Source organism: Micromonospora salmantinae (assembly GCF_022230905.1).
In the GTDB taxonomy this organism is placed as follows: Bacteria; Actinomycetota; Actinomycetes; order Mycobacteriales; family Micromonosporaceae; genus Micromonospora; species Micromonospora salmantinae.
Genome location: NZ_JAKKFG010000045.1, coordinates 1 through 114,460 on the forward strand (window position 1 = coordinate 1; position 114,460 = coordinate 114,460).

Annotated in this window: 106 protein-coding genes and 1 pseudogene (1 of these 107 cut by a window edge); 56 read left to right on the plus strand and 51 right to left on the minus strand. The window is 71.5% G+C overall.

Going from position 1 to position 114,460, the window contains the following annotated elements:
* A pseudogene (locus tag PSH03_RS28890) lies at positions 1-182 on the plus strand (ATP-binding protein); the annotation flags it as partial.
* Between the two features lie 221 nt (positions 183-403).
* On the opposite strand, the gene PSH03_RS28895 reads toward PSH03_RS28890, so the two are convergent.
* Both PSH03_RS28895 and PSH03_RS28900 read right to left on the minus strand, forming a co-directional pair.
* A complete protein-coding gene (locus PSH03_RS28895; protein WP_238691317.1) occupies positions 404-2,848 on the minus strand; it encodes a transposase in 2,445 nt (814 codons plus the stop codon).
* A gap of 39 nt (positions 2,849-2,887) precedes the next feature.
* Complete coding sequence (locus tag PSH03_RS28900; RefSeq protein WP_210784749.1) at positions 2,888-3,841, minus strand: SatS C-terminal domain-containing protein; 954 nt, start codon at positions 3,839-3,841, stop codon at positions 2,888-2,890.
* A gap of 160 nt (positions 3,842-4,001) precedes the next feature.
* Here PSH03_RS28900 and PSH03_RS28905 point away from each other — a divergent pair, with 160 nt between their 5' ends.
* Positions 4,002-4,340 carry a PadR family transcriptional regulator gene (locus tag PSH03_RS28905; protein WP_210784748.1) on the plus strand — a complete coding sequence of 113 codons (339 nt, stop codon included), beginning with the start codon at positions 4,002-4,004 and terminating at the stop codon, positions 4,338-4,340.
* A 21-nt stretch (positions 4,341-4,361) separates the two neighbouring features.
* On the opposite strand, the gene PSH03_RS28910 is transcribed toward PSH03_RS28905, so the two are convergent.
* The 10 genes from PSH03_RS28910 to deoC all read right to left on the minus strand — a co-directional run bounded on the left by PSH03_RS28910 (position 4,362) and on the right by deoC (position 15,896).
* Entirely contained in the window at positions 4,362-5,036 is a 675-nt protein-coding gene (locus tag PSH03_RS28910) for a permease prefix domain 1-containing protein (RefSeq protein ID WP_238690987.1), read from the minus strand.
* A gap of 68 nt (positions 5,037-5,104) precedes the next feature.
* Entirely contained in the window at positions 5,105-6,895 is a 1,791-nt protein-coding gene (gene cydC, locus PSH03_RS28915) for a thiol reductant ABC exporter subunit CydC (RefSeq protein ID WP_308194402.1), read from the minus strand.
* Entirely contained in the window at positions 6,892-8,568 is a 1,677-nt protein-coding gene (cydD, locus tag PSH03_RS28920) for a thiol reductant ABC exporter subunit CydD (protein WP_238690988.1), read from the minus strand. The genes cydC and cydD overlap by 4 nt, the downstream gene beginning before the upstream one ends.
* On the minus strand, positions 8,565-9,572 hold the full coding sequence (locus tag PSH03_RS28925; RefSeq protein ID WP_238690989.1) for a cytochrome d ubiquinol oxidase subunit II: 1,008 nt from the start codon (positions 9,570-9,572) through the stop codon (positions 8,565-8,567). Before PSH03_RS28925 ends, cydD begins: the two co-directional genes overlap by 4 nt.
* Positions 9,573-9,582: 10 nt before the next feature.
* The gene (locus PSH03_RS28930; RefSeq protein WP_238690990.1) at positions 9,583-10,836 is read right to left on the minus strand and encodes a cytochrome ubiquinol oxidase subunit I; all 1,254 of its coding nucleotides are present in this window, start codon (positions 10,834-10,836) and stop codon (positions 9,583-9,585) included.
* 273 nt (positions 10,837-11,109) lie between these two features.
* The gene (locus PSH03_RS28935) at positions 11,110-12,015 is read right to left on the minus strand and encodes a M56 family metallopeptidase (RefSeq protein WP_238690991.1); all 906 of its coding nucleotides are present in this window, start codon (positions 12,013-12,015) and stop codon (positions 11,110-11,112) included.
* Positions 12,016-12,025: 10 nt separating this feature from the next.
* Complete coding sequence (locus PSH03_RS28940; RefSeq protein ID WP_091394501.1) at positions 12,026-12,499, minus strand: BlaI/MecI/CopY family transcriptional regulator; 474 nt, start codon at positions 12,497-12,499, stop codon at positions 12,026-12,028.
* A gap of 156 nt (positions 12,500-12,655) precedes the next feature.
* Positions 12,656-13,480 carry an aldehyde dehydrogenase family protein gene (locus tag PSH03_RS28945; protein ID WP_238690992.1) on the minus strand — a complete coding sequence of 275 codons (825 nt, stop codon included), beginning with the start codon at positions 13,478-13,480 and terminating at the stop codon, positions 12,656-12,658.
* On the minus strand, positions 13,473-14,930 hold the full coding sequence (locus tag PSH03_RS28950) for an aldehyde dehydrogenase family protein (RefSeq protein ID WP_238690993.1): 1,458 nt from the start codon (positions 14,928-14,930) through the stop codon (positions 13,473-13,475). Before PSH03_RS28950 ends, PSH03_RS28945 begins: the two co-directional genes overlap by 8 nt.
* Positions 14,931-14,936: 6 nt before the next feature.
* The gene (gene deoC / locus PSH03_RS28955; protein ID WP_210784460.1) at positions 14,937-15,896 is read right to left on the minus strand and encodes a deoxyribose-phosphate aldolase; all 960 of its coding nucleotides are present in this window, start codon (positions 15,894-15,896) and stop codon (positions 14,937-14,939) included.
* 133 nt (positions 15,897-16,029) lie between these two features.
* Here deoC and upp point away from each other — a divergent pair, with 133 nt between their 5' ends.
* Entirely contained in the window at positions 16,030-16,662 is a 633-nt protein-coding gene (gene upp, locus PSH03_RS28960; RefSeq protein ID WP_210784459.1) for a uracil phosphoribosyltransferase, read from the plus strand.
* A gap of 72 nt (positions 16,663-16,734) precedes the next feature.
* Complete coding sequence (locus PSH03_RS28965; RefSeq protein ID WP_210784458.1) at positions 16,735-17,412, plus strand: GOLPH3/VPS74 family protein; 678 nt, start codon at positions 16,735-16,737, stop codon at positions 17,410-17,412.
* 130 nt (positions 17,413-17,542) lie between these two features.
* On the opposite strand, the gene PSH03_RS28970 is transcribed toward PSH03_RS28965, so the two are convergent.
* Both PSH03_RS28970 and PSH03_RS28975 read right to left on the minus strand, forming a co-directional pair.
* A complete protein-coding gene (locus PSH03_RS28970; RefSeq protein WP_238690994.1) occupies positions 17,543-19,210 on the minus strand; it encodes a phospho-sugar mutase in 1,668 nt (555 codons plus the stop codon).
* 48 nt (positions 19,211-19,258) lie between these two features.
* Positions 19,259-21,325, minus strand: coding sequence for a serine/threonine-protein kinase (locus tag PSH03_RS28975; RefSeq protein ID WP_210784456.1), 2,067 nt, complete (start codon positions 21,323-21,325; stop codon positions 19,259-19,261).
* Positions 21,326-21,531: 206 nt separating this feature from the next.
* Here PSH03_RS28975 and PSH03_RS28980 point away from each other — a divergent pair, with 206 nt between their 5' ends.
* On the plus strand, positions 21,532-23,115 hold the full coding sequence (locus tag PSH03_RS28980; RefSeq protein WP_238690995.1) for an acyl-CoA mutase large subunit family protein: 1,584 nt from the start codon (positions 21,532-21,534) through the stop codon (positions 23,113-23,115).
* A 479-nt stretch (positions 23,116-23,594) separates the two neighbouring features.
* The gene (locus PSH03_RS28985; RefSeq protein WP_210784454.1) at positions 23,595-24,854 is read left to right on the plus strand and encodes an amidohydrolase; all 1,260 of its coding nucleotides are present in this window, start codon (positions 23,595-23,597) and stop codon (positions 24,852-24,854) included.
* Here the strand turns inward: PSH03_RS28985 and PSH03_RS28990 are convergent.
* On the minus strand, positions 24,811-25,773 hold the full coding sequence (locus tag PSH03_RS28990; protein WP_210784453.1) for a DUF4349 domain-containing protein: 963 nt from the start codon (positions 25,771-25,773) through the stop codon (positions 24,811-24,813). The two genes, PSH03_RS28985 and PSH03_RS28990, sit on opposite strands and share 44 nt — an antisense overlap.
* Positions 25,774-25,865: 92 nt before the next feature.
* Here PSH03_RS28990 and PSH03_RS28995 point away from each other — a divergent pair, with 92 nt between their 5' ends.
* The 4 genes from PSH03_RS28995 to PSH03_RS29010 all read left to right on the plus strand — a co-directional run bounded on the left by PSH03_RS28995 (position 25,866) and on the right by PSH03_RS29010 (position 29,347).
* Entirely contained in the window at positions 25,866-26,498 is a 633-nt protein-coding gene (locus tag PSH03_RS28995; RefSeq protein WP_210784452.1) for an MBL fold metallo-hydrolase, read from the plus strand.
* 4 nt (positions 26,499-26,502) lie between these two features.
* Positions 26,503-27,486 carry a hypothetical protein gene (locus tag PSH03_RS29000; RefSeq protein ID WP_210784451.1) on the plus strand — a complete coding sequence of 328 codons (984 nt, stop codon included), beginning with the start codon at positions 26,503-26,505 and terminating at the stop codon, positions 27,484-27,486.
* 104 nt (positions 27,487-27,590) lie between these two features.
* Positions 27,591-28,325: an SCO6745 family protein gene (locus PSH03_RS29005; RefSeq protein ID WP_210784450.1), complete on the plus strand. Its 735-nt coding sequence runs from the start codon at positions 27,591-27,593 to the stop codon at positions 28,323-28,325.
* Positions 28,326-28,387: 62 nt separating this feature from the next.
* A complete protein-coding gene (locus tag PSH03_RS29010; protein WP_210784449.1) occupies positions 28,388-29,347 on the plus strand; it encodes a GNAT family N-acetyltransferase in 960 nt (319 codons plus the stop codon).
* A 75-nt stretch (positions 29,348-29,422) separates the two neighbouring features.
* Here PSH03_RS29010 and PSH03_RS29015 read toward each other — a convergent pair whose 3' ends face one another.
* Entirely contained in the window at positions 29,423-29,878 is a 456-nt protein-coding gene (locus tag PSH03_RS29015; RefSeq protein WP_112588201.1) for a gamma-glutamylcyclotransferase family protein, read from the minus strand.
* A gap of 106 nt (positions 29,879-29,984) precedes the next feature.
* Here PSH03_RS29015 and PSH03_RS29020 point away from each other — a divergent pair, with 106 nt between their 5' ends.
* Positions 29,985-31,388: an NAD(P)H-quinone dehydrogenase gene (locus PSH03_RS29020; protein ID WP_112588199.1), complete on the plus strand. Its 1,404-nt coding sequence runs from the start codon at positions 29,985-29,987 to the stop codon at positions 31,386-31,388.
* On the opposite strand, the gene PSH03_RS29025 is transcribed toward PSH03_RS29020, so the two are convergent.
* The 4 genes from PSH03_RS29025 to PSH03_RS29040 all read right to left on the minus strand — a co-directional run bounded on the left by PSH03_RS29025 (position 31,366) and on the right by PSH03_RS29040 (position 33,510).
* Positions 31,366-31,986, minus strand: a complete 621-nt coding sequence (locus PSH03_RS29025) for a DUF998 domain-containing protein (protein WP_238690996.1) — start codon at positions 31,984-31,986, stop codon at positions 31,366-31,368. The two genes, PSH03_RS29020 and PSH03_RS29025, sit on opposite strands and share 23 nt — an antisense overlap.
* Before the next feature lie 152 nt (positions 31,987-32,138).
* The gene (locus PSH03_RS29030) at positions 32,139-32,471 is read right to left on the minus strand and encodes a helix-turn-helix domain-containing protein (RefSeq protein WP_124823083.1); all 333 of its coding nucleotides are present in this window, start codon (positions 32,469-32,471) and stop codon (positions 32,139-32,141) included.
* Positions 32,468-32,836 (minus strand): type II toxin-antitoxin system RelE/ParE family toxin, encoded by a 369-nt coding sequence (locus PSH03_RS29035; RefSeq protein ID WP_210784446.1) that lies wholly within the window; start codon positions 32,834-32,836, stop codon positions 32,468-32,470. Before PSH03_RS29035 ends, PSH03_RS29030 begins: the two co-directional genes overlap by 4 nt.
* Positions 32,837-32,880: 44 nt before the next feature.
* Positions 32,881-33,510 (minus strand): DedA family protein, encoded by a 630-nt coding sequence (locus PSH03_RS29040; RefSeq protein WP_238690997.1) that lies wholly within the window; start codon positions 33,508-33,510, stop codon positions 32,881-32,883.
* Between the two features lie 508 nt (positions 33,511-34,018).
* Here PSH03_RS29040 and thrS point away from each other — a divergent pair.
* The gene (gene thrS / locus PSH03_RS29045; RefSeq protein ID WP_210784444.1) at positions 34,019-35,236 is read left to right on the plus strand and encodes a threonine--tRNA ligase; all 1,218 of its coding nucleotides are present in this window, start codon (positions 34,019-34,021) and stop codon (positions 35,234-35,236) included.
* Between the two features lie 39 nt (positions 35,237-35,275).
* Here the strand turns inward: thrS and PSH03_RS29050 are convergent, their stop codons facing one another.
* From PSH03_RS29050 to PSH03_RS29065, 4 genes are read right to left on the minus strand one after another with little or no spacing between them, the layout of a single operon-like run.
* Positions 35,276-37,381: an ABC transporter ATP-binding protein gene (locus PSH03_RS29050; protein WP_372494909.1), complete on the minus strand. Its 2,106-nt coding sequence runs from the start codon at positions 37,379-37,381 to the stop codon at positions 35,276-35,278.
* Positions 37,378-39,111, minus strand: a complete 1,734-nt coding sequence (locus PSH03_RS29055) for an ABC transporter ATP-binding protein (protein WP_210784443.1) — start codon at positions 39,109-39,111, stop codon at positions 37,378-37,380. The genes PSH03_RS29050 and PSH03_RS29055 overlap by 4 nt, the downstream gene beginning before the upstream one ends.
* Positions 39,105-39,587, minus strand: a complete 483-nt coding sequence (locus PSH03_RS29060; RefSeq protein WP_210784442.1) for a MarR family winged helix-turn-helix transcriptional regulator — start codon at positions 39,585-39,587, stop codon at positions 39,105-39,107. The genes PSH03_RS29055 and PSH03_RS29060 overlap by 7 nt, the downstream gene beginning before the upstream one ends.
* Positions 39,588-39,612: 25 nt before the next feature.
* A complete protein-coding gene (locus PSH03_RS29065; protein WP_210784441.1) occupies positions 39,613-40,059 on the minus strand; it encodes a DoxX family protein in 447 nt (148 codons plus the stop codon).
* An 83-nt stretch (positions 40,060-40,142) separates the two neighbouring features.
* Here PSH03_RS29065 and PSH03_RS29070 point away from each other — a divergent pair, with 83 nt between their 5' ends.
* The gene (locus PSH03_RS29070; RefSeq protein WP_210784440.1) at positions 40,143-40,703 is read left to right on the plus strand and encodes a TetR/AcrR family transcriptional regulator; all 561 of its coding nucleotides are present in this window, start codon (positions 40,143-40,145) and stop codon (positions 40,701-40,703) included.
* A 109-nt stretch (positions 40,704-40,812) separates the two neighbouring features.
* Here the strand turns inward: PSH03_RS29070 and PSH03_RS29075 are convergent, their stop codons facing one another.
* Positions 40,813-42,252 carry a GuaB1 family IMP dehydrogenase-related protein gene (locus PSH03_RS29075; protein WP_210784439.1) on the minus strand — a complete coding sequence of 480 codons (1,440 nt, stop codon included), beginning with the start codon at positions 42,250-42,252 and terminating at the stop codon, positions 40,813-40,815.
* Positions 42,253-42,351: 99 nt separating this feature from the next.
* Entirely contained in the window at positions 42,352-42,948 is a 597-nt protein-coding gene (locus PSH03_RS29080) for a LysE/ArgO family amino acid transporter (RefSeq protein ID WP_210784438.1), read from the minus strand.
* A gap of 70 nt (positions 42,949-43,018) precedes the next feature.
* On the opposite strand from PSH03_RS29080, the gene PSH03_RS29085 reads away from it, so the two are divergent.
* On the plus strand, positions 43,019-43,912 hold the full coding sequence (locus PSH03_RS29085) for a LysR family transcriptional regulator ArgP (RefSeq protein ID WP_210784437.1): 894 nt from the start codon (positions 43,019-43,021) through the stop codon (positions 43,910-43,912).
* A 41-nt stretch (positions 43,913-43,953) separates the two neighbouring features.
* Here PSH03_RS29085 and PSH03_RS29090 read toward each other — a convergent pair whose 3' ends face one another.
* A complete protein-coding gene (locus tag PSH03_RS29090; RefSeq protein WP_238690998.1) occupies positions 43,954-45,699 on the minus strand; it encodes an acetyl/propionyl/methylcrotonyl-CoA carboxylase subunit alpha in 1,746 nt (581 codons plus the stop codon).
* Positions 45,700-45,849: 150 nt separating this feature from the next.
* On the opposite strand from PSH03_RS29090, the gene PSH03_RS29095 reads away from it, so the two are divergent.
* The 3 genes from PSH03_RS29095 to PSH03_RS29105 all read left to right on the plus strand — a co-directional run bounded on the left by PSH03_RS29095 (position 45,850) and on the right by PSH03_RS29105 (position 48,316).
* The gene (locus tag PSH03_RS29095; RefSeq protein ID WP_210784472.1) at positions 45,850-46,461 is read left to right on the plus strand and encodes a PadR family transcriptional regulator; all 612 of its coding nucleotides are present in this window, start codon (positions 45,850-45,852) and stop codon (positions 46,459-46,461) included.
* Between the two features lie 121 nt (positions 46,462-46,582).
* Positions 46,583-47,542 (plus strand): ATP-binding cassette domain-containing protein, encoded by a 960-nt coding sequence (locus PSH03_RS29100; RefSeq protein ID WP_112601935.1) that lies wholly within the window; start codon positions 46,583-46,585, stop codon positions 47,540-47,542.
* An 18-nt stretch (positions 47,543-47,560) separates the two neighbouring features.
* The gene (locus tag PSH03_RS29105; protein WP_124823257.1) at positions 47,561-48,316 is read left to right on the plus strand and encodes an ABC transporter permease; all 756 of its coding nucleotides are present in this window, start codon (positions 47,561-47,563) and stop codon (positions 48,314-48,316) included.
* A 71-nt stretch (positions 48,317-48,387) separates the two neighbouring features.
* On the opposite strand, the gene PSH03_RS29110 is transcribed toward PSH03_RS29105, so the two are convergent.
* The 5 genes from PSH03_RS29110 to PSH03_RS29135 form a co-directional block, all read right to left on the minus strand.
* Complete coding sequence (locus PSH03_RS29110) at positions 48,388-49,041, minus strand: O-methyltransferase (protein ID WP_210784435.1); 654 nt, start codon at positions 49,039-49,041, stop codon at positions 48,388-48,390.
* Complete coding sequence (locus PSH03_RS29115) at positions 49,038-49,706, minus strand: Maf family protein (RefSeq protein ID WP_238690999.1); 669 nt, start codon at positions 49,704-49,706, stop codon at positions 49,038-49,040. The genes PSH03_RS29110 and PSH03_RS29115 overlap by 4 nt, the downstream gene beginning before the upstream one ends.
* Before the next feature lie 124 nt (positions 49,707-49,830).
* On the minus strand, positions 49,831-50,901 hold the full coding sequence (locus tag PSH03_RS29120; protein ID WP_238691000.1) for a S8 family serine peptidase: 1,071 nt from the start codon (positions 50,899-50,901) through the stop codon (positions 49,831-49,833).
* 1,477 nt (positions 50,902-52,378) lie between these two features.
* The gene (locus PSH03_RS29130) at positions 52,379-52,837 is read right to left on the minus strand and encodes a hypothetical protein (protein ID WP_238691002.1); all 459 of its coding nucleotides are present in this window, start codon (positions 52,835-52,837) and stop codon (positions 52,379-52,381) included.
* A gap of 90 nt (positions 52,838-52,927) precedes the next feature.
* Positions 52,928-53,122, minus strand: coding sequence for an acyl-CoA carboxylase subunit epsilon (locus PSH03_RS29135; protein WP_112601931.1), 195 nt, complete (start codon positions 53,120-53,122; stop codon positions 52,928-52,930).
* Between the two features lie 90 nt (positions 53,123-53,212).
* Here PSH03_RS29135 and PSH03_RS29140 point away from each other — a divergent pair, with 90 nt between their 5' ends.
* Positions 53,213-55,243 (plus strand): serine/threonine-protein kinase, encoded by a 2,031-nt coding sequence (locus tag PSH03_RS29140; RefSeq protein ID WP_238691003.1) that lies wholly within the window; start codon positions 53,213-53,215, stop codon positions 55,241-55,243.
* A 65-nt stretch (positions 55,244-55,308) separates the two neighbouring features.
* The gene (locus PSH03_RS29145; RefSeq protein WP_210784429.1) at positions 55,309-55,536 is read left to right on the plus strand and encodes a hypothetical protein; all 228 of its coding nucleotides are present in this window, start codon (positions 55,309-55,311) and stop codon (positions 55,534-55,536) included.
* A gap of 82 nt (positions 55,537-55,618) precedes the next feature.
* Here PSH03_RS29145 and PSH03_RS29150 read toward each other — a convergent pair whose 3' ends face one another.
* The gene (locus PSH03_RS29150; protein ID WP_210784428.1) at positions 55,619-56,371 is read right to left on the minus strand and encodes a GH25 family lysozyme; all 753 of its coding nucleotides are present in this window, start codon (positions 56,369-56,371) and stop codon (positions 55,619-55,621) included.
* A gap of 173 nt (positions 56,372-56,544) precedes the next feature.
* Here PSH03_RS29150 and PSH03_RS29155 point away from each other — a divergent pair, with 173 nt between their 5' ends.
* From PSH03_RS29155 to PSH03_RS29170, 4 genes are all read left to right on the plus strand, one after another.
* Positions 56,545-57,288 (plus strand): M50 family metallopeptidase, encoded by a 744-nt coding sequence (locus PSH03_RS29155; RefSeq protein WP_238691004.1) that lies wholly within the window; start codon positions 56,545-56,547, stop codon positions 57,286-57,288.
* 124 nt (positions 57,289-57,412) lie between these two features.
* Positions 57,413-58,396, plus strand: coding sequence for a ketopantoate reductase family protein (locus tag PSH03_RS29160; protein WP_238691005.1), 984 nt, complete (start codon positions 57,413-57,415; stop codon positions 58,394-58,396).
* A gap of 61 nt (positions 58,397-58,457) precedes the next feature.
* Positions 58,458-58,958 (plus strand): SigE family RNA polymerase sigma factor, encoded by a 501-nt coding sequence (locus tag PSH03_RS29165; RefSeq protein WP_210784424.1) that lies wholly within the window; start codon positions 58,458-58,460, stop codon positions 58,956-58,958.
* Entirely contained in the window at positions 58,951-59,811 is an 861-nt protein-coding gene (locus PSH03_RS29170) for a hypothetical protein (RefSeq protein WP_238691006.1), read from the plus strand. Before PSH03_RS29165 ends, PSH03_RS29170 begins: the two co-directional genes overlap by 8 nt.
* A 33-nt stretch (positions 59,812-59,844) precedes the next feature.
* On the opposite strand, the gene PSH03_RS29175 is transcribed toward PSH03_RS29170, so the two are convergent.
* Positions 59,845-61,428, minus strand: a complete 1,584-nt coding sequence (locus tag PSH03_RS29175; RefSeq protein ID WP_238691007.1) for an acyl-CoA carboxylase subunit beta — start codon at positions 61,426-61,428, stop codon at positions 59,845-59,847.
* A gap of 84 nt (positions 61,429-61,512) precedes the next feature.
* Here PSH03_RS29175 and PSH03_RS29180 point away from each other — a divergent pair, with 84 nt between their 5' ends.
* Together PSH03_RS29180 and PSH03_RS29185 are read left to right on the plus strand one after the other, a co-directional pair.
* Complete coding sequence (locus tag PSH03_RS29180) at positions 61,513-62,388, plus strand: biotin--[acetyl-CoA-carboxylase] ligase (protein WP_238691008.1); 876 nt, start codon at positions 61,513-61,515, stop codon at positions 62,386-62,388.
* Positions 62,389-62,495: 107 nt separating this feature from the next.
* Complete coding sequence (locus PSH03_RS29185; RefSeq protein ID WP_210784420.1) at positions 62,496-63,068, plus strand: PH domain-containing protein; 573 nt, start codon at positions 62,496-62,498, stop codon at positions 63,066-63,068.
* A 44-nt stretch (positions 63,069-63,112) separates the two neighbouring features.
* Here the strand turns inward: PSH03_RS29185 and PSH03_RS29190 are convergent, their stop codons facing one another.
* From PSH03_RS29190 to PSH03_RS33085, 3 genes are all read right to left on the minus strand, one after another.
* The gene (locus PSH03_RS29190; RefSeq protein ID WP_210784419.1) at positions 63,113-63,805 is read right to left on the minus strand and encodes a MaoC/PaaZ C-terminal domain-containing protein; all 693 of its coding nucleotides are present in this window, start codon (positions 63,803-63,805) and stop codon (positions 63,113-63,115) included.
* On the minus strand, positions 63,802-64,509 hold the full coding sequence (locus PSH03_RS29195; protein WP_210784471.1) for a GtrA family protein: 708 nt from the start codon (positions 64,507-64,509) through the stop codon (positions 63,802-63,804). The genes PSH03_RS29190 and PSH03_RS29195 overlap by 4 nt, the downstream gene beginning before the upstream one ends.
* A gap of 63 nt (positions 64,510-64,572) precedes the next feature.
* Complete coding sequence (locus PSH03_RS33085; protein WP_210784470.1) at positions 64,573-65,109, minus strand: GtrA family protein; 537 nt, start codon at positions 65,107-65,109, stop codon at positions 64,573-64,575.
* A 440-nt stretch (positions 65,110-65,549) separates the two neighbouring features.
* Between PSH03_RS33085 and PSH03_RS29205 the strand changes: the two genes are divergently transcribed.
* From PSH03_RS29205 to PSH03_RS29220, 4 genes are all read left to right on the plus strand, one after another.
* A complete protein-coding gene (locus tag PSH03_RS29205; RefSeq protein ID WP_210784418.1) occupies positions 65,550-67,394 on the plus strand; it encodes a phosphoenolpyruvate carboxykinase (GTP) in 1,845 nt (614 codons plus the stop codon).
* Positions 67,395-67,431: 37 nt separating this feature from the next.
* Positions 67,432-68,301, plus strand: a complete 870-nt coding sequence (locus PSH03_RS29210; RefSeq protein ID WP_238691010.1) for a hypothetical protein — start codon at positions 67,432-67,434, stop codon at positions 68,299-68,301.
* A gap of 360 nt (positions 68,302-68,661) precedes the next feature.
* Positions 68,662-69,804, plus strand: a complete 1,143-nt coding sequence (locus PSH03_RS29215; protein WP_238691011.1) for a geranylgeranyl reductase family protein — start codon at positions 68,662-68,664, stop codon at positions 69,802-69,804.
* Positions 69,805-69,835: 31 nt separating this feature from the next.
* Positions 69,836-70,606 carry an isoprenyl transferase gene (locus tag PSH03_RS29220; RefSeq protein WP_091394347.1) on the plus strand — a complete coding sequence of 257 codons (771 nt, stop codon included), beginning with the start codon at positions 69,836-69,838 and terminating at the stop codon, positions 70,604-70,606.
* A 42-nt stretch (positions 70,607-70,648) separates the two neighbouring features.
* Here PSH03_RS29220 and otsB read toward each other — a convergent pair whose 3' ends face one another.
* From otsB to PSH03_RS29235, 3 genes are all read right to left on the minus strand, one after another.
* Entirely contained in the window at positions 70,649-71,473 is an 825-nt protein-coding gene (gene otsB / locus PSH03_RS29225; protein WP_210784415.1) for a trehalose-phosphatase, read from the minus strand.
* A 67-nt stretch (positions 71,474-71,540) separates the two neighbouring features.
* A complete protein-coding gene (locus PSH03_RS29230) occupies positions 71,541-71,894 on the minus strand; it encodes a hypothetical protein (RefSeq protein WP_210784414.1) in 354 nt (117 codons plus the stop codon).
* 162 nt (positions 71,895-72,056) lie between these two features.
* Complete coding sequence (locus PSH03_RS29235; RefSeq protein ID WP_091394342.1) at positions 72,057-72,500, minus strand: XRE family transcriptional regulator; 444 nt, start codon at positions 72,498-72,500, stop codon at positions 72,057-72,059.
* A 264-nt stretch (positions 72,501-72,764) separates the two neighbouring features.
* Here PSH03_RS29235 and PSH03_RS29240 point away from each other — a divergent pair, with 264 nt between their 5' ends.
* The 6 genes from PSH03_RS29240 to PSH03_RS29265 all read left to right on the plus strand — a co-directional run bounded on the left by PSH03_RS29240 (position 72,765) and on the right by PSH03_RS29265 (position 78,096).
* Positions 72,765-73,109, plus strand: coding sequence for a hypothetical protein (locus PSH03_RS29240; protein WP_030328857.1), 345 nt, complete (start codon positions 72,765-72,767; stop codon positions 73,107-73,109).
* A 31-nt stretch (positions 73,110-73,140) separates the two neighbouring features.
* Complete coding sequence (locus PSH03_RS29245) at positions 73,141-73,476, plus strand: hypothetical protein (protein WP_210784413.1); 336 nt, start codon at positions 73,141-73,143, stop codon at positions 73,474-73,476.
* 414 nt (positions 73,477-73,890) lie between these two features.
* Positions 73,891-75,306 carry an RNA 5'-3' helicase PhoH2 gene (gene phoH2 / locus PSH03_RS29250; RefSeq protein WP_210784412.1) on the plus strand — a complete coding sequence of 472 codons (1,416 nt, stop codon included), beginning with the start codon at positions 73,891-73,893 and terminating at the stop codon, positions 75,304-75,306.
* Between the two features lie 277 nt (positions 75,307-75,583).
* Positions 75,584-76,261, plus strand: a complete 678-nt coding sequence (locus PSH03_RS29255) for an aggregation-promoting factor C-terminal-like domain-containing protein (RefSeq protein ID WP_210784411.1) — start codon at positions 75,584-75,586, stop codon at positions 76,259-76,261.
* Between the two features lie 106 nt (positions 76,262-76,367).
* Positions 76,368-77,021 (plus strand): rhomboid family intramembrane serine protease, encoded by a 654-nt coding sequence (locus PSH03_RS29260; protein WP_210784410.1) that lies wholly within the window; start codon positions 76,368-76,370, stop codon positions 77,019-77,021.
* A gap of 106 nt (positions 77,022-77,127) precedes the next feature.
* Positions 77,128-78,096: an NAD(P)/FAD-dependent oxidoreductase gene (locus PSH03_RS29265; protein ID WP_210784469.1), complete on the plus strand. Its 969-nt coding sequence runs from the start codon at positions 77,128-77,130 to the stop codon at positions 78,094-78,096.
* 53 nt (positions 78,097-78,149) lie between these two features.
* Here PSH03_RS29265 and PSH03_RS29270 read toward each other — a convergent pair whose 3' ends face one another.
* Positions 78,150-79,136, minus strand: coding sequence for a DMT family transporter (locus tag PSH03_RS29270; RefSeq protein WP_238691012.1), 987 nt, complete (start codon positions 79,134-79,136; stop codon positions 78,150-78,152).
* On the minus strand, positions 79,133-80,164 hold the full coding sequence (gene glpX / locus PSH03_RS29275; RefSeq protein ID WP_238691013.1) for a class II fructose-bisphosphatase: 1,032 nt from the start codon (positions 80,162-80,164) through the stop codon (positions 79,133-79,135). Before glpX ends, PSH03_RS29270 begins: the two co-directional genes overlap by 4 nt.
* Before the next feature lie 159 nt (positions 80,165-80,323).
* Between glpX and PSH03_RS29280 the strand changes: the two genes are divergently transcribed.
* Both PSH03_RS29280 and PSH03_RS29285 read left to right on the plus strand, forming a co-directional pair.
* Entirely contained in the window at positions 80,324-80,971 is a 648-nt protein-coding gene (locus PSH03_RS29280) for a DUF4245 domain-containing protein (RefSeq protein ID WP_210784409.1), read from the plus strand.
* Between the two features lie 203 nt (positions 80,972-81,174).
* Positions 81,175-82,020, plus strand: coding sequence for a hypothetical protein (locus tag PSH03_RS29285; protein ID WP_210784408.1), 846 nt, complete (start codon positions 81,175-81,177; stop codon positions 82,018-82,020).
* A 43-nt stretch (positions 82,021-82,063) separates the two neighbouring features.
* On the opposite strand, the gene PSH03_RS29290 is transcribed toward PSH03_RS29285, so the two are convergent.
* Together PSH03_RS29290 and xseA are read right to left on the minus strand one after the other, a co-directional pair.
* Complete coding sequence (locus tag PSH03_RS29290; protein WP_030328827.1) at positions 82,064-82,285, minus strand: exodeoxyribonuclease VII small subunit; 222 nt, start codon at positions 82,283-82,285, stop codon at positions 82,064-82,066.
* Positions 82,286-82,330: 45 nt separating this feature from the next.
* Positions 82,331-83,575: an exodeoxyribonuclease VII large subunit gene (gene xseA / locus PSH03_RS29295; protein WP_238691318.1), complete on the minus strand. Its 1,245-nt coding sequence runs from the start codon at positions 83,573-83,575 to the stop codon at positions 82,331-82,333.
* A 429-nt stretch (positions 83,576-84,004) separates the two neighbouring features.
* Between xseA and PSH03_RS29300 the strand changes: the two genes are divergently transcribed.
* Together PSH03_RS29300 and PSH03_RS29305 are read left to right on the plus strand one after the other, a co-directional pair.
* The gene (locus PSH03_RS29300; protein WP_372494910.1) at positions 84,005-85,024 is read left to right on the plus strand and encodes a 4-hydroxy-3-methylbut-2-enyl diphosphate reductase; all 1,020 of its coding nucleotides are present in this window, start codon (positions 84,005-84,007) and stop codon (positions 85,022-85,024) included.
* A gap of 41 nt (positions 85,025-85,065) precedes the next feature.
* Complete coding sequence (locus PSH03_RS29305) at positions 85,066-85,500, plus strand: hypothetical protein (protein WP_112581935.1); 435 nt, start codon at positions 85,066-85,068, stop codon at positions 85,498-85,500.
* Positions 85,501-85,570: 70 nt separating this feature from the next.
* Here PSH03_RS29305 and PSH03_RS29310 read toward each other — a convergent pair whose 3' ends face one another.
* Together PSH03_RS29310 and PSH03_RS29315 are read right to left on the minus strand one after the other, a co-directional pair.
* Entirely contained in the window at positions 85,571-88,870 is a 3,300-nt protein-coding gene (locus PSH03_RS29310) for a S8 family serine peptidase (RefSeq protein WP_238691014.1), read from the minus strand.
* A gap of 136 nt (positions 88,871-89,006) precedes the next feature.
* Positions 89,007-90,179 carry a DNA recombination protein RmuC gene (locus PSH03_RS29315; RefSeq protein ID WP_210785664.1) on the minus strand — a complete coding sequence of 391 codons (1,173 nt, stop codon included), beginning with the start codon at positions 90,177-90,179 and terminating at the stop codon, positions 89,007-89,009.
* A 54-nt stretch (positions 90,180-90,233) separates the two neighbouring features.
* Here PSH03_RS29315 and PSH03_RS29320 point away from each other — a divergent pair, with 54 nt between their 5' ends.
* The gene (locus PSH03_RS29320) at positions 90,234-91,049 is read left to right on the plus strand and encodes a hypothetical protein (RefSeq protein ID WP_238691015.1); all 816 of its coding nucleotides are present in this window, start codon (positions 90,234-90,236) and stop codon (positions 91,047-91,049) included.
* Positions 91,050-91,116: 67 nt separating this feature from the next.
* On the opposite strand, the gene ppc is transcribed toward PSH03_RS29320, so the two are convergent.
* The gene (gene ppc / locus PSH03_RS29325) at positions 91,117-93,903 is read right to left on the minus strand and encodes a phosphoenolpyruvate carboxylase (protein WP_112620129.1); all 2,787 of its coding nucleotides are present in this window, start codon (positions 93,901-93,903) and stop codon (positions 91,117-91,119) included.
* A gap of 406 nt (positions 93,904-94,309) precedes the next feature.
* Complete coding sequence (locus PSH03_RS29330; RefSeq protein ID WP_210785661.1) at positions 94,310-95,224, minus strand: cyclase family protein; 915 nt, start codon at positions 95,222-95,224, stop codon at positions 94,310-94,312.
* Positions 95,225-95,420: 196 nt separating this feature from the next.
* Here PSH03_RS29330 and mfd point away from each other — a divergent pair, with 196 nt between their 5' ends.
* From mfd to PSH03_RS29350, 4 genes are all read left to right on the plus strand, one after another.
* The gene (gene mfd / locus PSH03_RS29335) at positions 95,421-99,053 is read left to right on the plus strand and encodes a transcription-repair coupling factor (protein WP_238691016.1); all 3,633 of its coding nucleotides are present in this window, start codon (positions 95,421-95,423) and stop codon (positions 99,051-99,053) included.
* A 137-nt stretch (positions 99,054-99,190) separates the two neighbouring features.
* Positions 99,191-99,946 carry a hypothetical protein gene (locus PSH03_RS29340; RefSeq protein ID WP_210785659.1) on the plus strand — a complete coding sequence of 252 codons (756 nt, stop codon included), beginning with the start codon at positions 99,191-99,193 and terminating at the stop codon, positions 99,944-99,946.
* 2 nt (positions 99,947-99,948) lie between these two features.
* A complete protein-coding gene (locus PSH03_RS29345; protein ID WP_210785658.1) occupies positions 99,949-100,944 on the plus strand; it encodes a nucleoside triphosphate pyrophosphohydrolase in 996 nt (331 codons plus the stop codon).
* Between the two features lie 107 nt (positions 100,945-101,051).
* A complete protein-coding gene (locus PSH03_RS29350) occupies positions 101,052-102,671 on the plus strand; it encodes a DUF885 domain-containing protein (RefSeq protein ID WP_210785657.1) in 1,620 nt (539 codons plus the stop codon).
* A 25-nt stretch (positions 102,672-102,696) separates the two neighbouring features.
* Here PSH03_RS29350 and nudC read toward each other — a convergent pair whose 3' ends face one another.
* Together nudC and PSH03_RS29360 are read right to left on the minus strand one after the other, a co-directional pair.
* Positions 102,697-103,539 (minus strand): NAD(+) diphosphatase, encoded by an 843-nt coding sequence (nudC, locus tag PSH03_RS29355; protein ID WP_210785656.1) that lies wholly within the window; start codon positions 103,537-103,539, stop codon positions 102,697-102,699.
* Entirely contained in the window at positions 103,536-104,231 is a 696-nt protein-coding gene (locus PSH03_RS29360) for a hypothetical protein (RefSeq protein ID WP_210785655.1), read from the minus strand. Before PSH03_RS29360 ends, nudC begins: the two co-directional genes overlap by 4 nt.
* 213 nt (positions 104,232-104,444) lie before the next feature.
* On the opposite strand from PSH03_RS29360, the gene eno reads away from it, so the two are divergent.
* The 4 genes from eno to PSH03_RS29380 are packed head-to-tail and all read left to right on the plus strand — an operon-like array spanning position 104,445 to position 107,524.
* The gene (gene eno, locus PSH03_RS29365) at positions 104,445-105,728 is read left to right on the plus strand and encodes a phosphopyruvate hydratase (protein ID WP_210785654.1); all 1,284 of its coding nucleotides are present in this window, start codon (positions 104,445-104,447) and stop codon (positions 105,726-105,728) included.
* A 32-nt stretch (positions 105,729-105,760) separates the two neighbouring features.
* Positions 105,761-106,399: an FtsB family cell division protein gene (locus PSH03_RS29370; RefSeq protein ID WP_238691017.1), complete on the plus strand. Its 639-nt coding sequence runs from the start codon at positions 105,761-105,763 to the stop codon at positions 106,397-106,399.
* A 34-nt stretch (positions 106,400-106,433) separates the two neighbouring features.
* A complete protein-coding gene (locus PSH03_RS29375) occupies positions 106,434-106,991 on the plus strand; it encodes a DUF501 domain-containing protein (RefSeq protein WP_210785652.1) in 558 nt (185 codons plus the stop codon).
* The gene (locus PSH03_RS29380) at positions 106,988-107,524 is read left to right on the plus strand and encodes an amino-acid N-acetyltransferase (protein WP_210785651.1); all 537 of its coding nucleotides are present in this window, start codon (positions 106,988-106,990) and stop codon (positions 107,522-107,524) included. The genes PSH03_RS29375 and PSH03_RS29380 overlap by 4 nt, the downstream gene beginning before the upstream one ends.
* A 1-nt stretch (position 107,525) precedes the next feature.
* Here PSH03_RS29380 and PSH03_RS29385 read toward each other — a convergent pair whose 3' ends face one another.
* Positions 107,526-108,416: a CE1 family esterase gene (locus PSH03_RS29385; protein ID WP_238691018.1), complete on the minus strand. Its 891-nt coding sequence runs from the start codon at positions 108,414-108,416 to the stop codon at positions 107,526-107,528.
* A gap of 97 nt (positions 108,417-108,513) precedes the next feature.
* On the opposite strand from PSH03_RS29385, the gene PSH03_RS29390 reads away from it, so the two are divergent.
* The 8 genes from PSH03_RS29390 to PSH03_RS29425 all read left to right on the plus strand — a co-directional run.
* Positions 108,514-109,554: an ArsR/SmtB family transcription factor gene (locus PSH03_RS29390; RefSeq protein ID WP_238691019.1), complete on the plus strand. Its 1,041-nt coding sequence runs from the start codon at positions 108,514-108,516 to the stop codon at positions 109,552-109,554.
* A gap of 22 nt (positions 109,555-109,576) precedes the next feature.
* Positions 109,577-110,506 (plus strand): Ppx/GppA phosphatase family protein, encoded by a 930-nt coding sequence (locus PSH03_RS29395; protein WP_238691320.1) that lies wholly within the window; start codon positions 109,577-109,579, stop codon positions 110,504-110,506.
* A 102-nt stretch (positions 110,507-110,608) separates the two neighbouring features.
* Positions 110,609-110,941 (plus strand): PadR family transcriptional regulator, encoded by a 333-nt coding sequence (locus PSH03_RS29400; RefSeq protein ID WP_074316865.1) that lies wholly within the window; start codon positions 110,609-110,611, stop codon positions 110,939-110,941.
* Positions 110,938-111,966, plus strand: a complete 1,029-nt coding sequence (locus PSH03_RS29405) for an HAAS signaling domain-containing protein (protein ID WP_238691020.1) — start codon at positions 110,938-110,940, stop codon at positions 111,964-111,966. Before PSH03_RS29400 ends, PSH03_RS29405 begins: the two co-directional genes overlap by 4 nt.
* A 130-nt stretch (positions 111,967-112,096) precedes the next feature.
* Entirely contained in the window at positions 112,097-112,690 is a 594-nt protein-coding gene (locus PSH03_RS29410; protein ID WP_238691021.1) for an LppU/SCO3897 family protein, read from the plus strand.
* 199 nt (positions 112,691-112,889) lie between these two features.
* Positions 112,890-113,576: a dienelactone hydrolase family protein gene (locus PSH03_RS29415; RefSeq protein WP_210785648.1), complete on the plus strand. Its 687-nt coding sequence runs from the start codon at positions 112,890-112,892 to the stop codon at positions 113,574-113,576.
* A gap of 19 nt (positions 113,577-113,595) precedes the next feature.
* On the plus strand, positions 113,596-114,309 hold the full coding sequence (locus PSH03_RS29420) for a uracil-DNA glycosylase (RefSeq protein WP_308194403.1): 714 nt from the start codon (positions 113,596-113,598) through the stop codon (positions 114,307-114,309).
* Positions 114,310-114,331: 22 nt separating this feature from the next.
* Positions 114,332-114,460: the start of a DUF4129 domain-containing protein gene (locus PSH03_RS29425; protein ID WP_372494913.1), read on the plus strand. The gene runs 657 nt beyond the window's last position; the window shows 129 of its 786 coding nt (coding positions 1-129); its start codon is at positions 114,332-114,334; its stop codon lies beyond the right edge, outside the window.

The window sequence follows — 114,460 nt, forward strand, 5'->3', positions numbered from 1 at the left end:
ACCGCTTCGTGGGGATGGAGTACCAGGACCCGCGGGAAGTCCTGGACGTGTTGGCGGTATCGAGCGACGGGCAGGCGGTGGCGTGTGACGACCGTAAACGGGAGTCGACGAAGCACGTGCTGATCTCGCTGGTCGAGTACGTGCTCACCATGCGCCGTACGCGCGCCGTCGCCCCGGCCTGATCGCGGCGCTGCACGCCCCGGTGGTGGCTCCGGCCGCCACCGGGCGCTGCCAGCCGCCCCGGTGAGTCCCACCGCGCTGGCTCGTCGCCTGGACGAGTCGGCGCGCCGCCAAGCCGCCTCCTGGTGACCTGGAAGCTGTCCGCTCCTGTCCGGGGCACAAGCTCACCCACGGTCCTCACGAGGCGGCTTCTGCGTACCCGGGGAACCGCCCTGCTGACGGATCAGGACTGGTAGCCCGCCGAGCGGTACTCGTACTCCCGGTCGTCGTCGCGGTCACCGTGGTCGCGGCTGAAGTCCCAACCGCCGGCCGCCTCGCGACCGGGCCGACCACCCACAGCGAAACCGCCGATCTCCTGGCCGCGACGCCAGCCACGGAAGTAGCCGGTCGTGTTCTCCGCGAGACTTGCCGCATCACGCACTATCCGCAATGGGCGCTCCTCGCGCAGCGGCGAACCCGGCACCAGGTTGGCCTGCGGCACGCGCTTCGGCAGCCCGGCGTTGGTTTCGGCGCCCACCGCCGGGCGGGCGGCCTGCTCCGCGGCCTGCCAACCGGTGTCGGCCGTGGTCGACCAGTCCAGGTCGGACTCCTCGGGCTGCCCCACGAACCAGGCCGACTTGGCCTGCGCGAAGATCAGCAGATCGCCGTCGCCCTCGTCGGCGACCGGCGGCGGCCGGTGCTCCATCGGCGGTGGCCGGTGCTCGACCGGGGGCGGCGGCCGGTGCTCGGGGGCGCGCTCCGTACGGGCGGCCGCCCGACCGTTGCGAGCAGCCTGCTCACGATCGACCAGGCGCAGCGGTGGCGTCTCCAGGTGCTGGTCCGCGGGAGGGTTGAGCCCCTCGCGCAGCGCCCGGTCGGCCAGCGGCGGCGGCTCCACCAGCCGCAGCATCGGCGGCTCCGGTGGCAGGTCGTCGGCCAACCACGGCGGGGTGACCCGACCGTCGGCCCGACCCGGGTCGGTCGGGGCGTCGACACCGCGGCTGCCGCCGTACGAGTAGGCCACCGGGTTGTTCGGTGAGCTGTCGGACGGGTCCTCCGGGTTGTTGACCAGCGGCCAGTTGGCACGGGAGCCGGGCGGTGCGGTCTCCTGACCCGGCCGGGGGGTCGGCACCGGAATGCTGAGATCGGTGGCGCTGAACCCGCCGGTGGGTGGCTCGTCGACCGGGCGTTGCTGGTGGCTCGGCCGGGGCTCGCCGTTGGTCTTGGGGCGGGGCGGAATGACGGTCCGCTGCCGCTCGGCCCGCGCGTTGTTGATCGCGGCAGTGGTCAGCGTCGGCCGGAACGGCTCACCGGCCTCGGCCGGCGGCACCATGCCGCGCTGCGCCGGCGCGATCGGGGTGATCCCGGGCGGCGGAGGCGGCGGCGAGGAGACGGGCCGGTTGGTCGGGCCGTCGATCCGGCTGGGGAGCGGCTCGCTGCGACTGGGCAGCGTGGACGCAGGCGGACCAGCCATCGCCGCCGGAGTCATCGGCGCGGGTGCTACCGGCGGCGGCGTGACCGGCGCGGGGGCGACCGGCGGTGGCCCGAGCGGGCGGGGCGACGCCAACGGCGCGTTACCGGGGACCGGCTCGGGGCGGCTGCGCCGCCCGACAGCGGGTGCCGGGTCGGCGGCCGGCGGAGTGGGTCGAACCGACCGCAACCCGGCGTTGGTGCCGGCCAGACCGGTCAACCCGGCGTTGGCGCCGGCCAGGCCGGTCAACTCGCCGACGGACTCGCCACGGCGGGCCGCGGCCCGGCGGCCGGGTGCCTGGACAGGAGTGGTGACCCGTGAGCTGAGCGCGCTGACCAGCGCCTCACAACCGGCGTCGCAGGCCCGTACGGAGGCGACGGCCTGGCGGACCGTCTCGGCCACCGCGGACGTGAGCGCCCGGTTGACAGCGGCACGTCGGGGTGTCTCGGAGATGGCGACCCGCAGGGCGGTGACCGCCTCGTTGATCTCCTCGGCATCGGCGACCCCGTCCGCGGCGAGGTGCGCGGCGATGGCATCCGCCGCGACCGAGACCTCGCGGCCCCGGGCCACGGTGCCGCCGAGCATGCCCGGCTCGGGCAGCGCGTCCAGCACGGCCAGAGAGACCGGCTCGGCCGGGTCCGGGTATGCGCGCAGGGCCGCCGGGTAGAGCTCACGCAGAACCTCGCGCAGCGCCACGGCGGCGGAGTGTCGACCACTGGCCAGCGCGGCGTGCGCGGAGAGCACCTGCTTGTAACCGGCGAGGTCCCGAGGTGCCGGCAGGGTGACGGCGGAGAGCGCCCCCGCCTGCAACGCGCGGGCGAGGCCGACCGCCCGTCGTTCGGCCGGAGGCGACTGCATCTCCTCAAGGGAGTCGTCATCGGCGAATCGCTCGGCGAAGTCGTCCACCGAGTCGTCGTCAGCGATGGCCAGGGGTCGCCCCGCGGCGCTCAGCAGCGAGGTGACCGTGTGGTCGTCGCTGTCGGCGGCGATGGCCGCACCGCTCGGCCCGCCCGACCGCTCCACGAGCAGCGCGACGAGCTGGGCGTAGCCAGCGGCGTCATCGCTGATCTCGCAGACATGCAGCAGACGGCCTGCGTCGTCGACCACAGCGGACGTCAGCGTCGAACCGGCGGAGGCCGGTCGGTCAGCCGGATCCGCCGAGGCCAGACCGCAGTAAACGCGCACGAGCGCCACGGCGTCGTCCTCCTCCCGGGACAGGTCTTTCCTCTGCCAGCAACTGATGCTCCCCGGTACGGGTCAGTCGCGCCAGTCCACCACCGCAGAGATCTTGCCGACAATGGTGCGCCAACCCAAACTTGCGGTCTGCGCCCCGATCTTCTTCAGCCGTCGCCGCGCCATGAACGCGCCGATCCCACCGTTGGCGGTGCCACGCAGAGCCTCGTCCAGGTCGTCGAGGCTGGAGCCGGCGGAGAGCATGTCGAGTACCGCAGGCAGCCGCAATGCGTAGGAGAGGTCACGCGCGGCCTCACCCGCCTCGATCAGCAGGGTCGAATCCCACGTGTCGTGCCCGCCGCGCAGGTTCTCCACGACCAGGTCGAGCTCGTAGGTGTCCTCGTCGAGCGGAGCGATGTCTGCCGGCTCCACCCGTTCGGACAATTCATTCCAGCTGTCCAGTTGGGACAGATCGTTTGGCGCACCGGATCGGATGAAACTGACAAGCGACTCGGGGGTCTTGAACAGCAGCAGCTTGCCTCGGTTGCTGAGGAAGACCGGCACCTCCTCGTCGTCCGCCTCGTCCGTGACGGCCTCGTCCGACTCGTCGTCGGTCTCGGTGTCGGTGGCGGCGCCGTCCCGGCGGCGCTTCGACTCGTCGTCCTCGTCGGCGAACTCCTGGGCCAACTCCTCGTCGAGGATGACGACGGTCTCGTCGTCCTCCTCCTCCTCGATAGCCTGGCGGCGGGCGAGGAACGGGTCGTCCTGGTCGCGCTCGGTCACGTCGGTCGGAGTCAGCGAACTGGCCGGTCGGTACGCCCGGAGCGTGAAGCCGGTGCCGGCGGGCAGGGCGATCTCCACTGGGTCGATGCGCAGCTCATCCCAGAGTGAGCGGTCGATCGACGCCGACGGGCGGTCGGTCTCGGTCTCGTCTGGCTCGGCCGCGCCGGTGGTGTCGTCGAGCTCGGGCTCGTCGGCGTCGGGCCGTTGGGGCGACTGGCGGGCCACGCTGACCTCCGTGTGCTTCGGGTTGCCCACCCACCGGGGTCTCTGACCGGCGAGTGACTCTGGGCACATACCCTAGTCGGCAGCCCTGGGTGACCGATGCCCGCACCCCGGTGGCCGGTTGGCGCACGGGTCCGACCTGCTGGTCGTCACCGCTGGCGAAGCGGCGGTTCGACAAGTAGCGTAGCTACGTATGAAGGCCCAGGAACTGCACGGCCATCTCGACGCTCTGCTGCTCGCCGTGCTCGAACAGGGCGCGCTGCACGGCTACGCGATCATCGAGGCGCTGCGCGCCCGCAGTGACGGCAGTCTGGATCTACCCACCGGCACCATCTATCCGGCACTCCGTCGCCTGGAACGCGCCGGTCACGTGGCGAGCACCTGGAGCACTGTCAGCGGCCGGGAACGGCGGACGTACGAGCTCACCGACTCCGGCCGGCGGGCGCTGGCCGGGGAGCGGGCCGGCTGGCGTGAGTTCCAACTGACCGTCGGCCGGTTCCTCGATCCCGGCAGCCCGCCCAACCCGGCCTGACCCGCTCGGATCCGCCGCCGATCAGCGGGCGGTGGCCAGCAGCCAGCCGCGCGCCGCGCGGGTCAGCGAGAAGTAGGCGCCGCCCACCAACACGGCACCGATGATCATCGGGGGCCAGTGCGCCGCCGCGTCCCAGAGGTTGAGCGACCAGGTGAAGAGGGCGCTGCCGGTCACTATGCCGAGCGCCAGCACACCGGTCAGACCGGTGCCCACCGCGCGTTGGGCCAGGGCCAGGCCGGGCCGGGGCGCCCGCGCGGTCGCCCAGACCACCAGCAGACCGGCCACCGAGAGCACCAGCGCGCTCATCCAGATCCAGTCGACCGAGTTGGAGAGCAGCAGGTAGCCGGCCGGGGGACGTGGGCCGCCGCTCCAGCTCGACCCCCGCCAGGTCAGATCACCGGCGACCACCCCCACCCCGGCGATCGCCAGCATCCGCAGGGATAGGCCGCGCAGGGCGCCCACCGCCAGCTCCGCCTGCCAGGACGGGAGCACCTGCGCCGGTGAGCCGAACTCCACCACCGCCCGGCGTTGCGCCTCGGTGGGTGGCACCCCGCTCTCGCGGTACGCCTCGACGGCGTCCAGCAACCCGTGCCGGGCCTCGGTCAGCAGGTCGGACTTGAGTCGCGCCGGCCCCTGCAGTCGAGCGGCCAGCTCCCGCAGGTGCTCGTCGACCATCACGTCCTCACCGCGCCCCATGGCACCACACTGCCACGGACTTCCGCCGGTCGACGTCCGGGAGAACCCTGGTCCGCCCCCGAGTCGGCTCAGGGGGCGAGGGCCAGGTAACCCCGTTCGGCCGCGGCCTGGAGCAGCCACTGGTCCCGGTACCAGCCCGGGGCCGCGACCAACTCGGCGTGCCGACCGCGCTGGATCACCCGGCCGCCGTCCAGGACCACGATCTCGTCCAGCTCGGCCAGCCCGCTGAGCCGGTGGCTGATCAGCAGCACCGAGTGCCCGGCGGGGGTGGCGGCGAGGGCGGACGCGAGCACCGCGTCCGCGGCGGTCGGGTCCAGACCTTCGGTGGGCTCGTCGAGCACCAGTACCGGCGGCGCGGCGAGCAGGGCCCGGGCCAGCGCCAGCCGCTGCCGCTGCCCGCCGGAGAGCTGCCCGCCCTCCTCGCCGACCAGCGTGTCCCAGCCCGCCGGCTGAGCGCGGACCCAGTCCAGCAGGCCGGCGGCGGCGGTGGCCGCGGTCAGCTCCTCCTCGCCCGCCCCGGCCCGCCCGAGCAGCAGGTTCTCCCGCACCGTGGCATGGAAGACGTACGCCTCGGCCAGCAGCCCACCGACCGCGCGCGGCAGCGCCTCCTCGGCGTACGTCGAGAGGTCGTGACCGTCCAGGGTGACCCGGCCGGACGCGGGCCGGACGGTGCCGGTCAGCACGGCGGCCAATGTGCTCTTGCCGGCGCCGCTCGGGCCGACGACAGCGATCCGGCGTCCCGCCGGCAGGTCCAGGCTGACCCGGTCCAGGGCGGGCGCCGCACCGGCCCGGTACCGCACCGTCACGTCGTCGAAGCGCAGCTCGTGCGGGCCGGTCAGGTCCGTTGGACCGGTCGCCGGTGGCGCGGGCGGCGGGTCGGCGTCGAGCAGGTCGGCCACCCGGGTCAGGCCGGGGCGCAGCTGCGTCCACTGCCGGGCCGCCGCCACCAACGCCAGCGTCACCTCGACGGCGGCCAGTGTGCCGACGGCCAGGACGCCCACCAGCACCCCCGACACGTCGGCGGCGAGCGCGACCAGCACCACCGCTGCGGCGGTCAGGCCGGCGGCCAGCACGCCGGCCGCGTCCACCGCGAACCCGGTGGCGGCCAGCCGACGTTCCAGCCGGGCCAGCCGGTCGGCGCGTTGCTCGGCGGCGCGCAGCGTGACGTCGGTCGCCCCGAACGCGGCCAGGTCGGCCGCGCCGTGGGTGAGGTCGATCGCGTCGGTGGCCAGCGCGCCCCGCAGGGGGGCCACCTCGGCCGCGCTGCGGCGGGTGACCGCGGTGGCCAACGCGGGCAGCGCCACCCCGGCGACAAGCAGCCCGAGGGCGAGCGCGCCGGCGGCGGGTGGTGAGATCAGCGCCGCCACGGCGACCGCCAGCACACCGACCACTGCCGCCGCCGAGGCGGGCACCAGCACCCGCAGCAACAGGTCCTGGACGGCCTCCACGTCGGAGACCAGTCGACTCAGCACGTCCCCCGAGCGGTGCGCCGTGCCACGGCGGGCCGCCAGGGTGGCGAAGACCCGGGCCCGGACGTCGGTGATCATGCGGAGCACCGCGTCGTGTCCGGCGAGCCGTTCGGTGTAGCGGAACACGCCCCGGCTGATCGCCAACGCCCGGACCGCGACGATCGCCACGGTGAGGCGGTCCAGTGGAGGCTGACCGGCGGCGCTCATCAGCAGCCAGGTGGCGGTGGCCATCAGGGCCAGGCCGGCGAACTCGGTGGCGGCCGCCAGCAGCCCGGCTCCCACCAGGCGGCCCAGGTACGGTCGGGCCAGTCGCAGCACGGCCCGCTCGGCGGCGGCCCGCCCCGCCGGTGCCGCGTCGGCCACCACCGCCGGCCCGTGTTCTCCGGTCATCGGGCGGCCTTCCCGGTCGGTTCGGGCGTCAACTCGGTGACCCGACCGTCCTCGATGCGCAGGATCCGGTCGGCGTCGGCCAGCAACGCCGGCCGGTGCGCGACAAGCAGCGCCGTCCGCCCGGCGACCAGGCGACGGGTGGCGTCGAGCACCACCGCCTCGGCCGCCGTGTCGAGTCGGGCGGTGGGTTCGTCGAGCAGCACCACCGGGGCGGCGCGCAGGAACGCCCGGGCCAGTGCCACCCGCTGCCGCTGCCCACTGGACAGCCCGTGACCGCGTTCACCGAGCAGGGTGTCCAGGCCGTCGGGCAGGCCGGCCACCACGTCGTCCAGTGCGGCGTCGTGCACCGCGGCGGTGAGTACGTCGGCCGGGGTGTCGGGCGCGCCGAGGCGGATGTTGTCGGCCAGCGAGGCGGCGAAGAGGTGTGCCCGCTGCGGCACCCAGGCGAGCTGCCGGCGCCAGGCGTCCGGGTCGGCGGTGGCGAGGTCGACCCCGTCCACCGTGATCCGGCCGCTGGTCGGCACCACGAAACCCAGCAGCAGGCCGAGCAGCGTGCTCTTGCCGGCGCCACTGGGCCCGATGATGGCGATCCGCTCACCGGGCTGGATGGTCAGTGTCACGTCGCGCAGCGCCGTGGTCCGCTCGTACGCCACTGTCACCCCCTCGAACCGGATCTCGGCCCGTGCGTCGGGGACGGAGGCGCCCTCGGCGGCCCGGGGCGCGGTGGGTGCGGCGGAGACTGTCAACGCCTCGTCCAGCGCGGCCAGCCCTTCCATGCTGGCGTGGAAGCGGCTGCCGGCGGCCCGCAGCGGCAGGTACGCCTCCGGGGTCAGCAGCAGCACCAGCAGCGCGGTCTGCAGGGCCAGCCCGCCGCCGAGCAACCGGATGCCGACCGGCACCGCGACCAGCGCCACCGAGAGGGTGGCGACCAGTTCGAGGACCAGCGCGGAGAGGAACGCGATCCGCAGCGTCTTCATGGTGGCGACGCGGTGACCGTCGGCCATCCGGCGTACCACGTCGGTCTGCGCCCGGGCCCGCCCGAAGGCGCGCAGCGTGGGCAACCCGGCGACCATGTCGAGGAAGTGCCCGCCGAGCAGCGCGAGCCGCCGCCACTGTCGCTCGGTGGCGGCCTGCGCCTGCCAGCCGAGCAGCGCTCCGAAGACCGGGATGAGCGGCAGGGTCAGCGCGATGATCACCGCCGAACTCCAGTCGGCGAAGACGACCCGCGCCAGCACCGCCAGGGGCACCGTCACGCTGAGCACCAGCTGCGGCAGATACCCGGTGAAGTACGCGTCCAACGCGTCCAACCCACGCCCGGCCAGGGTGGCGATCTCACCGGCCCGCTGCCCGGCCACCCACCCGGGCCCGTGCCGGCCCACAGCGCCGAGCAGGTCGGCCCGCAGCGTGGCCTTGACCGTGGCGGCGACCCGCGCCGAGACCGTGCCCTGCGCCCAGACCAGTGCCGAGCGGGCGGCGACCGCGACCACGAAGCCGGCCAGCGCCGGTCGATCCAGCCGACCGTCGATCGCGGTGGCCAGCAGCGACGCGAGCGCGGTGGCCTGCGCCACGATCAACCCGGCGGCCAGCACCCCCAGGAGCGCGAGCACGGCTAGATCGCCCCGGGCCGCAGGGACCCGGCGCAGCAGACGCGGGTCGAACGGACGGCGGCTCACCAGTACACCGGTGCCCTACCGTCGGTCCGTCCTCGGAAAACCCACCAGCACATCGCCTGGAAGCCTAGTAGGGCCGGAAGTAGCGGCAGCGCCACCCAGCCCAGCAGCCGCAGTGTCGGCGCGCTGGCGGCGGCGTCGGCCACCCGCAGCGAGGCGTCCGGGTCGGTCGTGGACACCAGCACGTAGGGCCAGAGAGCGGCTCCGACCAGCAGCACCGGCAGCGCCAGGGCCGCACCGGTGGCGACCAGAGCCCACCCTGGCCGCCGCCGGGCCAGCGCCGCGCGGGCCGCCAGCAGCGCCGCCACGAGCAGCACCGGCAGGAGTACGGCCACCGCCGGCCGCTGCACGGCGTCGCGTACCCGGGCGGAGAGCAGGCCCACGACGGTGGCCAGGGCGACCGCGGTGAGCGCCACCGGCACCAGCCGGCGGGCCGTACGGCCGACCACGGCGGCGGCCTCGGCCGACAGTCGCAGGGTGAGGAAGGTCGCCCCGTGCACCGCGACCAGTGTGACCATGGCCAGCCCGGCGGCGGCCGCGAACGGGGTGGCCAGGTGTGTCACCCCGGCGACGTGCCCGTCGGCCTGGAGGGGTACGCCCTGCAGCAGCGCCGCGAGCAGCACACCCCAGCCCAGCGCGGCGAGTGCGCTGCCGACCACCACGACGCGGTCCCAGCGGGCGCGGACCCGCTCGTCGTCGGGTCGGCTGCGCAGTTGCACCCCGACGGTGACCAGGATGACGCCGACCAGGGCACCGGCGACGGCCGGATAGCAGCCCGCGAGCAACTCGCCCTCCAGGAGGGGGAACGCGCCGAAGAGAATGCCCACGGCGGCCACCAGCCAGACCTCGTTGCCGAGGAAGAACGGGCCGAGCGCGGTGAGCGCCTCCCGCCGCCCGGCCGGACCGACGCCGCGGGCGAGCAGCAGCCCGACGCCGTAGTCGTAGCCGGCGAGCACCAGGTAACTGGCGAAGAAGAGGCCGAGCAGGGCGTACCAGGCGAGGTCCACTGTCTACTCCTCAGAGGAGGGCGGGTTCGGGGTGGGCCGGCTCGGTGGGCGGTGCCGGTGGGCGGCCGAGCGCCGGGTCGGCCGCGCCGCGCCTGGCGTGCCGGGCGAGCAGCACCCAGTTGGTGACGGCGAGAGTGCCCAGCAGCAGGCTGAACCCGATCAGCGAGGCGAGCATCAGCGGTGCGCTGACCGGGGAGACGGCCTGCTCGGTGGGGAGCAACCCGTACGCCACCCAGGGTTGACGGCCGACCTCCCGGGAGATCCAGCCGAGGATCACCGCGATGAACGGCAGCGGCAGGCCGAGCACGATCAGCCAGAGCGGGAAGCGCAGTCGGATGACCCAGTCCCGGAAGAGCAGGGGCAGCAGGAGCCAGACGCAGCCGAGGGTGAAGCCGATCAGGATCATGAAGCCCAACCCGACGCTGGCCAGCGCCGGCGGGGTGTAGTCGCCGGGGCCGAACCGGGTGGTCCACTCGGCGATCAGCGCCTGGCTCTCCGGGCCGTCACCGCCGAACTTGGTCGGCTGTACCGAGCCCACCGGACCGAACTGGGCGAAACCGAAGCCCTGCACCATCGTGATGGCCAGGGCCGCGGTGACCAGGCCGATCCGCAGCGAGGTGCGGAAGAGCGCGAAGTCCGGGGTACGCCGGATCAGGTGCCCGGCGCTGACCGCCGCCATCAGCATCCCGCCGACCAGCAGCGCCGCCGAGACCACGTGCCCGAAGGCCATGCCGAGGCTGGGGTTGGTGAGCAGCGCGCCGAAGTCGGTGAGGTGGGCGATTCCGTCGCGGACCTCGTAGCCGACCGGGTTCTGGAGCCAGGAGTTGGCCACCATGATCCAGAACGCCGAGGCGTACGCGGTGATCGCCACGCCCCAGAGCAACGCGAGGTGGACGCCCTTGCCGAGCCGGTGCCAGCCGAAGATCCACATCCCGAGGAACGTGGACTCCAGGAAGAACGCCACGAGCGTCTCGATGGCCAGAGGCGCGCCGAAGACGTTGCCGACGTAGCGCGACAGGCCACTCCAGTTCAGCCCGAACTGGAACTCCATCACGATGCCGGTGGCGATGCCGAGCACGTAGTTGATCACGTAGAGCTGACCCCAGTAGCGGGTCAGCCGCTCCCACTTCGGGTTGCCGGTGAGCACCCAGGCGGTCTGCATGCCGACCAGCAGGGTGACCAGCCCGAGCGTGACCACCACGAACAGAAAGTGGATCGAGGTGGTGGTGGCGAACTGCAGGCGGGCGAGGAGCAGGGTGTCCATGACAGCCCTCCATAGCGTTGGCTCCCTTGTCGTAGCCACCCTACACGTAGTTTGCCTACTGGTAGCAACTACTACGCCCTGTCGTAGGTAACCCTACTACGTCACGTAGTAAATGGGGGAAGGTCGCGCTCGATCCTGGATGTAGTGGTCTCGCGACCCCCGGGATGCCCCTCGATCCTGGATCGAGTGCGATCTTGCGAGGGGTGCCGGGGGCGCGGGGCAGCGGCCCTCCGCGCGGTTCTGCCGCGTGGGCTCAGCGGTGCCTTGTGGTCGTCAGCTCAGGAAGAGGGTGACCGGGAGGGCGACCAGCGTGGTGGCGACCGCGAGGGCGGTGGCGCCGAGCACCCGGGGCGGCCGGTCGCTGACCAGCAGGCGCTGCACCCGTACGTCGAGATCCCGGTCGCCCATGCCGAGCGCGCCGGCCGGGGTGATCCGGTGCCCGGCGGCGGCGAACCGGCGCAGCGCACCCGCCAGCGGGGCCTCGGCGTGCAGCTCGCGGGCCTTGTCGTCGGCGCGCATCTCGACCAGCAGGGCGACCCGCTCGTGCGCGTCGCGCACCCAGCCGAACCACGGCAGTGCCCGGCACAGCGCGGTGAACGGCAGCAGCACCAGGTCGTGGCGCTCGTGGGCGTGCGCACGCTCGTGGCTGAGAACCGCGGCCAGCTCGGCCCGGTCCAGCAGGCTCAGGGTGCCGGCGCTGACGACCACCTGCGGCTTCACGCCCGGCAGGCAGTACGCGGCGGCGCTCGGATGATCCAGCACCAGCGCGCCCGGCGCGGCCGGGTCGTTCCGGGCGACGAGGGAGAGCAGGTCCCGGTGGCGGCGCTGGGCGCGTACGGTGCCGTGGATGCTGCGCACTGTCGTCGTGACCAGCACCGCCCCGATGCCGAAGCCCACGCCGACGCCGGCCAGGTGGAACGTGCCCACCCCGATCGGCAGGGCGCCGTGGGCGAGGTCGTTGGTCAGGGCGAGCAGTGCGCTGCCGGTCGGCCGGTCGTACGCGCTCAACCCGAGCGCCATCGGCAGGCCCATCGCCGAGAGGCCCAATGCCAGCCCGACGGCCTGCCAGCAGATGATCGCCACCCGAGGGCTGCGCCACGTCCAGGTGGAGCGGGCCAACACCTGGGCGGTCAGATAGCAGGCCAGCATCGTGGCGGCGAAGTGCACGGCGTAGGCCATGGCGCGCGCCCTACCGCTCCGCTGCCTCGCCGGCGGGTCGTCGGCCCGCCGGCCCGTCCACCCGGTCGGTCAGGGCGTCGGCCCCGCCCGCGTCGCCGCCGGTGGAGCCCGGCCCGGTCAGGCCGGCCTCGCTGCCCAGGGCCGCTCGCAGCACCTCGGCCTCGGTGCCGGTCACCGAGCGGGCGAAGCGCACCAGCGCGGCGTCCCGGCTGCCACCCAGGTCGAGGGCGTCGAGCATGAGTTGAGCGATGTGCGCCTCGCGGCTGGCCGCCGGACGGTACCGCCAGGCCCGACCCTCCCGCTCCCGCTGCACCATGCCCTTGCCGGCGAGCCGGTCCAGAACTGTCATCACAGTGGTGTACGCCAGCTCACGGCCGTCGAGCGCGTCGGCCACCTCGCGCACGGTCACCCCGTCCGACGTGCCGGGAACCACGTCCCACAGCACGTCCATCACCGCACGCTCAAGATCGCCCAACCGAGTCACGAGCCAATCCTACCCCCGGTAGTAGACCCCCCACCCACCCGCGCCACCCAACCCGGGCCCGCCCGGATCCTGGTGACCCGACCCGAGGCGGAACCCGCAAGCTGACCCGACCGACGAACACCTCCCCCGAAAACCCAAAAGGCCGAGCAAAAACGATCACACCCCCTTGGGGTGCCACACCGTCTTCGTCTCCAACAGCGCGGTCATCGGCGCCACCCCTGGGTCAGCGGTCCAGTCGTGGTTCCCCGGGGCCGGTCGGAGCACCCGCTTGAGGTTCTCCGCCGCCTTGACCTCCAGGTCGGTGGCGAGCGCGGCGTCGCTGACCCCGGTCAGGTCGATCGCGTTGACGTCCATGTGCGCTGCCAGCGTCGGCGCGGTCTCGGTGATCGCGCCGGTGAGGATGTTGACCACACCGCCGGGCAGGTCGGAGGTGGCCAGCACCTCGGCCAGCGTCACCGCCGCCAGCGGCTCGCTCGGGGAGGCCGCCACCACCACCGTGTTGCCGCTGACGATCGCCGGGGCGATCACACTGACCAGGCCGAGCAGCGCCGGGCGCTCCGGGGCGACCACAGCGACCACGCCGGTCGGCTCGGGCGCGGAGATGTTGAAGTACGGGCCGGCGACCGGGTTGGCGCCGCCGTACACCTGGGCCAGCTTGTCGGCCCAGCCGGCGTACCAGACCCAGCGGTCGACAGCGGCGTCCACCTCGTCGCCGGGGATGCCCAGGGCGACGAACTGTTCGCGGCGGCCCTCCAGCATCTCGGCGGCCCGGTAGAGGATCTGACCCCGGTTGTACGCGGTCGCGCCGGCCCAGCCCTTGACGGCGGCGCGGGCGGCGACCACCGCGTCCCGGGCGTCCTTGCGGGAGGCCAGTGACACATTCGAGGACTGCACGAGATACGACCGTCCCGACTCGCTGCGCGGGAACTTCCCGCCGATGAAGAGCTTGTACGTCTTGCGTACCGCGACCCGCTCAGACATTGAGGTAGCCCTCCAGCCCGTGCCGGCCGCCCTCGCGACCGTAGCCCGACTCCTTGTAACCACCGAACGGCGAGGTGGGGTCGAACTTGTTGAAGGTGTTGGCCCAGACCACGCCGGCGCGCAGCCGGTCGGCCATCCACAGGATCCGGGAACCCTTGTCGGTCCAGATCCCGGCCGACAGCCCGTACGGCGTGTTGTTGGCCTTCTCCACGGCCTCGGCCGGGGTGCGGAATGTGAGCACCGACAGCACCGGGCCGAAGATCTCCTCGCGGGCGATCCGGTGTGCCTGGGTGACGCCGGTGAAGATGGTCGGCGCGAACCAGAAGCCCCGGTCGGGCAGGTCGCACGGCGGTGACCAGCGCTCGGCGCCCTCGGCCGAGCCGGCGTCGGACAGTTCGCGGATCCGCTCCAGCTGGGCGGCCGAGTTGATCGCGCCGACGTCGGTGTTCTTGTCCAGCGGGTCGCCGACCCGGAGCTGAGCCATCCGTCGCTTCAGCGACTCCAGCACCCGGTCGGCCACGTTCTCCTGGACCAGCAGTCGGGAGCCGGCGCAGCAGACGTGCCCCTGGTTGAAGAAGATGCCGTTGACGATGCCCTCGACCGCCTGGTCGATGGGTGCGTCGTCGAAGACGATGTTGGCGGCCTTGCCGCCCAGTTCCAGGGTGAGCTTCTTGCTGGTGCCGGCGACCGACCGGGCGATGGCACGGCCCACGTCGGTGGAGCCGGTGAAGGCGACCTTGTCCACGCCTGGGTGCTCGACCAGCGCGCGGCCGGTGTCGCCGGCACCGGTGAGGATGTTGACCACACCGGCCGGCAGGTCGGCCTGCTGGCAGATCTCGGCGAAGAGCAGCGCGGTCAGCGGGGTGGTCTCGGCCGGCTTCAGCACCACAGTGTTGCCCGCGGCGAGCGCCGGGGCGATCTTCCAGGCCAGCATGAGCAGCGGGAAGTTCCACGGGATGACCTGCGCGGCAACCCCAAGGGGTTGCGGGATCGCCCCGCCGTGCTGGCTCGCCGGCCTCTGGCCGAACCCGGCGTGCTCCAGCTTGTCGGCCCAGCCCGCGTAGTAGAAGAAGTGCGCGGCGACCAGCGGCAGGTCGACGTCGCGGGACTCGCGGATCGGCTTACCGTTGTCGAGCGATTCCAGGACGGCCAGCTCGCGGGAGCGCTCCTGGATGAGCCGGGCGATCCGGTACAGGTACTTCGCCCGGTCCCGGCCCGGCATCGGGCCCCAGACCTTGTCGTACGCCTTGCGGGCGGCGCGCACCGCGCGTTCCACGTCCTGGGCGCCGGCCTCGGCGACCTCGGCCAGCACCTCCTCGGAGGCGGGGTTGATCGACTTGAAGCTGTCACCGTCGGTCGGGTCGACGAACGTGCCGTCGATGAACAGCCCGTACGAGGGTTTGAGGTCCACCACCGAGCGGGACTCGGGGGCGGGGGCGTATTCGAACATCGGCTATCAGTCCAGGGTGAAGTAGTCGGGACCGGAGTAGGTGCCGGTCGTCAGCTTGGTGCGCTGCATCAGCAGGTCGTTGAGCAGGCTGGACGCGCCGAAGCGGAACCAGTCCGGGTCGAGCCAGTCCGGGCCGACGGTCTCGTTGACCATCACCAGGTACTTGATCGCGTCCTTGGTGGTCTTGATGCCACCGGCGGGCTTCACGCCCACCTGCCGTCCGGTCGCTTCGCGGAAGTCGCGGACCGCTTCCAGCATCACCAGGCTCACCGGCATCGTCGCCGCGATCGGGACCTTGCCGGTGGAGGTCTTGATGAAGTCGCCGCCGGCCAGCATGGCCAGCCAGGAGGCCCGCCGGACGTTGTCGTAGGTGGCCAGTTCGCCGGTCTCCAGGATCACCTTGAGGTGGGCGTCCCCGGAGGCCTCCTTGGTGGCCACGATCTCGTCGTAGACCTCCTTGTAGCGCCCGGCCAGGAACGCACCCCGGTTGATCACCATGTCGATCTCGTCGGCGCCGGCCGCGACGGCGGCCCGGGTGTCGGCCAGCTTGATCTCCAACGGCGCCTGGCCCGACGGGAACGCCGTCGCCACGCTGGCCAGGTGCACGCCACTTCCGCGCAGCACCTCCGCCACGTGGGGGACCATCGCCGGGTAGACGCAGACCGCGCCGACGTGCGGGCAGGACGGGTCGGCCGGGTCCGGACGCAGGGCCTTCGCGGCGAGCGCGCGCACCTTGCCCGGGGTGTCCGCCCCCTCCAGGGTGGTCAGGTCGACCATCCGGATCGCCAGGTCGATCGCCTGGGCCTTGGCGGTGGTCTTGATGGAGCGGGTGCCGAGCTGTGCCGCCCGCTGCTCCGCGCCGACCTGGTCCACGCCGGGCAGGCCGTGCAGGAAGGTCCGCAGAGCGGTCTCGGATCGTCCCAGCTCGGAGAGCTCCGACCGGGCCGACGTCGTTGTCGCCGTCATACCGAGAAGTCTACGCACCAGACCGCTGAGTGATCTTGCTCACGACCGCTCGACGACGTGCCGACGTGAGCGGCGTCCCTGGTCCGACCGCACCCGCACCGCCGCGCGGTACGGACCGGTAGGTTGAGCGATCGTGGACGTACACGTCATTGACCACCCGCTGGCCCAGTCTCGACTGACCGCCATGCGGGACGCGCGCACCGATTCCTCGACGTTCCGGGCGGCGCTGCACGAACTGACCACCATGCTGGTGTACGAGGCGGCGCGCACCTTCCCCGTCGAGCGGTACCCGGTGCAGACGCCGGTCACCGGCACCGAGGGCACCCGGCTGGCCAACCCGCCGCTGCTGGTCCCGGTGCTGCGCGCCGGGCTGGGCATGGCGGACGCCGCGCTGGGCCTGCTGCCCGAGTCCTCGATGGGTTTCGTGGGCCTGGCCCGCGACGAGGAGACCTACGAGCCCCGCGCGTACATGGAGTCGCTGCCCCGCGACCTGGCCGGGCTGCCGGTGCTGGTGCTGGACCCGATGCTGGCCACCGGTGGTTCGCTGGAGCACTCCTGTCGGCTGCTGGCCGATCGGGGCTGCACCGACATCACAGTGCTCTGTGTGCTCGCCGCCCCGGTCGGCATCGAGCGGCTGGAGCGCTCCGGCCTGCCGTTGCGCCTGGTCACGGCCTCGATCGACGAGGGGCTCAACGACAGCATGTTCATCGTCCCCGGCCTCGGCGACGCCGGCGACCGCCAGTTCGGTGGCATGCCCCGCTTCTGAGGGGACACCCGGTCGGTGCCGGGTCCGGCGGGTCCGTGCGCGGGGTGCGTGGACCCGCTACCGTCTCCGGCCATGACTGGTGTTGCGCTCGCCGAGGAGTTGCTGCTCCTCGCCTACGACGACACGACCGGCAAGGCGACCATGCCACGGATCAGCCTGGACCTGGGCATGGCCGCCGCGGTGCTGGTCGAGCTGGCTCTGGCCGGCCGGATCGCGTACGCCGACGGGTCCCTGACGGTGATCGACCCGACGCCGACCGGCGAGCCGTTCAGCGACGATGTCCTCAGCCGGATCGCCGCCGACACCCCGCACACCCCCGCGTCCTGGGTGCAGCGTCTGCGGCACGGCCTGCGCGACCGGATCCTCGCCGACCTGTGCCGGCAGGGCGTCGTCCGGGACATCGACGAGACCGAGCTGGGCTTCATCCACGTGCACCGTTACCCGGTCGTGGACACCTCCGTCGAGGCGGAGACCCGCCAGCGGCTGGCCGAGGCGCTGACCGGCGCGGCAGCCCCGGACGAGCGGACCGCCGCGCTGGCCACCCTGGTCGTGGTGCTCCGGATGGAGTCCGCGCTCGGGGTGAGCGGCGAGGCCGCCGCCGACGCCCGCCGCCGGCTGACGGAGATCGCCACCGGCGCCGGATTCTCCGGCGAGGTGAGCACCGACGACTCGGTGGTCCGCCCGTCGGTCGGCCTGGTCGTCGCCGCCCTGGCCAAGGCCGTCGACCAGGCCCTCGGCCCGCGCCGCTGACCGTCGGGCCGACCCCGCTCGACGCGCCCCTTGCTCTGCACCCGCCCAGGCGCCACCGGCCTACAACTGGATGGCGCTTCCGCGGGTGCAGAGCAAAGGACGGATCTGTCCTGGGTGGGTGCTGCGGGGTTCAGATGCCAAGGGCTGCGCTGACCTCGGCGCGGAGCGCGGCGACGGCCGACGCCGCCCTGCTGCGGGCCGTCCGGACGTCACCCTCCACGACCGGTTCCACCACCTCGAGGTACGCCTTGAGCTTCGGCTCGGTCCCGGACGGGCGGATCACCACCCGGGCCACCGCGGTCCGCAGGATCACCACGTCCGACTCGGGCAGCAGGTCCCGGACGCTGTCCACCGGCTGCCCGAGCAGTGTGGCCGGGGTGGCTGCCCGGATCCGGGCCATCGCGTCGGAGATGACCCGCAGGTCGTCCACCCGGGCGGAAAGTTGGTCGGTGTGGTGTACGCCGAACTCGGCGGCCAGCTCGTCCAGCCGGTCGGTCAGCGTACGACCTCGCGCCTTCAGCCCGGCGGCCAACTCGGCCACTGTCAGCGCGGCGGTGATGCCGTCCTTGTCCCGGACGTGTTCCGGGGCGACGCAGTAGCCGAGCGCCTCCTCGTAGCCGAAGACCAGCGGCGCGCTTCCGCCGCCGGCCCGCACGATCCACTTGAAGCCGGTCAGCGTCTCGTCGTAGGGCAGGCCCCGAGCCGCGCACATTGCCCGTAGCAGTGACGACGACACGATGGTGGTGGCGTAGAGCCCGGTCGCCCCCCGGCGCATCAGGTGATCGGCGAGCAGGACACCCACCTCGTCGCCCCGCAGCATTCGCCAGCCTTCGCTGTCGTCGCGGACGACCACGGCACAACGGTCGGCGTCCGGGTCGTTGGCGATGGCGAGGTCCGCGCCGGTGGAGTCGGCCAGGGCGATCAGCCGGTCCACCGCACCCGGCTCCTCCGGGTTGGGGAACGACACGGTGGGGAACGCCGGGTCCGGCTCGGCCTGGTCGGGCACCACCCCGGGGGTCGGAAAGCCCGCGCGGGCGAAGGCGGCGGTGAGCACCGCCGCGCCCACCCCGTGCAGCGGGGTGTACGCCACCGTCAGGTCCCGTGGCCCGTCCGGGTCGATCACCGCGGTGGCCCGTTCGACGTATGAGGCGACCAGGTCGTCGCCGAGCACCTGACCGGGCTCGCCCAACGGCACCTGGGCCAGCGGCCCGACCGATCGGATGGCGGCCTCGATACCGGCGTCGGCGGGCGGCACGATCTGCGCGCCGGCGCCCAACTCGCCGCCCAGCTCCGCGCCGAGGTAGACCTTGTAGCCGTTGTCCTGCGGCGGGTTGTGGCTGGCCGTGACCATCACTCCGGCGACACCGCCGAGGTGTCGCACGGCGTACGCCAGCACCGGGGTGGGCAGCGGGCTGGGCAGCAGCAGCGCCGGGCGGCCAGCGCCGGTGGCCACCTGGGCGGTGCGCTCGGCGAACTGTCGGGAGCCGTGCCGGGCGTCGTACCCGATCACCAGCGGGCCGGTGCCACCCTGGGCCGCGAGCCAGGTGACCAGGCCGGCAGCGGCCTGGGTGACCACTGCGAGGTTCATGCCGTTCGGGCCGGCGCGCAGCGGGCCGCGTAGGCCCGCCGTGCCGAAGGTCAACGGGCCGGCGAACCGGTCGGCCAGCTCCGGGGCGCTCGCCGGAAGCCCGTCGAGCACCGCCGTCAGCTCGTCCCGGCTGGCCGGGTCGGGGTCGTCGGCCAGCCAACGCCGGGCTTGCTCGCGAATGTCGTCGATGTCAGTGGTGTCCGCCGCCATGCCCCTTGATAGCACGGCGACGGATCATCCCTGTGGGTTCCCTCCGGCTCAGCCGTTCCCGGTGAGCTGGAACGTCCGTGTCATCTCGTCGAAGATCGGCTTGCTCTCCGCGAACTTGGCGTCCGTGGCGGTGAGGTAGAACGAGTACGCCTTGCCGTCCTGGGCGACGCCCCGCCAGACGCCGTGCCGCATCGCGTCACCCGCGCCGCAGGTGTACTCGAATTCGGCTGCCGGCTTGCTGGCCAGTTCGGTCTCGGTGGAGGAGACCTGGTTGTACGGCTTGACGCAGGAGGTGCTCCGGGTCTTGAGGCCGTTCTCGGCCGTCTCGGCCCACCGGACGGAGCTGCTGCTCCACTTCTCGGTGATGATGCGGACCTTGCGGCCGCTGTCCGCCGGGTCGATGTAGTCGGTGTACGAGCCGCCGGTGGCCTTCTTCCAGCCCTTCGGCACCATGACCTGGATCCCGCGGGCCGTGTGCTCCTGCATCTCGACAGTGGGGGCCGCCGGGGCGGACGTGGTGGGCTGCGCGGCCGGGGTGCTCGGCGGGGCGTCCTCGCCGCCGGAGAGCGCCACCGCGGTGATCAGCAGCACGACGACCAGCCCGCCGGCCGCGGCGAGCTGCACCTTGCGCGGCCAGCCCTTGACAGTGGTGACGAGCTGACCACCGGTGGCCCGGACCTTGTCCAGCGCGCTGCCACCCGAGGCGGCGGGCGTGGTGGCCCAGGGCTGGCCGGTGCCCGGCACCGACCACTGGTTGCCGCCGCCGTAGGTGCCGCCGACGCGCTGGGTGGCCTCCGGTGCCGCGGCGCCGTACCCGACCTGCTGGGTGGCGTCGGCCGGGCTGCCGTAGCTGACCCGCTGGGTGGTGTCGGGGTGCCCGCCGGCGTCCACCCGCTGGGTGGCGTCCGCGTTGCCGCCGTAGGTGCGCCCGGGCGCCGGTCGGCCGGGAGGCGGCATCGCGCCGGTCGGCGTGTGCAGCGGACCGGCCAACGCGTCGGCGCTGGTCTCGTCGAGCCCACCGGTGGTGCCGGCCGCGCGAGCTGCCGGCGGGCGCTCGCCCCGGCGCAGCGAGGCCAGCCGGTCGGTCAGGGACTCACCCGGGGCCAGCATCGCCGGGCCACCGATCTGGCTGTCCGGCTTCGGCTGCGGCTGAGCCGGCGGGAGGACGGGGATGGGGCGCTGCTGCACCGGCACCACGGCGTACGGGTCGGTGACCGAGTGCACGGCCGTCGCCGTGCTGCCCAGCGGGCCGGCGAGCAACTCGCGCAGCATGGCCCGGGAGGTGTGCACGTCGAGTCGGCGCGCCGGGTCCTTCTCGAGCAGACCCATCAACACCCGGGTCAGCGGGCCGCTGCGCTGCGGTGGGGCGGGCGGGTCCTCCACCACGGCGTGCATGGTCTCGATCGGGTCGCCCTTGTCGAACGGGGGCCGCCCCTCGACCGCGGTGTAGAGCGTCACACCCAGCGAGAAGAGGTCACTGGGCGGGCCGAACTCCTGGCCCATGGCCCGCTCGGGTGAGATGAAGTGCGGCGAGCCGAGCACCATGCCGGGGGTGGTGAGCTGCACGTCGGTGGGCATCCGGGCGACCCCGAAGTCGGTCAGCACGCAGCGCCCGTCGGTGCAGATCAGCACGTTTGCGGGCTTGACGTCGCGGTGCAGCACGCCGATCGCGTGCGCGACCTCCAACGCGCCGAGCAGTGCGATGCCGATCTTGGCGACGGCGCGGGGCGCGACCGGCCCGTCCTCGATCACCATGTCGGCGAGGCTGCGGGCGTCCAGCAGCTCCATCACGATCCACGGCCGGCCGGCCTCGGTGACCACGTCGTACACCTGCACCACAGCGGGGTGCTGGATGGCGGCGGCGGCGCGGGCCTCGCGCAGGGTGCGTTCGTACATCGCGTCGCGGTCACTGGGGGCCAGCCCCGGGGGCAGGACGACCTCCTTCACCGCCACGTCACGGCGCAGCAGGGTGTCTGTGGCGCGCCACACCGTGCCCATGCCGCCGTTGCCCACCGAGGACCGCAGCGAGTACCGGCCACCAATGGTGGTGCCGGGCGCCGCTCGTCCATTGGCGGGACTAACTGGTCCGCCGCTCCACGTCGGGATCTGAGTCACAGAAAAGCCACCGGGGGAAATCGAGGGGGGCTGGGACACAACCCCCCTATCTTGCTGGTTCCGACGCCCGATGCGAAAGCCGACGCGGCGGACGTTTATCGAAGTCGACAGAACGTGCCCTGTCGTTCACGTGGTGTCGACCGGTCGGGACGCACTGTGCGGTATCCCTCACCCGACCACGTGGCCAGGCGTCCTACCATCCGGGGATGAACCAACGGCGGTCAAGTGAGTCCGGTTTCCAGATCAACGGCGTCTACACGGAGGCCGACCTTCCGGAGGACCTGGACTCCCGGCTCGGCAGCCCGGGCGAGTTCCCGTACACCCGGGGTGTCTACCCCACCATGTACACCTCCCGCCCGTGGACCATGCGCCAGTACGCCGGCTTCGGCACCGCCACCGAGTCCAACGCGCGGTACCACCAGTTGTTGCGGGCCGGCACGATGGGCCTCTCGGTCGCGTTCGACCTGCCGACGCAGATGGGCTACGACTCGGACGAGCCGATCGCGCACGGTGAGGTCGGCAAGGTGGGTGTCGCCATCGACTCCATCGAGGACATGCGGCTGCTCTTCGCCGACATCCCACTGGACAAGGTGTCCACCTCGATGACCATCAACGCGCCCGGCTCGGTGCTGCTGTTGCTCTACCAACTCGTCGCCGAGGAGAACGGGGTGCCGGGCACGGCGCTCAACGGCACCATCCAGAACGACATCCTCAAGGAGTACATCGCCCGGGGGACGTACATCTTCCCGCCGAAGCCGTCGCTGCGCCTGGTGGCCGACACGTTCGCGTACTGCCGCAGCGAGGTGCCGAAGTGGAACACCATCTCCATCTCCGGCTACCACATGGCGGAGGCCGGCGCGACGCCCGCGCAGGAGATCGCGTTCACGCTGGCCAACGGGGTGGAGTACGTACGGGCGGCGCTGGCCGCCGGGCTCGCCGTCGACGACTTCGCGCCCCGGCTGTCGTTCTTCTTCGTGGCCCGCACCACGCTGCTGGAGGAGGTGGCGAAGTTCCGTGCCGCCCGGCGGATCTGGGCCCGGCTGATGCGGGACGACTTCGGCGCCAAGGATCCGAAGTCGATGATGCTGCGGTTCCACACCCAGACCGCTGGCGTGCAGCTCACCGCCCAGCAGCCGGAGGTGAACCTGGTTCGGGTGGCGGTGCAGGGTCTGGGTGCCGTGCTCGGCGGCACCCAGTCGCTGCACACCAACAGCTTCGACGAGGCGATCGCGCTGCCCACCGAGAAGGCCGCCCGGCTCGCGCTGCGTACCCAGCAGGTGCTTGCCTACGAGACGGACCTGACCGCCACCGTCGACCCGTTCGCGGGGTCGTACGTGGTGGAGGCGATGACCGCCGAGATCGAGGCCGCCGCCGTCGAGTTGATGGAGCGGGTGGCCGACCACGGCTCGGCGGTGGACGCGATCGAGGCCGGGTTCCAGAAGCGGGAGATCGAGCAGTCCGCGTACCGGATCGCCCAGGAGATCGACTCGGGGGAACGGGTGGTGGTCGGGCTCAACCGGTTCACCGTGGACGAGGAGGAGCCGTACGAGCCGCTGCGGGTCGACCCGACGATCGAGGCGGCCCAGGCCGACCGGCTGGCCCGGCTGCGCTCCGAGCGGGACGCCGACGCGGTCACGCGGGCGCTCGCCGATCTTCGGGCCGCCGCCGAGGGTACGGAGAACGTGTTGTACCCGATGAAGGAGGCGTTGCGGGCCCACGCGACTGTGGGTGAGGTCTGTGGGACGTTGCGTGAGGTGTGGGGGTTGTACCGACCCACCGACCGATTCTGAGCGCCGGCCGCGACTGCGGCTGAGCGCCCGGCCGCCACTGCGGCCTCGGAGCGCGGTGTGTCCGGCGCTCTCAGCGGGTATCCGGTCGCTTGAGTCGGAACGCACACCGTGTGCGCCCACGGTGGGTGGCTGCGTGTGAGCGTCCTTATCCGGCTCGTTGCGGTGTGTGGTCGGCTAATTGTCGGAGTGTCAGTTCATCACCCCGACTAATGCGACAATTTGGCAACGGGGTTCCGACTGGCGCCGGGATTCGTGACCGCCGCGATCGGTTACGCGTTGTAGGAGGTGAGGGGCTGATGACGGCGTTTGACCGTGATCTACCTGCTGTCCCCCGCCTTGACGAGCGCCCCCAGCAGGGCATACGTGACTCTGCGCGGTCCGATCATTACCGTAACGAGGTTGCGCAGCGTCACCGTCGGAGGTCTAGGCTGTCTGCTGTCCCCGATGATCCATCCATTCCTAGTGATCGAGAATTCGACGTGACGAGTGCGTTGACGCTGCCCACAGGCGGCCAGCTGGCGTCGTCCTGGCCGGAGACGCCACCGGGATCCCAGCCCCTGCCCCGCGAGCTGGACCACCTTCTCGCGCTCCGGGTACCGGGGCTGATCGCTACGCGCCGTCACCTCCACTCGCACCCGGAGCTTTCCGGCAACGAGTTCGAGACGGCCGCGCTGATCGCCCGGGAGCTGTCGCTGGCCGGGCTGAACCCGCGCCTGCTGCCCAAGGGCAACGGCGTGATCTGCGACGTCAACGGCAGGCCGGACGGCCCGGTCGTGGCGCTGCGCGCCGACATCGACGCCCTGCCGCTGGACGATCCCAAGGACGTCCCGTACCGGTCGACGGTGGAGGGCGTCTGCCACGCCTGCGGGCACGACGTGCACACCTCGGTCCTGCTCGGCGTCGGCATGCTGCTGGCCCAACTCGCCGACCTCGGTGAGCTGGACGGTCGGGTCCGGCTCATCTTCCAGCCGGCCGAGGAGATCCTGCCCTGCGGTTCGCTGGAGGTCATCGAGGCCGGCGGCCTGGACGACGTGGTGCAGATCTTCGCGCTGCACTGCGACCCGAACCTGCCGGTGGGCCAGGTCGGCCTGCGGGTCGGCCCGATCACCGCAGCCGCCGACAACGTGACCGTCCGACTCTCCGGCCCGGGCGGGCACACCGCCCGCCCGCACCTGACCGTCGACATGGTCGACGCGCTCGGTCGGCTGATCACCGAGGTGCCGGCCCTGGTCAGTCGCCGGGTGCCGGCCAACAGCGGCCTGCTGCTGGTCTTCGGCCACGCCTCGGCCGGCACCCGCTACAACGTCATCCCGTCCGAGGCGAGCGCGTCCGGCACCCTCCGGGTGATGGACCGCGACACCTGGGAGCAGGCTCCCAAGATCGTCGCTCAGGTGGTGCGGGACGTGATCGCGCCGACCGGTGCCACTGTCGACCTGGAATACCTGCGCGGCCGGCCGCCGGTGTGCAACGACGCCCGCGCCATCCAGGTGCTGACCGCCGCCACCGCCGCCGCCCTCGGCCCGGACGGGATCGCCGAGACACCGCAGAGCATGGGCGGCGAGGACTTCTCCTGGTACCTGGAGTACGTCCCCGGCGCCCTCGCCCGGCTCGGCGTGGGTCGCTCCGGCCCCAACGTCGACCTGCACCGGGCGAGCTTCGACGTGGACGAGCGGTCCATCGCGGTCGGCGTCCGCGTCATGGTGCAGACCGCGTTGCGGGCACTGGCGGCGGCGCGCTGACCGGCGCGACCAGAGCCGGGGACTTGCGCCGTCGGCGCAGCACCACCAGCAGCGCCACCAGCGGTACGCCCAGCGCCACCAGCCACGGCAGCAACGCGCCCAGCACCGTGAGCAGGACGGTCATCGAGACGACGAACGCCTTCCAGCCGCCCTTGAGCCCGACCAGGAAGCCGGTCTCGGCCTCTTCCTCGGTGTCCTTCGCCGCCGGCCCGGCCAGCGACACGGTGATCGTGGAGAGGGCGGTCAGGTCGGCCAGGCGCCGCTTCTTGGCCTCCAGCGAGGCCAGGTCGGCCTCCCGGCGACCCAACTCGTTCTCCAGCGACACCAGGTCGGTGATCGAGGTGGCCCGGGACAGCAATCGGCGGGCGCTCTCCACCCGGGCCCGCTGACTGGTGATCCGGGCCTCCAGGTCGACTGTCTCCTCGGTGACGTCCTGAGTGTCGATCTGCCGGCTCTGCTGCCGACCGAGCTTCGCGATCTCCTCCACCACGCCGGTGAACTTCGCCGCCGGCACCCGCAGCTCCAACTCCGCCACCGCGTCGGCGTCGGCACTACGCCGCTGGTCGCCGCCGACGAAGCCGCCGGCCTGGCTGGCTACGGCGGTGGCCTCGCGGGCGGCGGAGTCCACATCGTCCACCTGCACCCGCATCCTTCCGGTGTAGATGATCGCCCGCTGGTCGACCCGTAGGTCCGGTGCGCCCGCACCGGCCCCCTCCGGCGCGCCCGCGGCGGCGTCCCGGCCCGCCTCGCCGCCGTTGGCCGCTGGCGCCTCGGCCGCCGTGCCCGCGCTGTCCTGCGCCCCGCTGTCGCCGGCACCGCACCCCGTCAGCGCCAGGGCCGCCGCCAGTGTCGTCGCCGCCAGCAGCGCACTGCGGCGTCGTCCCACCTGTCCGTCCATCCCCGCTCCCATCGTCGTCAACCGTGTGGCGATAGCTCGGACGCGACGCGCACACCGGCTGGTTCCGGCAGACTGCGCTGAGGACGTCACGATTCGATAATCGAGGAGTCACGATGCGGCTCACCAAGTACGCCCACTCCTGCCTCCGGGTGGAACACGACGGGGGCGTGCTCGTCGTCGACCCCGGGGTGTTCGGTGACGCCGCGGAGGCGCTGGATGGTGCGGACGCGGTGCTGATCACTCACGAACACCCCGACCACCTCGATCTGGAAGCGCTGCGCCTCCAACTCGACCGACAGCCGTTCCCGATCCACGGGCCCGCCTCGCTCGGCGAGCCCCTGGGCGACGCGGCCGACGTGCTGCGCCCGGTCGACGTCGGCGAGTCGTTCACCGCCGCCGGGGTCGCGGTGCGCGCGTACGGCGGGCGGCACGCCGTGATCCACCCGGACATCCCGGTGATCGACAACCTCGGTTACCTGATCAACGACGTGGTCTACCACCCGGGAGACTCCCTCGTGGTGCCCGACGAGACACCCGTCGACACGCTCTTCGCGCCGATCCACGCGCCCTGGTCGAAGTTCTCCCAGGTGGTCGACTTCATCCGCGCGGTCGCACCGCGGCGCACCTACGCCCTGCACGACGCGTTGCTCAACGACAACGGGCTGGACATGCTCGACCGGCAGTACGCAGCGCTGTCCGGCACCGAATACCAGCGACTGGAGCCCGGTAGCCGGGTGGACGTCTGACCCGATGCCCGGCCTCTCCGCGGAGCTGGTGCAGCAGCTCTACCGCACCCCACCGGACCGTTTCGTGGCCGCCCGGGACGCCGCCGTGGCCGAGGCCCGCCGGGCCGGCGACCCGGCCACCGCCCGGCAACTGGCCCGGCTGCGTCGTCCGACACTGTCCGCCTGGTTGGTGAACCTGCTCGCCATCCGACGCCCGGAGCTGGTCGCCGATCTGGTGCAGCTCGCCGACGCCCTGCGAGTCGCCCAGCGGGAGTTGCGTGGGCCCCGACTACGGGAGCTGTCCGCGCAGCGCCGGGCGGTGGTCGGCGCCCTGGTCGCCGAGGTTCGCAAGCTCGCCGCGGCCGAGCCGGACGCGCCACCGGCGAGCCGGCTGCCCCTGGCCGAGGTGGAGGCGACGCTGAACGCGGCGTTCTCCGACGTCGAAGTCGCCGAGCAGGTGCGGGCGGGCCGCCTGCTGCGGGCGGCCAGCTACGCCGGCTTCGGTGAGGTGCCACGGCCGCAACTGCGGCTGGTCACCGACGATGACGAGGAGCGCGAAGAGGAGCGCCCGGCCCGCCGACCCGGCCCCCAACGGGGCCGTCCCGAGGCGGCACCCCGTACGGACCGGGCGGCCGAGCGTGCCGAGCAGGCCGAACGAGCCGCACAGCGGGCGGCCCGAGCCGAGCGGGCCCGACAGCGCCGCGCCCTGGACCGGGAGTTGGCGAAGGCCCAGGCCGACCAGGAGCGGGCCGAGACCGAGCTGACCGAGGCGACCGGGCTGGAGCGCGACGGTGCGGCCGTACTCGATCGCCTTGAGGCCGAGCTGGCCGAGCTGGAGCGGCGGCGCGCGGTCGCCGAACAGGACCTCAGCCGGGCCAAGCTGGCCCGGCGTGCCGCCGAGCGGGCGGTCACAGTGGCCCGGCGGCGCGCCGGTGAGGTCGAGGCGGCGGTCGAGGCACTGGCGGCCGAAGAGGGGAATGCGGACGCGGGCGGTGGCGCGGCAGACTGACCATCGATGGACGACGACGAGTGTGCGGGCCGTACACGGCGAGTGGCACCGGGTTCGGGCGTGGTCGTGGTCGCCCGGTCGAGTTGCCCGAGCGGGGCGGCGCGGTGACTCCGGAGCAGGTCGCGGCCGCCAGTAAGCCCGTCGTGCTCGACCTGGGCGACGCCTTCAGCCGGGACCCGACCACGTTGCGCCGGGCCCGACTGCTCGGCATCTCCGGCTGGGCCTTCTACATCAGCGGCCGGGCCGGCGCGCTCGGCGGTGTGCGGGCCGAGACGGCCGCCGCAGCCCTCGGGTTCATCGCCCCGGACGCGGTCGCCGACGGCTGGGACGCCGCCGCTCGGGTCGTCCCGCCGTTCGAGGTGGCCGCCGCGAGCCTCGCCGAATGCTGCCGGTGGGGGGCGCAGCAGCTCGGCCCCCTGCCAGGCACCGAGCGCCTGTCGGCGCTCGTCGAGCGGGCCGTGGTGGCGGCGGAGGCCAGTGGGATGCCGCTCTTCGCCGCATGGCGGGCCATGCCGCTTCCGGATCTCTCGCCCGGGGCTCGCAGCGCCGCCGGGCTGCGGCTGCTCCGCGAACACTTCACCGGCGCCTACCTGCTGGCGGTACGCGCCGCCGGGATGACCCCGCTGGAGGCCGTGCTGGCCGGGCCGGAGGGCGAGGCCGGGGCGGTGGCCTGTGGCTGGTCGCCGCCGTACCCGCCGATCGGGCCGCTGGTGCGCCGCCGACTCTGGGCGGAGGCGGTGACCAACCGGCTGGCCGCGCCGGCGTTCACTGCCCTCGGGCCCGCCGACGGCGCGGAGTTGGTGGAGTTGCTGCACCGCACCCGGGCCGACCTCGGCTGAGCTTCCCGTCGGCCGGAAAAATGGGCGGCGCCGGAGCGGATCGGCTGCCAGGATGTCCTGCCGTGACCCTTCCCGCTGGTTGGACGACGCGCCGACCCACCCTCGACGACGTGCCGGCGATCCTCGCGGTGGTGCACGCCGCCGACACCTTCGCCCTCGGCCATCCCGACTTCGACGCCGAGGACGTCGTGGCGTCGCTGACCGCCCCTCACTTCGACCCGACCCGGGACTCCTGGCTGGCCATCGACCCGGACGACACGGTGGTCGGCTGGGCGACCGTGGACAACCCGACCGCTGTGGGCCGGGAGTTCGTGGAGGTCTACGTCGACCCGGTACGGGCCGCCGTCGTCCGCGCGCCGTTGCTGCTCCGCCAACTGGACCGGGTCGCCGAGCGCGCCGCCGAGCGAGGGCTGCCATCGCTCACCGTCCGTTGCGCGGTCTTCGCGCCGGAACGCGACTGGGAACGAACCCTGCGCGAGGTCGGGTTCACTCTCGTAAAGAGGTACGTCCGGATGAGCGGGCCGCTGGACGACCTGCCCGACGAGCCGGCCGGTCCATCGGCAGTGACGGTGCGGCAGGTCCGCCCGGACGACGAGGCCGACCTGCGGGAGTTCCACCGGATCACCGATACCGCCTTCGCCGACACCGCCGATCACGAGCCGCTGTCGTACGAGCGGTGGCGGGCCCGGATCGGTGACCTGACCGCCTGGGACGAGTGGTTCGTCGCCGAGGTGGACGGGGTGCCGGTCGGCGCGTTGCGGTCCTCGGACCAGGCGGTCGACCAGCAGCAGGGCTGGGTGAAGAGTTTGTCGGTGCTGTCCGCGTACCGGCGCAGGGGTGTGGGTGCGGCGTTGCTGCGCCGCGCCTTCGCCCGCTACGCCGAGAAGGGGCGGCGGACGGTCGGCCTGGGCGTCGACCTCACCAACCCGACCGCCCCGCTGTCGCTGTACGAGTCGGTGGGCCTGCGGGAAACCCTGTGGGCCGACATGTACGAGCTTTCCGTTCCGGCGGCCGGTGTGTGATTGACGACCCCGGCCCGGCCCGCCCGGCGCTCCGCTCGACAGCGGTAGCACACTGGAGGGGTGCGATACGCGCTGCTACGCCGAGGCGGTGCCGGTGGGGCGGGCCCGCAACTCGGTGACGTAGTCGTCCGGGGCGCCCGCCTTCTCGGCGGCGTTCGCGATCTCCGACAGATACCACGAGGTCGGCAGGCCACCCTCGTACCCGTTGAAGACGTAGATCCACGCGGTCACGTCGCCGTCGAGGGTGGAGACCCGCACGTGCAGCTTGCGGTACGTGCCGGCGGTCACCCCCTCGATCTCGTCGAGCTGGCCCGCGTCGTACGGGTGGATGTCGTAGAGCGCCACGAAGACCCGGTCACCGGGAGACTCGACCAGGGTGCTCACCGCACCCTCCCAGCCGATCACGTCGGCCCCGGCGAAGGTCAGCCGCCAGCCCTCCAGCCAGCCGGTGCCCACCATCGGCGAATGCGGACAGTAGGCGCGCATCCGGGCGGGATCGAGATTTGAGCCGTAGGCGGCGTGATGACGCACGGCGATGACGATAGCCCGGCCGACGGGTGGGGGAGAATACGACAGTGCGTGTCGAATGCGCTCGGGAGAAGAAAGTCACTGTGACCATGGACGAAGGGCGAACGCTGTGAGCCGGATCGTGATCATCGGCGGGGGGCCGGCCGGGTACGAGGCGGCACTGGTCGCCGCCCAGCTGGACGCCGATGTCACAGTGGTGGAGGCCGACGGTGCCGGCGGTGCCTGCGTGCTTTCCGACTGCGTACCGTCGAAGACCTTCATCGCCAGCTCGGGGGTGGTCACCGGCTACCGGGACACCGAGGAGTTCGGGGTGCACTCGGACGGCCTGGAGGCGGTCACCGTCGACGCGCGGGCGGTGCACGGGCGGGTCAAGCGGCTGGCCCTGGCGCAGTCCGCGGACATCCACGCCAAGCTGCTGAAGGCGGGGGTCACCTTCGTGGCCGGCACCGCCCGGCTCGGCGAGGACTCCCTCGGGCACACCCACCGGGTCGTCGTCACCCCCGCCGACGGCGGCGAGGAGTACTCGATCGACGCGTCCACCGTACTGGTGGCCACCGGCTCGACGCCCCGCCAGCTGCCCACCGCCGTACCGGACGGTGAGCGCATCCTGACCTGGCGACAGGTGTACGACCTGCCGGAGCTGCCCGAGCACCTGATCGTGGTCGGGTCCGGCGTGACCGGCGCGGAGTTCGCCAGCGCGTACCTGGCGATGGGCGTCGAGGTGACGCTGGTCTCCAGCCGGGACCGGGTGATGCCGCACGAGGACGCCGACGCCGCCTCCGCCATCGAACGGGTGTTCCGCAACCGGGGCATGGAGATCCTCAACAACTCCCGGGCCGACGCGGTCCGGCGTACCGCCGACGGCGTCGAGGTCGAGCTCTCCGACGGCCGCAAGGTGACCGGCTCACACGCGCTGATCACCGTCGGTTCGATCCCGAACACCGCCAACCTGGGTCTGACCGAGTACGGGGTGGAGCTGGGCCGGGGCGGCTACCTGACGGTCGACCGGGCCTCCCGGACCAACGTGCCCGGCATCTACGCCGCCGGCGACTGCACCGGCGTGCTGCTGCTGGCCAGCGTCGCCGCCATGCAGGGCCGGATCGCCATGTGGCACGCCCTCGGCGAGGCGGTCCGCCCACTGCGGCTGCGTACCGTCGCGGCGAACGTCTTCACCGACCCGGAGCTGGCCACGGTGGGTGTCTCGCAGGACGAGGTGGACGCGGGCAAGGTGCCGGCCCGGCAGGTGATGCTGCCGCTGTCCGGCAACGCCCGGGCCAAGATGGACGACCTCTCCGACGGTTTCGTGAAGCTGTTCTGCCGTCCCGCCAGCGGTCAGGTGATCGGCGGTGTGGTGGTCGCTCCGAAGGCCAGCGAGCTGATCCTGCCCATCACCATGGCGGTGGAGAACAACCTCACGGTCAACGAGCTGGCCCAGACGATCACCATCTACCCGTCGCTGTCCGGTTCCATCACCGAGGCGGCCCGTCAGCTCATGCTGCACGAGCTGGAGTGACGGGCCGGGCGTGGATCAGCGCCACGGTGGCCAGGACCGCTACCTCGGTGAGGATCAGGAGGCGTTCGGCCAGGCCGATGAGCATCCGGTCGCCGGGGTAGGCGGACCAGATCATCGCCGCCGCCAGGGCCAGGCTCAGCAGGACCAGGGTGCGTAGCGTCCGGGCGGCGGGCGTCAGGTCAGGTCGGCGGGCGAGCAGCCAACCGGCCGCCGGCAACGCCAGGAAGGCGATCACCGACGCGTACCGGTGCAGGTAGGCCGCGGTGGTCATGGCGGTGCCCGGCTCGTTCGTCGGCACCAAGGCGGCCAGCAGCAGCCCACCCACCCACGCGCCGAGCAGCAGCTCGGCCGTTCGACCGGAACGCGGTCGGGGTGGGCTGGCGCGGCGTAGTCCGTACAGCAACGCCACGGTGGCGAGCGCGAGCACCACCATGGCGACGTCGATGACGCCGCCCCGGTCGGAGACCGCGAAGTCGCTGATGGTCAACGCCCACGGGTTGAGGTCGTCGTTGACTTCGAGGTGGCCGATCACGGTGAGCAGCGCCGCCAGGGCGATCCCGCCCAGGGCCAGCAGGCCGGTACTCCGGGTAACAGGCATGCCTCAGCCTGTCGCCGCAGACACCCCACCCGAATCCGGGATGCCCACGGAAATCGCCCCCCGGGACCACCCCTAGAGGCCTTCCGCCATTGGCCGTCACGTGCTTCCGCGCGTCCGTGAACGTCCGAATGGTTGCGAAGACTTTCGCCAGGTCAGGCGACGTTCAGCTGGATGTTCCCAATGCGGGCGACGACGTCGAGATGACCACCCAGGCCGGTGACGTAGGCGCGGAGTGATTCCAGGCTGGTGTGCTCGCCATTCTCGATCTGGCTGATCCTCGCCTGCGTCAGCCCCGCCGCCTCGGCCAGTTGCACCTGAGTCATACCCAGGTGCTTGCGGATCTCCGCCAGCTGCGCCCCACTGACCGCTGCCAGCATCTGCTCACGGTGCTGAGCGCGCCGGGAGACCCGGTCCGGATCAGCCCAGGATGGATCGAGCGCACGGGCCTTCGCCTTGACGTCCTGCCAGTCAGCTCCATCGGTCATCTCTGTGTTTCCCTCAGCCTGGAGAGGTGCTCCTGAAACCGGTCGTCCGCCAACGGGACCGCCGTCTTGTACCAAGTCTGCCACTGGCCCGACTTGTCGCCAGCGACCAGAAAAACAGCTTCTCGAACGGGATCAAAAGCGAAGATCATGCGGACCTCCGTGGAGCCTGTCGACCCAGGCCGCAACTCCTTCATGTGGTGGAAGATGCTGCCTTTGAGGCGGTCAACCAGGGGACGCCCGAGCGCCGGCCCGTGTTCGGCGAGGAGGTCGATGGCCTCGCTGATGAGGTCGGCGCTGGCGGGATCCGTCTTGCAGAGGTTGAGGAACCACTCCTCGACCTCAGGATGAAGTTTGACGTCCCACATGCTGCCAATATAAGTGCAGCTTATACCCGCAGATTCAACGACACTCAGTCGATGGGGACGTCGACCGCGACCGCGGCGGCGGCGGCGCGGGCGTGGCGGGCGCTCACCACTGTCATCGCCCAGCCGGCCGCGGCGAAGCCGGCCGCCGCGGCGGTGGCGATGATGGCCAGCCGCCACGCCGACTCGGTCAGTGCGGTGCCGCCCAGGTGCCCGACCAGCGCGCCGTAGGTGGCCCAGCCCAGCGCGGCGACCGCCTCGTAGAGCACGAACAGGCGGTACGGGTAGCGGCTGCGCCCGGCCGAGAAGCAGGCTGCCATCCGGCCACCGGGCACGAACCGGCAGAGCAGGATGACCAGCGGCCCGGGTTGTCGCAGCCCCTGGGTGACCCGGCTGGCCACCCGTCGGGCGCGGCTCAGCTCGGCGTGCCGGGGTGGCCGCCGGTCCGGTGCGCTGCGCCCGAGCAGGTAGCACGCCAGGTCGCCGACGAATACGCCGAGCGCGCCGACGGCGATGGTGACCGGCAGGCTCAGCCCGCCGTAGACGGTGAGCGCACCACTGGTGATCATGACGATCTGGGTGGGGATCACCGGTACGAAGGCGTCCGCGATCAGCAGCGCGAGCAGCACAAGGTACGCCCACGTCGGCGACGCGACGTCAGTCAGAAGTTCGGGCACGCCTGCCACCTCGCCGAATGCGGCCGATTGGGTGTCTTGAGCCTGACGTCGTGTCCGGCGTCACGGTGGACGGCCCCGGCCCGTCGTGACCGTCGACACGACTGGGCCACCCGGCTACAACGAGGCCGGTCGCTGCCGGGTGACGGGTCCGGAGGCTGTTCCACCCGTCCGAGGCGGGCGGCGGAACGACGTTCGTCGGCGTACCGTTGTCGGCGCGGCCATGCCCGTCGGGTCCCCCGTTCCTGACGATTCGGCCGCCAGGGCCGCCGGCGGGTCCCGCGCCGGCGGCCCACCCCTCCGCCGCAAATCCGGGTGCGTCCCCGAACGTCGCGCGGGTACGGTCGCCGTATGCGCAGCGCGGTAGTGATGACCACGACGCCGGGTGTCCCCGGCGCGCCGCTCTGACGTAACCACCGTCGACCAGGCCCCGGGGCGATCCGCCCCCGAGGGCAGCGCGCCGAACGGAGCTCAGGTCGCCTCCGGGTCGTACCCGATCCAGGAGCCCGACATGATCGACCACCGTAGGCTCGGCCGCGAGCTGGACCTCTTCGTCTCCGACCCGCTGGCCGGCGCCGGCCTGCCGATCTGGCTGCCGGCCGGCGCCGCCGCCCGGCACGCCGTCGAGGAGTACGTGCGGGAGTTGGAGCGCCGCTCCGGCCACCAGCACGTCTACTCGCCGCCACTTGGCAAGCGGGAACTCTTCGAACTCTCCGGCCATCTCGGCTACTTCGCCGACGACATGTTCCCGCCGATGCGGCTGAGCGCCGACGACGAGTTCGTGCTCCGGCCGGCGCTCTGCCCGCATCACGCGTTGGTCTTCCGGGCGCGGGGCCGTTCCTACCGGGAGTTGCCGTTGCGGATCGCGGAGCTGGGCGGGATGTACCGCTCGGAGCGCTCCGGTGTGCTCGGCGGGCTGTCCCGGGTGCGCGCCATCTCGCTCAACGACGCGCACACCTTCTGCGCCCCCGAGCAGGTCGGCGCGGAGGTCGTCGAGATCCTCGGGCTGATCCGTGCCGCGCACGCCGCGCTCGGTGTCCGGCCGGCCGGGTTCCGGCTGTCGCTGCGCGGGCCGGGCGAGAAGTACGTCGGCGACGACGTCCAGTGGGCTCGCGCCGAGGAGTTGCTCCGGGAGGCGCTGGCCGGGGTGGAGTACGTCGAGGCGCCGGGGGAGGCTGCCTTCTACGGCCCGAAGATCGACATTCAGATCGTCGACGCCGCCGGTCGGGAGTCGACCATCTCCACCATCCAACTGGACTTCGACAAGCCGGAACGGTTCGACCTGTCGTACACCGACTCGGACGGCAGCCGGCGTCGGCCGGTCATGGTGCACCGCAGCCTGGTCGGCAGCATGGAGCGGCTGTTCGCGTACCTCATCGAGGTGCACGAGGGGGCGTTCCCGGCCTGGTACGCGCCCGTCCAGTTGGTGCTGCTGCCGGTCGACGACGGCCAGGTCGACGCGGCGGCCGACCTGGCCCGCCGGGCGGGCGACGCCGGCCTGCGGGTCGAGGTCGACGCCGCCGGCTCGCTGGGCGCCCGGGTACGGGACGCGGCCCGCCGCCGCGTCCCGTACCTCGGGGTGTTGGGTGCCCGGGAGGTGGCCGACGGGCACCTCGCGCTGCGCCTGCGCGGCGGCCGCGCCCTGGCGCCGATGCCCGCCGGCGCGGCTCTCGCCCTGATCGGCGGGCAGGTCGCCGCCCGCGCGGCCGACCTGCTGCCGTCGGACTGACACGCCCACCGATCGTCTCGCGCGCACGGCCGTCCGACCTCAGACCGACGCCGGTTGGGCGGCCGGTTCCTCGTCGACCACCGCGCCGGTGAACTGCGAGCGGTAGAGCCGGTGGTACGCGCCCTGGGCGGCGAGCAACTGCTCGTGGGTGCCCTGCTCGACGATCCGACCGTCCTCCATCATCAGGATCAGATCGGCGTCGCGGATGGTGGAGAGCCGGTGCGCGATCACGAAGCTGGTCCGGTCCGAGCGCAGCGCGGCCATCGCCCGTTGCAGCAGCACCTCGGTGCGGGTGTCCACCGAGCTGGTGGCCTCGTCGAGGATCAGCAGTGACGGCTCGGCGAGGAACGCCCGCGCGATGGTGATGAGCTGCTTCTCGCCGGCGCTGACGTTGCTGCCCTCCTCGTCGATGACGGTGTCGTAGCCGTCGGGCAGGCTGCGCACGAACCGGTCCACGAAGGTGGCCCGGGCGGCGGCGAGGATCTCCTCCTCGGTCGCGTCCGGCCGCCCGTAGGCGATGTTGTCCCGGATGGTGCCGCCGAACAGCCAGGTGTCCTGGAGCACCATGCCGATCCGGCCGCGCAGGTCGTCGCGGCGCATCGTGGTGATGTCCACCCCGTCGAGCGTGATCCGGCCGGCGTCCAGCTCGTAGAACCGCATCACCAGGTTGACCAGGGTGGTCTTGCCGGCGCCGGTCGGGCCGACGATGGCCACCGTGTGTCCGGGCTCGGCGACCAGCGACAGGTCGTCGATCAGCGGCTTGTCCGGCTCGTAGCGGAACGAGACGTGCTCGAACTCGACCCGACCGTGCGGGTCGATGACCCGGGCCGGCGCGACCGGGTCGGGGGTCTGCTCGTCCGCGTCGAGCACCGCGAAGACCCGCTCGGCCGAGGCCACCCCGGACTGGAGCAGGTTGGCCATCGAGGCGAGTTGGGTGAGCGGCTGGGTGAACTGGCGGGAGTACTGGATGAACGCCTGCACGTCGCCGAGGCTCATCGTGCCGGACGCGACCCGCAGCCCGCCGACCACGGCGATCGCCACGTAGCTCAGGTTTCCGATGAACATCATCGACGGCATGATGATCCCGGAGATGAACTGTGCCCCGAAGCTGGCCCGGAACAACTCCTCGTTCTTCGCGTGGAACGCGGCCTCCACCTCACGCTGCCGGCCGAAGACCTTCACCAGCTCATGACCGGTGTACGCCTCCTCGATCTGGCCGTTCAACTCGCCGGTGTGCGTCCACTGGGCGATGAACTGCTTCTGGGAGCGCTTGGCGATGCGCTGGGTGACCAGCACCGACAACGGCACCGCGACCAGGGCCACCAGGGCCAGCACCGGCGAGATCCAGAACATCACGGCCAGCACGCCGACGACGGTCAGCAGCGAGGTGAGCAACTGGCTGAGGGTCTGCTGGAGGCTGGTGGAGATGTTGTCGATGTCGTTGGTGACCCGGCTGAGCAACTCACCGCGCGGCTGCCTGTCGAAGTAGGGCAGCGGCAGCCGGTTGAGCTTCTCCTCCACCTCGGCGCGCAGCCGCAGCACCGTGCGCTGGACCACCCCGTTGAGCAGCCAACCCTGCCACCAGGACAGCAGGCTCGCCGCCAGGTAGAGCCCGAGCGCCAGCAGCAGCACCCGACTCAGGGCGCCGAAGTCGATGCCCACCCCGGGCACCACGTCCATCCGGGCCAGCATGTCGGCGAAGCTGTCGTTGCCGCTGGCCCGGGCCGCCGCGACGGCCTGTTCGGCGGTGCTGCCGGCCGGCAGTTGCCGGCCGATCACCCCGTTGAAGATCAGGTCGGTGGCGTGGCCGAGGATCTTCGGCCCGGCCACGCTGAACCCGACGCTCACCACTGCCAACGTGATGATCGCGGCCAGGTGCAGTCGGTGCGAGCGCAGCCGGCCGAGCAGACGTCGGGCCGACGGCCCGAAGTTCATCGACTTCTCGGCGGGCATTCCGGCGCTCATCCATCCCGGACCGCCCCCCTGACGGCCGGGCGGCAGCCGCTTCGGCGTCGCCGCGCCGCTGCCGGTCGCGGACGCGGTTTCCCCGCCGGGCTGCTGCGCCGGCTCATCCGACGTCCGTCCGTCGCCGGCCGGCTTCTGACTGGGTACGGCCGCGGTGCGCGGCTCGTCACGCTCGCTCATGCCGCCACCTCCGAGGTCTGCTGCGAGGCCACGATCTCGGCGTACGTCGGGCAGGTGTCCAACAACTCCGCATGTCGTCCCACTCCGACGACCCCTCCGTTTTCCAGGACGATGATCTGATCGGCGTCGATGATCGTGGAGACCCGCTGGGCCACGATCACCACCGCCGCCTGCGCGGTGACCGGCCGCAGGGCCGCTCGCAGCCGCGCGTCGGTGCCCAGGTCGAGCGCGGAGAACGAGTCGTCGAAGAGGTAGATCTCCGGTTGCCGGACCAGGGCCCGGGCGATGGCCAGGCGCTGCCGCTGCCCACCGGATACGGTGGTGCCGCCCTGGGCGATCGGGGCGTCCAGCCCGCCGGGCATCTGGGCCACGAAGTCCCGGGCCTGGGCGATCTCCAGCGCCGTCCACAGTTCCTCGTCGGTGGCGTCCGGGTTGCCGTAGCGCAGGTTGCTGGCGACCGTCCCGGTGAACAGGTACGGCCGCTGCGGCACCAGGCCGATGCGTCGCCACAGCTCGTCCGGCGCCAGCTCCCGTACGTCCACCCCGTCGACCAGCACCGCGCCGTCGGTGACGTCGACCAGGCGGGGGATCAGCGACAGCAGCGTCGTCTTGCCCGCGCCGGTGCTGCCGATGATCGCCGTGGTGGTGCCCGGGGTCGCCCGGAAGGAGATGTCACGCAGCACCGGCTCCACCGCGCCCGGGTACTGGAAGCGCACCCCGCGCAGCTCCAACTCGGCTCGGGTGGGCAGCTCGGTGACCGGCGCGGCGGCCGGGACCACCGAGGAGTCGGTGTCCAGCACCTCGACGATCCGCTCGGCGCAGACCGCCGCCCTCGGCACCATCATCAGCATGAAGGTGGCCATCATGACCGCCATCAGGATCTGCATCAGGTACTGCAGGAACGCGGTGAGCGCGCCGACCTGGATCGCGCCGGCGTCCACCCGCTGCGCGCCGAACCAGAGCACCGCCACGCTGGAGACGTTCAGCACCAGCATGACCACCGGGAAGATCAACGCCAGCAACCGACCGGTACGCAGCGCGGTGGCGGTCAGGTCGGCGTTGGCGACGCCGAAGCGGTCCGTCTCGTACGGCTCGCGGACGAACGCGCGGACCACCCGGATGCCGGTGATCTGCTCCCGCAGCACCCGGTTGACAGTGTCGATGCGGGTCTGCATCAGCCGGAAGCCCGGCACCATCCGACGGATGATCGCGCCGAGGGCGATGGCCAGCACCGGCACGCTGACCAGCATCAGCCAGGAGAGTCCGACGTCCTCACGCAGCGCCATGAACACGCCGCCGACGCTCATGATCGGTGCGGCGACGAGCATCGTGCAGCTCATCAGCACGAGCATCTGCACCTGCTGCACGTCGTTGGTGTTGCGGGTGATCAGCGACGGTGCCCCGAACCGGGCCACCTCGCGGGCGGAGAAGCGGTTGACGTGCCCGAACAGCTCGGCGCGTACGTCGCGGCCGAAGCCCATCGCGACCCGGGCGCCCAGGTAGACGGCGGCGATCGAGCAGACGATCTGGATCAGGCTGACCAGCAGCATCCAGCCGCCGGTGCGCACGATGTAGTCGGTGTCGCCCCGGGCCACCCCCTGGTCGATGATGTCCGCGTTCAGGCTGGGCAGGTAGAGCGAGGCCATGGTGCCCACGAACTGGAGCAGCACGACCGCCAGCAACGGTCTCTGATAGGTGCGCAGTTGGCCGCGCAGGAGTCGGATCAGCACGCCGCGTCCTTCGTTTCGGTGGGGCGTCCGGTCATCCGCGGGTCGTCTCCGCTGCCGATGACCTCAAGCAGGAACTCTCGGATCACCTGGGCCTTCGCCGGGTCGGCGTCGACCGAGGTGAGGGGCCGTCCGGAGTGCATGAGCGCGTCGAGTGCGGCCACCCGTTCCCGCCCGGTGGGGGTGATGGCGAGTCGGATGCTGCGTCGGTCGTTGTCGTCGCGCCGCCGCTCGACCAGACCGTCGCGCTCGAGTGTGTCGACGATGCCGGTCAGGGTCGCCGGGCGGACGAACCCCTTCTCGGCGACCGCCCGATGCGGCAACTCGCCGTGTCGGGCGAGCGTCATCAGGGTGATCATGCCGGCCTGGGTGAGGCCGTGCTCCTCGGCGAGGTAGCGGTTCCACCGCTGCCCGACCAGGTGCCCGGCCACCACCAGCAGCCGGCCGAGCGGCACGTCCTGGAGGGTCACGAGTTCCACGACAAGCAGGTTAGCTTCCTGATAGTCAGGGGCCAAACGAAATTGCCGCAGCGGTGGCAACGAACACGATCTGCAGGGCGGTTCGCTGGGCGAGCGGGGTGACCGGGCGGCCGGCGAGGGTCAGTTCGCGGCGGGCGGCCGAGACGTTGGCCGGGAACATGGCGAGCATGAGCAGGCCGAGCCCGGCCGCCGCGACCCGGGCGGTCGCTGGCACCAGGAGGCCGACCGCGCCGACCAGCTCCAGCACGCCGGTCACGGTGACCAGCAGGTCCGGCCGGGGCAGTCGGGGCGGGACCATCGCGATCAGGTCGGCGCGGCGCTGGCCGACGAAGTGCGCGACGGCGGTGAGCGCGAACATCACGGCCAGCCCGACGCGCAGCGCGGGATGCCAGCCGTCCAGTGCGGAGATGCCGGCAAGGCCGGCGATTCGGGCCAGCGCGGTGCCGACGATCAAGGCGATCAGGGGTGCCATCGGAATCCTCCTCCGTAAAACTTGTCAGTGACAAGATTGCGCTTCGAGGCTTCATCTTGTCAATGGCAAGATAGGATTCGTGCATGACCGACACCCGCGCCTACCATCACGGCGATCTGCGCCGCGCCCTGCTCGCCGCGGCGCTGGAGGCCGTCGAGGAGGTCGGCCCGGCCGCGCTGAGCCTGCGCGATCTGGCCCGCCGGGCCGGTGTCTCGCACGCCGCGCCCGCGCACCACTTCGGCGACAAGGCGGGCCTGCTCACCGCGCTCGCCGCGCAGGGCTTCGACCTGTTGGCCCAGACGTTGACCGAGGCGGATGACGACCTGTTGGAGGCCGGCGTCGCGTACGTCGACTTCGCCGTCACTCGCCGGGCGTACTTCGAGGTGATGTTCCGGCCGGAGCTCTACCGGGCTGACGACGCCGAGCTGATCGCGGCGCGGGGCCGGGCCGGCACCGCGCTCCGCTCCGGGGTGGCGGCGCTGTCCGGCGGCGGCGCACCCGCCGACACCGACCGGGACTCGCTCGCGGCCTGGTCGATCGCGCACGGCTTCGCCACGCTCTGGCTGGCCGGCGCACTGCCCGACCGCGTGGGCGACAACCCCCGCGAGGCAGCCCGCGCCGTCCTACGCCGACTCTCCACCTAACCCCACCCACCCCGGCCCGCCCCGGTTGATCATGAAGTTATTGCCATGACACGCCGAAGCGGAAGGCAATAACTTCATGATCAACGAGGTGGGTGGGTGGGTGGTGGGGTTACCAGCTGGTGGGGAGGGGCATTCCTTCGGTGAAGCCGGCGGCGCTCTGCACGCCGACGATGGCCCGCTCGTGGAACTGGGTCAGGTCCCGTGCGCCGGCGTAGGTGAAGGCGCTGCGTACCCCCGCGATGATCTCGTCGATCAGGTCCTCGACACCGGGGCGGGCCGGGTCCAGGTGCATCCGGGCCGAGGAGATGCCCTCCTCGAAGACCGCCTTGCGGGCCCGGTCGTACGGGCTGTCGTCGGCGGTTCGGGCGCTGACCGCCCGAGCCGAGGCCATTCCGAAGCTCTCCTTGTACCGCCGGCCGTCCGCGTCGGTGTAGAGGTCGCCGGGGGACTCGTAGGTGCCGGCGAACCAGGAGCCGATCATCACGTTCGACGCGCCGGCGGCGAGCGCGAGCGCCACGTCCCGGGGGTGTCGCACCCCGCCGTCGGCCCACACGTGCCGGCCCAGTTGGCGGGCGGCGGCCGCGCAGTCGAGCACGGCGGAGAACTGCGGTCGACCCACGCCGGTCATCATCCGGGTGGTGCACATCGCCCCTGGGCCGACGCCGACCTTGATGATGTCCGCCCCCGCCTCCACCAGGTCGCGTACGCCCTCGGCGGTGACCACGTTGCCGGCCGCCACCGGCACCCCCGGGTCGAGCTTCCGGACCGCCTGAAGTGCGGAGATCATCCGTGCCTGGTGGCCGTGCGCGGTGTCCACCACCAACGTGTCCACCCCCGCTTCCAGCAGCGCCGCGGCCTTGCCGGTCACGTCCCCGTTGATCCCGACGGCCGCCGCGATCCGAAGCCGACCCCGGTCGTCCACGGCCGGTGTGTAGAGGGTGGCGCGCAGCGCGCCCTGTCGGGTCAGCACCCCGATCAGCCGGCCCTCGGCGTCCACCACCGGGGCGAGTCGGCGACGGCCCGCCGAGAGCAGATCGAAACCGGTACGAGGATCCGCGTCCGCCGGGACGGTGTGCAGCTCGGTGGACATCACGTGACGCAGTTGCGCGAAGCGGTCCACGCCCGTGGTGTCCGCCTCGGTGACCACACCCATCGGCCGGCCGGCGTCGTCGACCACGATCACCGCACCGTGCGAGCGCTTGGGCAGCAGATGGATGGCATCGCCCACGGTCTCGGTCGGGCCCAGCGTGATGGGGGTGTCGTAGACGAGGTGCCGCTGCTTGACCCAGGCGACGACGTTCGCCACCACCTCGATCGGGATGTCCTGCGGAATCACCGTGATGGCACCCCGGCGGGCCACCGTCTCCGCCATCCGCCGTCCGGCGACCGCGGTCATGTTCGACACCACCAACGGAATGGTGGTGCCGGTGCCGTCGCCGGTGGAGAGGTCGACGTCGAGTCGGGAGCCCAGGTCGGAGCGGGCCGGCGCCATGAAGACGTCGGTATAGGTCAGGTCGTGCGCGGGAGCCGCGCCGTGAAGGAACCGCACCCGACAATCATTCCCGCTCGCGGCCGGTTCCACCGCCGGTGGTCGCGGAAAACACTCACATCAGGAGTGCCACGGCGAGCCCGGCCGGGCGCAGACCAGTCAGCCCAGCAGAAGTGCCACGGCGAGCCCGGCCATCACGACGGCGATGACAGCGTCGAGCACCCGCCAGGCGACGGCGCGGGCGAGCAGCGGCGCGAGGCGCTGCGCGCCGACGCCGAGCGCGCTGAACCAGACCACGCTGGCCAGGGCCGCACCGGCGCCGAAGACCCACCGGTGCGGGTGTTGTTGGGCCACGCTGCCCAGGAGCAGCACGGTGTCCAGGTAGACGTGCGGGTTCAGGTAGGTGAAGGCGGCGCAGGCGAGCAGGGTCGCCCCCAACGTGGCCGGCGGCCGCTCGGTGGGCAGCAGAGCGCCCTGACGCAGGGCGCGGCGGGCGGCGAGCGCCGCGTAGCAGAGCAGGAAGGCCGCACCGCCCCAGCGGATCGCCATCATGAGGCCGGGTCGGCCGGTCACCAGCGAACCGACCCCGGCCACTCCCGCCATGATCAGCAGCGCGTCCGACGCGGCGCAGGTCAGCACCACGGGTACGACGTGCTCGCGTCGCAGGCCCTGGCGCAGGACGAAGGCGTTCTGGGCGCCGATGGCGACGATGAGCGCGATGGAGATCGAGAAGCCGGCGACGGCGGAGATGAGCACGCAGTCGACGCTAGGACCGTGGACGGCCACCAGTCCAACTAAAGATTCTCACGCAACTTAAGCTGAGCTGATGGATGGTCTCGACTCGGCGCAGCTACGGACGCTCGCGGCGGTGGTGGCGGAGGGCAGCTTCGACGCGGCGGCCCGGCTGCTGCACGTCACGCCGTCGGCGGTGAGCCAACGGATCAAGGCGCTGGAGGAAACTGTCGGCCAGGTGCTGGTCCGCCGCGCCCGTCCGTGCGTGGCCACCGACGCGGGTCGCCCGCTGCTGCGCCTGGCCGGCCAGCTCGCGCTGCTCGAACGGGAGGCGCTGACCGATGCCCGCGGCCCGCTGGCCGGCGGTGGCCGGATCCGGGTCGCCGTGGTGGTCAACGCGGACTCGCTGGCCACCTGGTTTCCCGCCGCGCTGGCCCGGCTGCCGCAGCGGGCCGGGCTCTCGTTCGACCTGCGGCAGGACGATCAGGACCACACCGCCGAGCTGCTCCGCGACGGTTCGGTGACGGCGGCGGTCACCGCCCAGCGGGAGGCCGTGCAGGGCTGCCGGGTGCTGCGGCTCGGGGTCACGCGCTACCGCGCGTTGGCCACCCCGGAATTCGCGGCGTCTTACTTCGGCGAGGGATTCACCGCAGCCGCGCTGGCGAGCACCCCGCTGGCGGTCTTCGACCGGAAGGACCTGGTGCAACACCGGTTCATCCGGGCGGTGGTCGGCCGACCGCTCGACCCGCCGGTGCACTACGTGCCGTCGGTGCCGGCGTTCAGCGAGGCGATCCGTCTCGGGTTGGGTTGGGGTCTGGTACCGGAACAGATCGCCCAGGCCGACCTGACCACCGGTCGCTGTGTCGACCTCGCGCCGGGCCGACACCTCGACGTTCCGCTGTACTGGCAGCACTGGCGGCTGGAGTCGGACGTGCTGAACGCCCTGACCGCCGCCGTCCGCGCGGTCGCCGCCGAAGCCCTGCGCTGACCGCCCGCCGGGCGCTCAGGCGATGGTGCAGAGTCGGGCGCTCAGGCGATGGTGCAGATGGGGGCACCGGCCGTGATCACGGCGCCGACCTCGGCGCTGAGACCGCTGACCGTGCCCGCCTTGTGCGCGTGCAGCGGCTGCTCCATCTTCATCGCCTCCAGCACCACGACCAGGTCGCCCTCGGCCACCGTGTCGCCGTCCGCCACCGCGATCTTGACGATGGTGCCCTGCATCGGCGAGGCGAGCGCGTCGCCGCCGACCGGGGCACCGGCCTTGGCGCCGCCGCGCCGGGTCGGCTTGCGGGCGGCGGGTGCCGCGGTGGTCGTACTCCCACCGAAGCCGGCGGGGAGGCTGACCTCGATGCGCTTGCCGCCCACCTCGACCACGACGGTGTCGCGTTCGGCCGGCGCGTCGGCGGCGCCGGCGGCGGTGAACGGCGGCACGGTGTTGTGGAACTCGGTCTCGATCCACCGGGTGTGCACTGTGAACGGCTCGGCGGTGAACGCCTCGTCCCGCACGACGAGCCGGTGGAACGGCAGCGCGGTGGCCATCCCGTCGAGGACCATCTCGTCCAACGCGCGGCGGGCGCGCTCCAGCGCCTCGGTCCGCGTCTCACCCGTGATGATCACCTTGGCGAGCAGTGAGTCGAAGTTGCCGCCGATCACGTCGCCGGCCGAGATGCCGGTGTCGACCCGCACACCCGGCCCGCTGGGCAGGCGTAGCGCGGTGACAGTGCCGGGGGCGGGCAGGAAGTTGCGGCCCGGGTCCTCGCCGTTGATCCGGAACTCGATCGCGTGCCCGCGCGGCGTCGGGTCCTCCGTGATCCGCAGTTTCTCGCCGTCGGCGATCCGGAACTGCTCGCGGACCAGGTCGACGCCGGCGGTCTCCTCGGTGACCGGGTGCTCGACCTGAAGTCGGGTGTTGACCTCCAGGAAGGAGATGGTGCCGTCGACGCCGACCAGGTATTCCACGGTGCCGGCGCCGTGGTAGCCGGCCTCGCGGCAGATCGCCTTGGCGCTCTCGTGGATCTGCGCGCGCTGGGCGTCGGTGAGGAACGGCGCGGGCGCCTCCTCGACGAGCTTCTGGTGACGCCGCTGCAACGAGCAGTCCCGGGTGCCCACCACGATCACGTTGCCGTGCTGGTCGGCGAGGACCTGCGCCTCGACGTGCCGGGGCTGGTCGAGGTACCGCTCGACGAAGCACTCGCCCCGACCGAACGCCGCGACCGCCTCCCGGGTGGCCGACTCGAACAGCTGGGGGATCTCCTCCATCGTGCGGGCGACCTTGAGGCCGCGCCCGCCGCCACCGAAGGCGGCCTTGATGGCGACCGGCAGGCCGTGGTCGACGGCGAAGGCCATCACCTCGTCCGGGCTGGCCACCGGGTCCGGGGTGCCGGGGACCAGCGGTGCGCCGGCCCGCTGGGCGATGTGCCGGGCGGTGACCTTGTCGCCCAGGTCGCGGATCGCCTGCGGGGTGGGGCCGATCCAGGTCAGCCCGGCGTCGATGACGGCCTGGGCGAAGTCGGCGTTCTCACTGAGGAAGCCGTAACCCGGGTGTACGGCGTCGGCGCCGGCCCGAGCGGCGACGTCGAGCAGCTTGTCGATGCGCAGGTAGGTCTCGGTCGCGCTGTCCCCGCCGAGCGCGTACGCCTCGTCCGCGAGGGTGGCGTGCAGGGCGTCGCGGTCGGAGTCCGCGTACACGGCGACGCTGCCCAGGCCGGCGTCGCGGCACGCGCGGATCACCCGGACGGCGATCTCGCCGCGGTTGGCGATGAGTACCTTGCGCACCTTCGTGGCTCCTCCCGGGCAGGTTACTGACGGGGAGTGTATCGGCCACCCACGGCGGCCCTAACGATCGCTCAGTGTGGGATGCCGCACTGAGCCGGCCACGGTTTAGTCAAACTTGGCTATTACGCTTGTCGGGTGTCTTCGACTCGGATGATGATTCTCGGTCTGGTGCGGTGGATGCAGCCCGTGCACGGCTACGACGTACGCCGTGAGCTGCTGAGCTGGAGCGCCGACAAGTGGGCGAACGTACAGCCCGGATCGATCTATCACGCCCTGCGCAAGCTCACCGAGGAAGGGCTGCTCCGCGCCGTCGCGACCGAGCAGGTGGGGGCCCGTCCGGCACGGACCACGTACGAGGTGACGGTCAAGGGGGAGGACGAGTTCGAGACGCTGCTGCGCAACTCCTGGTGGACCATCAGCGAGCCCGTCGACCCGTTCGTGGCGGCCTTCTCCTTCCTGCCGGCCATGCCACGCGCCGAGGCGGCCGCCGCCCTGCGTAACCGGGCCAACCTGCTGCGCGCTGGCGTCGAGTCCATGCGCGCCTCGCTGGAGTCGGACTGGGTGCGCAACCGCAAGCCGGCGCACGTGGGCTGGATGTTCGAGTTGTGGTCGGCGCGGGCGGAGGCGGAGATGAGCTGGTGCGAGCGAATCGCGGAGCGGATCGATTCCGGAGTGTCGTACCTGCCTGCTGAGCTGGATGAAGCGCAGGGTTGGTCGGGGTGGAGGGACGGTCTGGAGCCGTCCGACACCAACGCGGAATAATCAACGTTGACTAAAAAAGCTATATCGCGTTAGCCTGCTGGCGGCACAGCGGGGGAGTGCGCCGTCCGGCGTCGTCCCACTCGACGGCCGGCCCGACCGGCCCGAACGACCAGGAGCAGAAATGATCGAGACCAGGGGGCTGCGGAAGTCGTTCCGCTCCCGCGCGGGTCGAGAGACGAAGACGGTGGACGCCGTGCGGGGCGTCGACCTTGACGTTGCCAAGGGCGAGATCTTCGGCTTCCTCGGCCCGAACGGCGCCGGCAAGACCACCACGCTGCGGATGCTCGCCACGCTGATCGAGCCGGACGGCGGCGAGGCCACCATCGCGGGCGCCGACCTGCGCAAGGACCCGGCCGAGGTGCGCCGCCGCATCGGGTACGTCCCGCAGGGCGGCAGCACCTGGGACGAGTCCACCGCCCGCGAAGAGCTGGTGCTGCACGCCCGGATGTACGGCATCAGCAAGGCCGACGCGCAGCGGCGTGCCGCCCGCGCACTGGACGCCTTCCAGCTCACCGAGTACGCGGACCGCAAGTGCAAGACCTACTCCGGCGGCCAGCGTCGCCGGGTGGAGATCGCCCTCGGCATCATCCACGAGCCGAAGATCGTCTTCCTGGACGAGCCGACCACCGGCCTCGACCCGCAGAGCCGCGCCCACATGTGGGACGAGATCCGCCGGCTCCGCGCCGACGGGATGACCGTCTTCATCACCACGCACTACCTGGACGAGGCCGACGCGCTCTGCGACCGGATCGCGATCATGGACAACGGCGAGGTGGTGGCCGAGGGCACACCAACCGAGCTCAAGCGGGAGATCTCCGGCGACGTGGTGCTGGTCGGTCTCGACCTGGCCGCCACCCCGCAGGCCGCCCAGACGCTCGACGGCGAGCCGTACGTCAACAAGCTGGAGACGGTCGACGAGGGCGGCCTGCGCCTCTACGTCGACGAGGGGGCCACCGCCATTCCGCAGGTGCTGCGCCGACTCGACCACGCCGGGCTGGAGCTGCGCTCGATCGAGCTGCACCGACCCAGCCTGGACGACGTCTTCCTCACCAAGACCGGCCGCTCGCTGCGCGAGTCCTGACCACCGGAGACGACTCTCATGAAATTCGCCCGTGACACGTGGCTGATCTTCCAGCGCCAGATCCAACTCCTGCTACGCAACCCGGTCTGGGTCTTCGTCGGCGTGTTCCAGCCGGTCATGTACCTGCTGCTCTTCGCCCCGCTGCTCAAGCCCGCACTGAACGCGCCCACCCAGGCCGCCGCCTACAAGATCTTCGTACCGGGTCTGCTGGTGCTGCTGGCCATCTTCGGTGGCCTGTTCCAAGGCTTCGGCCTGATCGCCGAGCTGCGAGCCGGCGTCATCGAACGCTCCCGGGTCACCCCGATCAGCCGGCTCGCCCTGCTGCTCGGCCGCTCGCTGCGCGACGTGGTCTCGCTCCTGGTGCAGGCGGTCATCATCACGCTCTTGGCGCTCATCTTCGACCTACGGGTGTTCATCGGGGACCTGCTGCTGGCGTACCTGATGCTCGCCCTGATCGCCCTCATGACCTCGGCCGTCTCCTACGGCGTCGCCCTCAAGGTCAAGAGTGAGGACGCGCTGGCCCCGCTGATGAACACCGTGGCGCAGCCGGTGCTGCTGCTCTCCGGCATCCTGCTGCCGCTGACCTTCGCACCCGGCTGGCTGCAGGGCATCGCCAACTGGAACCCGTTCTCCTGGGCGGTCGACGGCACCCGGGCACTGTTCGCCGGTGACCTGGGCAGCGACAAGGTCTGGCAGGGCCTCAGCATCACCGCGGTCCTCGCCGCGCTGGGCGTCTACTGGGCCGCCCGCCAGTTCGCCCGCAGCGTCCGCTGACGCTGGCTTTTGCTATTGGGGTGTCCCTGGGTGGGGACACCCCAACAGCCGTGTTCGGTGGTTGCCGACGGTCAGCGGACCCGGGCGAGGGTCAGGCCGTCCGCGATCGGCAGCATCACCGGGTCCACCCGCACGTCCGCGAGAACCTCGTCGTTGAACGCGGCGATGGCCCGGTCATTGGCGTCCTGCGGGGCGATGACCCGCCCGCCCCGCAACACGTTGTCGACGGCGATCACCCCACCCGGACGCATCCGGGGCACCAACTCCGCCCAGTAGATCGGGTAGCCGGTCTTGTCCGCGTCGATGAACGCGAAGTCCAGGTGCCGCTCGTGCGGCAACTCCCGCAGCCCGTCCGCGGCCGGGCCGATGCGCAGGTCGATCAGATCCTGCACGCCGGCCCGCGCCCAATAACGTCGGGCGATGCCGGTGAACTCCTCGGAGATGTCGAAGCAGGTCAGTCGCCCACCCTTGGGCAACCCGCGGGCGATCGCCAACGACGAGAGCCCGGTGAACGTGCCGACCTCGACGGCCTGCCGCACGTCGAGCAGCCGGGTGAGGAACGTCAGGAACGCGGCCTGCTCCGGTGCCACCTGCATGGTGGCGTGCTCCGGCAGCACCGACCGGGTCTCCTCGGCCAGGTCAAGGATGATCTCGTCCGGCGGGGAGCCGTGTGCGACCAGATAGGCGTGCAGCTCGTTGGTGAGCGGGATCGACTTGGTGGTCATGACCGGACGTTACCGAGCGGCTCGACCGTTTGGCCGCCCGGCGCGACAGTCGTCCACAGGTCGGTGATCCGCAGATCCAGCTCGGCGAGGAGCCGGCGCAGCAGCGGCATCGACAGCCCGACCACCGTCCCCGGGTCACCCTCGATCCGCTCCACGAACGGCCCACCCAGCCCGTCGATCGTGAACGCGCCGGCTACCGCCAGCGGCTCACCAGTGGCCACGTACGCGGCGATCTCGTCGTCACTGATGTCAGCGAAGTGGACAGTGGTCGACGTGACCGCCTCCGCGCGCCGGCCCGCAGCAACGTCGACCAGGCAGTGCCCGCTGTGTAGAACACCGCTGCGTCCCCGCATCCGCAGCCACCGCCGGGTCGCGTCAGCCGCATCCGCCGGCTTGCCGAGGATCTCCCCGTCGAAGGCGAGCACCGAGTCGCAGCCGATCACCAACGTCCGTTGATCGGCGGTCGGGTTCAGCCGGGTCAACACCGCCTGCGCCTTCAGGCGAGCCAACTCCAGGCACAACTCCTCGGCCCGCTCGGTCACCACCAGGGACTCATCCACCCCACTGACCAGCACCTCCGGCTCGACGCCAGCAGCCTGGAGCAACTTACGACGGGCAGGGCTCGCCGATGCGAGCACGAGGCGGAGCGGCAAAGTCTCAGACACCAACCCGACGTTACCGCCCAGCCCCCCACCAAGACCGACACCCCGCCCAGCGCGGCCATGTGGTCGGGCAGTCGAGCGGGCGCGGTTTCCTGAAAGTCGAGTGGACCACCGCTTCGCTGATCAATCAGCGACTGATCCTGGGCGGCGGATCATCACCACGCCGGCGTCGCCGCGCTATCACGGCCCACCCAACCCCGGCAGCCACGAGCACACCGAGGGTGGCCAGGCCACGCGCGGTCGCGCCATCGCTCTCATCACCCGGTTGAGCGCCAGCCGTCGTGGTCGGGCCAGCACCGGCCGGAGCGCTCACCGATTCAAACCCGAGCGGCGGTACGTCTGCCGTCAGCGCCGCCACAAGATCGATTACCCCGTAGCCGTACTCGTCGTCACGCCCAGGAGGGCCCTTGTCGACGGCGGTGGCCGTGAGCCGGTGCGCCACCTCCCGGGCCGGCAGATACGGGTACTTGGACCTGATCAACGCAGCCGCGCCCGCAACGATCGCCGTCGCGCTCGAGGTGCCAGTCCCCTTCGAGTATTTCCCGCCGTAGCTGGTGCTGTAGATGTCAACCGCAGGAGCGACCACATCGATATTCGGTCCGGTGACCGAGATGGCGGCATGCTGTCCGGCGCGATCGACACCTCCAACCGCGATAACACCCTCTTCGCTGGCCGGATACGCAGTTGGGCTGTGGGGTGAGTTACCCACTGATGCCACAACTATGATGTTTGCCGCGAGGGCGGATTTGATTGCCCGGACGAGGCGCGGTGTCGATGCGCCCCCGCTCGAGATGCTAATGACTTGAGCGTTGCTGGCTATCGCATATTCTACGGCTGCAGCGAGATCATCGGCTTCGCCGAAGTTGTCTGCGCTAGCCGCCTTTATTGGAAGTATTTTAGATTTAGGCGCAATGCCGAGTGCGCCTGAACTCGTGCCCCTGCCATGCGCCGCAATTAACCCCGCCATGCTCGTGCCGTGACTGTTCGAGTCCTGCTGACCATCTCCCAAGCCACCCGCTACGGTGTCTGTGCCCTTGAGTAGATTCTTTCTAAGATCGGGGTGAGGATCAACGCCAGTATCCGGAACCGCGACGATGACTCCCTCGCCCTGGCTGACCGTCTGTGCTCGAGAAACGTTCAGGAAGCGAAGATGCCACTGGTCGTCTCGAATGCGCTCGGCTTGGTCGGGCCCTACCATGCCATGTGTCGAATACGGCCAATCCTCCGTGGTTGGCCCGAGGCCCGTGATTGGCAGGACCAGTGTGACCAGAATGGCTCGGGTAATGAGTCGCATTACCGCGAGAAGCCGATAGCCGGGCCAGGATCAATAGGTCCTTCGTCGTCGGGTGGCCGGACTACCGGAGTCACCCCCTTTTCAATCTCCCACGGGTTATCGGGGTCCCAGTGGCGTGCGCTGTTATCAGTCTGTCTGCGGGTGCTCGGCCGCGCAGGGTTTGACTGCATATAGCCGGGACTCGTCAGGCCGGGGCCACCGCCGATTGGTGGGATGCTCTGTGCCGCTGAAAAGCTGCGACCCGCGCCAGGTCGAGAACCAGCTCCTCCGCTAGGTGCTGTGCCCGCAGCCCCACCCCCAATTACGCCGCCAATCGGGTTGACGCGGCGGGCTGAGTTCGGCCCTGACCCGGGCTGGCCCAAACCGATTGATGGTGGACCTCCGATGATGCCTCCCGGTGGCATGGCTTTGTTGGAAACCGGGGGCGTCGATCGATGGGTAGAGCTTTCCGCCCCAGCCTGCGGCCTGCCAATTGATCCTGACGGCGGGTGGGGGGCCAACTCGCCAACGGGTCGCACTGACATGCCGGGCGGCGGGCCGAGGGGGGCGCCTGGGGACGCTGGCGGAGGGCTCGCCAACCCAACTGGACTTGGGCTTGACGTGCTCGGTGTTAAGGCCGTACCTACCCCACCCAGCACAGGGCCGACGCTCGCGGGAGTCAGGGGAGGCGTAGGTCCTGCAGGAGTCGTTGTCGGAGTTTGCGACGGCGGCGCTACTGGTGCCATCGGCACTGCGACGACCGGGGGAATGACCGGACTCTGCGCGCTCGTGTCATAGACGTCAGGATCATTTGGCTGATGGCCTGGTCGACGTGGTGGCGGGGGTGGTTTTTGTAGGGTTGCTTGGGCTTGTTGGAGTTCGCCGCTCAGATTGAACATCATGGATCGCGCCTGGACGTTCAGCCGTTCCAGGTCCCCATCAGCAACAGGCGGCGTGGTAGCCCGGTTGCCCATCACCGCTTTCGGGTCGGCGACCATCGACTCGTACGCCTGCTTCTGCTGGAACTTGGTCGCGTACTCCTCGTAGATCTTGCGGAGTGCGGCGCGGGTGGTGCCGATGGCCTGGGTCGCGGCGGAGAGCGCGGTGTAGTTCGCGGCGGCGGCGTCGTGGGTGCGCTGCACCTTGTCGATGAGTTCGTCGAGTTCGGCGAGGTACGTTCCGGAGGCGGCGCTGGTTTCGGGGGGCCATGCCTCGGCGAGTCCGCGTCGGTACTGCTGGAGGCGGCCGAGGTGGGTTTGCGCCAGGTCGCAGACCTTGCGCCAGCCGGCGACCTGTTTCCAGTGGTTGGCGGTGTCGTGGTCCTGGAGGCAGGCCCACATGCTGTTGACGTCCATGAGGTGCCAGTCGGTGAGGCCGGAGGTGCGGCCGGAGCCCCGTTCGATCACGGCAGCACCACCCGCCCTTCGGCGTCGGCGCTGGTCGGGTCGGTCAGGGTTGGCGTCGGGCCGCCGGACAGGACGCTGGCCGGGTTGGCGAGGGCTCGTTGCACGTCGACCACTCGGGCGGCGGTGAAGGCGTCGCTGTCGGCGTAGTGGGTGGCGACCTGATCGGCGGCGGCGGCCAGGTGGCCGGTGGCGCCTCGGACGGCGTACACCATGTCGGCGGTGGCCTGCTGCGTCTCGTGGTGGGCGTGCAGGAAGGTGACCAGTTCGATGAAGGCGTCGCAGGGGTTGGGCAGCTTCGCGGACATGTCTTCGGCGATGTACGACAGGTGCGGCGCGTAGTTGCTCTCGACCTCGGCGGCGAGCCGGTCGGCGAACTCTCTGAGCTGGCTGATGTCGGCTTCGATGCCGCCGTAACCGCGCAGCCAGGGTGCTGGCCGGTCCTCTTCGGGGATCATGGATCCTCCCTACCCGTAGCGGCACCGTTTCCCTGAGTGAGGTTAACGGCTCAACGCCACCCTGACAGCCCCCGTACGGCAGGTCTCGGGTCAGCGGGGCAGGCCGGCGGCGCGCCACCCGCGGGAGCCGCCGGGTCGACCGCTGCGCGCCCAGGCGGATTCGGTCGCCGGCGCGGGGGCTGCGGCCGGACGGGTTCGGACGATGATCGCCCCCACCAGAGCGGCCAACTCCTCGGCGGTGGGCACGCCGCGGACGACCCGGAACAGCGGCTCTTCGGCAGACATGCCGCCAGGGTACGCGGCGCGAAGTTACCCGAAGCGCACAGTGGCGTGCCGGCGGTGTGAGCGTCGGCGGGTCCGGGTACCGTCTCACCGATGTCGAACGCGCTTCCCCAACTCGTCGCTGACCGATACCGGCTTCTGTCGCCGCTCGGCCAGGGTGGCATGGGCCGGGTGTGGAAGGCGCGCGACGAGGTGCTGCATCGGGACGTCGCCATCAAGGAGTTGGTGCCGCCGCCCGGTCTCACCGATGAGGAGCGCCGCGAGATGCGTGAGCGCTCGCTGCGGGAGGCGCGGGCCATCGCCCGGCTCAACCACGCCAACGTCGTCCGCATCTTCGACGTGCTGCGCACCGACGGCGATCCGTGGATCGTCATGGAGTACGTGGCGTCGAAGTCGCTGCAGGACACTCTCGCCGAGGACGGCCCGGTGTCGGTGGCCCGCACGGTGGAGATCGGCCTGGGCGTGCTGGGCGCGCTCAGCGCCGCGCACAAGGCGGGTGTCATGCACCGCGACGTGAAGCCCGGCAACGTGTTGCTCGGCGACGACGGTCGGGTGGTGCTGACCGATTTCGGTCTCGCCACGATCCCCGGTGACCCCAACGTGACTCGCACCGGCATGGTGCTCGGCTCACCCGCGTACATCTCGCCGGAGCGCGCTCGGGACGGCACTGCCGGGCCGGAGGCCGACCTGTGGTCGCTGGGCGCGACGCTCTACGCGGCGGTCGAGGGCAAGTCGCCGTACGCCCGGCCGTCGGCGATCGGCACCCTGGCCGCGTTGGCCACCGAGCCGATTCCGCCGCCGAAGAACGCCGGTCCGCTCAAGGCCGTCCTCAACGGGCTGTTGCGCAAGGACCCGAACGAGCGGATCACCGCCGAGGTGGCGGAGCGGTTGCTGCGCCGCGCCGGGGGCAAGCGGTCGCGCGGCATCTCCCTGCTCGATGGCGTACGCCGGCCTGGGCCGAACGGTCCGCGCGAGCCGCGCCTGCCGGTGGTGCCGGCCCCGCGGCCGGCCGAGAGTGTCGACCGGCCGGTGTCGCCGCCGCCGGCCGCCGCGACCACCTCGGCGGCCACCTCGGCGGCCACATCTGCTGCCGCCGCGACCCCCGCCGCCGATGCCACGCCGACGGCCGTCGTTTCCTCCGGTGCGGTCGCCGACCCGACCGCGGTGGTGCCGGCCGAGTCGACCGCTGCGGCGCAGGTCGACCCGACCGCTGCGGTCGACCGTCCGTCCGATGCAGACCCGTCCGATGCCGAGCCGACCGCGAAGGTCACTGCCGCGCCTGACACGAGCGGCGACGGTACGACGACCGTCGACGACGAGCCGACGGTTGTCGACGGTCCGCCGGTGGCTCCGGAGCAGCGCAAGCCGACCACGCCGACGTCGCTCATGCCGCCGGTGACGTCGGCCGGCCGCGCGCCGGTGCCGCCCACGGATGGCACGAAGCCGAACAACACCCGGCGTAACCTGCTGATCGGTGCCGTGGTGGCGCTGCTGCTGATCGGCCTCGTGGTGGTCGTGCCGATGCTGACCACTGACGACGACAAGACCCCGCAGGCCAACCCGACCGGTGGTGCCGCGACCTCGGGCGCCGCACCGACCACCGCTGCGGCGCCTCCGCCGCCCACCAGCGGTGCCCCGAGTCCGTCCGCCTCGGCCACCCCCTCGGTAGACCCGAACGCGCTACCGGCGGGCTGGAAGCTGCACCGGGACCCGGGCGGCTTCGCCCTGCCGATTCCCGACGGCTGGGTACGGCGCAGCGCGGGCCGCAACACCGTCGTCTTCGACCAGTCCAACGGCCCGGGTGAGCTGCTTGTGCAGTGGACCGACAGCCCGCTGAAGAGCGCGGTCGACGACTGGCGGGACCAGGAGCCGAACCGCAAGAACCTCGTCAACGACTACAAGTACATCAGCATCAAGGAATGCGACTTCTGGAAGGTCTGCGGCGACTGGGAGTGGCTGGAAACTCGTGACGGCACCCGGATCCACGTCCGTAACCGGGGTTTCGTGACGGCCAGCAACCGGGGCTACGCGATGCGGTGGGAGATCGCGGACAAGGACTGGCAGGCCAACCTGCCGAACTTCGACCGGATCGCCGCCGGTTTCGTGCCCGACCGTCAGGACTGAAACTCATTCGCATGACCTTGCGTCGTCGTGGGTACTTGACCTTCGACGACGGAAGGAGGCACGACATGGGTTACCGACGGAGGGACACTCGGCCCCGGCTGGCACTGTGGATGCTCGTGGCGCTCGGCGACGCGATCCTGCTGCTGGTCAGCGCGGGGGTTTCGGTGCTCGTCGCACTGCTCGGCGTCGTGATCGTTGCCGGCTTTGGCGTGGCTGCCTGGCGGTTGACTCGCCGGGGTGCGCTGGCTCGTGAGGATGCTGTGGTGCCGGCCCTGAGCCGGCGGCGGGCCTGACCCGTACCCGGTGGTGTGGCGGCAGCCGGACCGATTGTCGACCGTGTGGTGACCGTCGATCCCGCTGCCGCCAACGGCCCGGTCAGGTGTTGTTTGCCAACGCGATCAGGCGGCTCCGGTCGCCGTTCCAGTAGTTGCGGTCCACGTCGCCGCTGATCCCGGAGACGCGGCCGGTGGCGGTGTACTGCCAGAAGCTCCACACCGACGCGCCGGCCGGCAGGGCACCGGGGGTGCTCGACCAGCGGGCCAGCCAGAGCGGGTGGTTCGCCCACGGGCCGGTCCAGCTGCCGGTGCACTGGTTCCACCAGCTCGTGGTGGTGTAGATGACCGCGTACCGGCCGGTGCGGGAGCGGTAGGTGTTCAGGAAGTCCTGCACCCAGTTGCGCATCCCGGTCGTGCTGAGCCCGTAGCAGTAACCGCCGCTGTACGGGTTGCCCTCGATGTCCAGCGCGGCCGGGAGGGTGCGGCTGTCCGCAGACCACGCGCCGCCGTTGGAGGCCAGGTAGTTGGCCTGGGTGGAGCCGGCGGAGATGTTCGGGCGGGCGAAGTGGTACGCCCCGCGGATCACCCCGGCGTTGTACGAGTTGACGTAGTTGGCGTTGAAGTTCGGGTCCTTGTAGCTGGTGCCCTCGGTCGCCTTGATGAACGCGAACTGGATGCCCGCGTTGCGGACGCTGGTCCAGTTGATGGTGCCCTGGTAGCGGGAGACGTCGACACCGGGTGTGGTGGCGGCGGCCGCCGGTCCGGCGGTCGCGACCAGGGCCGCCGCCGCGGTGGCGAGGACGGTGAGGCCGGCCGCGAGCGCGCGGCGCAGCGATGATCGGGTACGGGCCATGAGTGCCTCCAAGGACGTCGCTCTATCGACATCCATCTTTGGAGGTAAGTGCCCTAGATCACAAGGGTGACCGGAAAAAAGCTTCATCGGCGGGCGTCGGTCGCCCCAGTGGTCGACATCCGAGCCGGTGCCCTCGGGAGCGACACGGAACGCCGCCGGTAGGCTCGCGCCCCATGATGTCGATCGACGGGCTGGGCGACCTGTGGGACACGCTGTTCGGCGCGCAGCCGGACCCGCCCGCGCTGCTGGTGCTGATCACCGGGGCCGTGGCGCTGGTGGTGGTCTCCACCCGGCTGCCGTGGCGGATCGCCCGTAACGCCATCACCATCGCGCACGAGGGCGGCCACGCCCTGGTCGCTCTGCTCACCGGCCGCAAGCTGCACGGCATCCGGTTGCACTCGGACACGTCCGGGCTGACGCTCTCCGCCGGCCGCCCCACCGGGCCGGGCATGATCCTCACTCTGCTCGCCGGATACGTCGCGCCGCCGCTGGTGGGGCTGGCCGGCGCCTGGCTGCTCGGTGGTAACCGGATCACCCTGCTGCTCTGGGTGGCCGTGGCGCTGCTGCTGGCCATGCTCGTCATGATCCGCAACGTCTTCGGCGTGGTGTCGCTGCTGGTCACCGGGGCGCTGGTGTTCGCCGTCTCGTGGTACGCGACGCCGCAGGTCCAGGCCGCTTTCGCGTACGCCGGGGTGTGGTTTCTGCTGCTCGGTGGGGTGCGGCCGGTGGTCGAGCTGCAACGGCTGCGTTCGCGGGGGCGGATGCCCGCCTCCGACGCCGACCAACTCGCCGGGCTCACCCCGTTTCCGCCGCTCTTCTGGGTTGGCGTCTTCGCCCTCGTCAACCTGGCGGCGCTGCTCGCCGGCGCGCTCCTGCTCGTCGGCCCGATCCTCACCGACGCCGGCCTGACGCTCTGACCCCGCCGCCACCCGGGTCGATCAAGGAGTTGTGGTGGGCCGCGAAAGCCGCAATACACCCCCAGCCAGGCACCACAACTCCATGATCGACGGCCGGAGGGGCGCGGGCGGGCAGAATGAGGCCATGCGATACGTGATCATCGGGGCGGGTGCTGTCGGCGGGACCATCGGCGTACGGCTGGCTCAGGCCGACCGGGACGTGACAGTGGTGGCCCGCGGCGCCCACCTGGACGCGATCCGCGCGCGGGGTCTGACAGTGCGGCAGCCCGACGGTGAGGTCACCGCCCGGCTCGCGGCGGTGGACCGGCCCACGGACCAGCCGCTGCCGGCGGACACCGTGCTGATCCTCACCGTGAAGTCGCAGGACACCGCCGGCGCGTTGGCCGCCTGGGTGGACGCGCCGGTGGCCGGCGGCGGCACGGCGGGCGAACGTCTGCCGCTGGTGACAGCGCAGAACGGGGTGGCCAACGAGCGGGCCGCGCTGCGCCTCTTCGCGGACGTGCACCCGGTCTGCGTCTGGCTGCCGGCCACCCACCTGGACCCGGGCGTGGTGGTCGCCAACGGGTACCCGCATCCCGGGATGCTCCACATCGGGCGGTACCCCGGGGGCGCCGACGACACCGACCGCGCGATCGCCGCCGACCTGACCGCCGCCGGCTTCGTCGCCCCGGTCCGCACCGACGTGCTGCGCTGGAAGTACGGCAAGCTGCTCAGCAACCTCGGTAACGGCCTGCAGGCGTTGCTCGGCCAGGACATCCCGGACGCGCTGGTCGAGCGGGTACGCGCCGAGGGCGTCGCCGCGCTCGCCGCCGCCGGCATCGCGCACACCTCGCCGGAGGAGGAGAAGGCCGAACGCGGCGACCTGGTCGGGCAACGCCCGGTCGACGGCGAGGCCCGCTCCGGCGGCTCGACCTGGCAGAGCCTGGCCCGGGGCACCGGCTCGACCGAGGTCGACCACCTCAACGGCGAGATCGCGCTGCTCGGCCGGTTGCACGGCGTACCGACGCCGGTCAACGTCGCCGTGCAGCGGGCCGTACGCCGGGCGGTCCGGGAGCGGATCGGGGCCGGCGCGTTCCCGCTCGCCGAACTGGAAAAGTCGATCGCCTGAGCGGGCAACCAACGCCCCGTGCCGGTGCGTGTTCCCAGCGACCGACACGGGGAGGTAGCGGGTGCCGGACGTCGACGGGTTCGACGAGTTCTACCGGGGGAGTCGGCAACGACTCCTCGGGTTCGTCTACGCCCTCACCGGCGATCGGGGCGAGGCGCAGGACGCCGTGCAGGAGGCGTACATCCGGGCGTGGCAGCGCTGGTCGACGGTCAGCGGGTACGACGACCCGGAGGCGTGGCTGCGGGTGGTGGCCAGCCGGATCGCGGTCAGCCGGTGGCGCAGCCTGCGGAGCCGGGCCCGCGCGTACCTGCGGCACGGTGTGACCGAGACGGTTCCCGGGCCGGGCACCGACACCGTCGAGGTGGTCGCCGCGTTGCGTCTACTGCCCGAGGAACAACGTGTCGCGATCGCCCTGTACTACCTGATGGGGATGCCGGTCGCCGACGTGGCGCGGGAGACCGCAGCCCCGGTGGGCACGGTCAAGGCTCGACTCTCCCGGGGGCGTGCCGCGCTCGCCGGTCTGCTCGCCGTCTCTGATCTGGAGGAGGCCACCGATGCGTGACGACCCGCCATTCGTCGAACAGATCCAGCGGGACCTGCGGGACGTGCGCTGGCTCGCCCCGGAGGAGATCCGCTCCCGGGGCCGTCGCCGCAGCCAGCGCAAGATCGTGGTGGCGACCGTCGTGCTGGCCCTCGCCGGGTTCTCCGCCGTGGCGGTCGCGGCGCCGAGGACGTCCCCGCCATTGGTTCAGCCGGTCGCCGCGCCCTCCGCCTCGCCGACCCGGCACGAGATCACCACCGACGCCCTGTTGCAGCCGGCCGACCTGCCGCAGCCGGTTTACGTGCAGCTCAGCCAGGCAGGGCTGGGCGAGCCGGTGCGGCTGGAGGACACGCTCGGCCACTGCCGGACCAGCCAGGGACTGCCGGACGGCTGGCAAATGTCCATCCTGTCCCGTTCACAGACCCTCATGCGGAAGCCCACTCAAGGCGTCCTCGTGCCGGGCGACGCACTGGTCATGCAGGATCTCTTCAGGCTGGTGCCCGAGACGGCTCGACAGCTCTTCACCAGTCTGGACGACCTGGTCGCGCCGTGCGCCGAGTGGCGAAGCGTCGAGCAGTGGCAGACGGTGAACGGCACCCACACCATGGAGGTGATCCACCGGTGGGCGGTGGTGCAGCGGGGCTTCGCGGGGGACGACGCCGCCATCCTGCGGGACACGCTCACGGCCCCTCGGGACGTGCAGACCGGGCAGACGTTCGGCAATGCACCGCCGCCGACCTTCCTGGCCGTCGTCCGGGTCGGCGACGCTGTCTCGCTGCTCCGCATCGCAGATGACGGCACCGAGGCGAAACTCCGCCAGCTCGCCGTTGCGGCGGCAGCCCGGATGTGCGCTGCCGCCAACCCAGCCTGCTGACCCCCGGCTCGGGGTCAGCAGGCGGCGGCGAGATCAGAGCGGGATGTTGCCGTGCTTCTTGGGCGGCAGGGTCTCCCGCTTGGTCCGCAGGACGCGCAGCGCCCGGACGATCTGGGCGCGCGTCTCGTGCGGAGCGATCACCGAGTCGATGTACCCGCGCTCGGCGGCCACGTACGGGTTGGCCAGGGTGTCCTCGTACTCGGCGATCTTCTCGGCCCGGACCGCCGCCGGGTCCTCGGCACCGGCCAGCTCGGAGCGGTAGAGGATGTTCACAGCGCCCTGCGCACCCATCACCGCGATCTGCGCGGTCGGCCAGGCGAAGTTCAGGTCCGCGCCGAGGTGCTTGGAGCCCATCACGTCGTACGCCCCGCCGTACGCCTTGCGGGTGATGACGGTGACCTTGGGGACGGTCGCCTCGGCGTACGCGTAGATGAGCTTCGCGCCCCGGCGGATGATGCCGTCCCACTCCTGACCGGTGCCGGGCAGGAAGCCGGGCACGTCCACGAAGGTCAGCACCGGGATGTTGAACGCGTCGCAGGTGCGAACGAAGCGGGCGGCCTTCTCCGAGGCGGCGATGTCCAGGGTGCCGGCGAAGTGCATCGGCTGGTTGGCCACCACACCGACCGGCCGCCCCTCGACCCGGCCGTAGCCGACCACGATGTTCTGCGCGTAGAGCGGCTGGACCTCCAGGAACTCCCCGTCGTCGAGGACGTGCTCGAGGACTGTGTGCATGTCGTACGGCTGGTTCGCCGAGTCCGGGATCAGGGTGTCCAACTCCCGGTCCTCGTCGCTGATCGCCAGCTCGGCGGGGGCGTCGACGACGACCGGCTCGTCGAGGTTGTTCGACGGCAGGTACGACAGCAGCGCCTTGACGTAGTCGACAGCGTCCTCCTCGTCGCTGGCGAGGTAGTGCGCGTTGCCGCTGCGGGAGTTGTGCGTACGCGCGCCGCCCAGCTCCTCCATGCCGACGTCCTCGCCCGTCACCGTCTTGATCACGTCGGGGCCGGTGATGAACATGTGCGAGGTCTGGTCGACCATCACTGTGAAGTCGGTGACCGCCGGGGAGTAGACCGCGCCGCCGGCACAGGGGCCCATCACCAGTGAGATCTGCGGGATGACGCCGGAGGCCCGCACGTTGCGGAAGAAGATCTCGCCGTAGAGGCCGAGCGAGACGACGCCCTCCTGGATGCGCGCGCCGCCGGAGTCGTTGATGCCGACCACCGGGCAGCCGATCTTCATGGCCAGGTCCATCACCTTGACGATCTTCTCGCCGAAGACCTCGCCGAGCGAGCCACCGAAGACTGTGAAGTCCTGCGCGAAGACGCACACCTGCCGGCCGTCCACCGTGCCGTAGCCGGTGACCACACCGTCGCCGTACGGGCGGTTCCGCTCCAGCCCGAAGGCCGTGGACCGGTGCCGGGCCAGCTCGTCGAGTTCGACGAAGGAGCCCTCGTCGAGCAGCATCTCGATCCGCTCGCGGGCGGTCTTCTTGCCGCGCGCATGCTGCTTCTCCACGGCGCGGGCCGACCCGGCGTGCACCGCCTCGTCGACCCGGCGCTCCAGGTCCGCCAGCTTGCCCGCGGTGCTGTGCATGTTGGTCCCGGTCTCGGTAGTCACCCAGGGAATATAACGATGGTTCAGGTGGGTGCCGCTGTGCAGTACGCCTCAGTGTCGACCGGAGCACCGCCGTAGGCTGGCGGAATGTCGGGCTCCCCGTACACCGATCTGGACCGGCCGCCGCTGTCGGCGGCCCGGCTGCGCCGCGCGTTGACAGCGCCGAACGGGCCGTGGGCCCGGCTGGAGCTGCGTGCCGAGACGGGCTCCACCAACGCCGACGTGGCCGAGGCCGCCCGGGCCGACGAGCCCGAGGGCTTGGTCGTGGTCGCCGAGCGGCAGACCGAAGGGCGTGGTCGGCGCGGTCGGGTCTGGCAGTCGCCGTCGCGGGCCGGCATCGCGACGAGCGTCCTGCTGCGGCCGGGCGAGGCCGTGCCGGACCGCGGCTGGCTGCCGGCGACACCCACTGGGTACGGGTGGCTGCCGTTGCTGGCCGGCGTGGCGCTGGTCGAGGCGGTGGCCCGGCTGGCCGAGCTGGAAGCCACCCTCAAGTGGCCGAACGACCTGCTGATCGACGACGCGAAGTGCGCGGGCGTGCTGGCCGAGGCGGTGCCCGGACGGGCGCCGGACCAACCGCCGGCGATCGTGCTGGGCATCGGGCTCAACGTGACGTTGCGCGCCGACGAGCTGCCGGTGAATCCGACCGGGCTGCCGGCCACCTCGCTCCAGTTGGCCGGCGCTGTGGCCACCGATCGGGATCCGCTGCTGCGGGCGCTGCTGCGGGCGGTCGCCGACTGGTACGACCGTTGGCGGTCGGCGGGCGGCGACGCGGTGGCCAGCGGCCTGCGCGACGCCTACCTGGCGGCCTGCGCGACGATCGGCCGCGAGGTACGCGTCCTGCTCCCCAACGGTGAGTCCCTGACCGGCACCGCCACCGGAGTGGACCCGGACGGCCAACTGGTGGTCACCACGTCAGCCGGCACCCGAACCCTGGCCGCCGGCGACGTCCTGCACCTCCGCTGACGACCGGCAAGATCACGAAGAGTCGAGTGGGCCCGCGCGGCGGATGTTGTGGTGGGGCTTGGGGGGTTTACCGTCTGCGCGTCTAGAAAATCGCGTTGGAGGTTCCCGTGGCGTTTCCTGAAGACGTGCTCACCGAGGACGAGCACGTCGTGCTGCACCTGCATCCGCACTGGAAGGCGTTGATCCGGCCGATCGCGGTGCTGGTGCTGGCCATCGCCGCGGTGGTGGTCGGCGTGCTCCTGTTGCCCGAGAGTGGTGGCGGTTCGATCGCGCTGGCCGTGATCGGGGCGATCGCCCTGGTCGCGGTGCTCTGGCTCGGCCTGTGGCCGTTCCTGGTCTGGCGCACCACCCACTACCTGTTCACGAACGAGCGAGTCCTGCTTCAGCAGGGTGTGTTCTCCCGGGACCGGCGGGACCTTCCGCTCGCCCGGGTCAACGACCACTCGATGAACCAGCGTTTCGTCGAGCGTCTGCTCGGCTGCGGGACGCTCACCATCGAGTCGGCCGGTGAGCGCGGCCAGTCGGTGCTCGCCGACGTGCCGGACGTCGGGAAGGTGCAGACCACCCTGTACGAGCTGGTCGAGGCACAGCACGACAAGCACTCGCTGGGCGATGGCGAGATGCGCGACATGCTCGCCGACATGCAGGACGGCAAGCCGTTGCGCGACACCACCACCTGAACCGGCCGGTTGGGACCCGCCCCTGCCGCACTGTCGGGGGCGGGTCAGTCGGGTCGTCGGGCCTCGGGTGAGCCGCTGCTCTGCGTCGGGTCGCCGTCGGACGGCCCGACGGTGGACGGGTCCGCTGCGGTCGGGCCGCCGTCGGGCTGGTCAACCCCGCGCCGGTCAGCGTCGGGCTGGTCAGCGTCGGTCGGGGCGGCTTCGGTGGCCTCGGCCTCGACCTCGGCGGGGTCGGCCTCGACCGGTCGCACGGCGAACCAGCCACGGAAGCGGGTCCGCAGCACCTCCTGCTCGGGCCGGTCGTCCGGGCCGAGGCGCAGCATGGTGCCGGTGAGGCTGACGGTGCCGAGCCCGGGGCGGGCGGTCGACGGCCGGGCGCCCATCACGTCGACTCGGACGGCGAGCCGGTCGCCGGCCCGCACCGGGGCGAGCCAGCGCAGCTCCTCCAGGCCGGGGGAGGCGTCAGCCGCGGCCCGGGACAGCAGGTGGTCGACGTACGCGCGCATGAACAGGCTGACCGTGTAGAAGCCGCTGGCGATCAGACCACCGTGCCGGCTCGCGGCGGCCAGGTCGGGGTCGACGTGGTACCACTGCGGGTCGAAGCGTCGGGCGAAGGCGACCATCTCGTCGGCGTCCACGGTGACCACGCCGAGGTCGACGGTGAGCCCCGGGACGAGATCCTCGAAGAACAGCTCGGCCGGGCGCCCCGTGCCGGAGCGGGCGTCGGGTGTCGTCACCGGCGGGGCGCGCGACGGGTGCTGACGTGCAGCTCCGCGGCGAGTTCCGCGTCCAGGTCGACGGCGGGGCTGACGCTCAACCGCGGGAGCCGGCCCTGAGTCGGTGCGCCGGCCGGGGAGTCGAGGCGGTGCGCGGACTCCGCCTCCTCCAGTTCGGACACCGATTCCGCCAACTCGGCGACCGGGTCCATCTCCGCCATGGTGTCCCACTCGTCGCGCGGAATGCCGTGCCAGGTGGAGTCGGGCTTCGTGGCCTCGTCCTCGGCCGGTGCGACGGGTTGGAAGACGAAGGTGCGGTACGACCAGAACCGGAACAGCGTGGCCAGCATGACGCCGACGGTCTTGGCCAGATTCAGCGCCAGCAGCCCGTTTACGCCGAGACCGTACTTGGCCGCCGCCACGGCCCCCAGCTCAATGAGCAGGCCAGCGCCGTTGAAAAGGAAGAAAAGGAGATATTCCCTGCGAAGCGCCGATTTCGGGCGATCGCTGTACGTCCAGTGCCGATTCATGAGGTACGACGTGATGGTGGCGACGATCGTCGCGATCACTGTCGCCTTCAACTGACCATTGACGAAAACGGTCAGTGCAAGGGCATTGAACACCGCGTAATTGATGACGGTGTTGATGCCGCCGACGATGCCGAACTTGAGCGCCTCGTGGATGAACTTCTGCCAGCGCTCAGGCAGCAGGCGGACAAGACGCATGCGAAACACCTTAGGGCAGTCGGTGCGGCCGGCGATCACCGGCCGAACGAGGTGGGCGGCAGGTCACGCCCCGTGGTCTCGGTCGGGATTCACCTGCGGAAGGGTCGGGGTTCCCGCTTCGACGAAGACGAACCGCCGGTACGACCAGAATCGAAACAGCGTGGCGAACCCCGTGCCGACGATGTAGCTGGCGAGATTGTCCGCCAGGCGCGTCTGGAACACGGCCGGCCAGATGGCTCCGAGCCCGTAGCGGCTGAGCGCGAGGCAGGCCACAGTGATGCCGAGACCGACAGCGTTGAAGAAGAAGAAGAGCGCGTACTCGCGGGCCGCGTTGTTGCGCTGTCGGTGCCGCCACGTCCAGAACCGGTTGCCCACGAAGGCGACGGACGCCGCGATCACCGTGGAGATCGTCTTCGCCGTCAGCTCTTCGACGCCGTACTTGCTCGTCAGGTAGTTGAAGAGCGCGAAGTCGACGAGGAAGGCGAAACCACCCACTGTGGCGAACTTGCCCATCTCGTGGATGAGGTGACCGAAGCGGTCGAGGAGTAAGCCGACGAGACCCCGTCGGGTCTGCCGGGGACCCGGTTGTTCCCCGGTCATCGTGGCGGCCACGGAGGGAGCCTACCGGCTGCCGTCCAGTCAGAGGGGTAGCAACGGCAAGCGGGCGTGGTCTCCCGGAGGGGCCCAGCGCCGCGTACGTGACCACTGCACAGAGCGTAGCCAATTGGGAGGACTGAGCCGCCGCGGAACGGGAATCACCGCACCGGTCGGCGGGGGCAGGTCCACGGCCCGACCGCAACAAGCGTCCGCCGGGGTGCACAACAAGATTTGCGTGAAACTGCGCGGGAAAGCGGGTATCAGCTCGTGATGCCGCAGCGAGGCCGTAGCTTGTGCAGTTCTTCACAACCTGTCCCACTGACTCGGAAGGCTGCCCGGTTTACGCTGAGGCCAATCCCAGGTTTCCACGAAGGCGACGCATCGCGCCGCTGAGTCTCGTGCATCCCATAGATCGGTCAGCGTCGACCACAAGGAGATGTGTCATGGTTGCTCCGGCTGTTGTGCGGGGTATCGATCAGGCCCCGACGTCCCATCCGAAACTGCTCGCCTGGGTCCGTGAGGTCGCGGAACTGACCACCCCCGACCGTGTCGTCTGGGTGGACGGGTCCGACGAGGAGTGGCGCCGCCTCACCGATGAGCTGGTCGAGGCCGGCACCCTGATCCGGCTCAACCCGGAGAAGAAGCCCAACTCGTTCTACGCGCGCACCGACCCGACGGACGTCGCCCGGGTCGAGGAGCGCACCTACATCTGTTCCGTCGACGAGGCGGACGCCGGCCCCACCAACAACTGGATGGCGCCGGCCGAGATGAAGCGGACGATGACGGACTTGTACCGGGGCTCCATGCGCGGTCGCACCATGTACGTCATCCCGTTCGTCATGGGGCCGGTCGAGGCCGAGTCCCCGATGTTCGGTGTCGAGATCACCGACAGCCCGTACGTGGTCGCCTCGATGCGCATCATGACGCGGATGGGCGCCCGGGTCCTCGAGGCAATGGGCGACGACGCGGATTTCGTGCACGCGCTGCACTCGATCGGCGCCCCGCTCGCCCCCGGCCAGCAGGATGTCGCCTGGCCGTGCAACGAGACCAAGTACATCTCGCACTTCCCGGAGAGCCGGGAGATCTGGTCGTACGGCTCGGGTTACGGCGGCAACTCGCTGCTGGGCAAGAAGTGCTACTCGCTGCGGATCGCCAGCGTGATGGGCCGGGACGAGGGCTGGCTCGCCGAGCACATGCTGATCCTCAAGATCACCTCGCCGGAGGGCAAGACCTACCACATCGCCGGCGCGTTCCCGTCTGCCTGCGGCAAGACCAACCTCGCCATGGTGGAGCCGACGATTCCCGGCTGGAAGGTCGAGACCATCGGCGACGACATCGCCTGGATGCGCTTCGGCCCGGACGGTCGCCTCTACGCCGTCAACCCCGAGTACGGCCTGTTCGGCGTCGCGCCCGGCACCGACTGGAAGACCAACGCCAACGCCATGCGCACGCTGGACCGGGGCAACTCCGTCTTCACCAACGTCGGCCTCACCGATGACGGCGACGTCTGGTGGGAAGGCATGGGCGAGCCGCCGGCACACCTGATCGACTGGAAGGGCAACGACTGGACGCCGGAGAGCGACAGCCTGTCCTCCCACGCGAACAGCCGGTTCTGCACCCCGATCACCCAGTGCCCGATCCTCGCCGACGAGTACTTCGACCCGAACGGCGTGCCGATCGACGCGATCCTCTTCGGCGGACGCCGCAAGGACACCGTCCCGCTGGTGACCGAGGCCCGCGACTGGGTGCACGGCGTCTACATGGGTGCCACGCTCTCCTCGGAGACCACCGCCGCCGCGTCCGGCGCCGTCGGCGTGGTCCGGCGAGACCCGATGGCGATGCTGCCGTTCATCGGCTACCACGCCGGGGACTACTTCCGGCACTGGATCGAGATGGGCAAGGGCGCCGACGGCGACGAGGCGAAGCTGCCGAAGATCTACTACGTCAACTGGTTCCGCAAGGACCCGGACGGCTCGTTCCTCTGGCCGGGCTTCGGGGAGAACTCCCGGGTGCTCAAGTGGGTCGTCGAGCGGATCGAGGGCACCGCCGACGCGGTCGAGACGCCGGTCGGCATGGTCCCCGCGCCGGACGCCCTGGACGTCGAGGGCCTGGACATGACCCCGGAGGATGTTCGGATCGCGCTGAAGGTCGACCCGGACGAGTGGCGTAACGAGCTGCCGATGATCACCGAGTGGTTCGAGAAGTTCGGTGACAAGCTGCCCGGCGTGCTCTGGGCCGAGTTGGACGCGCTGCGCGCCCGCCTGGACGCCGCGCAGCCGCAGCGGTAGGTGTGAACGAGGCCCTTCGCGGGCAACATCGGATTTCATGAGGACGGCCGCCGAGACCCAGGTCCGGCGGCCGTCCGCCGTCCGGGTACTCACCACCCTGCTGGCGACGACGGCGGCGGCCACCGTCGTGGTCGAGCTGCTCAACTGGTGGTACGCCCCGGAGCAGGGATTCGGGCTAGCCGTACGGACCGGCTGGGCCATGCTGCGCTCGTTCGGCTTCCTGCTGCTGATCGGGCACGTGCGACGGGGTCGTACGGTGGCCCGCCCGTTCGGGCTGATCCTCGCGGTCACCACGATCTTCGCGGTCGGCCGGCTCATCGTGCCCCGGCAGGGGGTGCCGCCGCTGCCCGGCCTGCTCGGCTTCGCCATTCTCACGGCGCTCTGTGTCGCGGTGGTCTGGTTGCTCTACCGCTCGTCGGCGTTGGCCGGGCACCTGGTCCGGCACCGTCCACGCCTCGTCATCGACCGGGACGGCATCTCCTGGCGGGAGACCCCTCCACGCCGACCACAGTCCAGTGCCTGGTTGTTGACCAGCCGGGTGGCGGCCTTCACCTACAGCCCGCTGATGTTGGTGCCGGCCCTGGTGGCCGGGGGTTCCATCCTGGATGGTCGACTGACAGCGGTGCCCGCCGTGCTGTTCTGGTTCGGTGCGGGCATCACGGCCAGCTACGCGGTGCTGTTCTGCACCGCGTTCCTGATGCGGGGCAAGGACTGGGCGCGTGGCCTGCTGGTCGTCGTCACGGTGGCCGTACTCGCCGTGGATCTGCCGCTGTGCTGGTGGCTGTTGGGCGTGGACGGCCTGATCCGCGACGGCGCCCCTCTGCTCGCCGCCGCCGGGCTGGCGCTCTACGGCCTGCGCCGCGCCGCCCGCACCCCCGACGCGGCCCAGCCTGAACCCCAACCCTGACCGCGGTGGGCCCCGCACCGACGCGGCTGGGTGCCGACCCGGCGGCCGACCGCGACCCAGTCCACGCCCATCCCCCCTTTGCTCTGCACCCCGATAGGCGACAGTCGCGGACGGTAACCGTCGCGTCCGCGGGTGCAGAGCAAAGGAGGGTGGGTGGGACCGGCTGGCCCGGTGCGGGAGCGGTCTTCGAGGGCGGGCAGGGGGCAGGATGGCGGGTGGCGTCGGTCACAGCGGCCGGCGACGGGGCGGCTGCGGAGATGGTCGGCGCGGCTGCGGAGATCGTCGGGCGGCCGGCCGCAAGGCCGACCGGGTCGCCCGGCGGGAGCGGCCGCGCCGCGTCGGACTGGAGGGAGGCGCGCGGTGGACGACGAGTTCGACGTGGTGGTGGTGGGGGCGGGGCCGGCCGGGGCGGCAGCCGCGCTGACGGCGCGCCGGGCCGGTGCCAGCGTGCTGCTGCTGGACCGGGCCGATTTCCCCCGGGACAAGGCGTGTGGTGACGGGATCGCCGCGCACTCGGTGGACGTGCTCGCCGAGCTGGGGGTGACCGAGGCGGTGGCGGGTTACGCGCCCCTGCCGGCGCTGCGCATGATCTCGCCGGGTGGCGGTGCGGTGGCTCGGGCGCTGCCCCGACCCGCGTACACGGTGCCCCGGGAGGTCTTCGACGCGCGGCTGGTGGCGGCCGCGGTGGCCGCCGGCGCGCAACTGCGCCGGCACACGGTGCGCCAGGTCGAGCCGCGCGCGGACCGGGTGGTACTCGACGGGCAGGTGTCCGGCCGGGTGGTGATCGGCGCGGACGGCGCCGGCTCGGTGGTACGTCGGACGCTCGGCCACCCGCAGAACCCCGACCGGCACCTCGCGCTGGCCATCCGGGGGTACGCCCCGGCTCTGCCCGGCCCGTCCGAGCAGCTCATCGTCACCTCGAAGGCGCGTTGGCCGGCGTACGCCTGGTCGTTTCCGATCGGTGACGGACGGGCGAACGTCGGGTACGGGGAGGTCCTGCGCGGCGAGCCGCTGAGCCGAGCGTACCTGCTGGACCGGCTGGCCGCGCTGCTGCCCGGCACCGATCTGGCGACCGTCACCGCGTTGCGCGCGCATCACCTGCCGCTCTCCACCCACCGGCCGTCGCCGGGGCGAGGCCGCACGCTGTTGGCCGGGGACGCCCTGTCACTGATCAATCCGTTCACCGGGGAGGGGATCTTCTACGCGTTGCTCTCCGGCGCGCTCGCCGGGTCGGCGGCGGCCAGGTCGCCCGAGGGCGCGGCTGGCCGCTACGCCGACGGGTTGCGTCGCCGCCTCGGCACCCACCTGCGGCACAGTTCGGTAGCGGCCTGGTTGGCCCGGCGACGCCGGGTGGTGGACGCGGCGGTCCGGGCCGCCCGTCGGGACGACCGGGTGTTCTACGACGTGGTCGAGTTGGGACTGGGTGACGGACGCCTCACCGCTCGTACGCTCGCGCTGATCGGCGCCGGTCTGGGCGGCGGGGATGGGGCTCCGAGGCAGTGAACTGGCTGAAGGGTCGCTACGCTGCTAGGTGATGACGCTGCGGAACCTTATCTACTCCGTGTACGAGCGCCGGCTCACGGCGAAGCTCGCGGGTAAGCCGGTGCCCCGGCACGTCGGGGTGATGTGCGACGGCAACCGCCGATGGGCGAGGGAGATGGGCTTCGTCGACCCGAACGACGGGCACCGGGTCGGCGCGGCGAAGATCAAGCATGTCCTCGGCTGGTGTGACCAGGCCGGCGTCGGGCACGTGACCCTCTACCTGCTGGCCACCGACAACCTGCGCCGTCCGGCCGCCGAGCTGGACCCGCTCCTCAAGATCATTGAGGACCTGGTGGTGGAGCTCTCCGAGGAGGGCAACCCCTGGCGACTGCGCATCGTCGGGGCGCTCGACCTGCTGCCGGCGCAGACGGCGGCGGCGCTCAAGGGCGCCGAGGAGCGCACCCGCGAGCGCACCGGCGGTGCGGAGGTCAACATCGCGGTGGGCTACGGCGGCCGCCGGGAGATCACCGACGCGGTCCGTTCGCTGCTGCTGGAGCACGCCGCCACCGGAGGCACGATCGAGGAGTTGGCCGAGGTGCTGGACGTCGAGCACATCGCCGAGCACCTCTACACCCGGGGCCAGCCCGACCCGGACCTGGTCATCCGCACCAGCGGCGAGCAGCGGCTGTCCGGTTTCATGCTCTGGCAGTCCGCGCACTCGGAGTTCTACTTCTGCGAGCTCAACTGGCCGGATTTCCGGCACATCGACTTTCTGCGGGCCCTGCGCTCGTACGCCACCAGACAACGCCGCTACGGCGCCTGAGCCGGCGGCGACGCCGTCGGTCGCCGCCGGAGTCAGGTCAGTTCAGGGCAGGTGGGTCAGCGCCCGGGTGAGGAAGTCGCCCAGGGCGGCCGGCGACTCGATGGTCAGGTCGGCGGCGTTGGCCACCTCGTGCCCGGTCTCCGGGTTGGCCACCGCCACGCAGACACCGAGGAAGTCCGGGTCGGCGGCGGCGCGAGCGCGCAGCGCGGCGAAGGCCTTGATGTCGGAGACGTCGTCGCCGAAGTACCAGGCGCCGGTGGCACCCTTGATCGCCTCGCCGATCACCATGCCCTTGTCCCGGTCGACAGGTGGCTTGAGCTCCAGCACCATCCGCCCGGCCTGCGAGCGCAACCCCAGACGGTCGGCCTGCGCCTGCCCCCACTGCTGCACCGTCGCGCCGAGTCGCGGGGCGGTACGCCAGTGCAGCGCGACCGAGAGCCGCTTGTACTCCACAAGCGTGCCGGGTGGCAGTTCTGCCCGAGCCAGGTCGGCCAGCTCCGCCATTGTCGGCACCCAGGGCAGCGCGGCAGGTTCGGTGACCGTCTCGCCGCCGGAGTGGCTGTGCTCCAGGCCGTAGAGGCCGTAGAGGTCCACACCGACGAGCCCGCCGAGCTGATCCCGAAGGAACTCGACGGGTCGGGCGGACACGATCGCGACCCGCTGCACGACCGGGGCGAGCGCCTCGATCGCTGCCAACGCCTTGGGCGCCGGGCGTACCGCGGTCGGATCGTCGTCGACGGGCGCGAGCGTGCCGTCGAAGTCGAAGAAGAGCACGGTCCCGGCCGCCCGGCTGGCGGTTATCCGCCAGGCCTGGTCGGCGTTCAACGGGGTTCTCGGCTGCTGATTGCCCAGATTCAACGGCGGCACGCGCGTCAGCGTACCCCGGCGATCCAGGCTCATTCCTGGCCGAGCGGACCCATTGAGCGGTACGCGATCAGCGTTCGGCGGCTCCTCGTCCGCGCCGGCCGAACGGCACCACCGCCGCCTCCTGGCCGTGGCTCAACAGGTAGCCCTCCACGAACCCGGTGTTGCGATCGCCGGTGTGGTTGTCGATCTCGTTGAGCCGTGCCACCAGGAACTCGGTGAGCGCGCTGATTCGGTTGTTCAGACGCTCGTGCAGCTCGGCGACGACGGCCAGGACGACCGCGGTGCCGGCGGTGATGAGCGCAAAGAGGTTGACGAGCAGCGGCAGCTGCCCGCCGTCGACCGCGAGGGTCACCGTGTTGCCGGTCGCCCACAGTGTCACCGACACCGTTGCGACCACGACTGCCAACCACTTCAGGGTCATGGACAGACCCCTCCTTCTGTCCCGCAGGGCTGGGTTCGGCCTTGTCCCGTCCCCCCGCCGATGACGAGCCCAAGCAGTACGAATAGGGACGCTAGCGTGCCCGTTCCAGCCCCGGAGGCAAACGAATGAACCTGACCAGGCGTTCTTTCGCTATCTGAGGAACTAGCCTGCCTGATTGCCCCTTTTTCGGACATCGACCGGCAACGTTGGGCGGTATGCGAGGTATCTGATGGTTTCCCGGATGTGGAACTTCTCCGCGTCCGACACCTGCGGATCGACCAGACGGCGCAGCAGCGCCTCCACGTCGGGGTCCATCGGAGGGGCGGCCTGGCCGGTGCGAGGGCCGGCCGCAGCGCGGTCCCAGCCGAGTGCGGCGAACGCGGCGGCCGGGTTCAACCCCAGGCCCTCGCAGAAGGCGACCACCCGCTCGGCCTCCGGGTCGCTGGCCCAGTCGCCCCGGACCCAGCGGTTGATGGTCTGCCGGGAGACGCCGGTGCGCCGGGACACCTCGGTGCCGCTCCAGGCTCGGGTCGCCCGTGCCTCGTCCAGAGCCCGCCGGACGAAGGTGGCGAAGGCGATCTTCCGCGCATTGGCCGTCTCGGTCACTCCGTGACGGTACGGCCAGCCGGCCGAGGGTGCGCGCCCCGGCTCGCCACTGTCACGCAGACGTGACGAGGAGTTCGGATTTCCGGTAAACGAGTCAGTGCCACTGTTGAGGGGTGTCACGCGGGCAGAATAGATGAACGTAGTGGCAAACGTAAGCGTACGAAAAGCTGATACTGTCACGCCCATGGGACAATCTACGGTGTGTCACGTGCATGAGACGATTGGTGCTCACATGCGTCACGCCCCCGGTGCCAGGGGGTCGTGGTGACCGAGCTCGCCACCCGCGCCCAGGCCTTCGGGCTGATCGCCGAGGGGGTCGCCGCAGGGCTGACCGCCCCCTGGCGCCTCTACCTGGCCCGAGGCTGCCGCTACCTGTCGCTGAGCGTCGGTGATCGTGCCGAGTGGAACGCCTGGCGTACCCATCTCGGCTGCCCGGAGCTGAGCGTCCGGGTCTACGACGCCGGCGGCGAGATCCGCCGGTCCTCGGTGGCCGAAGTCGTGCTGGACGGCTGCCGGATCAGCGTCGAACTGGTCGAGGAGGTCAGCACCGACGACCTGGACCGGCTGCTCGTCGCCGACCCCACCACGATCGAGCCGGAGGAGCGATGACCTGGCGTCCCGGCTGGGCCGGAGCTGCCCGATGAGCCCGTTTCTCGCGGTGTTCCTCGTCCTGGTGCTCGGTGCCACCAGTTACGCGGCCGGCCGGCTGCACGGGCAGCTCAGCTACCGCATCGGCTACCGCTTCGGTTACCGGCAGGGCTACTTCGACGGTGACCGGGGCGCCTGGAACCGGCGTCGTCGGGACGCCCAGGCGGCGATCGCCTCGGCCCTGTCGGTCTCGCCCGCGGGCGTGGCCCGCTCCGCCGGCGCTGTCGAACGCCCCGGCACCACGTACACCGGCTCGTCGTTCAGCGCGCCGGCCGCCCCGATCACCGGGCGGCACCCGACCGGCACGCTCGTCCGACGTACCGGTTGAGGTCGGTCGGCGGGGCTGCCCCGCCGACCGGCGCCACGAGCGCGGTGCGTCGTCCGCGGCGGACACGCACCGTCGGGGTCACGTCAGACCGGTGACGGTGGCCCCACCCGGCCGGGATGCGCGCAGGGGGCATGCATCCCGGCCGGTTCCGCCGCGTTCGCGACAATGCCTTTCGGCTGGTGCGGGCGTCGACGGAGCCCTGTTCATGAGCGCGTCCTGGGAGATCCACGTTCGGCCCCTAGCCGGGAGGGTCCGGCGGGGCTAGCGTCTAGGCATGGCACGGGGTTCTCCCGCGCCAGCCGGCCCGCCCGGATCTGCGACCTCGCGCATGGGGTTCCGCATCCGACCCCGTGTCCCCGGGCACCGGAGGAGGCGGAACACGGGTGGCGGGTGCCCATCCGTCGGAGCAGGCCTGTGACGACTCGCCGTACCACCGCCGGTGCCGACCAGACCCCGGCCGCGACTGCCACGCCCCGCCGAGCCACCAGGAGCCGCCGTTCGGCGGCCGCCGCGCCGGCCGACCCCAAGGAGCCACGACCAGCCGGCCAGGCCTTTGTCCTGGACACGTCGGTGCTGCTCTCCGATCCGGCGGCGTTCCACCGGTTCGCGGAGCACGAAGTGGTGCTACCTCTGGTGGTCATCACCGAGTTGGAAGGCAAACGGCACCATCCGGAGCTGGGCTGGTTCGCCCGGCAGTCGCTGCGGATGCTCGACGACCTGCGGGTTCGGCACGGCCGACTCGACCGCCCGGTGCCCGCCAACGATGTCGGCGGCACCCTGCGGGTGGAGCTCAACCACACCGACGACGGGGTCCTGCCGCCCGGGTTCCGCACCGAGAGCAATGACGCCCGGATCCTCTCCGTCGCGCTCAACCTCGCCGCAGAGGGGCGGGAGGTGACCCTGGTCAGCAAGGACATGCCGTTGCGGGTCAAGGCGGCCTCGGTGGGTCTGCGTGCCGACGAGTACCGCCACGGCCAAGCCAGCGACCCGACCTGGACCGGTATGTCGGAGATGGAGTTGAGCGAGGAGCAGATCGGCCAGCTGTACGCCGGCGAGACGCTCGACCTCGACGAGGCGGCCGGGCTGCCCTGCCACACCGGTCTGGTGCTGCACTCGGGGCGTGGTTCCGCGCTCGGTCGGGTGCTGCCGGACAAGTCGGTGCGTCTGGTCCGGGGCGACCGGGAGGCGTTCGGGCTGCACGGCCGCTCGGCCGAGCAGCGGATCGCCCTCGACCTGTTGTTGGACGAGTCGATCGGGATCGTCTCGCTGGGTGGCCGGGCCGGCACCGGCAAGTCGGCGCTGGCGCTCTGTGCCGGGCTGGAGGCGGTGATGGAGCGCCGCCGCCACAAGAAGGTGATCGTGTTCCGCCCGCTGTACGCCGTCGGTGGCCAGGAGTTGGGCTACCTGCCGGGCTCGGAGTCGGAGAAGATGTCGCCGTGGGCCCAGGCGGTCTTCGACACGCTCGGCGCGGTGGTGCACGAGAACGTGCTGGAGGAGGTCACCTCGCGGGGCATCCTGGAGGTGCTGCCGCTGACCCACATCCGCGGGCGCAGCCTGCACGACGCCTACGTGATCGTGGACGAGGCCCAGTCGCTGGAGCGCGGGGTGCTGCTGACAGTGCTGTCCCGGATCGGGCAGGGCTCCCGAGTGGTGCTCACTCACGACGTGGCCCAGCGCGACAATCTGCGGGTCGGCCGGCACGACGGGGTGACGGCTGTCATCGAGGCGCTCAAGGGTCATCCGCTCTTCGCGCACGTCACCCTCAGCCGTTCGGAGCGGTCTCCGATCGCCGCGATGGTCACCGACCTGCTGGAGGACATCCCGATCTGAGGGGTATTATGTGGGCCTTTGTCCGCATTTTTAGTGTGGCGCAGGTCACAAACGGCCTGGTTGGTTTCCCATCAGCCTCACTGTGCGCAATCGTGTCCCACGAGCGTCCACGCACCACCGGAATCGTTGGCGATCGTTCGTCCCGAGACGGACGACATCGGCGAAGGTCGGTGCGTCGGCGCGGCCGGCAACCGGTCGGGGCGCTCGTGGCACGGCTGACGGCCCACCTGTGGTCTGCGCCGCGCCACGTCCTTGCTCCCGACGAAGGGACCACTTCGTGAGTCGGCTGTGGAGCCGGTTGGGCGCCCGTACGGCTGCTGTAGCGCTGCTCTCCGTGGGCGTTGCCGGTGGCTTCTACCTGGGCGAAGACCGGGAAACCCAGCAACAGGGTCTGACCGAGCAGGTCAGTCTCGAGGTCGACCGGGCCGACCTCGCGTACCAGCGCGAGCGGCAGGCCGCCCACCAGGTGCAGTTCTCCAAGCAGCGGGCCGCCGAGTACCAGGCCAAGCTGCGGGCGAAGCAGGCCGCCAAGGAGGCCGCCGAGCGGGCCCGCCGGGCCGAGGCCGCCGCGGCGTCCCGCAAACGCGAACGCGCGGCCGCCAACGCGCCAGCCAAGCCGTACGACGGGCCCATCCCGGCGTCCTGCGCGGAGTACAGCGGCAACCGCAAGACCGGCTGCGCCCTGATGATCGCCGCCGGCTTCGGCATCGCCGAGTTCCCCTGCCTGGAGAAGCTCTGGACCAAGGAGAGCGGCTGGAACCACAAGGCCAACAACTCCTCGTCCGGTGCGTACGGCATCCCGCAGTCTCTGCCGGGCAGCAAGATGGGCTCCGTCGCGTCCGACTGGCGGACCAACCCCGCCACGCAGATCAAGTGGGGATTGGGCTACATCAAGGGCAGGTACAAGACGCCCTGCGGTGCCTGGACCTACTTCCAGAACAACAACCACTACTGACGGCTGTCGAAGGCGGGGCAGGTGGCTCTCCACCGCCCCGCCTTCGCGCGTACTCCGGACGGGACGTGAGTGGCGGTCGGCCGCTTTTGCTGATAGCAGTTGTGGAGTGACCCTGCACCCGTCAAGCGGCGACCCCTATCAGTTCGGCACCGAGGCGTTCTACGCCGCGCTCGGCCGGGCGTTCGTCGCCATGTGCGCGGTGGTCCCGTTCCTCTTCCTCATCGAGGCCGTCGACCAGGGGCTCGCGTTCGGCCTGGACGCCACCGCCGGCATCATCCCGCAGCGCATCGACGGGCTGGACGGGGTCTTCTTCTCCCCGTTCCTGCACCACGGTTTCGACCACCTCTACAGCAACAGCATCCCGCTGATCCTGCTGGGCACCTTCGTCCTCGCCGCCGGCGCCCGCCGGTTCCTCTGGTCGACCCTGGTCATCATCCTGGTCAGCGGGCTCGGCGTGTGGTTCACCGGCTCACCCAACTCGGTGGTGGTCGGCGCCAGCGGTGTCATCTTCGGCTACCTCGGCATCCTGCTCACCCGGGGCATCGTCGAGCGCAGCTGGTGGAACTTCGCGGTCTTCCTCCTTGTCGGTCTGCTCTACGGCTGGCAATTGGTCGGCATCCTCCCCACCGACGAGCGGATCTCCTGGCAGGGGCACCTGTTCGGCCTGCTCGGCGGGGTGGTGGCGGCGATCCTGTTCCGCCGCCGACGACCCGCCGTGGGCGGCCCGGACTACTCGGGCTCCACGCTCAGCCTGCCCTGAGGCGATTCTCCGGCGCGCCTCTGGGACGTGCTTGCCCGGCCGTCGCCGCCCGCTTACGGTCGAGATCAGCACGCGTTGATCCGTGAGCGGAAAGCGACGGTACGCCATGCGCGAGGTCGATGTCGCCGTGATCGGGGCCGGTCCGGCCGGCCTCTTCGCCGCGTACTACGCCGGGTTCCGAGGGCTGTCGGTGGCGGTGATCGACGCGTTGCCCGAGCCGGGCGGTCAGATCACCGCCATGTACCCGGAGAAGCTGATCCTCGACGTCGCCGGCTTTCCCGCGGTCAAGGGCCGCGACCTGGTGGCCAACCTGGTGGCCCAGGCGGCACCGTTCGGTCCGGAGTACCTGCTCGGCACCCGGGCGGAGAAGCTCGCCTACGCCGACGGCCGCCCGGTGCTCGGCCTGGCCGGTGGCGAGCAGCTCGCGTGCGGCGCGATAGTGGTCACCGGCGGGCTCGGCAGCTTCAGCCCTCGGCCGTTGCCGTGCGCCGACGGCGCCCCCGGCTCGGGGATCGTCTACTTCGTGACCGAGCCGACCGAGCTGACCGATCGGGACGTGCTGATCGTCGGTGGCGGCGACTCCGCGTTCGACTGGGCGCTGGCGCTGCAACCGCTGGCCCGGTCGGTGACTCTGGTGCACCGCCGGGAGAAGTTTCGGGCCCACGCGTCGACGGTCGCCCGGGTGCTGTCCCTGCCGGTGCGGGTGGTGGTCAACGCCGAGGTCACCAGGCTGCTCGGGGACGGCGCGGTGACCGGTGCCGAGGTGACGGTGCGCGGCGGCGCGACCGAGACGCTGCCGGTGCACACCGTGGTGGCCGCCCTCGGCTTCACCGCCGACCTGGGCCCGCTCGCCGAGTGGGGGCTACGGCTGGACCGCCGGCACATCCTGGTCGACAGCGCGATGGCCACCAACCTGCCCCGGGTCTTCGCGGCCGGTGACATCACCGAGTACCCGGGCAAGGTCCGGCTGATCGCCACCGGCTTCGGTGAGGCGGCGACGGCGGTCAACAACGCGGCAGTGGCCATCGACCCGAGCGCACACCTCTTCCCCGGGCACTCCTCCGACGCCGGCTGACATTCGTCGTCGATGGCGGAGCGGCGGTCACTGACGAGGTCGGATCTCTGCCGTCACACTCGGGACTCACGTCGGCGCGCGGGTGGCGCCAGCGCGGCGATCAGCACCGCCACCATGGTCAGCGCCGCCCCGAGCAGAGTGTTCACACCCGGATGCGAGGCCGCTGTGGGGAGGATCAGGTCCAGCAGGACGGCGCCCACGATCTGCCCGGCGATGGTGGCCAGGCCGAGCAGCAGCACACCGGTGAAGCGGACGATCGCGGCGGCGATCGCGATGAACACGATGCCGATCGGACCGCCCAGGTAGAGCCACGGCTCGGTCGGCAGGTAGCCGCCGGGCCAGCCGCGTACGGCGATGTCGATCGCGAACGTGACGAGCAGGGTGACAGTGCCGACGGCGAAGTTGACAAGCGTGGCGGTCAACGCACTGTCGGCCGCCGCTCGGACCCGGCCGTTGACGGCCTGCTGCCAGGCGATACCCACCCCGGCGAGCAGCGGTAGCAGGGCCAGCGCCAGCGCGCCCGGTTCGCCAAGACGGTCGCCGACCGCCAGGCCGACCGCGAGCACTGTGAGCACCGCGCCGGCCAGCCGCTGCCGGGTGATCGGCTGCCGGCCGGTCGGCCCGATCCCGGCCCGGTCCACGGCGAGGCTGCTGCCGGTCTGGCCGGCGACCACCGCCACGGTGAAGACCGCCACGCCCAACGTGCCGATGGTGAGGCCCTGGGTGGCCACCAGGAAGGCTCCGCACATCCCGCCGAGGCACTGCCACGGCCGCAGCGTGCCGGTCCGCAGGGCCCGCCGCGTCGCGGCCAGCCCTCGCCGACCACCGGGGGTGGCGGGCACCAGCACCAGCAGCACCAGCAGGCCGGTGCCGAACGAGACGACAGCGGCGGCGAAACCGTCGTCGAGGCGTACCCCCAGCTCGCCGTTGATGCGCGACTGCACCGCCACCGCGACCCCGGAGGCCGACGCCAGCGCGACACCGGTTATCCGGCGGGCGGCCGACAGGGTCTGCGGGGTCGCCGTGTCGGCGGCTGTCACTCCTGCTCGGCCAGCGGACGACCGTCGAAGTCGACAGCGGAGTAGAGCGCCAGCTTCTCCAGCCGGTGGTACGAGTCGATCACCCGGATGGTGCCGCTCTTCGAGCGCATGACGATCGACTGGGTGTACGCGCCGCCCGCCCGGTAACGCACCCCGCGCAGCAGGTCGCCCGAGGTGACCCCCGTCGCCACGAAGAAGCAGTTGTCGCCGGTGACCAGATCGTCGGTGCCCAGCACCCGGTCCAGGTCGTGCCCGGCGGCGATCGCCTTCTCCCGCTCCTGCTCGTCGCGCGGCCACAGCTTGGCCTGCATCGCACCACCCATGCACTTCAGCGCGCACGCGGAGATGATGCCCTCCGGGGTGCCGCCGATGCCCATCAGGACGTCGACGTCCGACTCGCCCCGGGCCGCCGCGATGGAGCCCGCGATGTCGCCGTCGGAGATGAACCGGATCCCCGCCCCGGTTCGGCGGATCTGCGCGACCAGGTCGTCGTGGCGGCTCCGGTCGAGCACGCAGACGGTCACCTCGGCGACGTCGGTGCCCTTGACCTTGGCGATCCGGCGCAGGTTCTCCGCCACACCGGCGTTGATGTCGATCACGTCGGCGTACGCCGGCCCGACGGCGAGCTTCTCCATGTAGAACACGGCGCTCGGGTCGAACATCGCACCACGCTCGGAGACGGCGAGCACCGCCACCGCGTTCGGCATGCCCTTGCTCATCAGGGTGGTGCCGTCCACCGGGTCGACGGCGACGTCCACCTCCGGGCCGGTGCCGTCGCCGACGTGTTCGCCGTTGAAGAGCATCGGGGCGTTGTCCTTCTCGCCCTCGCCGATCACCACCACACCGCGCATCTGGATCGAGTTGATCAGCTTGCGCATCGCGTCGACAGCGGCCCCGTCGCCGCCCTCCTTGTCGCCCCGACCGACCCACCGGCCGGCGGCCATCGCCGCGGCCTCGGTGACCCGGACCAGGTCGAGGGCAAGGTTTCGGTCGAGATCCTGTGGGATCCGCGTCCTGGTGTTCGTCATGACGGCTACTCCTCCTCGCGACGGTGCGGGGACGACCGGCGGCGGGGAGGCCCTCACTGCCGGCTTTGTCGCTGATCCTCACACGATGGCCGACCGGGCGTCGGCGCGGGGCGGTGATGGCCCGGATACCGCCGGTCGGGCGGCTGCGAAGATAACGGGGTGGAACCCGCACAGCCAGCCGACCGCGTACCCGCCGACCGCACGCCGCCCGACGGCCAGCCGCCGGCCGACGTCCCCGCCGGCCGTGGCGGTGAGCCCGCCGCGACCGACCCGACCCCACCGCCGCCGGCGGTGTCCGGCAAGTCCGAGCGGTCGCCGAAGGACATGGCGATCTCGCTGCTGGTGCTGCTCGTCCCGATCGCGCTGCTGCTGGCGTTCTACCGGGGATTCCTCGGCGGCGACCAGGCCACCACGGTCGATCCGGCGCCCGCCATCGAGCAGGCACGTTCGGCGAACGTCTTTCCGGTGAGTCAGCCGCAGGGGCTCGGCGCCGACTGGAAGACGGTCAGCGCCCGCTACCAGACCGTCGAGGGCGGTGCGAACCTGCGACTCGGCTACCTCACGCCGGAGGGGCGGGGCGTCCAACTGCTGCAGAGCAGCGTCCCGGCGGACCGTCTGCTCCCGGCCGAGCTGACCAGTCAGGGTCAGCCGCAGGGCCCCACCGAGCTGGCCGGGCGCTCCTGGCAGCTCTACACGGCCCGGGGGAACCAGCAGGCGCTGGTCCTGCTGGAGCCGACCCGCACGGTGATCGTCGTCGGCGACGCCCGGGACAACGAACTCCGCGAACTGGCCGGCTCACTGCGCTGACCGGACCAGGTGGGTGGCCCACTGGCGCCGAATCTGGGCAACAGGCCCGAAGGGTGATTGTCCGACCCGTCGACAGGGAACAAGGAGGGGGTGACCCGGGCGCGCTGCTCGGCCCGGGTCGCGCGACGTAGCCGACGGTGCTGCTGCGTCGCCCGGTTTCCGGCGCCGTCCAGGTCGTCGGGTGACCCCCTTGGGAGACACGTATGACTGTTCGACGACTCGGCGCCGGCCTGGTAGCCGCCGCTCTGATCACGCCCGCACTGGCCGCCTGCGCCAGCGGAACCGGCACCGCCGGATCGACGCCGTCCCCGACGGTGAGCGCGTCCGGCACGGCGAGCGCGTCCGGCGCCCCGGTGGCGGGTGACGCCAAGCAGGCCCTGCTCGACTCCACCAAGGAGATCAGCAACGGGAACTTCCGGTTCACCCTGGCCGGCGCCGGCTCGACGGCGGAGGGGCTGGTGCACCAGCCCAGCCAGAGCGCGGCGATGAAGATCGCGATCGGTGGCCCCTCGTCCGACCTGGCGATGAAGCTCGACGTGGTCCACTTCAAGCCGGACAGCTGGGTCAAGCTGGAGCTGACCGGCCCCACCGCCGACAGCCTGCCCGCCATCAAGCAGCTCAACCTCGGCAAGTACCAGCACCTGGACCAGAACCGGATCAAGGGCAACCGCAACCTCGGCTTCGACTTCGAGAAGGTTGACCCGGCCGGTAGCGCGGTGCTCACCCAGGGCATCACCGAGGTCCGCAGCACCGGCACCGGCGCGTACGCCGGCAGCATCGACGTCACGAAGGCCGCCGAGGCGGGCTCGTTGAACGCCGCCACGATCGCCGCGCTGGGCACCCAGGCGAAGACCGTCCCGTTCACCGCGAAGGTGGACCCGCAGGGCCGGCTCAGCGAGCTCGTGCTCCAGTTGCCGGCCGCCGGGCAGACCGCCGCCCAGGAGATCAAGATGACCTACTCCGACTACGGAGCCGCCACGGCCGCGCAGAAGCCGCCGGCGGATCAGGTCGTCGAGGCGCCGGCCGAGCTGTACAGCCTGTTCAACTGACGTGCCGAGGTGGGGCGGCTCCGGCCGCCCCACCGGCGGTCGGTCAGGAAGCGGGCTCCTGCCGGGCGGCGTCGATCCGCGCCCGCGCACCGTCCAGCCAGCGTTGACAGATCACCGCCAGCGCCTCGCCGCGCTCCCAGAGCGCCAGCGACTCCTCCAGGGACGTGCCGCCGGCTTCCAGCCGCTCCACCACCGAGGCCAGCTCGGCGCGGGCCTGCTCGTAACTGAGCCGCTCGTCCGGCCCGGCCTTCGTGTCGTCAGTCATCGCGTTCATCTCAGCACACCACTCCCCACCTCGCCGCGTCGCCACTCAGCCATCGACGGTGGCGGCCAGCTCGCCGTCGGCCAGTCGTACCCGCAGCGGGTCGCCCTTGCCGACCTCCGCCGCCGCGCGGACCACGTGGCCGTCCGCGCGCTGCACTATCGCGTACCCCCGGTCGAGGGTGGCGGCGGGGGAGAGGGCGCGCAGCCGCGCGAGGGTGTGCCGCAGGTCATCCTCGGCGGCCGCGAGCCGGTGCTCCAGGCAGCGGCCGGCCCGCTGACGCAACGCGGTCAGCTCGGTCGCCCGATGCTCCACCATCACCTGGGGCCGGGCCAGCACCGGCCGTGAACGCAGCCCGTCGAGCCGGTGCGTCTCCCGGTCGACCAGGTTGCGTACCGCCCGTTCGAGGCGGTGCCGGGCCTGACCGATGAGGCGTACCTCCTCGGTGAGGTCGGGAACGACCCGCTTCGCCGCGTCGGTCGGGGTGGAGGCACGGACGTCGGCGACGTAGTCGATCAGGGGCGCGTCCGTCTCGTGGCCGATCGCGCTGACCACCGGCGTACGACAGCCGAACACCGCGCGGCACAGCGCCTCGTCGGAGAAGGGCAGCAGGTCCTCGATACCGCCGCCGCCCCGCGCGATGATGATCACGTCGATGCTCGGGTCGGCGTCCAGCACCTTGAGCGCGTCGACGATCTGTGGCACCGCGGACGGGCCCTGCACGGCCACGTTGATCGTCCGGAACTCCACCGCCGGCCAGCGCCGTCGAGCATTTGTCAGCACGTCCCGCTCCGCCGCCGACGCGCGACCGGTGATGAGCCCGATCCGGCCGGGCAGGAACGGCAGTCGACGCTTGCGGGCGCGGTCGAAGAGCCCTTCGGCGGCGAGCAGCTTCTTGAGCTTCTCCAGTCGGGCCAGCAGCTCCCCGAGCCCCACCTGACGAATCTCGTCGGCCCGCAGGCTCAGCGTGCCCCGGGCGGCGTAGAACTCCGGCTTGGCGTGCAGCACCACGCGCGCGCCCTCGCGTAGCTCCGGCGCTCCGGAGTCCAGGACGTCCCGGTTGGTGGTGACGGTCAGGCTCAGGTCGGCCGATGGGTCACGCAGGGTGAGGAAGACCGTGCTGGCCCCCGGGCGGCGGCTGATCTGCGCCACCTGCCCGTCCACCCACACCCAGCCCAGCTTGGCGATCCAGGCCCCCACCTTCTGGCTGACCACCCGTACCGGCCAAGGCTCCTCAGCGCTGCTGCCCCCGCTGCCCCCGCCGCCGCCCCCGCCGCCCCCGCCACTTCCCACCCGCCCACCCTCGCTCACCCGCCCACCCTACGGACCTCCCGGGTGATCAAGAGGTTTGCGTCGGCGCTGGGCGCGTTTCTGACGTAAACCTCTTGATCACCCGGGGCCGAGGGTGGCAACACCGTTGCGTCAGACGGAGTGGCTGTTCGTCAACCCCGCGCTGTCCGTCGATCATGGAGTTGTGGTGGGTGGCAAAGTGCCCGCATCGAGCCAAACCAGGCACCGTAACTCCATGATCGACGAGGGCGGGCTGCCCCTCGTCCGCGATCTTGCGTTTACTGTCGCGACATAAGAGGGTATTCCGGGCATATCAGCGACCAAAACTGCAAGATCGGCGCGGGCGGGGCCGTTCTGGAGTGACGGACCTGGGTTCACCGTGCCCATGCGCCCACTAACCGATCTCTAGTGCAACGGTGTTGCCGAGGGTGGTTGCGGGCCGCTGCCGCGCTGCGGGGTGGCACGTACGATGGGGCGGTGACTGATCTCCGGACCGGCAAGCGCGTGCTCCTGGCCAAGCCCCGCGGCTACTGCGCGGGTGTCGACCGCGCGGTGCAGACCGTGGAGGAGGCGCTGAAGCTCTACGGCGCCCCGATCTACGTGCGCAAGCAGATCGTGCACAACAAGCACGTGGTGCAGACCCTGGAGGCCCAGGGCGCCATCTTCGTGGAGGAGAACGAGGAGGTGCCGGAGGGCGCCACAGTCGTCTTCTCCGCGCACGGTGTGGCGCCCGAGATCCACGAGCAGGCCAAGGCGCGTTCGTTGAAGGCGATCGACGCGACCTGTCCGCTGGTCACCAAGGTGCACCACGAGGCGCGGCGCTTCGCGGCCGAGGACTACGACATCCTGCTCATCGGCCACGAGGGGCACGAAGAGGTCATCGGCACCGCCGGTGAGGCCCCCGCGCACATCCAGCTGGTGGACGGCCCGGACGGCGCCGACAAGATCACCGTACGTGATCCGGAGAAGGTGGTCTGGCTCTCCCAGACCACGCTCTCGGTCGACGAGACGCTGGAGACTGTGGCCCGCCTCAAGCAGCGGCTGCCGCTGTTGCAGTCCCCGCCCAGCGACGACATCTGCTACGCCACCTCCAACCGGCAGCACGTGGTCAAGGAGATCGCCGCCGACTGTGACGTGGTGATCGTGGTCGGCTCGACGAACTCCTCCAACTCGGTCCGCCTGGTCGAGGTCGCCCTCGACGCCGGTGCCCGCGCCGGTCACCTGGTCGACTTCGCGCACGAGATCGACGACGCCTGGCTGGAGGGGGCCACCACGGTCGGTTTGACCTCGGGCGCGAGCGTCCCGGACGACCTGGTCCAGGAGGTGCTGGTCCACCTCGCCGCCCGTGGCTTCGCCGACGTCGAGGAGATCACCACCGCCAACGAGCGGCTCACGTTCTCGCTTCCGCAGGAGCTGAGGCGGGACATGAAGGCCGCTGCGGCGCGCGGCTGAAGCGTGGGAACGAACTCGGGTCGGCGTACGTCAGATTCGGCATGAGGACTCTTCGGCTCGCCGTCCCCGCGCTGGCCGTCTGCGTGGCGCTGAGCGCCTGCGGCGGCCAGGGTGTCGGGGGCGGCACACCCACCCCGACCCCGACGGGAGCGCAGCCGGTGACCAGCCAGCCCACGCCCGACCCGACGCCCTCGCCAGAGACCGGCACCCGGTCCGTGCCGCCCGGGCTGAAGACTCCGAAACCGGGCGGCCCGAGCACGCCGCCGGGCGTCGGGGCCACCACACTGAGCGGCACCGTGCAGGGCGGTGTGGAGCCTGGCTGCGTACTGCTCGACGGTTACCTACTGCTCGGCGGCCCGCGTGAGGTGCTGACGCCGGGCGCCCGGGTCGAGGTCACCGGTCGGGTGGAGCCCGGCATGATGACCACCTGCCAGCAGGGCACCCCGTTCGTCGTGACGGCCGCCCACCGGTCCTGACCACTGACCCCTGACATGCGGGAGCCCGCCCCCAACGTGGGGACGGGCTCCTGCCGGTGTTACGAGCGGATCAGTTCACGGCACCGATGGACACGTTCCCGCGACCCACGATCGCACCCTCGCTGGTGACGATCGCCAGTTCACCGGAGAGCTGACGCCCGTCGGCCGGAACGGCCACCGCGGTCACCGTGCCGGTGATGGTGGCCGACTCGCCGTGCATCAGCGGCACCGCGACGGCCGGAGCGGTGATCGTGCCCAGCGACGCGGACGCGAACGCGTCGTAGTAGTCGTAGGCGGTGCTGGTGCCCGGCCCGTCAACCCCGTACGGCTCCACCACGACGCGGTAGGTGCCGGCGGCCGGGTTGGTCAGCGTGACCGCCTCCTCCGAGTCGCCGTCCGCGGCCCGGCCGACCTCGGTGGTGTCCCGGTAGACGAACAGGTCCAGGTCGGCGCCCGCGTTGGCGGGGTTGCCGATCCGGGCGGTGAACGTCGACGTGCCCGCCGGGATCTCGACGGTCCACTCCTGGTTGGGACCGCCCTCGGTGATGGTCGGACGCTCGGTCCGCACACCGGTCAGCGCGCCACTGCGGCCGCTGACCGAGACCGGGCCGAAGGCGTTGGTGACCTTCCAGCTCACCGGGGTCGGCTCGCCGGCCTCGACACTGGGCAGCTCGACCAGCGCCGGCTCGACAGTCAGGCCCTGCACCCGCGCCTGGAGCTTGAACGGGTTGTTCAGCGCCGGGGACGTCCGCCGCGACTCCACCTCGATCTCCCAGACCCCGGGAAGCGGGTTCTGGTAGTCACGCTCCTGCGGCTTGCAGACGTTGACGTCGGAGAAGTTGGTGTAGCAGACGGTGCTGGTGGTGGACTCCACCGGCACACCCAACGGGTTGATCGCGATGAATCGGGTCTGCGAACCGGTGGCGATCCCGGAGAGGTTCACCTGGAGGGCCTTGGCACCCTCCGGCACCGTGACGAAGTACGACGTGAACCCGTTGCGGTCGACCGAGCCCTCGTTGGCGTACGAGAAGTTGGGCTTCTTCACGTCGTTCGAGGCCACCACCACCGTGGACACCTCGAAGTCGACCACGTTGGTGGCCGGGTCGTCGATCCGCACGATCGCGCCGTGCGCGCCCTCGGTGGCCGGCTTGGCGGTGACGCTGATGGTGACGGCCTTGTTGAGCGGCAACGCGACGGTCTTCGGTGCCTTGAAGGTGCCGTCGTTGCCCTGGAGCGTGACGTTGTGCTTGATGGTGCCGGCCGGGCCGCTGGTGCGGGTCAGCTTGACCGGGTACGTCTTGCTCTGGCCGACCTTGTGGCCGCCCTCGGACGAGGTGCAGCGGTTGTAGACGCCGGTGCCCCGACCGGGGTTAGGCACGAACTTCACGCCGTTCCAGATGGTCAGCTGCTCCGCCAGGGGGCTGCAGACCGGCGCGTCGGAGACGTACGACCGGGTTTCGACGCCCTGGCGCAGCAGCTGCCAGGCGCCCGGAACGTTGACCATGCCGTAGCCCTGCGCGTACGTCGGCACGTCAGCGATCGGCTTGGCGGAGGTGAACAGCGCCCGCCGCAACGCCGCCGGGCTGACGCCCCGGTCGGTGGCCTTGGCGGCCGACAGCAGCAACGCGCCGGCGCCGGCGGTCTGCGGAGACGCCATCGAGGTGCCGTTCAACATCGCGTAGCCCGGGGGCAGCGCGTATCCGGCCTCGGGGACCGGGGCGCCGAGCTGCCAGGTCGGTGCGGTGGAGATGGCCGAGCCGGGGGCGGCGATGTTCGGCTTGAAGCCGCCGTCCTCGCGCGGGCCACGGGAGGAGAAGTTGAACAGGGCGTTCTTCTTCTTGACGACCGAGCCGTAGTTGGCCAGCCAGGTGTCCTTGCTGATGTTGGCGGCAACGCTGATCACGTTGCTGGCCACCGACGGGTCGCCGACGGTGTTGAGACCCGGGCCGGAGTTGCCGGCCGAGATGATCAACTGCACGCCGTACGTCTCGATCAGTTCGTTGTAGAGGTTCGCCCGCGCGTTGTTGCCGTCGTTCAGGCCCGGTAGGCCACCGATCGACATGTTGACGATGTCGACGCCACGATTGGCCACCAGGTCGATCATGCCGGTGGTGAGCGCCGCCGCGGTGCAGCCGCCGCCCCAGGAGCAGGCGCGGGCGGAGACCAGCTTGGCGCCGGGCGCGGCACCGTCCAAGGCCCCGTTGCCGAGCATGTCGTTGGCGGCGGTGATGCCGGCGACGTGGGTGCCATGGGTGCTCTCGACAATGCCGATGTTGACGTAGTCGTAGGTGCCCGGCAGCCCGATCGGCGTGGTGTTCACGTTCTTGCGGAACTCGACGACGAAGGGCTGCCGCTCGGCGACCGGCGTGGCCGGGTTGTCGGTGCCGAAGTAGCCGATGTCGTACTTCTCCTTGTACGGCCGCATGACCGGGTCGTCGGTGAAGTTGAGGTTCTGGTTGGCGTCCACCCGGATGTTGTTGGTGGCCGGGTCGAAGAGCACACCCCAGGTGTCGGTCGTGTCGCCGTCGCGGTTGACGTCACCCCGGGCGTCGCTCGCGTTGGTGACCGACTCGCTGAACAGGTTGAACCGGTACGTGCCGGCCGGCGCCGTCCAGGTGCCGAGGCCGTCGATGGTGAACGACGGGCCGGCGACCTCGGCCTGCATCCGCCGCCACGAGCTGTCCTCCAGCGGGTCGGTCGCGGTGACCCAGTCGACGATCTTTCGCTCACCGGTGGTGGTCTGCTGCAACGCCGGGTGGGCCAGGTCCACACCGGAGTCCATGATGCCGATCGTGACGCCCCGGCCGTCCCACTCCGGGTGGGCCGCGGTGAACGCCACCGCGCCGGTCTCGTTCGTCGGCATGTACGGGTTGTCCGCCGGGGTGGCCGCGCCCGGCGCCTCCATGGCGGCCTGTCGCGCACCAGCGGTGCCGGTGGGGGTCTGTTCCGGGGCCGGGTCCGGCAGTTGGATGACCTCGTCCAGGTCGACCGCCGACACGCCGGGCAGCCGGGCCGCCTTGAGAACCCGGTCGGTCGGGACCTTGGCCAGCACGAAGCCGACCCGGTCCTGCCGCTGGCTGACAGTGCCGCCGAGCTTGGTGAGGCTGTCGGCGACGTCCCCCGCCTCACCCTTCTCGGTGGCGACGATCAACGTGACGGTCGGAGCCCTCTTGGCGCGGGCCTCGCTGAGCAGTTTGGCGTCGTGCGCGCCCAGCGTCTCGGCGGCGGTGGCCGGGGAGGTGTCCGCTGTGGTCGTTGGAGCGGCGGCCGCGGTGGCGGCACCACCCATGGCGGTCACGGCGCTCGCCGCCAGGACCGATGCGAAGAGCGCGGCTGAGGTGCGCCGGCTCAGGTTTGGGAGTCTGCTCACGTTCTCTTTTCCTCCAGAGAACAGGGCCCTCAGAGAAGGGCGCTCGGGTGAGCAGAATCTTTCGGGGTGTCGGCGAGCACTGTCACTAGTGGCCAGTTCGTTGTGACCACTTCGTGATATGCAGGCGTACGCACTGTCACATAGATGGCTGGCGGGCCGAGACCTCGTCGGCCGGATCGGCCAGCTCGGGAGCCTGCGGCTGCCGGGGCGTCAACTCGACCTGGGCCGGCGTGGCCAACTCGTCGTCCGAGACGCCCAACTCGGCGAGCTTGCGAGCGCTGACCAACACCCGGGCCTCCAGCGAGCCGACCGCCCGGTTGTAGGCGGTCACCGCACCGGCCAGCGAGGACCCGAGCTTGCCCACGTGGTCGCCCAGGGTGGATAGCCGGCCGTACAGCTCCCGGGCGAGGGTGTGCACGGCGAGCGCGTTGCGGGCCAGTGCCTCCTGCCGCCAGGAGTAGGCCACCGTGCGGAGCAGGGCGACCAGCGTGGCCGGCGTGGCGAGCACCACGTTGCGGGTGAAGGCGTGCTCCAGCAGCGTCGGGTCTCGCTGGAGCGCGACGTCGAGGAACGGGTCGGCCGGGACGAACAGCACCACGAACTCGGGTGAGTTGTCGAACGCCGACCAGTACGACTTGGCGGCCAGGGCGTCGACGTGCCCCCGCAGGTGCCGCGCGTGCGCGTCGAGGTGGGTGTCCCGGCCGCGCTCGTCGCGGGCCTCCATGGCTGTCAGGTACGCGTCGAACGGGGCCTTGGCGTCCACCACCACCGAGCGACCACCGTGCAGGCGGACCACCAGATCCGGTCGGACGACCTGCTGGTCGGTGGCGGCGGTGACCTGCTCGGAGAAGTCGCAGTGCTCCAGCATGCCGGCAGCCTCGACGATCCGGCGCAACTGGTGCTCGCCCCAGCGGCCCCGCACCTGCGGTGCGCGCAGTGCCGCCACCAACTGCTTGGTCTCGGTGCGCAGCTCACCGGAGACCGCGTTCATCGAGCGGACCTGCTCACGCAGTTCGGCGTACGCGTCGACGCGGTCGTGCTCCAGCTCGGCCACCCGTTGCTCGTAGCGGCGCAGGGTGTCGTGCAGCGGCGCGACCGCCCGGGCCACCGCCTCCTGGGACTGTGCGGTGGCCTCGTAGCTCAACGCCCGCATGGACTGTTCCAGCCGACCCTCGCCCTCCCGGGTGGCGGCCAGGGTGGCATCCAGGCGGGCGATGTCGGCCGCCGAGCGGGACCGGGCCGCGAGCCAGCCCACCGCCCCGCCGGCGCCGAGGCACACGATCACCAGGAGCAGCGTCGAGACGTCCATCACCGGAGCTTGCCAGACGGATACGACGTGCGACCCGGGGGTACGTTCGATGACATGGAACTTGTGCTCTGCCTCGCCGTTGTGCTGGTCGGCGCGCTGGGCGCCGCCGCGCTCGTCCGCGCTCAGGCCGGTGCCCGTCGGCGCACCGAGCTCGGCGACGCCCGCGCGGAGGCGCAGCGGTGGTACGAGCGCCTCGGCGGCCAGTTGATGAACCTGCACGGCGACGACCCAGCGGTACGACAGGCGCTGGCCGACGCCGGTGAGCGGTACAACGCGGCGGGCTCCCAGCTGGAGCAGGCGTCCACGCCGCACCAGTTCGGGCTGGCCCGGGAGACCGCGCTGGAGGGTTTGGCGTACATCCGGGCGGCGCGTACGGCGCTGGGCATCGATCCGGGCCCCGAGGTGCCGACAGTGGCCGCCGCCCGTGGCGTGGGGCAGCTCACCAAGGAGCGCGAGGTCGATGTGCAGGGGCAGACCTTCCGGGCCGGGCCGCAACCCGGCCGGGAAACGCCCTACTACTACCCCGGTGGGCGTTATCAGGGCCGCCCGGTGCCCGCCGGCTGGTATTCGACGCCCTGGTGGAAGACGGCGCTGGGTGCCGGCGCCGGTGTGCTCGGCGGCATCCTGATCGCCGACGCGCTCTTCTCGCCGGCCTTCGCCGACCCCGGGTACGGCTACGACGCCGGCTACCAGGAGGGCTTCGGTGACGGTGTCGACCAGGGCGGCGACGGCGACCAGGGCGGCGACTTCGGCGGCGGCGACCAGGGTGGGGACTTCGGCGGCGGCGACTACGCCGGTGGGGACTTCGGCGGTGGCGGCTTCGGCGGCGGTGACTTCGGGGGCGGGGATTTCGGCGGCGGCGACTTCTGACAGTCGTTCAGACCTACGGAAACGGGCCCCGGTCGCAGCGACCGGGGCCCGTTTCCGTACCTGTCGATCAGCCGGTGTTGCGCATCCCGGCCGCGATGCCGTTCACGGTGGTGAGCAGCGCGCGTTCCAGGGCGGTGCCGTCGCTCGGTGCGCGTCGGCCGCCCGGTGCGGTGGCGATCGCCCGCCCGGCCGCGCCCGACTCCCGGTACTGCCGCAGCAGCGCCACCTGGAGATGGTGCAGCGGCTCCAGGTAGGTGTCGCGGACGGCCAGGGTGCGCTGAAGCACCGGCGAGTTCTCCAGCAGGGCCGGTGAGGCGGTCACCGCCAGCACTTCCCGCTTGGTCAGCTCGTACTCCTGCTCGATCTGCTCGAAGATCGGGTGCAGCTTCTTCGGCACCAGCGTCTCGACGTACCGGCGGGCGATGCTCAGGTCGGTCTTGGTCAACATCATCTCGACGTTCGACAGGAACGTGCGGAAGAAGTGCCAGTTGCGGTGCATCTCGGCCAGCACGTCCGCCAGACCGGCCTCACGGGCGGCGGCCAGCCCGGAGCCGACGCCGAACCAGCCCGGCACGATCTGCCGGGTCTGCGTCCAGCCGAACACCCACGGGATGGCCCGCAGCCCGGACAGCCCGGCACCGGTGTTCGGGCGCTTCGCCGGCCGGGAGCCGATGTTCAGCGCGCCGAGCAGCTCGGTGGGGGTGGACGCCCAGAAGTACGCGGGCAGGTCCGGGTCCTCGACGAGCGACCGGTAGGACCGGAACGCCGACTCGGAGACCACGTCCATCGTCGCGTCCCAGCGCTCCAACATCTCGGCCGGCTGCCGGGGAGCGGTGTGCAGCAGGGTCGCCTGGAGCACCGCGGCGAGGGTCAGCTCCAGGTTCTCCCGGGCCAGCGAGGGCAGGGTGTACTTGTCGGAGATCACCTCGCCCTGCTCGGTCACCTTGATCGCGCCGTCCATGGTGCCGTACGGCTGCGCCAGGATCGCCTCGTGCGTCGGCCCGCCGCCGCGCCCGACAGTGCCGCCCCGGCCGTGGAAGAGCCGCAGGTGCACACCGTGCCGGGCGGCCACGTCGCGCAGCGCGCGCTGCGCCCGGTGGATCGACCACTGGCTGGTGGTGATCCCGGCTTCCTTGTTCGAGTCGGAGTAGCCGAGCATGACCTCCTGCACGTCACCCCGGGCCGTCACCAGCGCCCGGTACGCGGGCAGCGACAGCAACTCGTCGAGGAGTTCGCCGCCGGAGTTCAGCTCGGCGGGGGTCTCCAGGAGCGGCACGAACCCGACCCGGGCCCGCCCGCTGTGCACGTCCACCAGGCCGGCCTCGCGGGCCAGCACCACGGCGGCCAGCACGTCGTCGACACCCAGGGTCATCGAGATGATGTACGACTCGATCACCTCGGCGCCGAACCGGTCCTGCGCCTCCCGGATGGTGCTGAACACGTCGAACGTCTTGCGGGCCGGCTCGGACAGCGACGTGTCCACCGTCGAGAGCGGACGGCGACCGGTCAGCTCGTCGGCGAGCAGCTTGGTGCGTTCCAGCCGGGTCAGCGCCGGGTAGTCGGAGACCTCGCCGACCGCCTCGTAGAGCTGCGCGAGCACGGCGTGGTGCGCCTCGGCGTGCTCCCGGACGTCCATCGTCGCCAGATGCAGGCCGAACGCGGAGACCGTACGGATGGTGGAGGCCAGCCGGCCGACCGCGGTGAGCTGCCCGGAGTTGCGGGCCAACGAGGCGCGCAGCAGGTCCAGGTCGGCGATCAGCTCGGCCGAGCCCCGGTAGTCCCGACCCGGCACGTGTGCGGTGCCCTGGCGCAACCTCAGCCGGGTGTTGGCGAGCTTCGCCTTCACGCAGCGTGCCTTGAGCCGGTACGGCTCCTCCGCGTTGACCCGGCGGAAGCGCTGTGCCACCTCGGGCAGCGCGTCCAGGTCGGCGGCGAGACTGGCGGACAGGTCCAGGGACACCCCGCGCAGTCGGCGGGACACCGAAACCTCGTTGATCAGGTGGTCCATCGCCTTCTCGGTGGCCGCGATGCCGTGCTCGTGCTGGATGGTCAGCACCTCGCGGGTGACCGCCGGGGTGACGAACGGGTTGCCGTCGCGATCGCCGCCGATCCAGGTGCCGAAGCTCAGCGGCCGGGCCGTCGGCGACGTCTCCACACCGAGCGTGCGCAACGTGTCGGCCAGGTCGTCGAGCACCTGCGGGGCGGCCTCGGCGTACAGGTCGCGCAGGTAGTAGATGGCGTTGCGGGCCTCGTCGGTCGGGTCCGGCCGGTCGAGCCGCAGCTCGTCGGTCTGCCACATCAGGTCCAACAACTCGGCCAGCCGGCGGTTGGCCGGGCCCTCGTCGCTGGCGCCGTAGAGGATCGCGTTGGCGGTCTCGGTGTCCAACTCGTCGGCGATCGCCCGCAGCTTGGACAGGATCGAGCGACGGGCCGCCTCGGTCGGGTGCGCGGTGAAGACCGGTCGCACCGCCAGCCGGCGAGCCGCGTTGGCGATCTCCTCGGCCGGCACCCCGCGCTCGGCGATCATCTTGGCGGCCTGGTCCAGCCAGCCGCCCTGCACCGCGCGGCGGCGGCGCAGGTCCCGCGCACGGTGCACCTGCTCGGTGATGTTGGCCAGGTGGAAGTAGGTGGAGAACGCGCGGGCCAGCTTGGTGCCGGTGGTCACGTCGAGCCCGCCGAGGCGCTGGGCGGCCGCCGGGGCGTCGGAGCGGACCTGGGCGCGGATCTCCTCGACGAGGTCGAGCAGTGGGCGACCCTCCTGGCGGGCCAGTGTCTGGCCGAGCAGGGTGCCGAGTCGGCGAATGTCGGCGCGCAGTGCGGCGTCCGGGCCGTCGTGGTCGTGCTGGTCGGTCACGATGCGCTCCCTTACGTGGATACGAAGGACAGCGCTGTCCGACTTACTGGATGGTATCCGCGCGCAGGGGGTGTCTGGAGGGCCCCCTGGTGATCCACTGCCCGCCGAAGGGTGTTTTCCGGGGTGATCTCAACCACCGTCACGGTCCGGCGAGGGGCCGGACCGGGTCGTTCCGGGGCCGGAGGGGGCGACCCGGCGACCCCGGACCAGGCTTGCGCTGACCAACCCGAGCCCTCCGAGGACCGTCCAGATCCCGAGGGCGGATGCCGGCCAGCCGGCCGACCGCCAGCGCCCACGTTGCTAGCCCATGGTCCGTTTTGTGGACCGCACTGTGGAACCAGCTCGCCGCCCCCATGGCCCGGCAGAGACCAGCCCGCTGGCCGTGCGGCAGGCGTCGCCGGTGGCGTCAGGGGTTGACGACGGCGAAGGCGCGGACCGGAAAGGTGCCCATGCCGGCCACCATCGGCGGGGCAGCGGTGAACCGGAACCCGCTCGGCGGCAACGCGTCCAGGCCGGTCAGGTGCTCGACGATCGGGATGCCGGCGGCGAGCAGCGCGCTGTGCGCGGGGCGTACGCCGGCGGCCGCCGGGCTCATGTCGTCGATGTTGATCGAGTCGATGCCGACCAGGGCCGCCCCCGCGTCGACCAGCGCCCGGGCGGCCTCCCCGGTCAGGTACGGCGCGTCCGGCGCGCCGTACCGTTCGGTGCCGAAGTGCGCGTCCCACCCGGTGTGCAGCAGCACCGCCCGGCCGGTCACCTCGTACGGGGCCAGCATCAGCCGGTCCACCGCGCGGATGCCGGCCGGCACCCGCACCACCACCCCCGGTAGGTCGGCGAGACGGTCCAGCGACACCCCGGTCAGGTCGTCCCGGCCGGCCCAGCGGTGGGCGGGCGTGTCCAGGTACGTGCCGGTGTTGGCGATCATGTCGATGCGGGCCACGTGGAACTCGGTGCCCGGGGCGTACCGCTCGCGGGATGCCGCGAAGGTCAGCCAGTCGGTGATCCGGGGGCCCGGCCAACCCGGCAGGGTGGTCATCCCGTCGCTGATCACGTGGCTCAGCTCGACCAGCCGACGATCGGCGCCGGATCCGTCGACCGTGACGCCTCGGCCGCCCTTGTGCGGCTCCTCGATGATCGTCTTGGCGCTGATCCGGACGTGGGCGACCATCAGCAGCCCGAGGTGCCGGACGAACAACGCCGCCAGGTCGTCGTCGGTGATCTCCCGACCGGGAATGTCCAGCCGGAACCCCTCGGTACGCAGCCCGCCACCGTTGGCGAAGCTCACCTCCGCGTCGAACTGTGCCCGCCACTGCTCACCCATCCCGAAACCCGACCACGCCAGCCGGCGACGGTCAAGATCCTCTGGCCGGGCGTGGGGCGCGGGTGACGCGCGCGGCGCGGACCTGGGCGGAAGGGGGTGGCTGTCGGTCGACGGGGCTAGGCTTGTTGCCGTGCCCCCCCGTCCGGCTGGACGAGGGGCCGCCGTCGTGTGCGTCGACTCCCCGGGAAGGATTCCCTTGCTCACCGGTCTGTTCACCGCCGCCCTGTCCGACCCCGGGCTGACCCGGGCGCGTGACCTGGCGCGCTCCGGTGCCGCCCAGGTCGACGGCCTCGACATCACCGCCCCGGCGGCGCTGCGCCCGTTCGCCGTCGCGGCGGTCGCCGCCGACAACGACGGCGCCGGGCGACCGGTGCTGGCGGTGACCGCCACCACCCGGGAGGCCGACGACCTGGCCGCCGCGCTGGGCGGGTTGCTGCCGGCCGAGCAGGTAGTTGTCTTCCCCTCCTGGGAGACGCTGCCGCACGAGCGGCTGTCCCCCCGCTCCGACACGGTCGGCCGACGACTGGCCGTGCTGCGCCGGCTGGCGCACCCGGAGGCGACCGACGCGCACGGCGGCACCGGGCCACTGCGAGTGGTAGTGGCCCCGGTCCGTTCGCTGCTCCAGCCACAGCTCAAGGGGCTCGGTGATCTGGAGCCGGTGCAGCTCGCCGCCGGCGAGGAGGCGGACCTGGAAGAGGTCGCCCGCCGACTGATCGACATGGCGTACGCCCGGGTCGACCTGGTCACCAAGCGCGGCGAGTTCGCGGTGCGCGGCGGGATCCTGGACGTCTTCCCGCCCACCGACGAGCACCCGTCGCGGGTCGAGTTCTGGGGCGACGAGGTGGAGGAGATCCGCACCTTCGCCGTCGCCGACCAGCGGACCATCGAGCAGGTTCCGCTGCTCTGGGCACCACCCTGCCGCGAGCTGCTGCTCACCCCGGCGGTCCGCGACCGGGCCGCCGCGCTCGCCGAGCAGCACCCCGAGCTGGCCGAGATCCTCGACAAGCTGGCCGAGGGCATCCCGGTGGAGGGGATGGAGTCGCTGGCCCCGGTGCTGGTCGGCCCCGACTCACTGGAGCTGCTGCTGGACGCCATGCCGGCCGGCACCCACGTCCTGCTCTGCGACCCCGAGCGGATCCGCACGCGGGCGCACGACCTGGTGCGTACGTCGGAGGAGTTCCTGCAGGCCAGCTGGGCCGCCGCCGCGGTCGGCGGCCAGGCCCCGGTGGACGTCGGCGCCGCCGCCTTCCGCACCCTCGGCGAGGTACGCGCCGCCGCCGGCAAGCTCGGCCAGCCGTGGTGGACGCTGTCCCCGTTCGGATTGGGTGAGGGGGAGACCGCCGATACTCGGCAGCCCTGGGAGGACGCGCCCGAGCAGGCCGCCGTCACTCCGGACGACGCCATCGCGGTGACCCTGTCCGCCCAACCGGCGCCGCTCTATCACGGCGAGACCTCTCGGGTGGTCGAGGACCTCAAGCGCTGGGCCGGCGAGGGCTGGTCGATCGCGCTGGTCTTCGAGGGGCACGGCCCCGCCCAGCGGGCGGTGGAGGTGCTGCGCGACGCCGGCCTGGGTGCCCGGTTCACCGAGGAGGTGCCGACCGCGCCCGTCCCCGGCGAGCTGGTGGTCACCTGTGGCGCGCTGAGCAGCGGGTTCGTCGACGAGGCGTCCCGCTTCGTGCTGCTCACCGGCAATGACGTGACAGGCGGTCGGGGCACCTCGACGCGAGACATGCGCAAGATGCCGAGTCGGCGGCGCAACACCATCGACCCGCTGGAGTTGAAGACCGGCGACCACGTGGTGCACGAGCAGCACGGCATCGGCCGCTACGTCGAGCTGGTGCAGCGCACCGTCAACGGCGCCAGCCGGGAATACCTCGTCATCGAGTACGCGGCCAGCAAGCGGGGCCAGCCCGGCGACCGGTTGTTCGTCCCGACCGACCAGCTCGACCAGCTCTCCCGCTACGTGGGCGGCGAGCAGCCGACCCTGCACAAGATGGGCGGCTCGGACTGGCAGAAGTCCAAGGCCCGGGCCCGCAAGGCGGTCCGGGAGATCGCCGCGCAGCTCATCCAGCTCTACGCCGCCCGCAAGGCGTCCAAGGGGCACTCGTTCGGGCCGGACACCCCGTGGCAGCGGGAGCTGGAGGATGCCTTCCCCTGGCAGGAGACGCCGGACCAGCTCGCCGCGATCGACGAGGTCAAGCGGGACATGGAGCAGAGCGTCCCGATGGACCGGCTGATCTGCGGTGACGTCGGCTACGGCAAGACCGAGATCGCGGTCCGGGCGGCGTTCAAGGCGGTGCAGGACGGTAAGCAGGTGGCGGTGCTGGTGCCGACCACCCTGCTGGTTCAGCAGCACTACAACACGTTCGCCGAGCGGATGAGCCAGTTCCCGGTCCAGATCCGGCAGCTGTCCCGGTTCCAGACGGCGAAGGAGACCGAGCGGACGATGGAGATGGTCGCCGACGGCACCGTCGACATCGTCATCGGTACGCACCGGCTGTTGCAGACGGCCACCCGCTTCAAGCAGCTGGGTCTGGTGATCGTCGACGAGGAGCAGCGCTTCGGTGTCGAGCACAAGGAGCACCTGAAGACGCTGCGCGCGTCGGTCGACGTGCTCAGCATGTCGGCCACCCCGATCCCGCGCACCCTGGAGATGGCGATCACCGGCATCCGGGAGATGTCCACCATCGCCACCCCACCGGAGGAGCGGCACCCGGTGCTCACCTTCGTCGGCGCGCAGGACGACCGGCAGGTGGCTGCGTCCATCCACCGTGAGCTGCTCCGCGACGGGCAGGTCTTCTACCTGCACAACCGGGTCGAGTCGATCGACCGGGCGGCACGGCGGCTGCGGGAGCTGGTGCCCGAGGCGCGGGTCGCGGTGGCGCACGGCCAGATGGGCGAGGACGCCCTGGAGAAGGTCATGGTCGGCTTCTGGGAGAAGGAGTTCGACGTCCTGGTCTGCACCACGATCGTCGAGTCGGGCATCGACATCCCGAACGCCAACACGCTGATCGTGGAGCGGGCAGACCTGCTCGGCCTGGCCCAGCTGCACCAGATCCGGGGCCGGGTCGGCCGGGGCCGGGAGCGGGCGTACGCCTACTTCCTCTACCCGCCGGAGAAGCCGCTCACCGAGCACGCCCACGAGCGGTTGGCGACCATCGCCCAGCACACCGAGTTGGGCGCCGGCATGTACGTGGCGATGAAGGACCTGGAGATCCGGGGCGCCGGCAACCTGCTCGGTGGCGAGCAGTCCGGGCACATCGAGGGCGTCGGCTTCGACCTGTACGTGCGGATGGTCGGCGAGGCGGTCTCCGCGTTCAAGGGTGAGCGGTCGGAGGAGGAGACCGATGTCAAGATCGATCTGCCGGTCGACGCGCACCTGCCGCACGACTACGTGAGCGTGGAGCGGCTGCGCCTGGAGATGTACCGCAAGCTCGCCGAGGCGCGCGACGAGGAGCGGCTGGGCGAGGTGATCGCCGAGATGACCGACCGGTACGGCGAGCCACCGGCCCCGGTGCAGAACCTGGTGGAGGTGGCCCGGTTCCGTCTGCTGGCCCGCCGCTACGGCCTGTCCGACGTGTCCGTGCAGGGCAAGCACGTACGGTTCGGCCCGCTGCCGTTGCCGGATTCGAAGCAGATGCGGCTCAAGCGCTATCACCCGGATGCCGTCTACAAGCAGGCCACCGACCAGGTCAGCGTGCCCCGACCGACCACTCGTCGGATCGGTGGCGAGCCGCTGCGTGACCAGGCGCTGCTCCAGTGGTGCGCGCAACTGCTCTCCGATGTGCTCGGTGCCCCCGCCCCACTCGCCGTCGCCGCGAGCGCCTGAGCCGTCGCCGCGAGCGACTGAGCCGGCGGTGTGCTCTGGACCAGGGGCGCTCGTGCGTCGACGCCGCCCCTGGTCGGGGGATGAGCGAAGGTGGGGGGTGTCACAACCCCGGGTGACGGCGTGAGAGAGTGACGGCTATGCGTGCTCGCCGTCTTGCCGCCGTCGCCACTGTGGCGCTCGGCCTCGTCGCCCTCTCCGGTTGCCGTGCTGAGCCTGGTATCGCCGCTTACGTCGGTGACCAGCGCATCACCGACGTTCAGGTCACCACCGCGATGAAGGACCTGCGGACGAAGAACCCGGCGCCGGAGTCCTCCGCCGCCAGCGGGCAACCCGCGGCGCAGCAACCGACCCTGCCCAAGGTGGCCGACGTGGTCCGGGCCCTGGTGCTGACCAAGGTGTGCGAGAAGCTCTCCGCCGAGAAGAACTACCAGCCGCGCGGCCAGGTGACGGCCGAGCAGGCTGCCCAGCAGCTCAGCCTCGACCCGGAGACCGAGCACGTGCGGGAAGTGGCGAAGTTCTTCACCTGCCTGTCCGGGTTGCCGGCCGAGCCGGTCGAGCCGACCAAGGAGGAGCTCGCCGACGTGATCGCCGCCGGGCGTGCGGCCGGCAAGATCCCGGCCGACGTGACCGATGAGGCCGCCGCCCAGCAGCTCGACGGCGAGCAGCTACGCGGCGCGCTGGCGACCAAGCGGATCCTGGCCGAGGCGGTCGGTCGTTACGACGTCACCATCAGCCCTCGGTACCGCCCGCTCGAGTTCCCGCTGCTCAGCTTCACCGATGACGCACCCGCGGTGAGCGTGCCGTTGGGTGAGCCGGGCTCCGACGCGGTCACCGACATTTCCACCCCGGAGGGGCCGACCGCGGCGCCGGAGGCCGAGGGCACGGCCAGCTGAGCATGACCGCACGGATCGTTCTCCTGGTCACCTCACCCCGGTTGCCCGCCGGCCTGTTGACGGCCGCGGCCTGGGACGTCGTACGCCAGCACCCGGTGTTGACGGGCGCGGACAGCGAGTTGACCACGGCCGTGCGCCAGGCGGGCGCCGAGGTCACAGTGGTGGACGGCCCGGCGACTCAGCCGCTGCTGGACGCGGTGGCGACGCACGGCACTGTGGTGTGGCTGGCCGGTCCGGCGGGTGACGAGGCGTTGGCCCGGGAGTTGGGTCTGCGGCTGGCCCGGCAGCCGGGGTTGGCCGAGATGGAGCTGATGTACGGCTCGTGGGATCCGCCGGGTGCCCGGCTGCTCGACGCGGTGGCCGTGCTGGATCGACTGGCCTCGCCGGGCGGCGACCCGTGGAAGCGGGCGCAGACGCACCGCAGCCTCGCCGGTTACCTGCTGGAGGAGAGCTACGAGGCGTACGACGCCATCAGCGCCGACGACACCGACGCGCTGCGCGAGGAGTTGGGCGACGTGTTGTTGCAGGTGGTGCTGCACGCGCGGCTCGCCGAGGAGTTGCCCGAGGACGAGCGGTGGACCATCGACGACGTGGCCGGTGGCCTGGTCGACAAGATGATCCGACGTAATCCGCACGTCTTCGCCGGCGCCGAGGCGGGCACCCTGGAGGAGATCACCGAGAACTGGGAGCGGATCAAGCGCGCCGAGAAGGCGCGGCACTCGGCGTTGGACGGGGTGGCCCTGAGCCAGCCCGCGCTGGCCCTGGCAACGCAGATCCTGGACCGCGCCGCCCGCCGAGGCATCGACGTCCCGCTCCCACCGGCGGCCGACACCCAGGCGGATGCCGAGGCAAGACTGGGCGCCGACCTGCTGGCAAGGGTGGCCGCAGCCCGCGAGGCGGGCACAGACCCCGAAGCAGCCCTCCGCCGCACCACCCTCGCCCACGCCGAAGCCATCCGCCAAGCCGAACCCCCACCCCCACCCGCCAGCCCGCGGTGATCATGAAGTTATTGCTCCGACACGCCGAGGTGGATGGCAACAACTTCATGATCGACGGGGTGGGTGAAACCGGCGGCGGAGCGCACAGCGGTCGGTAGGGTGGTGCGGTGGAAGCGTTTGGGGTGCTGGCTGAGCGGGTTGTCGAGGCTTTACTGGAGTCGCGGCCGGGGGTTGCCACCGCAGCCGGGGACCACCGGTTCGACGACAGGCTGCCGGACCTCTCCGCCGACGGGGTGACCGCCGATCGGGCGATGCTCTCCGACGCGGCCAACGCACTGTCCGAACTGGACCCGGACTCGCTCGACGTCGACGAGCAGGTCGACCACGCGCTGCTCAGCTCATTCGTGGACCGGGAGCTGTTCGAGCTGACCGAGATCCGCTCGCACGAGTGGGATCCGCTGCGGCACAACCCCGGCCCGTTGCTGCACCCGCTGCTGGCCCGCCCGTACGCCCCCGCGGACGTGCGGCTGACCCAACTGACCGGCCGGCTCGCCGCCGTACCGGACGCCCTCGCCACCGCCCGCGCGACGCTGCGGGACATGCCGCGAATCCACGCGGAGACGGCGGTGGGGCAGTTCACCGGCACGGCCGCGCTGATCCGCGACGAGCTTCCGGCGTTGCTCGCCCAGGCACCGGGCCACCTCGACCGGGTCGAGCCGGCGGCCACCGCCGCGATCGCCGCGCTGGACGAGTTCGTGGCCTGGCTGCGCACCGGCCTGGCCGCCGATGCCGGCCCCGGCCGTGACCCGCGACTGGGCCGACGCCGCTGGGAGGCCCGGCTGTGGCACACCCTCGACACCGAGCTGGGCGCCGCCGAGATCCAGCGTCGCGCCTGGGCCAACCTGGACCGGGTCACCGCGGAGATCCGCGAGGCCGCCGTCGAGCTGGTCGGTGGTCCGGCCGACGACGCGACAGTACGTCGGGCGTTGGACCTGCTCGCCGCCGAGCACCCGAACGACGCGACGATCGTCGAGCTGGCCGGGGTGACACTGGACGAGGCGACCGACTTCGTCCGCGCACACGACCTGGTCACAGTGGTCGACGACCGGTGCGTGATCCAGGAGATGCCGGAGTTCGCCCGGGGGGTCGCGGTGGCGTACTGCGACGCGCCCGGCCCGTTGGAGACCGCCGTCCTACCGACCTTCTACTGCATTGCGCCCACCCCGTCGGACTGGCCGGCGCAGCGGGTCGAGTCGTTCTACCGCGAGTACAACGACCACATGATCCGCAACCTGACCGTGCACGAGGCGATGCCGGGGCACTTCCTCCAGCTCGCCCACGCCCGCCGCTACGTCGGTGGCACACGGGTCCGCGCGTTGGCCGAGTCCGGCCCGTTCATCGAGGGCTGGGCGGTCTACGCGGAAGAGGTGATGACTGGGCTCGGCTTCGGTGGTCTGCCGGTGCGGTTGCAGCGGCTCAAGATGCAACTACGGATGACGATCAACGCGCTGCTCGACCAGTTGGTGCACGCCGAGGACCTGCCCGAGGCCGAGGCGATGGCGTTGATGACCGGGCGCGGCTTCCAGGAGGAGGGCGAGGCGGCCGGCAAGTGGCGGCGCGCGCAACTGACCTCCACCCAGCTCTCCACCTACTTCGTCGGGTACAGCGAGATGGCCGAGATCGCCGCCGCCCGCCCGGCCGGGGTGTCGGTCCGCGACTGGCACGACGCGATGCTCGCCCACGACTGCCCGCCCCCGCGCCACCTGCGCACCCTGCTCGGTCTCTGAGGAGGACCGCCGGGCCGCGCGGGTTTCAGCGCCGCCCGGCGGTCACCGTCGCGTCGATCAGCCAGCGCGAGATGGAGTACGCGGGCGGCAGTTGCGCCGGCAGCGCATCCAGGCCGAACCACTGAGCCCTGGTCAGCTCCCGCCCGTCGACCACCGGTTCGGCCCGCGGGTCGGCGGCACGGGCGGTGAAGCCGGCGAGCAGCACGCCCGGGCCGGAGATCGCCCACGGTTGGCTGCCGAAGTAGGTCAGCCGGTCGACGGGCAGCCCGACCTCCTCACCGACCTCCCGGTGTACCGCCGCCTCAAGCGTCTCGCCGGCCTCGACGAAGCCGGCCACCAGCGCCCACAGCCCGGTCGGACCGGTGGCGTGCTGGACCAGCAGCAGGTCGTCAACGTGCCCGGGCAGGCCGGGCCGGGTGATCGCGACCAGTACGGCGGCGGAGAGCTGCATCGGCACGTACAGGCCGCAGTCGGGGCACTGTCGGGCGGTCTCGCCGGGTCGGTCGGTCAGCTCCGCTCGGCAGGCGCCGCACCACCGGTGCGTACGCCGCCAGGTCAGCACCGCCAGCGCTCGGCCGGCGAGCGTGGCGTGCGGCTCCGGCACCTCGGCGGCGAGTGACGCCCAGCCGCGCGCCTGGCCGGGAAGGTCGTCGGCGGTGGTGGTCAGGTCGGCGCCCCAGGCGGGCACTCCGTCGAGCGTGCCCAGCGGCACCCAGTCGGTGTCGGCGGGCAGGTCGGCGACCCGGAGGGGGTGGCCGTCGACGCCGGTCAGCAGCTTCGCGCCGGTCACCGGCAGGGCCAGGTCGCCGGGGCCGGGAGGCGGGCTCCGGTCGGCCCCGGGGAGGAACCCGCCGGGCGGGTCGGTCACGAGCCGCCGGGGCGGCGGTCGACGACAGCGGCGTCGGCGGGCGGTTCGAACGCGCCCTCGTCGACGGTCGCGGAGTAGTTGCTCAGTGCCAGCTCCATCGGCTTGCCGTCGACCGGCCCGGTGAAGCTGCCGAGCACGCCCTCGGTGGTCACGCAGGCGGTGAAGTCGCCGGACGACGAGCTCTGCACCGCGACGCAGGCGGCGTGGTGCCCGGCGACTGTGGTGTCGCTCTGCTTGATGACCGCCTGTGGGTCGAGCGCGGCGGCGGTGAGCAGCCCGACCACCACCGGCGGCGTGACGAGGCCCTGCTGGTTGGCCTCGCCGAACAGCGTCACCGTGGGCTTGCTGCCCGGGGTGGGCGGGGTGATCAGCGTGCACTGCGGGCGCGCGCCTGTCGTCGTGCACCGGGTGATGGCCTCCGGGGTGACGGTGAGCTGCCCGCCCGGATAGGTGTACGTGGATCGCGCCGGCTTCTGTGCCTGCACGATCGCGGCGCGTTGACCGCCGGGCAACTGGTAGTCGGCCGAGTAGGTCAATTCCAGTGCGCGATCGAGCCGGGCGGCGAGGTCGTTGACGAGTTCCGAGCGGCCCATGGCGACTCCGGCGTCCTCGAATGTCTGACAGCCGGTGACCGTGAGCGACGCGATGACCGACACGGCGAGCATGCGGAGGGTGGTCGAGGCGGCGGGCATGGCGACCAGCCTGGTGGATCTGGTCCGCGCAGCGCAAACCCGTTGCCGGTTGACGCCCGGAAATCCGGGAATGTCCGTCAACGCGGGGTGACCCGGGTGCGCGGGCGACGCCGTGCCCGTTCGCGCCGCCCGATACGCTGCGTTCAACACCTGCCTCAGCCGCACCGTCGCGGCCCACCCACGGACCGGATCACAACAACGAGGAGCGACTTAGTGGCAACCATCGAGGGAATCGTCGCCCGGGAGATTCTCGACTCGCGGGGCAACCCGACGGTCGAGGTCGAGGTCGGTCTGGACGACGGCACGGTAGCCCGCGCCGCCGTGCCGTCCGGCGCCTCCACCGGCGCCTTCGAGGCGATCGAACTGCGCGACGGTGACGCCGACCGCTACCAGGGCAAGGGCGTGGAGAAGGCGGTCTCCAACGTCGAAGACAAGATCGTCGACCAGATCATCGGGTACGAGGCCAGCGAGCAGCGGCTGATCGACCAGAAGATGCTCGACATCGACGGCACGGAAACCAAGTCGGAGCTGGGCGCGAACGCCATCCTCGGGGTTTCCCTGGCGGTGGCGAAGGCCGCTGCCGGCAGCGCCGAGCTGAGCCTCTTCCGCTACCTGGGCGGCCCGAACGCGCACCTCCTGCCCGTGCCGATGATGAACATCCTCAACGGTGGCGCGCACGCCGACTCGAACGTCGACATCCAGGAGTTCATGATCGCGCCGATCGGCGCGCCCACCTTCCGTGAGGCGCTGCGCTCGGGCGCGGAGGTCTACCACGCGCTGAAGTCGGTGTTGAAGAAGAAGGGGCTCTCCACCGGGCTTGGCGACGAGGGTGGCTTCGCGCCGAACCTGCCGACGAACGCGGCGGCCCTGGACCTGATCGCCGAGGCGGTCGAGAAGGCCGGTTACCGGCTCGGCACCGACATCGTGTTCGCGCTCGACGTGGCGGCCACGGAGTTCTTCGACAACGGCACCTACACGTTCGAGGGTGCCGCGAAGTCCGCCGAGGAGATGAGCACCTACTACACGAAGCTGGCCGACGAGTACCCGATCGTGTCGATCGAGGACCCGCTGGCCGAGGACGACTGGAGCGGCTGGCAGACGTTGACCGCCTCGATCGGCGACCGGGTGCAGATCGTCGGTGACGACCTGTTCGTGACCAACCCGCAGCGCATCGCCCGCGGCATAGCGGAGAAGGCGGCGAACGCGGTTCTCGTCAAGGTCAACCAGATCGGCTCGCTGACCGAGACCCTGGACGCGGTGGACCTGGCCCACCGGGCGGGCTTCAAGTGCATGATGAGCCACCGCTCGGGCGAGACCGAGGACACCACCATCGCCGACCTGGCGGTGGCCACCGGCTGCGGCCAGATCAAGACCGGCGCCCCGGCCCGTTCGGACCGTGTCGCCAAGTACAACCAGCTTCTCCGGATCGAGGAGGAGCTGGCCGACGCGGCGCGCTACGCCGGTGCTGGCGCGTTCCCGCGCTACCGTTCGGCCTGAGACGCACGAAGCCTCGGGGGAGGGGTGTGACGATGCAGCAGCGCCGCACACCGGGTGGTCAGCGTCCCGCCCGCCGGCCGGGTCAGTCCGGTCGGCCGGGCGGTGGGCGCGCCACGCGGGGATCGGTCCGGGAGGCCGGCGTACGCGCCGAGCCGCGCGCCGCCGGTCGCGCTCCGGGTGCTGCCCGGGGCGCCGAAGGCGTTCGCTCCGCGAATCGTCCCGCCGCCGCTCGGCGTACCGCTGCCGCTGGCGCCGTGAAGCGGCTCGCCGCGCCCAACCCCCGTCGCTTCACCGGCCGGGCCACAGTGCTGTTCGCGGTCCTGATCGCGCTCGCGCTGGCCTACACCTATCCGGTTCGGGTCTACCTGGACCAGCAGGCCGACATCGAGCGGATGGAGGCGGCCCAGGCGGTGCAGGAGCGGGAGATCGCCAAGCTCGCCGCCGAGGCCGCCAACTGGAAAGACGACGAGTACATCAAGACGCAGGCTCGGGAGCGGTTCTTCATGGGCGAGCCCGGCGAGAAGATAATGGTGGTGCTGCACGACCCGGAGGGCGCCGCCCGGGACGCCGGGAAGTCGGCCGGTTCGGCCCCGCCAGCCGGGCCGGTGACCTGGTACGACACGCTCTGGTCGAGCGTGCGGGCGGCGGACAGCCAGCAGCCGGACCAGTGATCCACCGACCAGCACACCAGGAGAGATGGGCACCGTGACTGTCGTACCACCGTCGGAGCCGGCGGCGGATTCCGTTCCCCTGCCGCAGCGCGAGCCGGCCGCCGAGGCCGACCTGGCCGCGGTGGCCGCGCAGCTCGGCCGGGCGCCCCGGGGCACCCGGGCGGTGGCCCACCGGTGCCCGTGCGGCCTTCCCGACGTGGTGGAGACGACCCCCCGCCTCGCCGACGGCACCCCGTTCCCGACGCTCTACTACCTGACCTGCCCCCGGGCCACCGCTGCGTGCAGCCGACTGGAGTCGGCGGGGCTGATGAAGGAGATGGCGGACCGGCTGACGACGGACCCGGAGTTGGCCGCCCACTACCGTGCCGCGCACGAGGACTACCTCGCCCGCCGGGAGGCGATCGGCGAGGTGCCGGAGATCGCCGGCATCTCGGCGGGTGGGATGCCGGGCCGGGTGAAGTGCCTGCACGTGCACCTGGGCCACGCGCTGGGCGCCGGCCCCGGGGTGAACCCGTTCGGCGACGAGACGTTGGGCCTGGTCGAGCCCTGGTGGTCGGCGGGGCCGTGCGTGGACGTGCCGGCGGCCGAATGAGCAGGCAGGCCGGGTCCGAGGCACCCGAGAGTCAGATCCTCGTACGGCGGGCCCGCACCGGGGACGTGCGGGGCATCCGACGGCTCGTCGACACCTACACCGACGACCGGCGGCTGCTGAGCAAGGCGACGGTCACCCTCTTCGAGGACGTGCAGGAGTTCCGGGTCGCGGTCCGGGCCGAGGACGACGTCGTGGTGGGCTGCGGCGCGCTGCACGTCATGTGGGAGGACCTGGCCGAGATCCGCACGGTGGCGGTGGACCCGTCCTGCCGGGGCCGGCGCATCGGTCACCGGCTGGTCGGTGAGCTGATCGACGCGGCCCGGGAGTTGGGCGTGGCGCGGATCTTCGTGCTCACCTTCGAGACCCGGTTCTTCGGCTCGTTCGGTTTCCGCGAGATCGACGGCGCTCCGGTGCCACAGCCGGTCTACGAGCAGCTGCTGCGCTCCTACGACGAGGGTGTCGCGGAGTTCCTGGACCTGGAGCGGGTCAAGCCGAACACGCTGGGCAACACCCGGATGCTGCTGCGCCTGTAGGTCAGGCAGTGCGGGGGTGGGCGGCGAAGAACTCCCACATCAGGTCGGTGGCGGACAGCCCCGCGTCGGATGCGGCGAGTTGGCCCGCTGTCGCTCCCGGCCAACTGTGGCCCATGTCGGCGATCGTGTAGACGCTGACCTCGCTGCCGTCCGCGCAACCCGCCACCGTGTGCGTCACACCCGGCACCCCGGACGCCTTCGGGCTCGGCCGGCAGCTGAGCCGCTGCTGCCAGGTCCGCATGCCGGCCTGGAAGGTCGAGGCGTAGCGGTCCTGGCCGCCGATGAAGGTGATCACGGAGACCGGGCTCTTCGGCACGTAACTGTCGGCGGTGGTCAAGTTTCCGCTGTAACCACCGCTGACCACCCCGATCGCGGCGAACGTGCCAGTGCTCTCCACCGCCGCCCGGAAGCTCATGTCGCCGCCGTTCGAGATGCCGGTGAGGAACACCCGGTTCGGGTCCGCGTGCCAGGTCTGCACCAGATGGTCGGTGAGCGCGTTGAGGAAGCCGACGTCGTCCTCGCTGCCGCAGCAGATCAGCGCGTTGAAGCCGCCCCCCTGCCCGTTGGGGTAGGCGACCAGCACGTTGTCCTTGTCGGCCTTGGCGTCCAGGCCCGCCAACTCCCGCATCGAGGACCCGAGGCCGGGATAGAAGTGCAGCGCGATGACCAGCGCGGAGGGTTTGCCCGGGTCGTACCCCGGTGGCGCGTGCAGCAGGTAGGTGCGGTCGAGTCCGTTGTGGTGCAGGGTGAGCTGGTGGTCACCTGCCGCCGGTCGTTCGCTCGACGCGGACGGTGAGGCTGGTGGGGCCGACGAGGGTTGCCCCCGCTCACCACAAGCTGCCGCAACGACCATGAGGCAGAGCCCCGTCAACACCGCCACCGTTCGCCGCACGCCGGCCACCCCTCGTCGACCCCGCGGTCCACACTGGAGATCATCCAGCCGCGGAGCAACCCTTTCGGTCCTGGGCGAAGGCAGGCAGGCTGTTGCCATGCTTCGCCTCCAGCTCGGGTCGGCCGACCTGTGCCGGGTGCGGTTCGCCGATCGGCTGCATCCGGTCGGGATCGCGCTGCTGGCCGGTCAGTGGCTGCGCGATCCCACTGTCGCGGCGATGGCGCCGACCCTGGCCGAGCGGGTGGCGGCGGCCGAGGGCACGGCTGCCGCCCAGGCTGCCACCGCGGTCCTGCGGCATCTGCTGCCCGACCGGGGACGTCTGCCGGACTTCGTCACTCCCTTCGACGGCCTGGAGTCGGTGGAGGCCGGGCTTGAGGCGATCCGGGCCACCCCGGCGCGGCGGGTCCGCTCCGAGGTCACCCTGGCGTACTCGGACACGTCGGCCAGCCCGCTGCGGCGGCGGTTCGCGGCGGCCGACCCGGAGGTGCTCGACCTGTTCGGCGGGGCCGTGCGGACCTGGTTCGACGCGGTGCTCGAACCGCACTGGGTCGAGCTGGTGTCCGCGTACCGTCAGCAGGTGGCGTCTGCCAGCCAGCGGCTGGCGCAGCACGGCCTGGCCAGCCTCTTCGCCGGTCTGCACCCGGGCATCCGGTGGCGGGAGCCGGTGCTGGAGGTACGGACGTGGTGGGACGGCGACCTTCCCGGCACCGGCCACGGGATCATTCTGCTGCCCTCCCCGTTGGCCGGGCCGCGGCCCCGGGTGCTTGTCGAGCAGGGTTACCCGATCCTGCTCGTCTACCCGGTGGTCACGCCCGTGCGCGGGGCTCCCGCCGACGACGGTGCCCTCGGTCGGCTGCTCGGCGTCACCCGGGCGCTGGTGCTGCGCCGACTGGCGACCGACGGGGGGTTGACCACCACCGTGTTGTCCCGGGCGGTCGGGATCAGTCTCTCCTCGGCCTCGGAACATGCCCGCGCGCTGCGGACCGCCGGTCTGGTGACCAGCGAGCGGGAGGGCGGGGCCGTGCGACACCACCTGACCTCGCTCGGGGTGGCGTTGTTGCGGGGCCCGTCGGGCGACCTGGGCGAGTCGTGGCCCACGGCCAACCAAGCCGCCGGGTGGCCGCCCGTCCTGCCGTAAGGTTGCTGCCGTGACGACGCGTGTGGCGGCCATCGACTGCGGGACCAACTCGATCCGACTGCTGGTCGCCGACCTGCCCGACGCCTCGGCCGGGCCGCAGGCGCCGCTGGTCGACCTGACCCGGCGGATGGAGATCGTCCGGTTGGGGCAGGGCGTGGACCGCACCGGCCGACTGGCGCCGGAGGCGATCGAGCGGACCAGGGTGGCGTTGGCGTCGTACGCCGCCGACATCGAGAAGCTGGGCGCGCAGCGGGTGCGGATGTGTGCCACCTCGGCCTCCCGCGATGCCGCCAACGCCGCCGACTTCACCGAGATGGTGCGGGCCACCCTCGGTGTCGCGCCCGAGGTGGTCAGCGGCGACGAGGAGGCCCGGCTGTCGTTCACCGGCGCGGTGCGCGGGCTGCCTGCCGACGCGAAGGAGCCGTTCCTGGTCGTCGACATCGGTGGTGGTTCCACCGAGTTCGTGGTCGGTGACCGGGCCGCCGGGGTGCGGTCGGCGATCTCGGTGGACATCGGCTGCGTCCGGATGACCGAGCGGCACCTGCCCGGTGACCCGCCGACGCCCGAGCAGGTCGCGGCTGCGCAGGCCGACATCGCTGCGGTGGTGGACCGGGCGCTCGCCGTGGTGCCCGGTCGCGAGGCGGCCACCCTGGTCGGCCTCGCCGGGTCGGTCACCACAGTGGTCGCGCTCGCGCGGGGCCTGCGGGAGTACGACCCGGAGCGCATCCATCACGCCCGGGTGTCGTACGAGGAGGTCGCCCGGGTGACAGCGGAGCTGCTGGGTCAGACCCGTGCGCAGCGGTTGGCGAACCCGGTGATGCATCCGGGCCGCGCCGACGTGATCGGCGCCGGCGCGCTGGTGCTTCGCGTGATCATGGAGCGGGCCGGAATGCCGTCGGTGGTCGCCTCGGAGCACGACATCCTCGACGGCATCGCCTGGAGCATCCAGTAAGCCACCGCGCGCCGTCGATCACCACCCGCACGCCGTGCGCGGCTCGGCGTGTTGCGGCCGATTCGTTGACGCTACTTCGCATTACGCACTAGTGTGCAATGCGTGGACACCACACAGTTGTTGAAGGGCGTGCTTGATCTGGCCGTCCTGGCCGTGCTCCGGGAGGAGGACGGTTACGGTTACGACATCCTGCGCCGGCTGCGCGAGGCCGGCCTGGAGGAGGTCGGTGACGCCTCGGTCTACGGGACGCTGCGCCGCCTCTTCGCCGCCGGCCTGCTCACCACCTACGTCGTGCCGAGCGAATCCGGGCCGCACCGCAAGTACTACTCACTCAACGCCGCGGGGCGTGACCAGCTGACCCGCTCCGGCAAGCTCTGGCGCTCGTTCGCCACCACAATGGACAGTCTGCTCGACGATCGGGGGATGGCGGCATGACCGTCGCGGAGCAGGAGATCACCGACTATGTGGCGCGGGTCCGGGCCGCTCTGGCCGACCTGCCGTCCGGGCAACGCGACGAGTTGACCGAGGATCTCGCCGACCACCTCACCGAAGTCGCCGCCGAGGCCGAGGGCACCCTGGTCGAGCGGTTGGGCGAGCCCGAGACGTACGCCGCCGAGCTGCGCGCCGCGGCCGGGGCCGCGCCGGGCAGCGGGCGCAACCTCGACCAGCGGGTGGCGAGCGCGGTGGCCCGGGTCCGCGGCCGGCTGCGCACCATGGACACCCGTCTCGGCCCACCCCTGGGGTACGAGACGGCAAGCGACTTCCTCCAACTGCTGCGCCCCGGCTGGTGGGTGCTCCGCGGCTACCTGGCGGCGATGCTGATCACGGTGATCAGCACCGGCGGCAGCTTCGGGCTGCTGCCGAGGTTCGGCGGCGAGTTGCTCGCCGGCATGATCATGCTCGTCGGCCTCGTGCTCGCCTCCATCTGGATCGGCCGCAGCTCCGGGCGGTTGACCCGCTGGCCGCGTTCGGCGGTGCAGGTCGGCAGCGTGGTGCTGGTGGTCTTCGCGTTCGCCGCGCTGATCCAGGCGGAGGACCGGATGCGGTACGGCGACTACGGCATCGATCCGACGTCGGTCAACGGCCCGTACGACCAGGTCCGGGACGTCTTTGTCTACGACAGCGAGGGCCGGCTGGTGGAGAACGCCCGACTCTTCGACCAGAACGGCAATCCGATCCGGCTCGGCTACCCGGACTGTGAAGGCCCCGTCGACGAGTACGGCAACCCGCTGCTGCGGCCCTACCCGTACTGCGTGGGCCGGGCGCCCTTCGGGCCCCGGGGCCCGGGCGTGTCCCCGCCGTCGGCGCCGGCCGCGATCAGCACGCCGACGCCGGAGTCGACCGCCGCACCGACGTCGGGGCCGACCGGCACACCGACGCCGAGTGAAACGCCCGGCGAGCCCTCGGCGGACCCGACCATGACGCCGAGCGACACCCCAACCCCCACCCCGACGGGCTGAACCGTCGTGTGAACTGGATCATGCTGATGAAGCTGGGAAATAGCTGAACGGACGAGGCGAGCGGGACGGCACCGGAAATCAATGATCGTTACGGTGTCGTCTGCTCATCAACCCCTCGGAAGGAACCCCCGTGCCAGAGCAGGTCGCACCGCCCCCCGCGCCCGACGCCGCAACCCCTGAGCCGGCCGTCGAGACGCCGCAAGCGGCCGCGCCGCAGCCTGCCGCGCAGCAGCCGCAGCCGGCCACCGAGCCGCAGCCGGCCACCGAGCCGCAGCCGGCCACCGAGCAGCAGTCGGCCACCGAGACGCAGCCGGCGGCCGAACCGAAGGCGGAGAAGTCCGGTGCGAAGAAGGCCATCGGCATCGTCGGTGCGATCCTCGTCGTCGTCGTCATCGCCGGCCTGAAGTTCGGCGTCGCCTCGGCGATCGGCAACTACTTCAACAAGGACGAGACCGCAGCCGCCAAGACCGGTGACTGCATCGCCGAGCTGCCCGAGGTCACCGGCACCGAGCAGGAGGAGGTCGACGGCGCCAAGGTCGTCGAGTGCACCTCCACCGACGCGGCGTACAGCGTGGTCGGTCGGGTGGACGGCCAGAGCGAGGCGCAGGCCAAGGCCGACACGACCTGCACCCAGTTCTTCAAGGAAGGCGAGGAGGGGTACATCTTCTCCAGCATCGAGCCGGGCAAGACGGGCTACGTGCTCTGCCTGACCAAGAAGGTCTGACCACAGCGGTAGCTCGGCAAAGACGGCGGCGGGAGCAGACCCCGCCGCCGTCGGCGTACCCGGAGTCACCGGGGGGCGAACAGGAGGTGAATGCCACTGTTCCGGCGTCTTCCCGACGGCCGCGCGGCGTGGCAGGCTACCGGCACGTAGGACCACTGGGCGACCAGCCAACGATGACTGACCGCTAGGAGGACGGCCCATGGGCGAAATGGTGAGCTACCGCAGCAACGGGGGCACGAGCGAGGGGTATCTCGCGATACCCGCCAGCGGCACGGCCAGCCCCGCCGTCATCGTCATTCAGGAATGGTGGGGCCTGGTCCCGCACATCCGGTCGGTGGCGGACCGGTTCGCCGAGGCCGGTTTCGTCGCCCTCGCCCCGGACTTCTACCACGGTGAGACGACCAGCGAGCCGGACGAGGCGCAGCGGCTCCTGCTGGCGATGCGGATGGACGAGGCGGCGAAGGACATCGCCGGAGCGGCCGACTATCTCGCCGGGCGGCCCGAGGTCACCGGTAAGGTCGGTGCCGTGGGCTTCTGCGCCGGTGGCAGCCTGGCCCTCTGGTCGGCCACCATCTCCGAGCGGATCGTCGCGACCGCCGGCTTCTATCCCGTGCTGCCCTGGGAGTCGATGCGCCCCGACTGGGCCGACTACGCCGGCAAGGCAGCGGTCATCCACTGCTCCGAAGAGGACGGCACCTCGGCCGACGACGGCGTACAGACCGCCCGGCGGGCCATCGAGGAGGCCGGCGGCGACTGCCACCTCTACGACTACCCGGGCACCTCGCACGCCTTCTTCAACGACGATCGGCCGGAGGCGTTCGACCAGCGCGCCGCCGCCAGCGCCTGGGCCCGCACCCTGGAACTCTTCCGGGCCAAGCTTGGCTGAGACGCGTACCCCCGCACAGGTGGTCGCCCGCGCAGCGCAGGCGACCGACCTGGCCGACCTCGACGCGGCGGTGAGCGACTGTTTCGCCTGCCCGCGGCTGGTCCAGTGGCGGGAGGATGTCGCCCGCACCCGCCGGACCGCCTTCCGCGACCAGGAGTACTGGGGTCGGCCGGTGCCGGGCCTCGGCACCGGTGACGCCCGGATCGCCATCCTCGGGCTGGCGCCCGCCGCGCACGGTGGCAACCGCACCGGCCGGATATTCACCGGTGACCGGTCGGGTGACGTGCTGTTCGCGGCGCTGCACCGGGCCGGGCTGGCCAACCAGCCCACCAGCGTCGCCGCCGACGACGGGCTCACAGTGCACGACCTGCGGATCTTCTCGGCCGTCCGGTGTGCGCCTCCGGACAACAAGCCGACCCCAGTGGAACGGGACACCTGCGCACCCTGGCTGCACCGCGAGGTCACGCTGATCCGGCCCACGCTGCGGGTCGTGGTCGCGCTGGGCGCGTTCGCCTGGGCCGCGTGGTGGCCGGTGCTCCGTGCGGTGTACGGGCAGCGTCCGCCCAGCCCGCGACCGGCGTTCGGTCATGGGGCACACTGGTCCGGCACGAACGCTCCGGACTTGCTCGGCTGCTACCACGTCAGTCAGCAGAACACCTTCACCGGGCGGTTGACACCAGGGATGTTGGACGACGTCTTCGGCCAGGCTAAACAGCTGGCCGGAGTGGACTGAGACGACGCGTGGGGTGGTGGCGATGACAGACGGAACACGCCCGCCCACACCGGTACCGTCCGCCGAGCCGGGTGTGCTGCGGCCGGTTCTCGGCCTGCTCCGCCGGTGGTGGCCAGTCTGCGCGGTCGCCGCCCTGCTCGCCGGTGCCGCG

Bases quoted from the DNA above. Each gene is read 5' to 3' on its own strand.
- PSH03_RS28905 (WP_210784748.1), top strand. From the start codon at position 4,002: ATGAAGGCCCAGGAACTGCACGGCCATCTCGACGCTCTGCTGCTCGCC.
- PSH03_RS28910 (WP_238690987.1), bottom strand. From the start codon at position 5,036: ATGGGGCGCGGTGAGGACGTGATGGTCGACGAGCACCTGCGGGAGCTG.
- cydC (WP_308194402.1), bottom strand. From the start codon at position 6,895: ATGACCGGAGAACACGGGCCGGCGGTGGTGGCCGACGCGGCACCGGCG.
- PSH03_RS28930 (WP_238690990.1), bottom strand. From the start codon at position 10,836: ATGGACACCCTGCTCCTCGCCCGCCTGCAGTTCGCCACCACCACCTCG.
- PSH03_RS28935 (WP_238690991.1), bottom strand. From the start codon at position 12,015: ATGGCCTACGCCGTGCACTTCGCCGCCACGATGCTGGCCTGCTATCTG.
- PSH03_RS28945 (WP_238690992.1), bottom strand. From the start codon at position 13,480: ATGTCTGAGCGGGTCGCGGTACGCAAGACGTACAAGCTCTTCATCGGC.
- PSH03_RS28950 (WP_238690993.1), bottom strand. From the start codon at position 14,930: ATGTTCGAATACGCCCCCGCCCCCGAGTCCCGCTCGGTGGTGGACCTC.
- deoC (WP_210784460.1), bottom strand. From the start codon at position 15,896: ATGACGGCGACAACGACGTCGGCCCGGTCGGAGCTCTCCGAGCTGGGA.
- PSH03_RS28965 (WP_210784458.1), top strand. From the start codon at position 16,735: ATGACTGGTGTTGCGCTCGCCGAGGAGTTGCTGCTCCTCGCCTACGAC.
- PSH03_RS28970 (WP_238690994.1), bottom strand. From the start codon at position 19,210: ATGGCGGCGGACACCACTGACATCGACGACATTCGCGAGCAAGCCCGG.
- PSH03_RS28980 (WP_238690995.1), top strand. From the start codon at position 21,532: ATGAACCAACGGCGGTCAAGTGAGTCCGGTTTCCAGATCAACGGCGTC.
- PSH03_RS28995 (WP_210784452.1), top strand. From the start codon at position 25,866: ATGCGGCTCACCAAGTACGCCCACTCCTGCCTCCGGGTGGAACACGAC.
- PSH03_RS29000 (WP_210784451.1), top strand. From the start codon at position 26,503: ATGCCCGGCCTCTCCGCGGAGCTGGTGCAGCAGCTCTACCGCACCCCA.
- PSH03_RS29025 (WP_238690996.1), bottom strand. From the start codon at position 31,986: ATGCCTGTTACCCGGAGTACCGGCCTGCTGGCCCTGGGCGGGATCGCC.
- PSH03_RS29030 (WP_124823083.1), bottom strand. From the start codon at position 32,471: ATGACCGATGGAGCTGACTGGCAGGACGTCAAGGCGAAGGCCCGTGCG.
- PSH03_RS29035 (WP_210784446.1), bottom strand. From the start codon at position 32,836: ATGTGGGACGTCAAACTTCATCCTGAGGTCGAGGAGTGGTTCCTCAAC.
- thrS (WP_210784444.1), top strand. From the start codon at position 34,019: ATGATCGACCACCGTAGGCTCGGCCGCGAGCTGGACCTCTTCGTCTCC.
- PSH03_RS29050 (WP_372494909.1), bottom strand. From the start codon at position 37,381: ATGAGCGAGCGTGACGAGCCGCGCACCGCGGCCGTACCCAGTCAGAAG.
- PSH03_RS29065 (WP_210784441.1), bottom strand. From the start codon at position 40,059: ATGGCACCCCTGATCGCCTTGATCGTCGGCACCGCGCTGGCCCGAATC.
- PSH03_RS29070 (WP_210784440.1), top strand. From the start codon at position 40,143: ATGACCGACACCCGCGCCTACCATCACGGCGATCTGCGCCGCGCCCTG.
- PSH03_RS29085 (WP_210784437.1), top strand. From the start codon at position 43,019: ATGGATGGTCTCGACTCGGCGCAGCTACGGACGCTCGCGGCGGTGGTG.
- PSH03_RS29095 (WP_210784472.1), top strand. From the start codon at position 45,850: ATGATGATTCTCGGTCTGGTGCGGTGGATGCAGCCCGTGCACGGCTAC.
- PSH03_RS29100 (WP_112601935.1), top strand. From the start codon at position 46,583: ATGATCGAGACCAGGGGGCTGCGGAAGTCGTTCCGCTCCCGCGCGGGT.
- PSH03_RS29105 (WP_124823257.1), top strand. From the start codon at position 47,561: ATGAAATTCGCCCGTGACACGTGGCTGATCTTCCAGCGCCAGATCCAA.
- PSH03_RS29110 (WP_210784435.1), bottom strand. From the start codon at position 49,041: ATGACCACCAAGTCGATCCCGCTCACCAACGAGCTGCACGCCTATCTG.
- PSH03_RS29120 (WP_238691000.1), bottom strand. From the start codon at position 50,901: ATGGTAGGGCCCGACCAAGCCGAGCGCATTCGAGACGACCAGTGGCAT.
- PSH03_RS29130 (WP_238691002.1), bottom strand. From the start codon at position 52,837: ATGATCCCCGAAGAGGACCGGCCAGCACCCTGGCTGCGCGGTTACGGC.
- PSH03_RS29135 (WP_112601931.1), bottom strand. From the start codon at position 53,122: ATGTCTGCCGAAGAGCCGCTGTTCCGGGTCGTCCGCGGCGTGCCCACC.
- PSH03_RS29140 (WP_238691003.1), top strand. From the start codon at position 53,213: ATGTCGAACGCGCTTCCCCAACTCGTCGCTGACCGATACCGGCTTCTG.
- PSH03_RS29145 (WP_210784429.1), top strand. From the start codon at position 55,309: ATGGGTTACCGACGGAGGGACACTCGGCCCCGGCTGGCACTGTGGATG.
- PSH03_RS29150 (WP_210784428.1), bottom strand. From the start codon at position 56,371: ATGGCCCGTACCCGATCATCGCTGCGCCGCGCGCTCGCGGCCGGCCTC.
- PSH03_RS29155 (WP_238691004.1), top strand. From the start codon at position 56,545: ATGATGTCGATCGACGGGCTGGGCGACCTGTGGGACACGCTGTTCGGC.
- PSH03_RS29160 (WP_238691005.1), top strand. From the start codon at position 57,413: ATGCGATACGTGATCATCGGGGCGGGTGCTGTCGGCGGGACCATCGGC.
- PSH03_RS29170 (WP_238691006.1), top strand. From the start codon at position 58,951: ATGCGTGACGACCCGCCATTCGTCGAACAGATCCAGCGGGACCTGCGG.
- PSH03_RS29180 (WP_238691008.1), top strand. From the start codon at position 61,513: ATGTCGGGCTCCCCGTACACCGATCTGGACCGGCCGCCGCTGTCGGCG.
- PSH03_RS29195 (WP_210784471.1), bottom strand. From the start codon at position 64,509: ATGCGTCTTGTCCGCCTGCTGCCTGAGCGCTGGCAGAAGTTCATCCAC.
- PSH03_RS33085 (WP_210784470.1), bottom strand. From the start codon at position 65,109: ATGACCGGGGAACAACCGGGTCCCCGGCAGACCCGACGGGGTCTCGTC.
- PSH03_RS29205 (WP_210784418.1), top strand. From the start codon at position 65,550: ATGGTTGCTCCGGCTGTTGTGCGGGGTATCGATCAGGCCCCGACGTCC.
- PSH03_RS29210 (WP_238691010.1), top strand. From the start codon at position 67,432: ATGAGGACGGCCGCCGAGACCCAGGTCCGGCGGCCGTCCGCCGTCCGG.
- PSH03_RS29220 (WP_091394347.1), top strand. From the start codon at position 69,836: ATGACGCTGCGGAACCTTATCTACTCCGTGTACGAGCGCCGGCTCACG.
- PSH03_RS29230 (WP_210784414.1), bottom strand. From the start codon at position 71,894: ATGACCCTGAAGTGGTTGGCAGTCGTGGTCGCAACGGTGTCGGTGACA.
- PSH03_RS29245 (WP_210784413.1), top strand. From the start codon at position 73,141: ATGAGCCCGTTTCTCGCGGTGTTCCTCGTCCTGGTGCTCGGTGCCACC.
- PSH03_RS29265 (WP_210784469.1), top strand. From the start codon at position 77,128: ATGCGCGAGGTCGATGTCGCCGTGATCGGGGCCGGTCCGGCCGGCCTC.
- glpX (WP_238691013.1), bottom strand. From the start codon at position 80,164: ATGACGAACACCAGGACGCGGATCCCACAGGATCTCGACCGAAACCTT.
- PSH03_RS29285 (WP_210784408.1), top strand. From the start codon at position 81,175: ATGACTGTTCGACGACTCGGCGCCGGCCTGGTAGCCGCCGCTCTGATC.
- PSH03_RS29290 (WP_030328827.1), bottom strand. From the start codon at position 82,285: ATGACTGACGACACGAAGGCCGGGCCGGACGAGCGGCTCAGTTACGAG.
- PSH03_RS29305 (WP_112581935.1), top strand. From the start codon at position 85,066: ATGAGGACTCTTCGGCTCGCCGTCCCCGCGCTGGCCGTCTGCGTGGCG.
- PSH03_RS29315 (WP_210785664.1), bottom strand. From the start codon at position 90,179: ATGGACGTCTCGACGCTGCTCCTGGTGATCGTGTGCCTCGGCGCCGGC.
- PSH03_RS29320 (WP_238691015.1), top strand. From the start codon at position 90,234: ATGGAACTTGTGCTCTGCCTCGCCGTTGTGCTGGTCGGCGCGCTGGGC.
- PSH03_RS29330 (WP_210785661.1), bottom strand. From the start codon at position 95,224: ATGGGTGAGCAGTGGCGGGCACAGTTCGACGCGGAGGTGAGCTTCGCC.
- PSH03_RS29340 (WP_210785659.1), top strand. From the start codon at position 99,191: ATGCGTGCTCGCCGTCTTGCCGCCGTCGCCACTGTGGCGCTCGGCCTC.
- PSH03_RS29345 (WP_210785658.1), top strand. From the start codon at position 99,949: ATGACCGCACGGATCGTTCTCCTGGTCACCTCACCCCGGTTGCCCGCC.
- PSH03_RS29360 (WP_210785655.1), bottom strand. From the start codon at position 104,231: ATGCCCGCCGCCTCGACCACCCTCCGCATGCTCGCCGTGTCGGTCATC.
- PSH03_RS29370 (WP_238691017.1), top strand. From the start codon at position 105,761: ATGCAGCAGCGCCGCACACCGGGTGGTCAGCGTCCCGCCCGCCGGCCG.
- PSH03_RS29380 (WP_210785651.1), top strand. From the start codon at position 106,988: ATGAGCAGGCAGGCCGGGTCCGAGGCACCCGAGAGTCAGATCCTCGTA.
- PSH03_RS29390 (WP_238691019.1), top strand. From the start codon at position 108,514: ATGCTTCGCCTCCAGCTCGGGTCGGCCGACCTGTGCCGGGTGCGGTTC.
- PSH03_RS29405 (WP_238691020.1), top strand. From the start codon at position 110,938: ATGACCGTCGCGGAGCAGGAGATCACCGACTATGTGGCGCGGGTCCGG.
- PSH03_RS29415 (WP_210785648.1), top strand. From the start codon at position 112,890: ATGGGCGAAATGGTGAGCTACCGCAGCAACGGGGGCACGAGCGAGGGG.